95 protein-coding genes, 7 tRNA genes, 1 other RNA gene and 1 riboswitch (1 of these 104 cut by a window edge) are annotated in these 115,343 nt (G+C 61.8%); of the genes, 81 read left to right on the plus strand and 22 right to left on the minus strand.

Annotation, left to right across the window (positions count from 1 at the left end):
- Nucleotides 1-114: 114 nt before the first annotated feature.
- Nucleotides 115-2,616, plus strand: coding sequence for a hypothetical protein (locus tag ET524_RS06060; RefSeq protein ID WP_129424106.1), 2,502 nt, complete (start codon nt 115-117; stop codon nt 2,614-2,616).
- Between the two features lie 97 nt (nt 2,617-2,713).
- Here ET524_RS06060 and ET524_RS12040 read toward each other — a convergent pair whose 3' ends face one another.
- On the minus strand, nt 2,714-3,061 hold the full coding sequence (locus ET524_RS12040; RefSeq protein ID WP_129424108.1) for a winged helix-turn-helix domain-containing protein: 348 nt from the start codon (nt 3,059-3,061) through the stop codon (nt 2,714-2,716).
- Nucleotides 3,062-3,090: 29 nt separating this feature from the next.
- Nucleotides 3,091-4,644, minus strand: a complete 1,554-nt coding sequence (thrC, locus tag ET524_RS06070; protein WP_129424110.1) for a threonine synthase — start codon at nt 4,642-4,644, stop codon at nt 3,091-3,093.
- Between the two features lie 363 nt (nt 4,645-5,007).
- Between thrC and ET524_RS06075 the strand changes: the two genes are divergently transcribed.
- The 9 genes from ET524_RS06075 to ET524_RS12175 all read left to right on the plus strand — a co-directional run bounded on the left by ET524_RS06075 (nt 5,008) and on the right by ET524_RS12175 (nt 13,167).
- Entirely contained in the window at nt 5,008-5,304 is a 297-nt protein-coding gene (locus tag ET524_RS06075) for a FeoA family protein (RefSeq protein WP_201738697.1), read from the plus strand.
- Between the two features lie 118 nt (nt 5,305-5,422).
- Nucleotides 5,423-5,659, plus strand: a complete 237-nt coding sequence (locus ET524_RS06080) for a FeoA family protein (RefSeq protein ID WP_129424112.1) — start codon at nt 5,423-5,425, stop codon at nt 5,657-5,659.
- Nucleotides 5,660-5,849: 190 nt separating this feature from the next.
- The gene (gene feoB / locus ET524_RS06085) at nt 5,850-8,444 is read left to right on the plus strand and encodes a ferrous iron transporter B (RefSeq protein ID WP_129424115.1); all 2,595 of its coding nucleotides are present in this window, start codon (nt 5,850-5,852) and stop codon (nt 8,442-8,444) included.
- 171 nt (nt 8,445-8,615) lie between these two features.
- On the plus strand, nt 8,616-8,834 hold the full coding sequence (locus ET524_RS06090; protein ID WP_201738698.1) for a FeoB-associated Cys-rich membrane protein: 219 nt from the start codon (nt 8,616-8,618) through the stop codon (nt 8,832-8,834).
- A gap of 426 nt (nt 8,835-9,260) precedes the next feature.
- Nucleotides 9,261-9,641 (plus strand): metal-dependent transcriptional regulator, encoded by a 381-nt coding sequence (locus ET524_RS06095; RefSeq protein WP_129424117.1) that lies wholly within the window; start codon nt 9,261-9,263, stop codon nt 9,639-9,641.
- 185 nt (nt 9,642-9,826) lie between these two features.
- Nucleotides 9,827-10,846 (plus strand): FtsB family cell division protein, encoded by a 1,020-nt coding sequence (locus ET524_RS06100; protein ID WP_129424119.1) that lies wholly within the window; start codon nt 9,827-9,829, stop codon nt 10,844-10,846.
- Nucleotides 10,847-10,860: 14 nt separating this feature from the next.
- Nucleotides 10,861-11,838 (plus strand): Ppx/GppA phosphatase family protein, encoded by a 978-nt coding sequence (locus ET524_RS06105; protein WP_129424121.1) that lies wholly within the window; start codon nt 10,861-10,863, stop codon nt 11,836-11,838.
- A 97-nt stretch (nt 11,839-11,935) separates the two neighbouring features.
- Nucleotides 11,936-12,020 (plus strand) — tRNA-Leu (locus ET524_RS06110).
- Between the two features lie 535 nt (nt 12,021-12,555).
- Nucleotides 12,556-13,167 carry an IS110 family transposase gene (locus ET524_RS12175; RefSeq protein WP_161566614.1) on the plus strand — a complete coding sequence of 204 codons (612 nt, stop codon included), beginning with the start codon at nt 12,556-12,558 and terminating at the stop codon, nt 13,165-13,167.
- On the opposite strand, the gene istB is transcribed toward ET524_RS12175, so the two are convergent.
- Together istB and istA are read right to left on the minus strand one after the other, a co-directional pair.
- Nucleotides 13,091-13,879, minus strand: coding sequence for an IS21-like element helper ATPase IstB (istB, locus tag ET524_RS06120; protein ID WP_129423107.1), 789 nt, complete (start codon nt 13,877-13,879; stop codon nt 13,091-13,093). The genes ET524_RS12175 and istB overlap by 77 nt on opposite strands.
- Entirely contained in the window at nt 13,876-15,114 is a 1,239-nt protein-coding gene (istA, locus tag ET524_RS06125) for an IS21 family transposase (protein ID WP_118449093.1), read from the minus strand. Before istA ends, istB begins: the two co-directional genes overlap by 4 nt.
- A gap of 258 nt (nt 15,115-15,372) precedes the next feature.
- Here istA and ET524_RS06130 point away from each other — a divergent pair, with 258 nt between their 5' ends.
- The 26 genes from ET524_RS06130 (at nt 15,373) to ET524_RS06255 (ending at nt 44,036) form a co-directional block, all read left to right on the plus strand.
- Nucleotides 15,373-16,077 carry a transposase gene (locus ET524_RS06130; RefSeq protein WP_129424124.1) on the plus strand — a complete coding sequence of 235 codons (705 nt, stop codon included), beginning with the start codon at nt 15,373-15,375 and terminating at the stop codon, nt 16,075-16,077.
- Nucleotides 16,078-16,410: 333 nt separating this feature from the next.
- Nucleotides 16,411-17,466 carry a polyprenyl synthetase family protein gene (locus tag ET524_RS06135; RefSeq protein WP_129424126.1) on the plus strand — a complete coding sequence of 352 codons (1,056 nt, stop codon included), beginning with the start codon at nt 16,411-16,413 and terminating at the stop codon, nt 17,464-17,466.
- 9 nt (nt 17,467-17,475) lie between these two features.
- Entirely contained in the window at nt 17,476-18,381 is a 906-nt protein-coding gene (locus tag ET524_RS06140; RefSeq protein WP_129424128.1) for a peptidoglycan-binding domain-containing protein, read from the plus strand.
- 197 nt (nt 18,382-18,578) lie between these two features.
- Nucleotides 18,579-19,127, plus strand: a complete 549-nt coding sequence (locus ET524_RS06145; RefSeq protein ID WP_129424130.1) for a spore coat protein SP96 — start codon at nt 18,579-18,581, stop codon at nt 19,125-19,127.
- A 150-nt stretch (nt 19,128-19,277) separates the two neighbouring features.
- Nucleotides 19,278-20,546, plus strand: coding sequence for a 3-isopropylmalate dehydratase large subunit (gene leuC / locus ET524_RS06150; RefSeq protein ID WP_129424132.1), 1,269 nt, complete (start codon nt 19,278-19,280; stop codon nt 20,544-20,546).
- Between the two features lie 24 nt (nt 20,547-20,570).
- Nucleotides 20,571-21,068, plus strand: a complete 498-nt coding sequence (leuD, locus tag ET524_RS06155) for a 3-isopropylmalate dehydratase small subunit (protein WP_129424134.1) — start codon at nt 20,571-20,573, stop codon at nt 21,066-21,068.
- A gap of 216 nt (nt 21,069-21,284) precedes the next feature.
- Nucleotides 21,285-22,391: a 3-isopropylmalate dehydrogenase gene (gene leuB / locus ET524_RS06160; RefSeq protein ID WP_129424136.1), complete on the plus strand. Its 1,107-nt coding sequence runs from the start codon at nt 21,285-21,287 to the stop codon at nt 22,389-22,391.
- A gap of 246 nt (nt 22,392-22,637) precedes the next feature.
- Nucleotides 22,638-23,003 (plus strand): histidine triad nucleotide-binding protein, encoded by a 366-nt coding sequence (locus ET524_RS06165; RefSeq protein WP_129424138.1) that lies wholly within the window; start codon nt 22,638-22,640, stop codon nt 23,001-23,003.
- Between the two features lie 169 nt (nt 23,004-23,172).
- Nucleotides 23,173-25,842: a hypothetical protein gene (locus tag ET524_RS06170; protein WP_129424140.1), complete on the plus strand. Its 2,670-nt coding sequence runs from the start codon at nt 23,173-23,175 to the stop codon at nt 25,840-25,842.
- A 139-nt stretch (nt 25,843-25,981) separates the two neighbouring features.
- Complete coding sequence (gene hisS / locus ET524_RS06175) at nt 25,982-27,349, plus strand: histidine--tRNA ligase (protein ID WP_129424142.1); 1,368 nt, start codon at nt 25,982-25,984, stop codon at nt 27,347-27,349.
- Between the two features lie 199 nt (nt 27,350-27,548).
- Entirely contained in the window at nt 27,549-29,336 is a 1,788-nt protein-coding gene (aspS, locus tag ET524_RS06180) for an aspartate--tRNA ligase (RefSeq protein WP_129424144.1), read from the plus strand.
- A 271-nt stretch (nt 29,337-29,607) separates the two neighbouring features.
- Nucleotides 29,608-30,903 carry a class I SAM-dependent rRNA methyltransferase gene (locus ET524_RS06185; RefSeq protein ID WP_129424146.1) on the plus strand — a complete coding sequence of 432 codons (1,296 nt, stop codon included), beginning with the start codon at nt 29,608-29,610 and terminating at the stop codon, nt 30,901-30,903.
- A 385-nt stretch (nt 30,904-31,288) separates the two neighbouring features.
- Entirely contained in the window at nt 31,289-31,939 is a 651-nt protein-coding gene (locus ET524_RS06190) for a TetR/AcrR family transcriptional regulator (RefSeq protein WP_161566615.1), read from the plus strand.
- Between the two features lie 111 nt (nt 31,940-32,050).
- An RNA gene (gene ffs, locus ET524_RS06195) (signal recognition particle sRNA small type) lies at nt 32,051-32,146 on the plus strand.
- A gap of 79 nt (nt 32,147-32,225) precedes the next feature.
- Nucleotides 32,226-32,885: a VTT domain-containing protein gene (locus ET524_RS06200; RefSeq protein WP_129424150.1), complete on the plus strand. Its 660-nt coding sequence runs from the start codon at nt 32,226-32,228 to the stop codon at nt 32,883-32,885.
- A gap of 192 nt (nt 32,886-33,077) precedes the next feature.
- Complete coding sequence (gene dnaX, locus ET524_RS06205) at nt 33,078-35,279, plus strand: DNA polymerase III subunit gamma/tau (protein WP_129424152.1); 2,202 nt, start codon at nt 33,078-33,080, stop codon at nt 35,277-35,279.
- A gap of 76 nt (nt 35,280-35,355) precedes the next feature.
- Nucleotides 35,356-35,700, plus strand: coding sequence for a YbaB/EbfC family nucleoid-associated protein (locus tag ET524_RS06210; RefSeq protein ID WP_129424154.1), 345 nt, complete (start codon nt 35,356-35,358; stop codon nt 35,698-35,700).
- Between the two features lie 10 nt (nt 35,701-35,710).
- On the plus strand, nt 35,711-36,307 hold the full coding sequence (gene recR / locus ET524_RS06215; protein ID WP_129424156.1) for a recombination mediator RecR: 597 nt from the start codon (nt 35,711-35,713) through the stop codon (nt 36,305-36,307).
- 338 nt (nt 36,308-36,645) lie between these two features.
- Complete coding sequence (gene mobB / locus ET524_RS06220; protein WP_129424158.1) at nt 36,646-37,986, plus strand: molybdopterin-guanine dinucleotide biosynthesis protein B; 1,341 nt, start codon at nt 36,646-36,648, stop codon at nt 37,984-37,986.
- A gap of 72 nt (nt 37,987-38,058) precedes the next feature.
- The gene (locus tag ET524_RS06225; protein WP_129424160.1) at nt 38,059-39,234 is read left to right on the plus strand and encodes a 4Fe-4S binding protein; all 1,176 of its coding nucleotides are present in this window, start codon (nt 38,059-38,061) and stop codon (nt 39,232-39,234) included.
- Between the two features lie 86 nt (nt 39,235-39,320).
- Nucleotides 39,321-39,397, plus strand: a tRNA-Pro gene (locus tag ET524_RS06230).
- 196 nt (nt 39,398-39,593) lie between these two features.
- Complete coding sequence (gene tatA / locus ET524_RS11535) at nt 39,594-39,839, plus strand: twin-arginine translocase TatA/TatE family subunit (RefSeq protein ID WP_161566616.1); 246 nt, start codon at nt 39,594-39,596, stop codon at nt 39,837-39,839.
- A gap of 87 nt (nt 39,840-39,926) precedes the next feature.
- Complete coding sequence (greA, locus tag ET524_RS06240; RefSeq protein WP_129424164.1) at nt 39,927-40,394, plus strand: transcription elongation factor GreA; 468 nt, start codon at nt 39,927-39,929, stop codon at nt 40,392-40,394.
- A gap of 239 nt (nt 40,395-40,633) precedes the next feature.
- The gene (gene lysS / locus ET524_RS06245; RefSeq protein ID WP_129424166.1) at nt 40,634-42,565 is read left to right on the plus strand and encodes a lysine--tRNA ligase; all 1,932 of its coding nucleotides are present in this window, start codon (nt 40,634-40,636) and stop codon (nt 42,563-42,565) included.
- A gap of 149 nt (nt 42,566-42,714) precedes the next feature.
- A complete protein-coding gene (locus tag ET524_RS06250; protein ID WP_129424168.1) occupies nt 42,715-43,200 on the plus strand; it encodes a helix-turn-helix domain-containing protein in 486 nt (161 codons plus the stop codon).
- Entirely contained in the window at nt 43,200-44,036 is an 837-nt protein-coding gene (locus ET524_RS06255; protein ID WP_161566617.1) for an IS3 family transposase, read from the plus strand. The genes ET524_RS06250 and ET524_RS06255 overlap by 1 nt, the downstream gene beginning before the upstream one ends.
- A 156-nt stretch (nt 44,037-44,192) precedes the next feature.
- Here the strand turns inward: ET524_RS06255 and ET524_RS06260 are convergent, their stop codons facing one another.
- The gene (locus ET524_RS06260; protein ID WP_129424172.1) at nt 44,193-45,347 is read right to left on the minus strand and encodes an AI-2E family transporter; all 1,155 of its coding nucleotides are present in this window, start codon (nt 45,345-45,347) and stop codon (nt 44,193-44,195) included.
- A gap of 323 nt (nt 45,348-45,670) precedes the next feature.
- Here ET524_RS06260 and ET524_RS06265 point away from each other — a divergent pair, with 323 nt between their 5' ends.
- The 6 genes from ET524_RS06265 (at nt 45,671) to ET524_RS06290 (ending at nt 53,944) form a co-directional block, all read left to right on the plus strand.
- Nucleotides 45,671-48,244, plus strand: a complete 2,574-nt coding sequence (locus tag ET524_RS06265) for an ATP-dependent Clp protease ATP-binding subunit (RefSeq protein WP_129424174.1) — start codon at nt 45,671-45,673, stop codon at nt 48,242-48,244.
- 138 nt (nt 48,245-48,382) lie between these two features.
- A complete protein-coding gene (gene ispD, locus ET524_RS06270) occupies nt 48,383-49,228 on the plus strand; it encodes a 2-C-methyl-D-erythritol 4-phosphate cytidylyltransferase (protein ID WP_129424176.1) in 846 nt (281 codons plus the stop codon).
- The gene (gene ispF / locus ET524_RS06275) at nt 49,228-49,725 is read left to right on the plus strand and encodes a 2-C-methyl-D-erythritol 2,4-cyclodiphosphate synthase (protein ID WP_129424178.1); all 498 of its coding nucleotides are present in this window, start codon (nt 49,228-49,230) and stop codon (nt 49,723-49,725) included. The genes ispD and ispF overlap by 1 nt, the downstream gene beginning before the upstream one ends.
- An 81-nt stretch (nt 49,726-49,806) precedes the next feature.
- On the plus strand, nt 49,807-51,309 hold the full coding sequence (gene cysS, locus ET524_RS06280) for a cysteine--tRNA ligase (RefSeq protein WP_129424180.1): 1,503 nt from the start codon (nt 49,807-49,809) through the stop codon (nt 51,307-51,309).
- Nucleotides 51,310-51,473: 164 nt separating this feature from the next.
- On the plus strand, nt 51,474-52,736 hold the full coding sequence (locus ET524_RS06285) for a U32 family peptidase C-terminal domain-containing protein (protein WP_129424182.1): 1,263 nt from the start codon (nt 51,474-51,476) through the stop codon (nt 52,734-52,736).
- The gene (locus ET524_RS06290; RefSeq protein ID WP_129424184.1) at nt 52,733-53,944 is read left to right on the plus strand and encodes an MFS transporter; all 1,212 of its coding nucleotides are present in this window, start codon (nt 52,733-52,735) and stop codon (nt 53,942-53,944) included. The genes ET524_RS06285 and ET524_RS06290 overlap by 4 nt, the downstream gene beginning before the upstream one ends.
- A 6-nt stretch (nt 53,945-53,950) precedes the next feature.
- Here the strand turns inward: ET524_RS06290 and ET524_RS06295 are convergent, their stop codons facing one another.
- Entirely contained in the window at nt 53,951-55,327 is a 1,377-nt protein-coding gene (locus ET524_RS06295) for an MATE family efflux transporter (protein ID WP_161566618.1), read from the minus strand.
- A gap of 589 nt (nt 55,328-55,916) precedes the next feature.
- A riboswitch (TPP riboswitch) is annotated at nt 55,917-56,030 on the plus strand.
- A 55-nt stretch (nt 56,031-56,085) separates the two neighbouring features.
- On the opposite strand from ET524_RS06295, the gene thiM reads away from it, so the two are divergent.
- Genes thiM through ET524_RS06310 form a run of 3 tightly spaced genes read left to right on the plus strand, consistent with a single transcriptional unit; the run spans nt 56,086 to nt 57,994 of the window.
- The gene (thiM, locus tag ET524_RS06300; RefSeq protein ID WP_129424188.1) at nt 56,086-56,925 is read left to right on the plus strand and encodes a hydroxyethylthiazole kinase; all 840 of its coding nucleotides are present in this window, start codon (nt 56,086-56,088) and stop codon (nt 56,923-56,925) included.
- Between the two features lie 5 nt (nt 56,926-56,930).
- On the plus strand, nt 56,931-57,293 hold the full coding sequence (locus tag ET524_RS06305; RefSeq protein WP_129424190.1) for a thiamine-binding protein: 363 nt from the start codon (nt 56,931-56,933) through the stop codon (nt 57,291-57,293).
- Nucleotides 57,290-57,994 (plus strand): thiamine phosphate synthase, encoded by a 705-nt coding sequence (locus ET524_RS06310; RefSeq protein WP_129424192.1) that lies wholly within the window; start codon nt 57,290-57,292, stop codon nt 57,992-57,994. The genes ET524_RS06305 and ET524_RS06310 overlap by 4 nt, the downstream gene beginning before the upstream one ends.
- 182 nt (nt 57,995-58,176) lie before the next feature.
- On the opposite strand, the gene ET524_RS06315 is transcribed toward ET524_RS06310, so the two are convergent.
- Complete coding sequence (locus ET524_RS06315; protein WP_129424194.1) at nt 58,177-59,466, minus strand: aminotransferase class I/II-fold pyridoxal phosphate-dependent enzyme; 1,290 nt, start codon at nt 59,464-59,466, stop codon at nt 58,177-58,179.
- Nucleotides 59,467-59,674: 208 nt separating this feature from the next.
- On the opposite strand from ET524_RS06315, the gene ET524_RS06320 reads away from it, so the two are divergent.
- The 12 genes from ET524_RS06320 to map all read left to right on the plus strand — a co-directional run bounded on the left by ET524_RS06320 (nt 59,675) and on the right by map (nt 67,193).
- The gene (locus tag ET524_RS06320; protein WP_129424196.1) at nt 59,675-61,267 is read left to right on the plus strand and encodes a sodium/proline symporter; all 1,593 of its coding nucleotides are present in this window, start codon (nt 59,675-59,677) and stop codon (nt 61,265-61,267) included.
- 443 nt (nt 61,268-61,710) lie between these two features.
- Nucleotides 61,711-61,795, plus strand: a tRNA-Tyr gene (locus ET524_RS06325).
- 6 nt (nt 61,796-61,801) lie between these two features.
- Nucleotides 61,802-61,877, plus strand: a tRNA-Thr gene (locus tag ET524_RS06330).
- Nucleotides 61,878-61,885: 8 nt separating this feature from the next.
- A tRNA-Met gene (locus ET524_RS06335) sits at nt 61,886-61,962 on the plus strand.
- An 82-nt stretch (nt 61,963-62,044) separates the two neighbouring features.
- Nucleotides 62,045-63,247, plus strand: coding sequence for an elongation factor Tu (gene tuf / locus ET524_RS06340; protein ID WP_129424198.1), 1,203 nt, complete (start codon nt 62,045-62,047; stop codon nt 63,245-63,247).
- 115 nt (nt 63,248-63,362) lie between these two features.
- Nucleotides 63,363-63,503 carry a 50S ribosomal protein L33 gene (gene rpmG / locus ET524_RS06345; protein ID WP_456242898.1) on the plus strand — a complete coding sequence of 47 codons (141 nt, stop codon included), beginning with the start codon at nt 63,363-63,365 and terminating at the stop codon, nt 63,501-63,503.
- A gap of 23 nt (nt 63,504-63,526) precedes the next feature.
- Nucleotides 63,527-63,603, plus strand: a tRNA-Trp gene (locus ET524_RS06350).
- A gap of 103 nt (nt 63,604-63,706) precedes the next feature.
- Nucleotides 63,707-64,129: a preprotein translocase subunit SecE gene (gene secE, locus ET524_RS06355; RefSeq protein WP_129424200.1), complete on the plus strand. Its 423-nt coding sequence runs from the start codon at nt 63,707-63,709 to the stop codon at nt 64,127-64,129.
- Between the two features lie 3 nt (nt 64,130-64,132).
- On the plus strand, nt 64,133-64,663 hold the full coding sequence (gene nusG / locus ET524_RS06360) for a transcription termination/antitermination protein NusG (protein WP_129424202.1): 531 nt from the start codon (nt 64,133-64,135) through the stop codon (nt 64,661-64,663).
- Nucleotides 64,664-64,765: 102 nt separating this feature from the next.
- A complete protein-coding gene (gene rplK / locus ET524_RS06365) occupies nt 64,766-65,257 on the plus strand; it encodes a 50S ribosomal protein L11 (RefSeq protein ID WP_129424204.1) in 492 nt (163 codons plus the stop codon).
- Between the two features lie 101 nt (nt 65,258-65,358).
- Complete coding sequence (gene rplA / locus ET524_RS06370; protein WP_129424206.1) at nt 65,359-66,069, plus strand: 50S ribosomal protein L1; 711 nt, start codon at nt 65,359-65,361, stop codon at nt 66,067-66,069.
- Nucleotides 66,070-66,419: 350 nt separating this feature from the next.
- Nucleotides 66,420-67,193, plus strand: a complete 774-nt coding sequence (gene map / locus ET524_RS06380; protein WP_129424208.1) for a type I methionyl aminopeptidase — start codon at nt 66,420-66,422, stop codon at nt 67,191-67,193.
- 331 nt (nt 67,194-67,524) lie between these two features.
- Here map and ET524_RS06385 read toward each other — a convergent pair whose 3' ends face one another.
- Entirely contained in the window at nt 67,525-68,511 is a 987-nt protein-coding gene (locus tag ET524_RS06385) for a class I SAM-dependent methyltransferase (RefSeq protein ID WP_129424210.1), read from the minus strand.
- 116 nt (nt 68,512-68,627) lie between these two features.
- Between ET524_RS06385 and thyX the strand changes: the two genes are divergently transcribed.
- Both thyX and ET524_RS06395 read left to right on the plus strand, forming a co-directional pair.
- Nucleotides 68,628-69,308, plus strand: a complete 681-nt coding sequence (gene thyX / locus ET524_RS06390; RefSeq protein ID WP_129424212.1) for an FAD-dependent thymidylate synthase — start codon at nt 68,628-68,630, stop codon at nt 69,306-69,308.
- Entirely contained in the window at nt 69,301-70,620 is a 1,320-nt protein-coding gene (locus ET524_RS06395; RefSeq protein WP_201738699.1) for a DUF1385 domain-containing protein, read from the plus strand. The genes thyX and ET524_RS06395 overlap by 8 nt, the downstream gene beginning before the upstream one ends.
- A gap of 222 nt (nt 70,621-70,842) precedes the next feature.
- On the opposite strand, the gene ET524_RS06400 is transcribed toward ET524_RS06395, so the two are convergent.
- A complete protein-coding gene (locus ET524_RS06400; RefSeq protein ID WP_129424216.1) occupies nt 70,843-71,322 on the minus strand; it encodes a hypothetical protein in 480 nt (159 codons plus the stop codon).
- Nucleotides 71,323-71,946: 624 nt separating this feature from the next.
- Here ET524_RS06400 and ET524_RS06405 point away from each other — a divergent pair.
- Nucleotides 71,947-74,550 carry a DNA topoisomerase I gene (locus ET524_RS06405; protein ID WP_129424218.1) on the plus strand — a complete coding sequence of 868 codons (2,604 nt, stop codon included), beginning with the start codon at nt 71,947-71,949 and terminating at the stop codon, nt 74,548-74,550.
- A gap of 74 nt (nt 74,551-74,624) precedes the next feature.
- Here the strand turns inward: ET524_RS06405 and ET524_RS06410 are convergent, their stop codons facing one another.
- Nucleotides 74,625-75,296 (minus strand): TetR/AcrR family transcriptional regulator, encoded by a 672-nt coding sequence (locus ET524_RS06410; protein WP_161566619.1) that lies wholly within the window; start codon nt 75,294-75,296, stop codon nt 74,625-74,627.
- Between the two features lie 229 nt (nt 75,297-75,525).
- On the opposite strand from ET524_RS06410, the gene ET524_RS06415 reads away from it, so the two are divergent.
- Both ET524_RS06415 and ET524_RS06420 read left to right on the plus strand, forming a co-directional pair.
- Nucleotides 75,526-77,277: an FAD-dependent oxidoreductase gene (locus tag ET524_RS06415; RefSeq protein WP_129424222.1), complete on the plus strand. Its 1,752-nt coding sequence runs from the start codon at nt 75,526-75,528 to the stop codon at nt 77,275-77,277.
- Nucleotides 77,278-77,280: 3 nt separating this feature from the next.
- Nucleotides 77,281-77,823: a cytochrome c3 family protein gene (locus ET524_RS06420; RefSeq protein WP_129424224.1), complete on the plus strand. Its 543-nt coding sequence runs from the start codon at nt 77,281-77,283 to the stop codon at nt 77,821-77,823.
- A 95-nt stretch (nt 77,824-77,918) separates the two neighbouring features.
- Here ET524_RS06420 and ET524_RS06425 read toward each other — a convergent pair whose 3' ends face one another.
- Both ET524_RS06425 and ET524_RS06430 read right to left on the minus strand, forming a co-directional pair.
- Nucleotides 77,919-78,485, minus strand: a complete 567-nt coding sequence (locus ET524_RS06425) for a FumA C-terminus/TtdB family hydratase beta subunit (protein WP_129424226.1) — start codon at nt 78,483-78,485, stop codon at nt 77,919-77,921.
- Between the two features lie 100 nt (nt 78,486-78,585).
- Complete coding sequence (locus ET524_RS06430; protein WP_201738700.1) at nt 78,586-79,536, minus strand: fumarate hydratase; 951 nt, start codon at nt 79,534-79,536, stop codon at nt 78,586-78,588.
- Between the two features lie 383 nt (nt 79,537-79,919).
- Here ET524_RS06430 and ET524_RS06435 point away from each other — a divergent pair, with 383 nt between their 5' ends.
- The 11 genes from ET524_RS06435 (at nt 79,920) to ET524_RS06485 (ending at nt 93,023) form a co-directional block, all read left to right on the plus strand.
- Nucleotides 79,920-81,074, plus strand: a complete 1,155-nt coding sequence (locus tag ET524_RS06435) for an NAD(P)-dependent malic enzyme (protein WP_129424228.1) — start codon at nt 79,920-79,922, stop codon at nt 81,072-81,074.
- A gap of 4 nt (nt 81,075-81,078) precedes the next feature.
- Nucleotides 81,079-81,972 carry a dTMP kinase gene (gene tmk, locus ET524_RS06440; protein WP_201738701.1) on the plus strand — a complete coding sequence of 298 codons (894 nt, stop codon included), beginning with the start codon at nt 81,079-81,081 and terminating at the stop codon, nt 81,970-81,972.
- A gap of 6 nt (nt 81,973-81,978) precedes the next feature.
- The gene (locus ET524_RS06445) at nt 81,979-83,154 is read left to right on the plus strand and encodes a DNA polymerase III subunit (protein ID WP_129424230.1); all 1,176 of its coding nucleotides are present in this window, start codon (nt 81,979-81,981) and stop codon (nt 83,152-83,154) included.
- 14 nt (nt 83,155-83,168) lie between these two features.
- Nucleotides 83,169-84,776 (plus strand): regulatory iron-sulfur-containing complex subunit RicT, encoded by a 1,608-nt coding sequence (gene ricT / locus ET524_RS06450; protein WP_129424232.1) that lies wholly within the window; start codon nt 83,169-83,171, stop codon nt 84,774-84,776.
- Between the two features lie 54 nt (nt 84,777-84,830).
- Nucleotides 84,831-86,288 (plus strand): nicotinate phosphoribosyltransferase, encoded by a 1,458-nt coding sequence (locus ET524_RS06455; RefSeq protein WP_129424234.1) that lies wholly within the window; start codon nt 84,831-84,833, stop codon nt 86,286-86,288.
- 52 nt (nt 86,289-86,340) lie between these two features.
- On the plus strand, nt 86,341-87,243 hold the full coding sequence (locus ET524_RS06460) for a DegV family protein (protein WP_129424236.1): 903 nt from the start codon (nt 86,341-86,343) through the stop codon (nt 87,241-87,243).
- A 58-nt stretch (nt 87,244-87,301) separates the two neighbouring features.
- On the plus strand, nt 87,302-88,237 hold the full coding sequence (locus ET524_RS06465) for a DegV family protein (RefSeq protein ID WP_129424238.1): 936 nt from the start codon (nt 87,302-87,304) through the stop codon (nt 88,235-88,237).
- Nucleotides 88,238-88,241: 4 nt separating this feature from the next.
- Nucleotides 88,242-89,219, plus strand: coding sequence for an NAD(P)-binding domain-containing protein (locus ET524_RS06470; RefSeq protein WP_129424240.1), 978 nt, complete (start codon nt 88,242-88,244; stop codon nt 89,217-89,219).
- Between the two features lie 129 nt (nt 89,220-89,348).
- Complete coding sequence (locus ET524_RS06475) at nt 89,349-90,305, plus strand: radical SAM protein (protein ID WP_236648272.1); 957 nt, start codon at nt 89,349-89,351, stop codon at nt 90,303-90,305.
- A gap of 166 nt (nt 90,306-90,471) precedes the next feature.
- Entirely contained in the window at nt 90,472-92,016 is a 1,545-nt protein-coding gene (locus ET524_RS06480; RefSeq protein WP_129424244.1) for a putative DNA modification/repair radical SAM protein, read from the plus strand.
- Between the two features lie 20 nt (nt 92,017-92,036).
- Nucleotides 92,037-93,023 carry a TIGR03915 family putative DNA repair protein gene (locus ET524_RS06485; protein WP_129426137.1) on the plus strand — a complete coding sequence of 329 codons (987 nt, stop codon included), beginning with the start codon at nt 92,037-92,039 and terminating at the stop codon, nt 93,021-93,023.
- A 157-nt stretch (nt 93,024-93,180) separates the two neighbouring features.
- Here ET524_RS06485 and ET524_RS06490 read toward each other — a convergent pair whose 3' ends face one another.
- From ET524_RS06490 to ET524_RS06510, 5 genes are all read right to left on the minus strand, one after another.
- The gene (locus ET524_RS06490) at nt 93,181-94,470 is read right to left on the minus strand and encodes a putative ABC transporter permease (protein ID WP_129424246.1); all 1,290 of its coding nucleotides are present in this window, start codon (nt 94,468-94,470) and stop codon (nt 93,181-93,183) included.
- A gap of 131 nt (nt 94,471-94,601) precedes the next feature.
- Nucleotides 94,602-95,936: an MFS transporter gene (locus tag ET524_RS06495; protein WP_129424248.1), complete on the minus strand. Its 1,335-nt coding sequence runs from the start codon at nt 95,934-95,936 to the stop codon at nt 94,602-94,604.
- Between the two features lie 172 nt (nt 95,937-96,108).
- Nucleotides 96,109-96,930, minus strand: a complete 822-nt coding sequence (locus tag ET524_RS06500) for a creatininase (RefSeq protein WP_129424250.1) — start codon at nt 96,928-96,930, stop codon at nt 96,109-96,111.
- 101 nt (nt 96,931-97,031) lie between these two features.
- Nucleotides 97,032-98,186 carry a DMT family transporter gene (locus tag ET524_RS06505; RefSeq protein ID WP_129424253.1) on the minus strand — a complete coding sequence of 385 codons (1,155 nt, stop codon included), beginning with the start codon at nt 98,184-98,186 and terminating at the stop codon, nt 97,032-97,034.
- 317 nt (nt 98,187-98,503) lie between these two features.
- Nucleotides 98,504-99,652, minus strand: a complete 1,149-nt coding sequence (locus tag ET524_RS06510) for a serine/threonine protein kinase (RefSeq protein ID WP_129423727.1) — start codon at nt 99,650-99,652, stop codon at nt 98,504-98,506.
- Nucleotides 99,653-100,093: 441 nt separating this feature from the next.
- On the opposite strand from ET524_RS06510, the gene ET524_RS06515 reads away from it, so the two are divergent.
- From ET524_RS06515 to ET524_RS06525, 3 genes are all read left to right on the plus strand, one after another.
- Entirely contained in the window at nt 100,094-100,675 is a 582-nt protein-coding gene (locus tag ET524_RS06515; protein WP_129424255.1) for a TetR/AcrR family transcriptional regulator, read from the plus strand.
- Nucleotides 100,676-100,734: 59 nt separating this feature from the next.
- Nucleotides 100,735-100,809, plus strand: a tRNA-Thr gene (locus ET524_RS06520).
- A 207-nt stretch (nt 100,810-101,016) separates the two neighbouring features.
- Nucleotides 101,017-101,343 carry a hypothetical protein gene (locus tag ET524_RS06525; RefSeq protein ID WP_129424257.1) on the plus strand — a complete coding sequence of 109 codons (327 nt, stop codon included), beginning with the start codon at nt 101,017-101,019 and terminating at the stop codon, nt 101,341-101,343.
- Between the two features lie 303 nt (nt 101,344-101,646).
- Here the strand turns inward: ET524_RS06525 and ET524_RS06530 are convergent, their stop codons facing one another.
- The 3 genes from ET524_RS06530 to ET524_RS06540 are packed head-to-tail and all read right to left on the minus strand — an operon-like array spanning nt 101,647 to nt 106,834.
- Nucleotides 101,647-102,528: a dimethyl sulfoxide reductase anchor subunit family protein gene (locus tag ET524_RS06530; protein ID WP_129424259.1), complete on the minus strand. Its 882-nt coding sequence runs from the start codon at nt 102,526-102,528 to the stop codon at nt 101,647-101,649.
- Between the two features lie 3 nt (nt 102,529-102,531).
- The gene (locus ET524_RS06535; RefSeq protein WP_129424261.1) at nt 102,532-103,194 is read right to left on the minus strand and encodes a 4Fe-4S dicluster domain-containing protein; all 663 of its coding nucleotides are present in this window, start codon (nt 103,192-103,194) and stop codon (nt 102,532-102,534) included.
- 1 nt (nt 103,195) lies between these two features.
- Nucleotides 103,196-106,834: a molybdopterin-dependent oxidoreductase gene (locus ET524_RS06540; RefSeq protein ID WP_129424263.1), complete on the minus strand. Its 3,639-nt coding sequence runs from the start codon at nt 106,832-106,834 to the stop codon at nt 103,196-103,198.
- A 409-nt stretch (nt 106,835-107,243) separates the two neighbouring features.
- Here ET524_RS06540 and ET524_RS06545 point away from each other — a divergent pair, with 409 nt between their 5' ends.
- On the plus strand, nt 107,244-109,166 hold the full coding sequence (locus ET524_RS06545; RefSeq protein ID WP_161566620.1) for a LuxR C-terminal-related transcriptional regulator: 1,923 nt from the start codon (nt 107,244-107,246) through the stop codon (nt 109,164-109,166).
- Between the two features lie 142 nt (nt 109,167-109,308).
- Here ET524_RS06545 and ET524_RS06550 read toward each other — a convergent pair whose 3' ends face one another.
- Together ET524_RS06550 and ET524_RS06555 are read right to left on the minus strand one after the other, a co-directional pair.
- Nucleotides 109,309-110,595 carry a trigger factor gene (locus ET524_RS06550; protein ID WP_129424267.1) on the minus strand — a complete coding sequence of 429 codons (1,287 nt, stop codon included), beginning with the start codon at nt 110,593-110,595 and terminating at the stop codon, nt 109,309-109,311.
- A gap of 27 nt (nt 110,596-110,622) precedes the next feature.
- Complete coding sequence (locus ET524_RS06555) at nt 110,623-111,825, minus strand: 4Fe-4S binding protein (RefSeq protein WP_161566621.1); 1,203 nt, start codon at nt 111,823-111,825, stop codon at nt 110,623-110,625.
- Nucleotides 111,826-112,000: 175 nt separating this feature from the next.
- On the opposite strand from ET524_RS06555, the gene ET524_RS06560 reads away from it, so the two are divergent.
- The 4 genes in view from ET524_RS06560 to ET524_RS06575 are tightly spaced (at most 27 nt apart) and all read left to right on the plus strand, a layout consistent with a single transcriptional unit that may run on beyond the window.
- The gene (locus ET524_RS06560; protein WP_129424271.1) at nt 112,001-112,852 is read left to right on the plus strand and encodes a hypothetical protein; all 852 of its coding nucleotides are present in this window, start codon (nt 112,001-112,003) and stop codon (nt 112,850-112,852) included.
- A 9-nt stretch (nt 112,853-112,861) separates the two neighbouring features.
- On the plus strand, nt 112,862-113,779 hold the full coding sequence (locus ET524_RS06565) for a hypothetical protein (protein WP_129424273.1): 918 nt from the start codon (nt 112,862-112,864) through the stop codon (nt 113,777-113,779).
- Between the two features lie 27 nt (nt 113,780-113,806).
- On the plus strand, nt 113,807-114,721 hold the full coding sequence (locus ET524_RS06570) for a hypothetical protein (protein ID WP_129424275.1): 915 nt from the start codon (nt 113,807-113,809) through the stop codon (nt 114,719-114,721).
- A gap of 11 nt (nt 114,722-114,732) precedes the next feature.
- Nucleotides 114,733-115,343, plus strand: the 5' portion of a protein-coding gene (locus ET524_RS06575) for a TorD/DmsD family molecular chaperone (RefSeq protein ID WP_129424277.1). Its footprint extends 103 nt past the window's final position; the window shows 611 of its 714 coding nt (coding positions 1-611); the start codon lies at nt 114,733-114,735; its stop codon lies beyond the right edge, outside the window.

The raw sequence follows: 115,343 nt of genomic DNA on the forward strand, positions 1-115,343 counted from the left end.
GAGGCGCTCGTGAGGCGTTCGCGTCGTTCGAGGTCAGGGAAACTGCCAGTTTTCAAGCGTAGCCGGTCAAGCGGCCTTGGCGCTAAAGGCACGCAAGCCGCTCAAAGCAAATGCATGACGCGGCGGGCGTTCATCGTGGGAACGGCGGCGATGGCGGGTTTGATGCTTTGGCGGCCTCAAGTTGCATTTGCCGATGAACCCTGGTGGGATGGATCTTTTATTTTCCGAGGTTATGGAAAGTGGTATGAGAATCAATTCTGGAGCGCTATCGGTGTCGTGAAATCGGGCAATGGAGGCGCGCAATCGGGAGCGTTGTACACCGATCGCTGGGTAAGTGCGAAAACGCCTTGGGTTGAATGGGACATATCCTCGAACCAATACCTTCGCACCGCATCGAAAATCACGATGCGGTGCGACTTCACCACGGAGTTGTATTATCACCTTACAGGGGTGCTCGAGATTGCATGCGGCAGTTATAACGGGCGAAATGCTTCGTATAACATGTGGCATGCCGATTCCGGTGACGATACGCGTTTTAGCCTCTATCACGCCGTTGACGATGCTCCGGCAGGTGGGAGGCTGGAAGAGTCGAAAGTTGTGGCTATCGACAACGAAGCTGGAAGCGGCCTCCATAAAGATGGGGCGCAAATATGGACCGACTATCGGCGATATCCGCAAAACTCCTATTCGGTATGGATTCGTCGCTCGTCTCGGGCGGTAAAGCATTCGTTTCAGTTACGTTCATGGTTTTGGAATTACTATTATTTCGGAACCGATTGGTATTTTGACCGGGCAAGCGACCCGCCTATAGGTTATTCAACGAAGTGGATTGACCAGCAGTCGGAGCGAATTTCGATTGCAAGTAACGCCACCTGGGGCAATCGAATCGTGACTGTGGAGTCTGTTGCTTCTAAGGGAAAGTACCTGGAAAGCGCCGACGTCGCTTCTAAAGGCGCAAGATGCCTGGTCTCCTCAACTGTGCCGGCCACGAAACAGCATTGGATACTGTTGGAAAACGAAAATGTCGATGTTGCGGGAACGTATCGATTCGTGCCAGTGGTGTCGACGGATGGAGCTTTCCAGCTTGATCAAAGCGGAGGGGGTCCTACGATGACCGCTTCGGCGGCTCAGCTCTGGAGCGCGGCTGGCAATAAGCTGAATCGGGCCCAGTCGTTTTGGATTCACGGCTCTTCTTCAACGCAATGGGTTTTTGCCGATTGCTCGGGCATGGCTTTGGATTCTGGCGGATCAACGGGGAAAGCCCGCTTCCACTCGAATGGGTATCCGGATAAAGAGTGGAGCAATGCTGCTCACAAATGGCGTATGAGCGACGCGCGTTTTTCCACAGCCGATCAGCGACCGTTCTCGTTACACGGAACGGTGAAAGACGGCTACATGCCTGTCGGTCAATCCGTCACGGTTCCCAATCCGGACAGCACGTTTCGTCCCGGAGGGTCCACGGCCCGCTCGCGAGGAATTCGGCGAACATTCACCTGGGTTGTTTTAGACGACGAGTTTGCCGATGAGGCCTTTCCGGAGATTGTTGGGTCGGCGTATATATCGAAAGCTGGATGGCTTGAAGAACAACCTGGCGTAAACCTTGTGGGCACAACGCAGGGAAGCGGCGCGTTAGCTGGGGTTTCGCTTCGAATCGAAGGAGGTTCGCTTCAGGGAACGGTTTCCGCGCGACTCTCTTCAAACGGCGCGTGGAGGGACGGGGCAACGGCCGGTTCGGCTGCCAACGCTGTATCCCTGTCGCTTCACGGAGCGATATCGCAGCAGTACAGAGTGTTTTACCGGGCGTGCTCGTCGCGGTCGGGATGGGGCTCGTGGACAAGCGAGGGGAAATCGGCTTCCGGCCCTGCTCGCACCATATCGGGAATCCAGGTTCGTTTAGAGCCAAAGGGGATTGCGCAGCAAGGCGAAGCAAGCTCGATTACTCTCGATAAGGCCTGGAGTGGGAAATTCCTCACCTGCATTGTCCGCGCCGAGACTCAGCATCGCGGTATTCCCTATAGGGGTGCTGCGCTGTCTTATGCGGTTCAGGTTGGAAAGCCCGTGGTCCTTGTCTCTTATGTTGTCGATGATGATTCGTCGCCTTGCTATGAGGAAAGAGTTGAGGTCGGCACGTCGTACAGCACGCCGGCGGCGGCGTTAGAAGCGGGAAGGAAGCAAGGTTGCTCTGACTTCGACGGTTGGTATGTAGACAAATCCTGCGAAATGCTGTTTGAGGATGGGTCCTGCTTGCAGGGAAAAAGGTTGACGCTGTACGGTCGCAACATCGCAACAGTCGAATACGCGCTTACCGATGATACGAAGCGACTGCTAGAAGAGCGCGAATGCTTTGTGGACGAATCGATGACGCAGGAGGCGACTGCTATTTGGTTGGTGCCTGCAAGTGAAACGGTGCGATACGGAACCCGATTGAGATTCAGGCGCCTACCAAGCATGTGGTACGAAGATCGAGGTCGTACGCGAGAGACAACGAACGTACCAGGGGTGTTTCTGGATGCGGGCGAAAGTTCGGCGCCGGCGGAAACGTTGAAAGTGACAGGTGATGCAACCCTGTATCTGGCATGGCGGCCGCCTCATTATGAAGGCATTGCCGTATCGTAGCCCTCTGCATTGCAGAAGCCGGCACTGTGGTCTGCTTCTGCGCAGAAAAAGAGCCTTCACGACATGCGTAAAGGCTCTCAACAAACAAGTATGTGCTCTAACGCTTAAGCGCCTCTTGGAACCGCCTTTCGGCTTCCGCTTGCAAATCGGATTCGATTGCCTGGTATGCCTCAAGGATGCGCTCGCAGTCTTCGGTAAGCTGGCTGCCGTGTGCTCCGTTGCGGTACAGCAGCTGTACGTCAAGCGCGGCTTCGGTATCTTTGATGATGCGCCATGCTTTGCTATAGGCCATGCCCATGCCTTTTGCCGCGGCGTTCAAAGATCCCGTTTCGCGAACACCAAGGCACAGACTTGCGATGCCTCGTCCGAAAACCGAGTTGCTGTCTGTTTCGGGGTTGCCGACCGACAACCTGATTATCGGTTTGAGTCGCGTGAGTTTGCTCATGCGTTTACCTCCCTTTCTGGCAGGTGAATCTATTGCTGCAAAGCTGCCAAGAATTGCTCCGTGGCATGCTCGATATCAGCCGTGGTTCCGTCGATGACCTCGGTGAAGCGGATGGGCAGCTCGTCGAGCTCGGCCAAGCCGCGCGGCACGTCGTGATGGCCAGATTCCTGCGCTACCAGTTCATTGAGTTGGCAGCCGGAAAGCGCCTCGACGTCTGCGGGCAGCGGTTCACCAGGCTCCATGTCGTGCAGCGCGCGGTAGACGTTGTTGCCGAACTTCGCCCAATGGGCCGTGCTTGCGATAAGCACGGGGTTTTCGCCGCGCAGGTTCTGCGCTGCGCGGTACGCAACGGCGGTGTGAGGATCAAGCAGGTAGTCGTGCTTGTCGAGCACCTCTTTGATGGTGCGCAGGCATTCGCTGTTGTCGACGCTGTCGGCGGCGAAGTGCTCGCGCACGCGCTTGAACGTTTCCTCATCAACGCGGAAGCGACGCTTCGTCTTCAGGTCGGACATCCATTCGGCAATGGCTTGCGCGTTGCGGTCCGTCAGTTCGAACAGCTGTCGCTCCAGGTTGGAGCTGACCAGGATGTCCATGGAGGGAGAGGGCGTCAGCACGAACGGGCGGTCGGACACGTCGTAGGTACCGGTATTGATGAAGTCGGTGAGCACGCGGTTTTCGTTGCTGGCGCACAGCAGCATGTCGATGGGGGTGCCCATGCGCTTGGCGTAATACGCGGCCAGGATGTTGCCGAAGTTGCCGGTGGGCACGCACACGTCAAGCGGGTCGCCGGCCGAAAGCTTGCCGTCGGCAACAAGCTGCGCGTAAGCGGAAACGTAGTACACGACCTGTGGCAACAGGCGGCCCCAGTTAATGGAGTTCGCGCTTGAAAGCGACATGCCGTGTTCGGCAAGCAGCTTTGCGGCGAACTTCTCGTCGCCGAAGACGTTCTTCGCGCCCGTTTGGCAGTCGTCGAAGTTGCCGCGCACGCCCCACACATTGACGTTGCCGCCGCGCTGCGTTGCCATCTGGCGGTACTGGATATCGCTGACGCCGCCATCGGGGTACATAACCGAGATGCTGACATGGTCAAGGTCGCGGAATCCTTCGAGCGCCGCCTTGCCGGTGTCGCCCGACGTGGCAACCAGGATAAGGAAGTCGTGGTCAAGGCGGCCTTGCTCGCGCAGCTGCGAGGCGGAGGCGCTGAAGAAGCGCGGCAGGCACTGCAGCGCCATGTCCTTAAACGCGCTGGTAGGGCCATGCCACAGTTCAAGCACGTGGGTGTTGGCGTCAAGCGACGTGATGGGACAGATGCGCTCATCGTCGAAGTTGCTGCCGTATGCCTGGCCCATAAGCTCGTCGATGGTCTGCGCCGGCAGGTTCACACCGAAAGCGCGATAGATGCTGGCCGCGCGCTGAGCGTAAGGAAGCTTGGCAAGCGCACAGATATCGTCGATGGTCAGTTGGGGAATGTTCATGGGGACGTACAAGCCGCCGCCATCGGCAAGGCCGTTGATAACAGCTTCCGTGAACTCGACGGGTTCGGTAACGCATCCGCGCGTGTCGATGTAGCGATTGTCTTCCATGGGCTTTAGGCTTTCTCCGTTTTAGGGGCGAACAAGATTATTCATCTATAGCATACTATTTCCAAGTAAGTACAGATGGAAGAACGTTTTGGGACTCTTCACGCAAACGGCAGTGGATGCGGGATAGAGGGCGCAGGACGGGTGCGCTTTTGGGACGCGCGCTGCGTTTGGAGGGGCGGTGCGTCGCGGATAAGCGGCTAGCTTGGCCGGCTGGGACCCAGGCGTAAAAACGTGAAGTTATTGTGGTGAAACACTGAAAAATTACCCTAGGCGCACAAAAAAGTTGCTCAACGGTTCCATTTTAAGTCAAACAGGTATAACATCATTACGTTCTACAAGGTTAACTCATGACGGGAGTGCAACATGGAGAGTGTGATGGCAGCTGCTGCGCAAGGTGCGGCAAACGCTGATTCCGTGTCCGGCGTGTCCGTTCAGCAGATGCCGCTGTCTTTCTTGAAAGAAGGCGAAGCGGCACGCGTGGTGAAGGTGCGCGGCAGGGGAGATTTGCAGCATCACCTGGAGAATCTCGGCTTCGTGGAAGGTGCCGAGGTCAAGGTTGTTTCCGGTGTTGCCGGCGATTTGATCGTGTCGGTGAAAGGCGCGCAGGTGGCTATCGGCCGTCAGGCTGCAGCCCATATCATCACCACCGCTGGCGTATAAAGGCGCCGCAATCATTTTGGCGAACCTGGCCGCAGGTACACCTGCGGCCATTCGCGTGGCCGCATGCGGTCACGTACGAAGTTAGATGCAACTAAGAGAGAAGAGAGGAGAAAGCTTCATGGCTGAGGTTCAGGGCAAAACGCTGCGCGACGTGAAGATCGGCGAATCCGCAACGGTGCGACGCCTTACCGGCGAGGGCGCGCTGAAGCGCCACATCATGGACATGGGCATCACGAAAGGCGTCGAGGTGTTCGTGCGCAAGGTTGCGCCGCTTGGCGATCCCATCGAAGTGACCGTCCGCGGTTACGAGCTGTCGCTGCGCAAAAGCGAAGCGGAAAGCATCCTCGTCAACTAGTGCGCAAGCTGGCGTGTACAGCCGGCGCATGAGTTGACGATGATTCGGGCGCACGTGTGCCATTTTTTAAGGAATTGAGTTACCATTTGCTAACTCAAAATGGCCTCTGACCTGGGGTGATATTTGTTACCGAAGGGTAATGGATAGCCCCGGAAAACAAGCGAGGCCGCACATACACGAAAGGTTGAACATGGGAATCTGCATTGCGCTTGCCGGCAACCCGAACTGCGGCAAGACGACGATGTTCAACGACCTGACCGGCGCCAACCAATACGTTGGCAACTGGCCGGGCGTTACCGTCGAGAAGAAAGAGGGCAAGTACACGCGCGACAAGGACGTGACCATCACGGACTTGCCGGGCATCTACTCGCTGTCTCCGTATTCGCCCGAGGAAATCGTGGCGCGCGACTACCTGCTTGAGGGCGGCCCCGATGCCGTCATCAACTTGATCGACGCAACGAACCTTGAGCGCAACCTGTACCTGACCAGCCAGATCCTGAACCTGGGCGTGCCGGTTGTCATCGCGCTGAACATGATGGACCTGGTGGAGAAAAACGGCGACAAGATCGACGTTGCCGGCCTGTCCAAAGAGCTCGGCTGCCCCATCGTCCCCACGTCGGCCTTGAAGGGTCGCGGCATGGAAGACGTCGTGAAGGCCGCCATCGACGCTGCGAAGGGCAACAAGGTTCCCGCCACGCAGATGAAGTTCGACGCCGCCGTCGAGGAAGCGCTCACGAAGATCGAAGGCGTTCTGGGCAACAAGGTGCCCGCGGCCGCTGCACGCTGGTACGCCATTAAGCTGTTCGAGGCCGAAGACAAAACCATCACCGATCTCAAGCTTCCCAAGGCTGACCTTGACGCCATCGCGGCCATCCGCGAATCCATCGAGGACAAGTTCGACGACGATGCCGAGTCCATCGTCACGGCCGAGCGCTACAACGCCATCAGCCACGTCATCGACAAGACGGTCAAGCGCACGCGCACGGGTCTGACCACGTCGCAGAAGATCGACCGCGTTGTGACGAACCGTTGGCTTGGCCTGCCCATCTTCATCGTCATCATGTTCTTTGTCTACTGGCTGGCGGTTTCCGTCGGCGGCGGCGTGGTGACCGACTGGGCCAACGACGGCATTTCCGGCGACGGCTGGCTCTACACCGGCGGCGCCGCTTACGAGGAAGCAACCGCGGAGTACGAGGATGCGCACTCCCAGGTTGTCGCCTACGTCGAGAACATCCTGGGCGTTGACGAAGAGTCCGAGCTTCCCTCCGATGAATCGCAGGAAGTGCTTGACGCGCTGGCCGCTGAAGAGCCCGAAGCTCCCGAGGACGATGCCGACGCAGATGCCGTGGCCGATTACGAAGACGCCATGGCCGAGTACGAGGATGCTCAGGCGCTTGTAGCCGACTTCGACGAGCAGGCCGAGTCTACTCACGCTGTGGCAACCATGGAGGTTGAGGACGAGGACGGCAACGTCGAGGAGCAGCAGATTACCTTCGCCGACTACCAGAAGGCGCTTGAGGTAGAAGAGCCCGATCCTTCTGATGGCACGTGGGGCCTGTGGATCCCCGGTCTTGGCGCCATCATCGGGAACGCCATGGAGGCTGCCGACGTGGCCCCGTGGCTGCAGTCGCTCGTCAACGACGGCATCGTAGCCGGCGTCGGCGCGGTCATCGGCTTCATCCCCCAGATGGTCATCCTGTTCCTGCTGCTCGGCATCCTTGAGCTGTGCGGCTACATGTCCCGCGTCGCGTTCATCATGGACCGCATCTTCCGTAAGTTCGGTCTGTCCGGCAAGTCGTTCATCCCGATGCTCATCGCTTCCGGCTGCGGCGTGCCTGCCGTCATGTCCACGAAGACCATCGAGAACGAGATGGATCGTCGCATGACCATCATGACCACCACCATGATTCCCTGCGGCGCCAAGATGCCCATCATCGCGCTGGTGTTCGGCGCGCTGGCATCCGGCGACTCCTCTGCCACCTGGTATGTTGCACCGCTGTTCTACTTCCTGGGTGTCATCGCCATCATCATCTCCGGCATCATGCTGAAGAAGACGAAGCTGTTCGCGGGCGAAACCACGCCGTTCGTTATGGAGCTGCCCGAGTACCACATGCCTACCGTGAAGTCCATCCTGCTGTCCATGTGGGAGCGCGTGAAGGGCTACATCATCAAGGCTGGTACCATCATCTTCCTGTCCACCATCGTCATCTGGTTCCTCATGAACTTCGGCGATGCGGGCTCTGGCTTCGGCTTGCTTGACGCCGACGAGCCCGATTACATGGACTACAGCCTGATGGCGGGCCTCGGCAACCTGCTTGCTTGGATCTTCGCGCCGCTGGGCTTCGACAACTGGCAGGCAACCGCTACCGCCGTCACCGGCCTGGTTGCTAAGGAGAACGTCGTTGCTACCGTCGGCATCATCACGCAGCTTGCCGATTACGGCGAGGCTGACCCGCAGCTGTGGTTCGGCTTCCTGCAGATGCTCGGCGCTTCGAAGGCCGCGGTCGTTGCGTTCTGCGCCTTCAACCTGCTGTGCGCTCCGTGCTTCGCTGCTATGGGCACCATTCGCCAGCAGCAGAACAACGCGAAGTGGTTCTGGATCACCATCGGCTACATGTGCGGCTTCGCTTGGTGTGTCGGCACGATGCTGTACCAGTTCGTGGGCTTGGCAACGGGCGAGGTGAGCTTCAACGTGTTCACCGTTGTGGCCATCGTCATTGCCGCAGCCATGCTGTTCCAGCTGTTCCGTCCCATGCCCAAGCGCAAGGAAGAGCAGTCGAAGTAAGTGCCGATGTTGCAATGTCAACCATGTGCTACTGATGTTGTGACCTCATGAAACGTTTGTGCGGGACGCTGCCTTTCCGGTGGCGTCCCGCCTGTATTCGCGCTACCATGTGCGCAAAACGCAACGCGTGCGCAAAGCCGTGCGCGCAACCGAAAGAAAAGGAGGCAGGCAGTGATTTTCGGATTGGAATTCACGCCGTCTACCGTGGTTGTCCTTGCCATCGTCGTGGCGTGGGCCGTGTGGGCCGTGCGCCGCTTGTGGCGCAACGGCATGTGCGACAGCCACGCCGATAGCCCGCGCGGGTGCTCGGGCGGCTGCGGTGGGTGCGCCGGATGCGGTGCCGCGGCGCGCATGGCGGCCGACATGCAGAAAGTGGTTGGAACGAAATAGGGAAGGGCGCGCTGCGTTTGCGCGTCATCTACCGACCTGATCAGCAAGGGAGGGCTGGCATTGTGCCGGCCCTCCCTTGCCTTATGTTCTGGAAAGCGAAAAAGAAGCTAAGGAAAACTTTTTAGAAAAAGTTATTGACGGTTTACTCAAGTTACCCTATACTGACAAATGTCAGCGGTAAGCAATCCCCCCCCCAAGCGAACCGCTGGTCTCCTCTCTTCTTGCTGACCCGGTGGTGAAGCTCCTCTCGTCTGGCTATCACCACATCAGCTTGCCAGCGAGGGCCTTCTACCCCCCTCTCCGCCCTCGCTGGCTCCTCTCCTTTTCATCCTCTCATCGCGCTAAAACGGCCCGTCCGTTGCTTTTCGGTGACGTGTTGCATCGCTGTGGTACTATGAAAACCACGTATGAAGAAAGGAGGGGCCAATGGAAAAGATGTCCAAGTCGCACGAAGATTATCTTGAGGCCATCGTCATGCTCGGAGGCACGACGGAAGTGTCTGTTCGCTCGGTCGACATCGCCAACAAAATGGGCGTTTCCAAGGCTTCCGTGAATAAGGCAGTTACCGCGCTGAAAGAGAAAGCGCTTGCTGAGCAGCCGTATTATGGCGATGTGACGTTGACCGAGGCGGGCTATGCGTATGGCACCGCTGTGTACGATCGCCATCGCATGCTTTCGAAGTTCTTGAACAAGGAGCTGGGCATTCCCGAGGATGTTGCCGAGCAGGAGGCATGCCTTATGGAGCACGCCATCAGCGACGAGTCGTTCGAGAAATGGAGAGCTTATATTAAAAAGCTCGACCTGTAGCGCGCAGCTTCAAGTCGCATTTCGAAAAGCCACTGATAAACCCGCTCGTTTTCTCGTGAAGGCAAGCGGGTTTTCTGCTCTGGTGAGCGCAACGCGCACCGGCTTGGTGTGGTATCCTCTCAGTTGCTTCTAGCACGAATCACACTACGAAAACGAACCAGATCCGCTAAGGGGCGATATCTTACATGTCGAGGCAAGCTCATATCCTCTCGTTTGACGATGTCAGGCGGGAAAACACCCGCTACTCTTCCACGCCGGTCCGCGCGCATCGCGCCTCTGATGACCCGGCGCAAACCGAGCGTGCGCCTCGTCGTCAAAACTCTCCGCTGCTGTCGTATCTTTCCGATGATTCGTTTGCCTACGATCCGTACGAGGATAGTGCGTACGGTCGCGAGCGCAACGGATCGCGTCGCCGTTCCCGCCCGCAGCAGGCGCCTGAGCGCACCCGCCGCGCATCGGACGGACGTCGTGCGGCTGCGTCGTCGCGCGCCGAGCGTAACACCGCACGCGCGAAGCGCGCCGAAAGCACCCGTGTAGAAGCCGATCAGGCCAACGAAGAGTTCGAACAGCGCACCATAACGGCCGCCGATCGCCGCCGCGCGAAGGCCAAGGCGAAAGTGAAGGCCAAGGCCGAGCGCGCGTATGCCAAACAGTTCGGCTCCGATGCGCCGTCGGGCGAAGATGGCCCGCGCGCTGCGGTGTACAAAGGCCAGATGGGCGCAAGCCAGCGCCGAGCTCAGCGCATGCAAGAAGGGGAGGGCACGCCGTCGGCAAATCGCCGCAAGGCTGGGTTCTCGCTTGCATCGCTGTCGGGCATCGCGCAGACGCGCGGCTTCATGGTCGGTGCCGTTGTGGCGGCGTGCCTTGTGCTGTCGTTTATGTTCCTGTACGGGCCGGCGCAGCAATACTATTGCAGCGTTCGCGACCACGATAAGCTTGCAATCGAATATGCCGCGCTTTCCGATCGCAATAACGCGCTGCAAACCGATGTCGATTCGCTGCAAACCGACGCCGGCATCGAGCAGCGCGCTCACGATCAGCTCGGTTGGGTGAAACAGGGCGAGGAATCGGCAAAGGTGCGCGGCCTTGACCTGGACAATCAGGATCAAGGTACGGGAGTTATCGCCAACATCTCCTCCGACAGCATCCAGGCGCCTACCACGTGGTATTCGCCGGTGCTCGACGTCGTGTTCGGCTATAAATAGGTAAGCGGGGACTTATGGGCTGCGAATCGGGAATGCAGGCATCGTATCGACCGGCGCGCTATGCGGCTATCGATATCGGAACGGTCACGTGTCGCATGCTGGTGGCCGATGTCGACGCGCAGGGCCACCTGTCCGAGCTTGATCGCGAATACGCCATTGCAAACCTTGGCGAAGGCGTCGACGCCACGGGTGTGCTCAAACCCCAGGCAATCCAGCGTGTCGTTGACATCGTGGACGGCTATTGCCGCGTGCGCGACGGGTTTTCGGGCTCTGAGCATGGTGCCATCGAAACCGTGGCGGTGGCCACGTCGGCGTCGCGCGATGCGAAAAACGCCGACGAGTTCGCAGGTGCGCTGCAGGGCGTCGGTGTGAAGCTTTCCGTCATTCCTGGTGAAAAGGAAGCGGCGCTGTCGTTTTCCGGCGCATCGTGCGATTTCGCTGGCGAAAACCTTATGGTCGTGGACATCGGCGGTGGCTCGACGGAAGTGGTCGTCGGCCGTGCGGGGCAGGCGCCTGTGTGGGCGCGTTCGTTCAACATCGGGTGTCGCCGCGTCACCGAAAAATTTATCCACCACGATGTCCCGACGCAGCAAGAGCTTGATCAGGCGCGCGCGTGGATTCGCGAAGGCATGACCGCAAAATTCAGCGAGCTGCGCAAAACGGGCTTCGAGCTTTCGCGACTTGTTGCCGTTGCCGGCACCGCAACAACGGTGGTTGCCGTGCGCGACAAGATGGGCGTGTACGATTCCGCGAAGGTGCATAAGGCGTACGTTTCGCGCGCCGAGCTTGACGCGCAGTTCAAGCAGTTGGCGAACATGCCGCTTGAGCAGCGCCAAAGCGTTGTGGGGCTTGACCCGGGCCGTGCGCCTATCATTGTGGCGGGGCTGCTGATCATGCAGACCGTGCTTGATTTGGCGGGCATGGGCGGTTTCACGGTCAGCGAAACGGATATTTTGCATGGCATCATCTTGGATGCGGCGCGCATCTCGTAGCGCTTTTGGATTCGCGGGAAGGAAAACGGGCACCGGCCCGTTTTCTGGTATTATGGCAACGCTATCGTTTCTGCGCCGCATCGGCGCACATTCAAACGGGGGCGTGGCGGAATTGGCATACGCAGCGGACTTAAAATCCGCCGCCGCAAGGCTTGTGGGTTCGAGTCCCACCGCCCCTACCAGGTCATTTAACATTTCGAGTACAGCGTACCTATGAGGTAGGCGGTGGGACTCGAACCGCGAGGTGGAAAACCGCAAAGAGACGACATGCCAGTGACATGTCGTCACGCCAGTGGCGCATTTTTAGGTTTCGCCCGACTGAGCTTGCGAAGGAGGGGTAGGCGTTCGCTTGCGAACGCATGAGTCCCACCGCCCCTACCAGGTTTTTTGCAAACCAGGCACCGTGTACGGTGTGTTTCGTAGCGTCAAGCGAAAGCGCTGATACTGAATAAGGGTCTTCCCCCGCCGACGGGCGGGGCGGAGAATCCAGGTATGGCGCGGGGCGGTGACCCAAGCGAAAGCTGCCGCCCGCAGGGGCTGGCCTCGTCGAGAACCGTCCCGCCCCGCGCCGCGGATCCGGCGGCCGCGCATGACCTGATAGGAGCATGGGCGCGGACGCAGGGGCCCGGACGCCCCTATTGTACGCCTCCCGACAGCGCATTGTCTGCAAGGCCGCCGGCCCGGACGGTGAACACGCAATCGGAAAGGCGGCGCGCGATGGTTGAATCTGGGAATGCGGCGGCGGGGGTCGACACGCACAAGCGGGCCCACGCCCTGGCGGTGGTCGACGCGGCGGGCGGGACGGTCTTCGAGGGGGTGTTCCCCGCCGACGCGGCCGGCTACGACGAGCTGGCCCGGGCGATAGGCCCGGCCGGGGGCTGCGGGCCGGTCGGCGTCGAGGGCACCTCGTCGTACGGCGCCGGCCTCGCGCGGCGCCTGGCCGAGCTGGGCTACGAGGTGGTCGAGGTCCTGCGGCCCGGCAGGCCGCGCAGGCGCCCCGGCCAGGACAAGAACGACCTGGCCGACGCGGCGAGGGCGGCCAGGCGGGCCCTCTCGCGCGAGGGCTGCTCGGTCCCGAAGGCCGGGGCCTGCTGGGCCGAGCGCCTGCGCTGCCTGGAGGTGGCCCGCGAGCAGCTCACGAGGGCGGTGTTAGCGTCAATATATTTTTCACCATTTTCACCAACGTATTTTCGCCAATCGCGCCAACGCGGATGCGCCGGATTCGCCAACGCTGATGCGCCGCTTCCGGCGTCTAGGCGCCCTCCTCCTTCCCGTCCTCACCGCCGATGGATACGTCCTTCAGGCGATATGACCGTCCCGTTATCTTGATCATCGCGCAATGGTGGCAAAGCCTGTCGGCCACCGCCGAGGCCGTGACGTTGCTGCCGAACACGTCGCCCCACCTGCCCACCGGCACGTTGGTCGTGACGATGGTCGACCGCTTGAGCGCGTAGCGCCTGTTGACCAGCTGGAACAGCAGGTCGGCGCCCTCCTTGCCGATGTCGAGGTAGCCGAGCTCGTCTATTATCAGCAGGCTGCAGTGCTCGTAGAACCGCATCCTGCGCGCCAGCGCCTCCTTCGCCGAGGCGTGCTTGAGGTCCTCGACCAGCCTCGAGCAGTCGGCGAAGTACACCTGCTTGCGGGCCATCACCGCCTCGTGGCCTATGGCTATCGACAGGTGGGTCTTGCCGACGCCCGGGCTGCCGACGAGCACGACGTTGTCGCCGCGGTCGATGAACTCGAGCGTGGCCAGCTGCTCGACCAGCCCGCGCGGCACGCTCGGCTGGAAGCCCCAGTCGAAGTCGGCCAGCGTCTTTATGTAGGGGAAGTTGGCCATCCTCGTGCGGCGCTCGTCGTCGGCGCGCCGCTTGAGGGCTATCTGGGCGTCGGTGAGCTCGAGCATGGCGTCGACCAGGCTCTTCCTCCCGTCGGCGACGAGCCTGACGTACTCGGGCACCGACGACGCCATGCCCTCGAGCCCCAGCTCCTCGAGGTTGGCCGCCAGGCGGTTGAGGGGGCTGGCCTGCACGGCGGCGCTCACAGCGAGCCCCCTATCGAGTCGAGCAGGCCGAGGTTGGCCGCGGCGGCCGCCTCGATGTCGCCGGCGGCGTCGCCGAACCACCGCTTGCCGGCCATGGCCTCGGCGTAGTGCGCCGGGTCGTAGGCCGGCCCGCCCGCCACGTGCGTCGCCACCAGCTCGCCGCCGACGTAGCAGTCCATCGCGCCGCCGGGCATGCAGACGATGCGGGCGGGCCTGCCGATGCAGCGCCTGGGCACCGACATGGGCTCGCCGTGCGCGCTCACCAGCATCGTGGCCGGCACCCTGGCCACGCGCACCACGTCGCCCATCGCCTCCTCGAGGGCGCGCAGGTTGCCGACGGGCAGCAGCGCGTCCTTCTCCTCCATGAACAGCGCGGAGGGCGGCAGCCCCGTGGTCTCGTTGGGCTCGGAGTTGCTGGCGTCCTCGATCCGCGCGACGATCTCGTCGATATCGTCCCAGCCGTCGAAGTCGCCCTGGTAGGCCATGAGCCGCGACAGGAAGCGGTTCGACGACTCGACCTTGCCCTTCGTCTGGGGGCTGCGCGGGCGGCACAGCTTCAGCTCGAAGCCGGCGGCCTTGGCGAACTCGTATGCGCGCTGGACCTTGAGGCGCCTGCCGCCCTTGATCGTCACCAGGGCGGACATGTTGTCCGTGACCCACTCGCGCGGCACGCCGCCGAGCCTCGCGATCGTGGCGTACATGCACCTGACCAGGTCGTCGGTCGTCCTGGTCCTCGACCGGATGAATATGTGCCTGCGGGAATGGCCCAGCGTCGCCGCGAACACGTTGAACTCGAACAGCTCGCCGTCGCGGTTTGCCATCTTGACGGACTCCTTCCAGTCGAACTGCAGCTGCAGTCCGGGCGGCGTCTCGAAGCGCGGGTGCGGCTCCGGGCCCCCGGAGGCCCCGACGGCGATGCCGTTCTTGCGCATGAACTGGGTGAAGGCGTTGTAGCCGGCCAGGTCCTCGCCGGGATACCTGTGCAGCAGCCACTCGTGGATGCCCTTCTTGGTGACTCCCGGCAGTTGCGCCTTGGCTGCCACCTCCTCGATGTGCGCGTCGAACGAGCCCGCCCTGTCGCCGCGCCCGTCGTGGGGCCGCCCGCCCTCGGCCCTCCAGTACGACGCCACGGTGTGCCTGTCCTTGCCGTAGCGCTTCGCTATGTCGCTGAAGTTGGGCTTTATGCCCGCTTCCCTGTACATGTCCAACTCTCCGATCAGGTTCTTCTCCGCCACGGCCCGCTCCTCCCGAAAGCATCGTTCGCTCGTCGATCGAAGCGTAAGTCCCGGCGTTGGTGGAAATGGTGAAAATGCGTTGGCGCAAATGGCGGGATTGCGTTGGCATGATTGGTTATTGAGCGTTGGTCAAAATGGTTGTTTTTACAGTAGCGCTAACAGGCGGCGACGGCCCAGGTCAACTGCGCGAAGGCGCTCGCCCTGACCGCCCCGGAGCCGATTCGGGCGGCCCTGTCGGGCCTGCGCGGGGCCCGCTTCATGGCCGCCGCGGCCGCCGTCGAGGCCCACGGCCCCGACGAGGAGGCCGCCGCCGAGGCGCTCGCCGCGCTCGCGGCGAGCTACGCCGAGGCCCGCTCGCGGGCGAGGGCGCTCGAGGCGTCCATGGCCGCGCTGCTGCGCGAGAACGCCCCGGCGCTGCTCGAGATGAGGGGCTGCGGCACGGTGGCGGCCGCCAAGCTGGCCGTCGCGGCCGGCGGCAACCCCGAGAGGCTCGGCGGCGAGGCCGCCTTCGCCGCGCTGTGCGGCGCGAGCCCGGTGGACTGCTCGAGCGGCGAGAGGACCCGCCGCCGGCTCAACCGCGGAGGGGACCGCCAGGCCAACCGCGCCCTGACCGTGATCGTGAACAGCAGGGCCCGCACCGACCCCCGCACGAGGGCCTACATCGAGAGGCGCCGGCGCGAGGGGAAGACGACGCGGGAGGCCAAGCGGTGCCTCAAGCGCTACGTCGCCCGCGAGGCCTACCGCGCCATCATGAGCCCCATGGGCTCGGGCCCGGCGCCGGACGGCGCAGGTCTGAGGGCTGCCCGCGAGTCGCTCGGGATGACGCAGGCCGAGGTGGCCGCCATGCTGGGGGCGTCCCAGTCGAAGGTGAGCGCCGTGGAGCGCTCGGCGGACTGCACGCCGGAGCTCGCCAGGTCCTACGCGGGGCTTCTCGACGGGCTGAAAAAGGAAAATCGCGCTTGACAGGTTATAGGAGCTTCTCGACCCTTTTACAAGAGCGCCCGAAGGGCGCGTCACCATCTTTAAAAACGCTTCGCGAAAAACAGTGTGCGCCTTCGGCGCTTATGTTGGTGTCGAGCTTTCGCTCGACGCTACGAATTGCGGCTGCAAATTCGTCAAAGATGAATGTCGATGTTGCGCAACGGTCGCACAATTTAGCTCAAAAACGCCAGTGGCTGGTTTTCGATTTGGAGTTCCTCGGCTGATTCGGGCGCTTCGCCGGGACGTGCGAACGTTACGTTTTCCATGTGGTACCATTTGCCAAAGCATGCAGGCGATTCAGATCAAGAAAGCGCTATGAAGAATATTAACGAGATCATCGCAGAGGTAAAAAACCCACCGAAAACGTTTGAAGAGTATCTGGCGGTGTTCGCGGACCAAGTCGGTGACCTGGTCAACGCGTACCTGCCGTCGGGCTCACATCCCGACATGGACCGTTATCTGTACGATCCTCTGAAGAAATACAGCGAGAACGCGGGCAAGCGTCATCGCCCGCTCATCTGCTTTGCGGCTTGTCTGGCCGTTGGCGGCGACATGAAGCTTGCCACCAGCGCGGCTGCCGCCATCGAGCACTTCCACACGGCGGCGCTTATCCACGACGACATCGCCGATGAGGCCGAGCTGCGCCGCGGCGAGCCGTGCATGCACCGCACCGAGGGCATCGGCCTTGCCATCAACGCGGGCGACTTGGCTTTGTCCCTGGTCAACGGCACGGTTGTTGAAGACCCCGACCTGGACGACCACACGAAGGTGCGTGTTATCACCGAGCTTATCGACATGACGCGCCGCACCATCGAGGGCCAGGCGCTTGACATCGGATGGGCGCGCGACGGCCGCTACGACATCACGCCCGAGGACTACCTCATCATGGCCACGCACAAAACGGCGCACTATTCCGGCGCCGTGCCGCTGGCCGTCGGCGCCATCATCGGCGGCGGCACCGAAATGGAAATCGAGGCCCTGCGCAACTACGGTCTGGACACGGGCCTTGCGTTCCAGATTCAGGACGACCTGCTGAACCTTGTCGGCAGCGAAGAGTCCACGAAGAAGGACTTCCGCAGCGACATCACCGAGGGCAAGCGCACGCTCATGGTCGTGCACGCGCTGGCCAACGCTAACCAGGACGACCGCAGCCGCCTCATCGAGATTCTCTCCGCGAAGGAGAAAGATCCGGCGGTGCTCTCCGAGGCCGTAGAGATCATGGAGCGCGCCGGCAGCATCGACTACGCGCGCAGCTATGCGGAAAACCTTACGAGCATTGCGAAGAATCGCCTTGTCGACATGGTGAAACCCTCTGCGGCGCGTGATATGCTCGTTTCCATGGCTGATTGGTTCGTAAATCGACTGAAGTAGGCTTATCACATGGAAACTATCAAGCAACAAGACTCGGGCGCGGCCGTTGAGGACGTGCAGCATCGCCTGTCGCTTATCGGGCTTTTAGACGAAGCGCGCGTAGACGGTTCATTCGGTCCGGAAACCGCCGCGGCGGTCAAGGCGTTTCGCGCGCAGGCCGAGCTTCCCGAAGGCGAAGAGGTTGACGAGAAGACGTGGGCGGCGCTTGTGGATGCGTCGTATAGCTTAGGCGATCGCACGCTGTACCTGCGTATGCCGTATTTCCACGGGCACGACGTGCTGCAGCTGCAGCAGGCGCTTTCCGCCTTGGGTTTCGCTTGCGGGCCTGTCGACGGCATGTTCGGGGCATTCACGGAGCTGGCGTTGCGCAAGTTCCAAACAAACCTGGGCTTGCCCACCGATGGCATTGCCGGTGCGTACACGTATTCCGCCATTCGCAACCTGCATCACTCTTGGGAAGGCAAGGAAGCGGTGCGCGGCTCGTCTCACCTGGGCTTTGCGCGCGCGGCTGGCGTGCTTGAGCGCCACGCGCTGTGCCTGTTCGGAACGCAGGAATTCACGCGCAGCGTTGCCTCGCGCATGAGCAACCTGGCCCTGGCCACGAACCCTGCGTCGAAGATTATGAGCGCCGACAGTTTGCTGGTCGCCCCCGATGAGCAGATGCTGCTTGTGCACATCGTGCTTCCCGAAGAGCAAACGGGCACCACGCCGCGCGTGGTGTTCGAGCCCGAGGATGTCCTGCCCACGCGACTGGAGTCGGCTTTGCGCGCGGCGCGCTTGTCGAACCCTTCGCGCGTTGCCGTCGAACTTCCCGGCAGCACTTGGGAAGACGCCGGCGTGGGCCGCTCGGCCCAGCACTTCGCCATCACGTTGCTTGATGCGTTGTGCACGGCGCTGGCAAAGCAGGAACAATAACAAAGCGAAAGCGGCCCCACAGGGCCGCTTTTTTACGGAAGCGTTACCGGTGACCAGGCGAAATACATCGCCTGATTTACTTTTGCATCAACTCAGTGACGAAAGCGCGCCCACGCTCGGCCATCCCGTATACTGACCTTGTTGAAGAAAAGGAGCCGAATGGGGTGGCTTCTTTGCAAGAGAAAGCAGGTCCTGTCATGGCCGAAGAACAAGATGTGAACAACACGGTGCATCCCGTTGAAAACGATGCGGTGGCAGCCTCCGCTGCGCCTGCGCCCGAGGCGCAGCCCGGCAATCCCGAGGAGCCGGCGAAGGCTCCGTCTCAGCCCGGGCCGGCGCCGCAGCAGCAGCCGCAAAGCGCCCAGGTTCCGCCTGCTGCATCGCAGGTGCCTCCCGCGGGCGCTCAGCCGTATGCCCAGCCGCAACCGCAGCAGCCTTACGCGCAGCCGGTGTATGCGCAGCCCGTCTATCAGCCCGCGCCGCTCACGAAACTGACCGGCGGCATGAAGTTCGCGTGGTTCGTCATCGGCGCCTTGGTGGGCATCCCGGGCATCATCTTGGCTTGGGTGTGCAACGTAGACAAATATCCGCAGGTGAAGTCCGATGCCGTGAAGTTTTCCGCCATCGGTTTCGCCGTGTGGATTGTGCTGGGCATCCTGCTCTGCATGATGGTCGGCGGCATGCTTGCCGCTGCGGTGGCCGGCTACGGCAGCGGCTACTACGACTATTACGGCACCATGTGGTAAACCCAAGCGCTCCAAACATGAATAATGCATCATAAAGAAGGGCCCCGTCGGGGCTCTTCTTCGTTTCCGGCGAAGTCGGGTGGTACAATCATGGAGTTTATCTAGTGCCCGGATTCGGGCAGACGAGACTGCAGAATTGAAGGAGTGAACATGGCACGTCCCATGACCATGGCGGAGAAGATTTTGGCCGCCCATGCAGGGCTCGACGAAGTGGAGCCGGGGCAGCTGATCGAGTGCGACCTCGACCTGGTGCTGTCCAACGACATTACGTCACCCATCGCCATCAAGAATTTCAAGGAAATCGGCGTTGAGAAGGTTTTCGACCCCACGAAAATCGCCCTGGTGCCCGACCATTACGTCCCGAACAAGGACATCAAAAGCGCCGAGCAGGCCAAGCAGGTGCGCGACTTCGCCCGCGAGCAGGGCATCACGCACTATTACGAGGTAGGCTGCATGGGCGTTGAGCACGCGCTGCTGCCTGAGCAGGGCGTTGTGGGCGCTGGCGACCTTATCATCGGTGCGGACAGCCATACTTGCACGTACGGCGCGCTTGGCGCATTCTCCACGGGCGTGGGCTCCACCGACGCCGCCGTGGGTTACGCCACGGGCAAGGCGTGGTTCAAGGTGCCCGAAAGCCTGCTGTTCAAGATCGAGGGCGAACTTGCCCCCGGCGTTACCGGCAAGGACGTCATCCTGTACATCATCGGCATGATCGGCGTGGACGGCGCGCTGTACAAGGCCATGGAATTCACGGGCAGCGCCATCCACTCCATGTCCATGGACCAGCGCCTTTCCATCTCCAACATGGCCATCGAGGCCGGCGGCAAGGCGGGCCTCATCGAGGTTGACGACATCACGCGCGCCTACATGGACGGCCGCACCGAGCGCCCCTATACCGAGTATCATTCCGACCCCGACGCCGTGTACGCGCACGTGTACGAGATTGACGCGGCCGACATTCCGGCAACGGTGGCGTGGCCGCATCTGCCGTCGAACACGCGCCCGGCGGCCGAGTCCCGCGACGTGAAGATCGACCAGGCCGTCATCGGCAGCTGCACGAACGGCCGCTTGGAGGACATGCGCCAGGCCGCAGACGTGCTGCGCGGTCGCAAGGTGCACCCCGATGTGCGCTGCATTGTCATTCCCGCCACGCAGGCCGTGTACAAGCAGTGCATCGCCGAGGGCCTCATGGACGTGTTCCTTGACGCGAACTGCGCCGTGTCCACGCCCACGTGCGGCCCGTGCCTGGGCGGCTACATGGGCATCCTCGCCGCAGGCGAGCGCTGTGTGTCCACGTCGAACCGCAACTTCGTCGGCCGCATGGGCGACCCCACCAGCGAAGTGTACCTGGCAAGCCCGGCCGTGGCTGCCGCATCCGCCGTGCTTGGCCACATCGGCCTGCCGGAAGACATCGCGTAGGAAACGGAAAGGGAAGGAATCACCATGCACTTCAAGGGTACCGCGCATCGTTACGGTCGCGACATCGACACCGACGTCATCATCCCGGCCCGTTACCTGAACTCCTCCGACCCTGAGTGGCTTGCCGCTCACTGCCTGGAGGACCTGGACAAGGACTTCGTGAACAAGGTGCAAAAGGGCGACATCATCGTGGCCGAGGAGAACTTCGGCTGCGGCAGCTCGCGCGAGCATGCGCCTATCGCCATCAAGGCGGCGGGCGTCGACGTGGTTATCGCCAAGTCGTTCGCACGCATCTTCTACCGCAACTCCATCAACACCGGCCTGGCCATCATGGAATGCCCCGAGGCCGTTGACGCCATCAAGCAGGGCGACGTGGTGGATGTTGACGCTGACGCCGGCATCATCACGAACACCACCACGGGCGAGACGTTCAAGGCTCAGCCGTTCCCGCCGTTCATCCGCGAGATCATCGAGGAAGGCGGACTCATCAACCGCACCCGCAAGGTTTTGGGGCTGGCATAAGGTTTTAGGTAAGGCCGCTGGGTCGAAGCGCCCGGCGGCCTCTTGTTTCGTTTTGCTCGCTGCAAAACGAATGGCTTAACGCTTGCGGGGCTGCGGTGTTTCGCTGCGCCCTTTGCGCAGCATGCGGCGCGCGCCAAAATTCGCTTGACGCTGCGCGGGGCAATTCGACGTGCCGCAGGTTCGCTTGCCGACTCTGTCTGTAAAGGAAGGTTTTCTATGACGCAGTACAACATCTGTACGCTGCCGGGCGACGGCATCGGCCCGGAGATCATCGCCGAAGGCGTGAAGGTTCTTGAAGCGGTGGGCAAGAAGTACGACGTGCGGTTCACCTGCACCGATGCGCTAATCGGCGGCGCTGCCATCGACGCCTGCGGCAATCCGCTGCCTGACGAGACGCTTGAGGCCGCCAAAGCTGCCGACGCCGTGCTGCTGGCTGCCGTGGGCGGCCCGAAGTGGGATACCACCGACCCGAACGCGCCGCGTCCCGAAGCGGGCCTGCTGGGCATCCGCAAGGGCTTGGGCCTGTACACGAACCTGCGCCCCGTGCAGATTTTCGACGCGCTGGCCGGCGCTTCCACGCTGAAGCCTGAGGTCATCGACGGCGTTGACCTTATGATCGTGCGCGAGCTGACCGGCGGCTTGTACTTCGGCAAGCGCGAGCGCTTCTACGACGAAGAGGGTGCCGGCACCAACGGCGCGAAGGGCCAGCGCGCCTACGATACGCTTGAGTATCGCGAGTACGAGATTGAGCGCATCGCTCGCCAGGCGTTCGAGGCTGCGCGCAAGCGTCGCAACAAGGTGACCAGCGTGGATAAGGCCAACGTGCTTGAAACCAGCCGCATGTGGCGCGAGATCGTGCACCGCATCGGCGAGCAGGAATACCCCGATGTGGAAATCGAGGACCTGCTGGTGGACAACACGGCCATGCAGCTGATCAACCGCCCGGCCGACTTCGACGTGGTGGTTACCGAGAACATGTTTGGCGACATCCTGTCCGACGAGGCCGCCCAGATCACGGGTTCGCTGGGCATGCTGGCATCCGCAAGCCTGGGCGACTCCACGGCGCTGTACGAGCCCAGCCACGGCAGCGCGCCCGACATTGCCGGCCAGGGCATCGCCAACCCGCTGGCGCAGATCCTGTCCGTCGAGATGATGCTGCGCTACAGCTTCAACATGAACGAGGCCGCCGACGACATCCGCCGCGCCGTCACCGAGGTGCTTGACGAAGGTTGGCGCACGGGCGATTTGAAGGACGCCTCCACGCCGGCCGACAAGGTCGTTGGCACGGTTGGCATGGGCGACCTGGTGGTTTCCCACCTGTAAGACCATGCAGGCGAAGGGGCGCTTGGACGCCTCTTCGCCCTATCGGGGTGGGCTTCCCGTTCCGCAGGATCGGGTTTGCCCGCATTCGCGGGGTCATTCTCTCTGTCAGAAGTGATTCCCCGCGTTCCGTAGGCTCGATTCCCTTTTGATTCCCGTAGGGTCGAGCGAAAGCTCGGCCCATCGCGGCAGGCAACACATTGCTGCCCATCCGCGTTCCCCGTCCGTTTTGTCTTGAAAGGAACCCTCATGGCTGACGATTGCCTGTTCTGCAAGCTTATTTCCGGCGAAATCCCCACGAACAAGGTGTACGAAGACGACATCTGCTTCGCGTTCGACGACATCGAGCCTGAAGCGCCGGTGCACACGCTGCTGGTGCCGAAGAAGCACTACGACGATTTGTGCGACGGCATCCCGGCCGAGGTACTCGGCCACATGCTGTCGGTGGTGCCGAAGGTCGCCGAGATCAAGGGCGTTCGCGAGTCCGGTTTCCGCACGGTCATGAACACCGGCCCCGATTCGGCAGCCACGGTGAAGCATTTCCACATCCACATCCTGGGCGGTGTGAAGATGGGTCGCTTCACGTTCGAGAACTCCCAGCGCACGCAGGAGTAATGCTGCGCAAAACCGCGCATGCGGGCAATGGATTGCAACACGAAGGGCTGCCGATGGAAACGTCGGCAGTCCTTCGTGGTCTTGGGATGGGGGAAGCGGTTGTCCGTTCATCGCGTGCAGCGCTGCTCTCTGGTAAGCTGTTCGTTGATTTTTCGAAAGGACGGGCAGCGTGCAAGAGGTTGCAGGAAACGAAGGCGTGTGGCGTCTTGAGCCGCACGAGAAGATGCTAGGCGTGCGGTTGTACGCGTATGACGGGTGCGTGCCGCCGCTTCCCGATGGCACTCGCCCCCAGGGGCGTTTCGGCGTTGTCGGCGGCAGGGCGCTGCGCCCGAAGCCGGCAAGCGGGGGCATGTACGTGGTGGAAACGGTTGGCGAAACGCCAACTGATCAGGCCATGCGCATCATCGGTTACATCGATGTGTACGGGCGCGCGTTCGCGTGCGCCGAGCCTCAGGTTGCCCCTCCGGCGCGTCTTCCCGATGTGGAGATCGCCCGTTTCAGCGAACCGATGCCGAAGGGGGAGTCGGCTGGCTACGTGTACGTGCGCGACGGGGAAACAGGCGATGCGCGCGTTGTGGCGTCGTATCGCGAGAAGCGCGACCGTTATCACATGTTCGACACGTGGTACGACTTCGGCGCACATGCGCAGGACATGACGTACAAAGAGCTGATGACCAGGGCGTACCTGGCGCTTTACCATCGTCCGAAGCTCGGCGCGCCGGCGGTGCCAAGCCGCGACGTCACCAAGCTGCTTGACAACGTTGGCCCCGAAAAGCCGTTCGCCAACCTGCGCGCGTTCGTTTCCGATGTGCGCACGGTTCTGGCCGATTCGCAGCTGAAGGCTCCGGGCGTGATCGAGCTTTTGGTGCGCAATTTGGAGGCTTCGGGGCTCGAACGGCTGCGCGATCAGGGCGTCCCCGATGATTCGGTGCGCCTTGTGCGCTCGACGCGGTATGCGCATACAGCGTATTTCGTGGCGAACAACGACGCCGGCGCTCCGTCCACCAGCACGCTTTGGGCAATCGAGTCGGCGCTGAACCGTTATCTGCTTGCGTGCGAAAAGCTAGGCGAGCGCGCATCGGAGGCAGCGCTTTCCGAATGCGAGCGGGTTGACGAAGCGCTGTTCGCAACCGTTGGCGCGCAGGAGCTTGCCGGCGGTGGGCTGCCGGGCGTGCCGGAGGGGCAGGACGGCGGCGAGTGGGGCCTGCGCTGTCGCTTGTCGCAAAGCGTCGAGCAGCTGCGTTTGCCGGCGCGCGTGGACGTGGAGTTGCGCGTGGACGCCGCATCGGGCGCCGTGACGTTCGGCTTGACGGTGCCCCCCGCGAAGCTTATGCCGAAAAGCTTGGACGAACAAGCGTCTGAACAGGTGTTTTCGTATGGCGCGCACGTGGGGCTGCTGCTGGCGGCGCATGCGTTTTCCGCTGAGCAGGCCGTGCAGACGGTGAAGCTTGTGGCGTGGCCGCTTGAGGGCGGTGCGGCCGACGGGAATCAGGACGCCGAGCGTGCGGCCCTGTTCGAGGTCGACTTGACGCGCCGCGCGTTCAAGGAGACGAACGGTTTTTCCGATGCGCTTGCAAACGATGCGCGTCTGTTGTTCGAGCGCGAAGGCGCCCGCTGGGATGTTGCGGGCGCGGAGCTGCCCGACCCGCGTCTTATGCACCCGGCGTTCGAGGCGTGGAACGAACGTTCGGCGGGAGATGCCCCGCTGCCGGCATTCGCCCGCGAACCGCTTGGCGCGCAGCGCGAGCGCGATATGGACATCGAGTACGACACGGCATATCGGCGCGTGGCCGAAAACCTGGCCGACCAACTGGTGCGCACGTCGAACACGTCCGAGGCCATCGCCGCCGTGCGCGCGGTGCAGGCTCGCGCGCTCGACGCGAAAGACGAGCGCGCCGCATCGGCGTGCACGCGCCTGATGAGCGCGCTGGCGGAAGGATCGCTTGATGCGGCGGACCAAAACGCGGTGGTCACCTGCTTTTTGGGCGACGACCGCTGCCTTGCCGCACTCAATCGCGCCCATACGCTGGCGGAAACCGACCAGGCGGCCGCGGTGAGCGTGCTGACGGATGTCATTTCCGAGGCGCAGCTGCTTGACGGCTTCGTCGATGGCTCCTCGGAAGTGTACCGCGCGTTCGACGGCTACGGTTCGCGCGTGCTGTACAACCTGGCACGTGCGGGCACGGCGGCGTTCGTGCCCGGCGTGCAGGCCGATGCCGACAAGCGCGTTCGCGTGGTGCCCGATTCGTTCTACCTGTGCCATCTTGAGGTGGTGCACCTGCTTGAGCGCTCGTTCGAGCGGGCCGACGACGCCATCCGTTACGGCGCCGCGGCGGTTGCCATGGCCCCGACGTGCGCGATGGGCTATCGCGTGCTGGGGCGGGCGTACATGTTGCAGGGCGATATGGAGCACGCGTTCGAAACGCTGACGCGCGGCTTGCTCGTGGCCATGCAACCTGCGGATATCTCGCTTATGTACTACCAGCTTGGCTATGTTGCGTGGAAGCTTGGGCGCGCGCAGGCTGGTGTGGCGTGCTACCTGAAGGCCGTCGAGGCATCGCCGGCTATTGCACTGCAGGCAACGGCGGAGCTCAAGGAGCTTGTCGACGAGACGGGGGTTTCCATCCCCTCGCACGACCAGGCTGAGCAGGACCTGCAAAACGCAGGCATCCTGTGTGCTCCGTCGCCCGAAGTGCTCGACGCGCTTGACGCGGCGCTGGCAGCCGCGTGCGATGCGGGCTTGGCGCACGTGACGCGCAGTCTTTTGGCCACGCGTTTGCGCTACCGCCCCGATGACGTGCTCATGGGCGTGCTGCGCAGCTTCGGCGAGCCGGCTTAAGGCGCGCCGCGCTGCGGGCTGCAGGTCTGCTCGCGCTGATTGCGTGGGCAACCGCCCGGTGCGCTGAACGCAGCTAGCGCCAAGCGTTACAATGCGTAAGTTCAAGGTATACGAAGAACCACGATTCAAAGGATGCACCATGGCAATCAATTCCCCGGAAGGAACGCGCGACCTTCTGCCCGATGAGGCGAAGTTCTGGGCGCATTTCCGCGACACTGCGTTCGACATTTTCGCGCGCTACGGTTATCAGCCCATCGAGACGCCGCTGTTCGAGCAGACCGACCTGTTCGTGCGCGGCATCGGCCAGGCTACCGACGTGGTGTCCAAGGAAATGTTCACCGCCATTTCCGGCGAGAACTTCAAGCGCGTCATCGAGGGCGACACCATCAAGGCGAAAAGCCGCTTGTCGCTGCGTCCCGAGGGCACGGCTGGCGTCGTGCGCGCCGTGGCCCAACACGACCTGGTGCCGCAGGGTGCTGCCCCTGCCAAGCTCATGTACGCCGGCCCGATGTTCCGCGCCGAGCGCCCGCAAAAAGGCCGCCAGCGCATGTTTAACCAGGTAGGTATCGAGTGCCTCGGCGCGGAAGACCCCAGCGTCGACGCCGAGGGCATCATCATGCTCATGCGCTTCTACGCCGCCATCGGCGTCCCCATGGACGCCACGCGCCTGCTGGTGAACTCCATGGGCTGCGAGAAGTGCCGCCCGGCCTATCGCGAAGCCGTGCGCGCCTACATGAACGAGCACGCCGACGCCATGTGCGACGAGTGCATGCGCCGCGCAGAAATCAACCCGCTGCGCGCGTTCGACTGCAAAAACCCCGGATGCGCCGAGGTTATGGACGGCGCCCCGAAGATTTCCGACTACCTGTGCGACGATTGCCGCGAGCACTACGAGGCCGTTAAGGCGTACCTGAAGGGCGCGGGCGTGGTATTCGTGGAGGACCCGAAGCTGGTGCGCGGTTTGGACTACTACACACGCACGGTGTTCGAGGTGCAGGTTGACCAGGGCATGGGCAGCCAGAACGCCATCGGCGGCGGCGGACGCTACGACAAGCTGTGCGAGGAAGTGGGCGGCAGGCCCACGCCGGGCTTCGGCTTCGCGCTTGGCTACGAGCGCTGCGCGCTTGCCATCCAGGCGGCGGGCTACACGTTCCCCAGCGCCCAGCACTGCGACGTGTTCGTGGCGTGCGTGGACGATTCGATGCGCGCCGAGGCGTTCCGCCTGGTGCAGGCATGCCGCGATGCGGGCGTGTCCGCCGAGATGGACCATCAGCACCGCAGCCTGAAAAGCCAGTTCAAGCTTGCCGACAAGGTGGGAGCGCGCCTGGTGGCCGTGCTTGGCCCCGACGAGCTGGCCGCCGGCCAGGTGAAGGTGCGCAACATGCAGACGCACAAGGAGCGCCTGGCCGAGCTGGACAAGGTCAAAGAGCTGCTGTCCCGTTTTGGCGGCGAGCCGTTCGGCGGTGCGCATGTTGCGGTCGACGAAGTGTTCGGCACCGAGGAATAGCGCGCGGGCGCGCGGCGGCCGAAATGCGCGGGGCAGGGAAGTGCCCTGCACCGGCCGCTGCGCGTGTCGTTTTCGAAGGGGCTGGAAGCCTGTGCGGCGTCCGGCCCCTTTCGTGTTGTACAATGGCTAAGTTTGAGCAACAACCTGGCTGCGCAAAGGCGGCCGGGCGCCCATAAAGCATTGCAAGGAGCAAGAAAGAATGACGGATTACAAGAACGAGTTTTGCATGCACGACGCCACGTGCGGCGAGCTGCGCAAATCTGACGTGGGCCGCGAGGTCACGCTGTGCGGTTGGGCATGGCACAACCGCGATCACGGCGGGCTGATCTTCTGCGACCTGCGCGACCGCACCGGTTACACGCAGGTGGTCGTCGACCCGGATTGCGTGTCCGAGGAAGACTTCCACAAGGCCGAGCATCTTGGCCGCGAATTCGTGCTGCAAATCACCGGCAAGGTGCGCGACCGCGGCGCCGATGCCGTGAACCCGAACATGGCCACCGGCGAGATCGAGGTGCTTGCCAACAAGGTCAACGTGCTCAACGAGTCCGTCACGCCACCGTTTAGCATCGAAGACGGCATCGAAACCGACGAGACCACGCGCATGAAGTGGCGTTACATGGATCTGCGCCGTCCCGAGATGTACAACGCGCTGCACCTGCGCCACACGGTTGCCCAGGCCATGCGCGCTGCTCTCAACGAGCGCGGCTTTATCGAGGTGGAAACGCCTATCCTGGCCAACTCCACGCCCGAGGGCGCGCGCGACTACCTGGTGCCTTCCCGCCCGAACCCGGGCAAGTTCTACGCGCTGCCGCAGTCCCCGCAGCAGTTCAAGCAGATGCTCATGGTCGGCGGCATCGAGCGCTACTACCAGATTGCCCGCTGCTTCCGCGACGAGGACCTGCGCGCCGATCGTCAGCCGGAATTCACGCAGGTGGACATCGAGATGTCCTTCGTGCAGGAAACCGACGTCATGGACCTGATGGAAGGCGTGTTCCAGGAAGTGCTGTCCGCTGCCGGCGTTGAGCATGAGTTTCCGCTGCAGCGCATGCCGTGGAAAGAAGCCATGGACCGCTTTGGCTGCGACCGTCCCGACGTGCGTTTCGGCATGGAGCTTGTGGAGCTCACCGACATCGTGCGCGGCTGCGGCTTCGGCGTGTTCTCCAAGGCCGTCGAGGCGGGCAACGTCGTGAAGTGCATCAACGCCAAGGGCGCCGGCAACTGGTCGCGCGGCGACATCGAGAAGCTGGCCGACGTGGCAGCCGCCAACGGCGCGAAAGGCATGGCCTGGATCGCCTACACTGACGCCGACACCGAGCTTGCGGGCAAGAGCCCCATCATCAAGTTCCTCGGCGACGAGGTCCACGGCGCCATCAAGCAGGCCGCTGGCGTCGAGCCGGGCGATTTGCTGCTGTTCGCCGCCGACACGTACGCCACCGCTTCCGCCGTGCTTTCCGCCCTGCGCCTGCACATGGCCGAGGCGTTGGAAATCGAGCGCCCGGGCCACGCGCTGCTGTGGGTCGTGGACTTCCCGATGTTCAAGTACGACGAGGAAGAGAAGAAGTACGCGGCCGAGCATCATCCGTTCACGATGATTCCCGAGGCCGATTGGGACAAGATCGAAACCGATCCGCTGGCATGCTCCAGCTACTCCTATGACATCGTTATGGACGGCTTCGAGATGGGCGGCGGCTCCATCCGTATCCACAACGCCGAGCTGCAGAAGCGCGTTCTGCGCCGCCTGGGCGTTGAGGACGACCAGATGGAGGAGAAGTTCGGCCACCTTATCCACGCGCTTGAGCTGGGTGCCCCGCCGCACGGCGGCATCGCGTTGGGCCTCGACCGCCTGGTCATGCTGCTGGCTGGCAAGCAGTCCATCCGCGACGTCATCGCCTTCCCGAAGACGTCGAGCGCTTCCGACCCGATGACCGGCGCCCCGAACGCCGTCACCGGCCGCCAGCTCAAGGAAGTCTCTCTGCGCCTTCTTTAGTTTCGTTTGCCTAACGGCAAACGAACTGACTCGACGCTGTGGGCCGGCCGGGCACCCCGCCTCCGCGCGTTCCCGAAGTCTTGCGTACCGAAGTACGCGGCACCTTCGCGAACCCACGGATTCGGGGCACCGGGCCGGCCCTCGCTGACTTTGGTGGACCTGTGGCGTTGCAATTTTGGGCCAAAGGGACAGTCCCTTTGTCCTACTCCGCGAACCAATTACGGCTCTCATCAGTCATTTTCGTCGGCGTTCTTTTTCTGAAAGGATTCTCATGAAAGCTCAACGTCCTTATCCTCGCGCCACCATCACGCCGAAAGGCGAGCATGCGCTGGTTAAGGGGCATCCTTGGGTGTACGAGGCCGAGGTGCTGTTCATGGAGCCTGCGCCCGGGCTTGACGAGGTGCCGAACGGCTGCCTTGTCGACGTGGTGAACCGCAAGGGCTCTTACCTGGGTACGGGGCTTTTGTCCCTGCGCAGCAAAATTCGCATCCGCCTTATTACGCGCAATGCAAATGATACGTTTGACCAGGCGTTTTGGAAGCGTAAAGTTGCGTGGGCGTGGGAGTACCGCAAAACGGTCATGGGCGAAGATGCCAGCTGCTGCCGTGTGCTGTTCTCGGAAGCCGACGGGTTCCCGGGCATGGTGGTCGACCGCTTCAACGACGTGCTGGTTGCCGAAACGCTTTCCGTGGGCATGGAGCAGCTGAAGCCGGTCATCTTCGGGGCGCTGCTTGAGGTGCTGGCGGAAGACGGCATTGCCATTCGCGGCCTGTATGAGCGCAACGATGCCGCAACGCGCAAGCTTGAGGGCCTCGAGCAGACGGCGGGCTGGTTCGCGGGCGTGGCAGGTGACGAAGCGCCCGCAAGCCTTGACCCGTTGGCGCCTGGCGCGTCGGGCACGGAAAGCTTCGGCCCTACGGCCACGCAGATCGTGGAGAACGGCGTGCGCTATGAGGTGGATTTCGAAAACGGCCAGAAGACGGGCTTCTTCTTGGACCAGAAGTACAACCGCCGTGCCGTGGCGAAGCTTGCCGCCGGAAAGCACGTGCTCGACTGCTTCACCCACACGGGCAGTTTTGCGCTGAACGCGGCGCATGGCGGCGCCGCCTACGTGAACGCCGTGGACATCTCCGAGCTTGCCGTGGCACAGGCGCGAAAGAACGCCCAGCTCAACGGCTTGGAAGAGCATATGGATTTCACGGCCGTCAACGTGTTCGACCTGCTGCCGCAGCTTGAGGCGGCCCGCGACCGCACGTACGACTTCATCGTGCTTGACCCGCCGGCGTTCACGAAAAGCCGCAAGACCATCGACAGCGCCGCGCGCGGCTACAAGGAGATCAACTATCGCGCCATGAAGCTGCTGCCGCGCGGCGGGTATCTGGCAACCTGCAGCTGCAGCCACTTCATGGACACCGAGCGCTTCAAGCATGTGGTTGCCAGTGCCGCACATGACGCGGGCGTGCAACTGCGCCAGATCGAGGAGCGCCAGCAGGCGCCCGATCATCCCATCGTATGGGGCATCCCCGAAACCGACTACCTGAAGTTCTTCATCTTCCAAGTGGTATAACGTTTCGCCGGCCTGCCGGCCGGCGAACTGACTCGACACTGTGGGCCGCTGTGGCACCCGGCCTTCGCGCGAACCCGAGGACTTGCGTACCGAAGTACGCGGCGCCCAGCTCAGCTGGGCGCGCCCGCTCGGGCGCATAATTGGTTTGCGAACAAGCCACTGGCTTGTTCGCTCCCACGAATTCCGGGCACCACAGCGGCCCTCGCTGACTTTGGTGCGACCTGCGGGTTTGCGTCACCATTCTTTCCCTCAGGCGTCGGTTTTGCTACAGGTGGGGAAAAGGAAACGGTTTTTGCGGAATCTGTGCAATAATATGAAGCGCTCGGCGGCGGCCGGGCGCTTTTTCGTTGCGTTTGCGGCGCGCGCCGCGCAGAAGGGAATGGCCATGGACGAAAGCGTGAAAACCGGCGGTGCTGACAAGGATCTGCGCCGGTCCACCGACAGGCGCGTCGTGCGCACGCGCAAGGCCATTCGCGAGGCGTTCTTCAAGCTTATGGAAGAGCAGGACTACCACAAGATCACCATCGCATCCATCGCGCGCGAGGCCGATATCGACCGCAAAACGTTCTACCTGCACTACGGCTCGGTTAGCGACCTTGCCGACGAGATCATCTACGACGAGGCGCAAACCATCATGGAAAGCTGCCGCGACGCGCTGCGCAGCGGCGGGCAGAGCATCAACGTGGCCGAGCTGTTCCACAGCATCAGCATGGCGCTTGCCCCCGATATGTCGCGCAGCCGGCTGGTGGTGCAGCACGCGTCGCTGCCCGATATGCTCGACAGGCTTGAGGCAAGCCTGGTTGAGGTGGTGCTGGCCGACAACGCGCTTGGCCTGAAGCGCGACGACCCCTATCTGCAGTTCACGGTGTCGTTTTTCTGCGCCGGCATCGTGGCGGTGTACCGCCGCTGGCTTATGTCCGAATCAAGTATCCCGCTTGACGACATCGCGCAGGCGGCCAGCACGTGCGTGTTCGAGGGCCTCAACGGCGTGCTGGCGAACATGCAGGGCGCCGCGAAGGAAAAAGCGCTTTCGTAGGGCTTCGTAAAGCACCCGTAAGGGCGCTGTGTGCATTTGGTAGTTGGCAAAAGCGTGTAACGTGCAGGTCAAATTTTTGACGTATACTCTAACCCGTCACAACGAGCATCTTATATGGGTCGGGGCGGCGCCAAGTTCCGAACCTGGTCAGGTCCGGGAGGAAGCAGCCATAAGGGGCCTCTGACGAGCGCCCTGTCCCATATAGGATGCTTTTCTTGTACCCAAATGCAAGCAGATACACCGCGTTTTCGTTCGTTTCGCGGCATATCTTGACCGAAAGGCATGCATGGATATCGTCAATTTCTTCGTGAACCTGCTCAGCGACCCGCGCGGCGCCATTGCCGGCTGGATTCTCACGCTGGGCGCGGTGTGGGTGTACACGCCGCTGTTCCTTATCGTGTTCATCGAAACGGGCCTGGTGTTCTTCCCGTTTCTGCCGGGCGACTCGCTGCTGTTCGCGGCGGGCGTGTTCTCGGCCGATGGCGGCGGGCTGCACCTGTGGGCCACGCTGCTGGTGTTCTACGTGGCGGCCATCCTGGGCAACACGTCGAACTACTGGATTGCCCGCTTCTTCGGTGCGCGCATCATCGACTCGGGCAAGGTCAAAGCGCTCACGCCCGAGCGCATGGCCAAGCTTGACGGCTTTTTCGCGAAATACGGCGGGCTGACCATCGTCATCACGCGCTTCATGCCGTTTTTCCGCACGTTCGCCCCGTTCATCGCCGGTACCGGTCACATGAACTTTGCGAAGTTCACGCTGTTCAACGCCATCGGTGGCATCTCGTGGGTCAGCTTGTTCGTGCTGGTGGGTTACTTCTTCGGCGGCGTGCCGTTCGTGCAAGACCACTTCGAGATCATCGTGCTGGGCATCGTGGCGGTGTCGGTGGCCCCTGCCGTCATCGGCGCGGTGAAAGCGGCGCTGTCAAGCCGTAAGGCCAAAGCGTAGGCGCAACCCGCCGCGCGCACGCGCTCGCACAACGCGCTCGCAACGCCCGGACTTCGGTTCGGGCGTTTTTCGTATTCGGAAAGCCGCTCGGTCGGCAAGTGCCGCGCGTGCCCCTATAATGAAGCAAACCCTTGATGCCCGCGTCCGCGGGCTTTTCGCACACAACACGCACCACGATGAGGAGCACCGCATATGGCAGAAGCGCTGTACCGCAAATACCGTCCGCAGATCTTCGAGGACGTGGTGGGGCAGGAGCAGATCGAGCGCACCATCAAAAACGCCATCGAGCAGGACAAAGTCAGCCATGCGTACCTGTTTTGCGGGCCGCGCGGCACGGGCAAGACCACCACGGCGCGCCTGCTTGCCAAGGCGCTTTTGTGCCAGAAGGGCCCCACGCCCGATCCGGACGGCACGTGCGAAGATTGCCAGATGATCGCCGAAGGCGTACACCCAGACGTGTACGAGCTTGACGCCGCAAGCCGCACGGGCGTAGAGAACGTGCGCGAAGAGATCATCAACCGCGTGCAGTTCGCGCCCACGCGCGGCCGCTACAAGGTCTACATCATCGACGAGGTTCACATGCTGTCCATCGCGGCGTTCAACGCGCTGCTGAAAACGCTTGAGGAGCCGCCCGACCACGTCGTGTTCATCCTGGCAACCACCGACCCGCAAAAGGTGCCCGAAACCATCCATTCGCGCTGCCAGCGCTTCGACTTCCGCCGCATCTCCAACGAGTCCATCGTGTCGCGTTTAGGCGCGGTATGCGTGGCCGAGGGCGTGGAATTCGAAGGCGATGCGCTTGACCTGATCGCGCACCACGCCGGTGGCGGCATGCGCAACGCGCTGACGTCGCTTGAGCAGATGATCGCGTTCGGCGAAGGTAAGGTCACGCTTGCCGTGGCGGAGCGCATGCTTGGCGGCGTGGACTCCAACGACATGGCCAATATCGTGCGGGCCATCGGCGCGCGCGATGCCGCCGCGTGCTTCCGCTGGATTGCGGAATTCGTGGAATCGGGTTCTGACCTGGCGCAATTCGCGCGCGAACTTGCGCAGCACGTGCGCAACCTGTACGTGATGAGCTTGACGGACACCGATGTGGCCCTTGACGTAAGCGCTTCCGAGCGTCGTCAGCTTGCCGATGAGCTGCCCTTGTTCGGCCCTGACCGCTTGGCGCGCATGCTGCAGGTGCTTGGCGATGTGATGGCCGAGCTGAAAACGTCCACGAACCCGCGCCTGTCGTTCGAGATCGGCTGCACGCGCATGGTGCGCCCCGACGGCGACCTGACGCTTGAGGCGCTTGCCGAGCGCATCGAGGCGCTTGAGGCGGGCAAGAGCGCCGTGGCCATGGGGTCTGCGGCGGCGCCGGCTGCGCCAGTAGCTGCCGCGCCTGTTGCCACCGTGCCGCAGCCCGAAGCTCGCCGCGCGCCTGCTGCCGCTGCGCCCCAGCCGGTACCGCAGCAAGCAGTCCCGGCGCCGGCCGCTCCATGGCAAACCGCCCAGCCCACAGCACCCGCGTCCCCGCAGCCCGCAGCAGATCCTGCGCCCCAGCCCGCTCAGCCCGCAGCTTCCGTGCCAGCCGCGCAGCCTGCTCCCGCTGCGACTCCCGCGGCCGCCGCCCAGCCCGCAGCTGGTGGCAACCCGCAACTGGCGGCAACCATGGAAAACCCCGCGGCACTGCAGCGCATGTGGCAGGTAACACTGGCCAGCCTCAAACGCAGCAAGGCGGCATACGGCGTGCTGTTCTTGGGAACGAAGGCCGTGTGGAACGCCCAGTCGAATATGCTGTCCATCGAATTCCCGAAGGAGAATGCATTCGCGTTCAAGGCCGTGCAGAAGCCTGACGTGCAGGAAGCCGTGGCCGCGGCTCTGTCGCAGGCGTGCGGCGGCCAGAACGTCCCGTTCGCCTACCAGCAGGCAGGTTCGGCGCCGGCTCCTGCCGCCGCTGCGCCTGTCGCGCGTGCAGTGGAACCTCGCCCGCAAGCGTCTGCTCCTGCGGCTTCGCGCCCGCAGGCCGCGCCTGTGTCCCAGCAGCGCCCGATGGCCCCGCGCTCGCAGGCGCCGGCGGTCACCACGCCGCCGTGGAAGGACGACCAGGTACCCTACGGCGACTTCGACGCGCCCATGCCCGAAGACGAGCTTCTGAACGCGCCGGCCGGCCCCGTGCCGCGCGCGGCCGCTCCGCGCCCGGCATCGCGCCCGCAAGCAGGGGCAACAACGCAGCGCCCGGCGGCTCCTCAAGCCCCCGCTCCGGCGCCTCGCTCGCAGGCGGCTTCCGCGGCTCAGCCGGCACCGCAGCCGGTGTCGCCCGGCGCCGCGCAAACGCCCGACGAGCTGCAAGCCATCTTGCAAGCGGGCTTCGGTGGCGATGTGACGTTCGAAGAAGTCAAGGATTAACGGCCACGTGGGCGCCGGCGCCCGGTACAATGCTATGGTTTGCAATAACGTAATCGCATACGAGATAGGATAGAACATGGGACGTAAAGGCGGATTCCCCGGCGGCGGCATGGGCAACATGAACGCCATGATGAAGCAGGCGCAGAAGATGCAGATGGAGCTTGCGCGCGCTCAAGAGGAGATCCAGGACATGACGTTCGAGGCTTCTGCTGGCGGCGGCATGGTCAAAGCGGTTGCCAAGGGCGACAACACCCTGGTCAGCCTTACCATCGACCCCGAGGCCGTTGACCCCGAGGACGTCGAGATGCTGCAGGACATGATCGCCGCAGCTGTCAACGAGGCGCTGCGCGGCGTGGCCGACCTGTCCAGCCAGCGCATCAACGCCGCAACGGGCGGCATGAACATCCCTGGCTTGATGTAGGAAGCGCACCGTGCAATCGGCACCTGCCATCCAAAAACTGCTCGACGAGCTGGAGCGTCTTCCCGGCGTGGGCCCGAAATCGGCGCAGCGCATGGCGTATTGGATCTTGAACACCGATCGAGCCACGGCGCTGCGCTTGGCCGAGGCCATCGTGGAAGTGAAGGACACGGTGCATTTCTGCAGCCGTTGCTTCAACTACGCCGAAGAGGACGAGTGCGAGATTTGCCGTTCCACCAGCCGTAATCGACAGCTTCTGTGCGTGGTCAGCGAACCGCGCGACATCCCACCCATCGAGCGCACGGCCGTATACCAGGGCCTGTACCACGTGCTTGGCGGCGCGCTGTCGCCTATGGACGGCATCGGCCCGGACAACCTGCACATCGCCGAACTGATGGCGCGCCTTGCCACCGAGGATATCGAAGAGGTGGTGTTGGCTACGAACCCGAACGTGGAGGGCGAAACCACCGCCGCGTACTTGGCGCGCCTTATCAAGCCGCTTGGCATCAAGGTGACGCGCCTGGCAAGCGGCCTGCCTGTCGGCGGCGATTTGGAGTTCGCCGACGAGGTAACCCTTGGTCGCGCGCTTGAAGCGCGCCGCCAGCTGTAGGGAAGCAAAACGCGCAAAACGAAAGCGCCCGCAAACGTTTGGTTTGCGGGCGCTTTGCATGCAGAAAGGCAAAAAGAAAGGGATTCCGCCCCCTCCAAAAAACGGAATCCCTTCTTTTTACGAAGCCGTAGCTTCCGAAAAAAGCGACTTTTATTCTAGCATTTGCTTCACGAAATATCAACATTTTCTTTCGGTCAAAGGCGATGAGTTGGGAAAAGCGTTCGTGAGGGCCGAAGCGCCGTACGAAAATGGGCACGTGAACAAGACAATCTGCCGCCGGCCTTTTCTTGCCGGTGGGCGGTGCGTGCTATACTTTCGCACACGAAAGGACGGAACGAATGATTGATTTTCCCAGCCCCGCCGTGTCCATCGTCGGGCGTCATAATTCAGGAAAAACAACCCTTATCGAAAAACTCATCGCCGAGCTGGTGGGGCGCGGGTTCGATGTGGGCAGAGTGAAGCACCACAGCCACGTCGGCTTCGACATCGACATCCCGGGTAAAGACTCGTGGCGTCACCGCCGCGCCGGCGCTAGCGAAACCGTCATCGCGGCCCCGGGGCAGATGGCGCGCATCAAAACCACCGAGGGCGAGCTTGAATGCGCCGATATCGTGGCCAGCATGCCCGGGCACGACGTGGTCATCGTCGAGGGGTACCGCAAAAGCGGCCTGCCCACCATCGAGATCATGCGCGCGGGCAACGCCGCCGACGCGCGCACGGCCGAGGTGTTCGCCGAAGGCGCGCGCAAGGGCTGGGCGCTGGGCACCGATTTCACGCAGTTCGGCCGCAACGCCATTCCTCACGTGGACGACGCGGACGCGCCTGAGCCTGCTGAGGCGCCGAAGCTCACGGCGTCCGAGGAGGCCGAGTTCGCCTGCCAATACCCGAACCGCACCGACATCTCCAACAAGATGCCCACGGCCTCTACGGTTGCCGTGGTCACGGATATCCCGCAGGCCGCCCAGGCGGCGGACGTGTACGGCATCCCCGCCTTCGACATTGACGACGTGTCGGCGCTGGCCGATTTCGTGGAGCAGGCGTTCGCGCGCCCGCGCGTGTCGCTGGTCATCCAAGCGGGCGGCGAAAGCCGGCGCATGGGGCGCAGCAAGGCTACGGTGCCGTTTTGCGGCCGCCCGTTAATCTGCCGCATGGTCGAGCGCCTCTCGCCGGTGGCCGACGAGCTTATCATCACCACGAACGAGCCGGAAAACCTGGCGTTTTTACACACGCAGTACCCGAACCTGCACATTCAGCTGGTGTGCGACGCCGTGGAGGAACGCGGCGCGCTGCCGGGGCTGTACACGGCGCTGCGCGCGGCGCGCAACCCCTATGTGGCCGTGGTGGCCTGCGACATGGTGTTCGCCAGCCCGGCTTTGGTGGTGGCCGAGGCGCTTGAGATGACGAAGTCGCGCGCGGACGTGGTGGTGCCCGTGAACAAGCACGGGTTCGAGCCGTTCCACGCGGTGTACCGCCGCATGGGGTGCCTGCCGGCAGTGCGCGCGGCGCTCGACCGGGGCGACAAGCGCGCGCAGATCTTCTTCGACCAGGTCAACGTGTGCGAGTTCCCGCAGGAAAAGGTGCTGGCCGCCGAGCCTATGGGCGGCTGCTTCATCAACGCGAACACGCCGGCCGAGCTTGCGGCGCTTGAGCGCATCGTGCAGGATCGGACCGAAGGCTAAAAGGCGGCCCGGCGCCGCATCGGGGCGCTAGGCCGCGCAGGCATCAGGAAACGAAAGCTTCGGGGGGAGCATATGCCGAACATCGCCGATATCATCGAAGTGGCCGAAGAGCTTGAAGACAAGCCCGTGCTAGCGATGCCGCGTCGTTGCGTGGTGGTGCGCAACCGCAATGCGTCGTGCCGCAAGTGCATGGACGCCTGCCTGGCAGACGCCATATCCATCCACAACAACGTCATGGCCGTGGACTACAAGCGCTGCGTGGGCTGCGGCGCGTGCACCACGGTGTGTCCCACCGAGGCGCTCGTGTCCATCAGCCCCATGGACGAGCAGCTTGCCCAGGCCGCCGCAAGCTCGCTTGAGCAGCTTGGCGGCACGCGCGCCGTCATCGCGTGCGCGCGCATCGCGTCGAAGGGGCTGGCCGACCCGCACAAATACGCCGAGGTATCGTGCATGGCGCGCGTGGACGAGTCGGTGCTGGTAGAACTTGCCGCGGCGGGCGCTGACGACGTGGTGCTGGTGGACGGCGTGTGCAAAACGTGCAAGTACCGCGCAACCAGCGCCGGCGTGGACGAAACGGTGGCCTCGGCGAACAGCCTGCTTGAGATGCAGGGTGCGCCGGCCGTGGTGCGCCGCGTGTCGGAGTTCCCCGAAGGCATGGCCCTTGCCAACCCCAACAGCCTGCTGGGCGAATCGCGCCGCGGGTTCTTCACGTCGGGGGCGTCGTGGACGGCCAACGCCGCCGGTAAAACGGCTGACATGGTCATTCGCAAGAACCTTGGCATGGGCAAGAAGCAGCAAACGTTGCGCGAGCAGCTTGGCGCGGGGGATTCCGGCACGCTGCCGCAGTTCGAGGAACGCCGCCGCACGCAGGTGCTCGACGCGCTCGATCGCCTGGGGCAGCCCGTGCAACCCGACATTAAGACGCGCCTGTTCGGCAACGTCAGCATCGACATCTCGAAGTGCAACACGTGCGGCATGTGCGCGGTGTTCTGCCCCACCGGGGCGCTGAAGAAAAGCGACATCAAGCCCAGTCCGAACGCCGACGGCACGCCCGACGGTGGCAGCTTCCTTGAGTTTTCGTGCGCCGAATGCGTGCAGTGCGGCCTGTGCGTCGACGCGTGCATGAAGAAGTGCATCACGGTAAGCCCCGTGGTATCCACGGCCGAACTGTTCGATTTCGAGCCGCGTTTCATATATTTGCCGAAACCACAAGCGCGACCAGGCATTTTGTCGGGAATTCGCCGCTAGGGAAGCGTGGGAGAAAAATTTCTCAAAAATGTTCTCCCGTTTTCGAATCCATTGTGGTAACATATCCGTCGCTGCGAAAGCGGCATCGGGATGTGGCTCAGCTTGGTAGAGCGCTGCGTTCGGGACGCAGAGGCCGCAGGTTCAAATCCTGTCATCCCGACCATTTACATGGTCAGGCTCGGTGTTCGCACCGAGCCTTTTTCATGTCAGGCGGTCGATGGGCCTGGGAAAAGGGCGGCGTTCGGCTTCAAATGTGCTTTTCATCGAAGGCGCATCATTTAACACGCCCGTGTGTTAAAGTGTCCGGCGTTGATTTATCTGGCCTGTTCATGGGGCCTGGGCGAGTACTTGGAGGACACATGAAATTTCTGGGTATGGGTGTACCGGAGCTTCTGATCATCCTCGTGGTGATCCTGCTTATCTTCGGCCCGAAGAACCTGCCAAAGCTCGGCAGCGCTCTGGGCAAGACCGTCAAGAACCTGCGTGAGGGCATGGCCGACAACAAGAAGGACGACGAAGAAGTCGAAGAGCTTGAGGAAGACGACGAGGAAGCCGAGAAGCCGGCTCCGAAGAAGACCACTGCTGCTCGCAAGAAGAGCGAATAGCTCGCAGCTTTGCAGGTTGTAATGCGGTATGCGCATAAGGGCTGCGGCTCGGCGCATACCGCTTTTTCGTATAGATAGGTGGAAAACATGGCTGACAACTACATTCTGACGCCCGAAGGCAAGCAGCAGCTTGAAGAAGAGCTGCATTACCTGGAAACCGAGAAGCGCGCCGAGGTGGGCGAGCGCATCAAGGTTGCCCGCGAATTCGGCGACATTTCCGAGAACTCCGAGTACGACGACGCGAAAAACGAGCAGGGCATGATGGAGGCTCGCATCGCCGAGATCACCCGCATCCTGGGCGAGGCCACCGTCGTGGCAACCCCGAAGCGCTCGAACTCCGTGCACATCGGCTCTACCGTCACGGTTGACATGGGCGGTCGCGAGCGCGTGTTCACCATCGTGGGCGCTGCCGAGGCTGACAGCCATGCCGGCAAGATCTCCAACGAGTCCCCGGTCGGCGCGGCCCTGCTTGCGCACAAGAAGGGCGACGAGATCGAGACCACCGGCCCGACCGGTCGCGTCATCAAGATGAAGATCCTCTCTATCGAGCATTAAGGTTTCGCCGGCCTGCCGGCCGGCGAATTTACTCGACGCTGCGGCCGGCTGTGGCACCCCATCTTGCCCTTCAATTTCACAGGCATGGCCCGAAGGCCAATGCCCGTTCATTTCAGGGCAATCTGGGGTACCACAGCCGCCCTCGCTGACTCTTCCATATCCCCGGGTAGATTTTTCCCTGAATCTCCTGTTGAGGAAGGGTCTTACATGTCCCTGGTTTGTTTAGAAGGGCTTTCTGTATGAGCAATTCTCCTGAAGTTATTGAAGACGACCCCATTGAGGTGCGCAAGGCCAAGCGTCAGGCGCTGCTTGATGCGGGCGAGAACCCGTACGGCCATGCGTTTGACTACAGCCATCACCTGGCTGAACTTGAGCAGCTGTACGCCCATCTTGAAGATGGCGCCTCCACCGAGGACGCCGTCAAGGTTGCCGGCCGCATCATGTCCAAGCGCGTGCAGGGCAAGATCGCGTTTTTGGGCCTGCGCGACGCCACGGGCGACATGCAGCTGTTCTGCCGCATCAACGAGCTGGGCGAAGACGTGTTCGCGCGCTTGAAAGACCTTGATGTGGGCGACTGGATCGGCGTAGAGGGCACCATGATGCGCACGAAGCGCGGTCAGCTGTCCGTTGCCGTTACCGCTTTCGAGCTTTTGAGCAAGTCCATCCGTCCTTTGCCCGAGAAGTTCCACGGCCTGGCCGACAAGGAAACGCGCTATCGTCAGCGCTATGTCGACCTGGTTATGAACCCCGAAGTCAAGCAGGTGTTCGAGAAGCGTTTCAAGATTGTGGCCGCCATCCGCCGCTACATGGAGGACCAGGGCTTCTACGAGGTGGAAACGCCGTTTCTGCACCCCATCTTGGGCGGCGCGAACGCCAAGCCGTTCGTCACGCACTTCAATGCGCTTGACCGCGACTACTTCCTGCGCATCGCTACCGAGCTGCCGCTGAAGCGTCTGCTGGTCGGCGGGTTCGAGAAGGTGTTCGAGATCGGCCGTCAGTTCCGCAACGAGGGCATGGACCCGTACCACAACCCCGAGTTCACCACCATGGAGGCCTACCAGGCGTTTTCCGACCTCAACGGCATGATGGACCTTACGCAAGGCTTCATCCAGGCTGCCGCGCAGTCCGCGTGCGGCACGCTGCAGGTCAGCTACCAGGGCGTTGACATCGACCTGTCCGGCGATTGGCCGCGCGAGACCATGTGCGGTCTGGCCAGCCGCTATGCCGGCGAAGAGGTGTCGTTCGACCGCACGCGCGAAGAGCTGGTTGCCATTCTGGAGAAAAACGGCGGCCACGCCGAGGACGCTTGGGGTAAGGGCAAGCTCATCTCCGAGATCTTCGAGGCCGTGGCCGAGGAGAAGCTGGTGCAGCCCACGTTCGTGACCGAGCATCCGCTTGAGATCAGCCCGCTGGCCAAGAAGATGCCGAACAACCCCGAGCTCACCGAGCGCTTCGAGCTGTTCATCTGCGGCCATGAGTACGCCAACGCGTTCAACGAGCTGAACGACCCGGTTGATCAGGCCGAGCGCTTCCGCGCGCAGGTGGAGGCCAAGGACATGGGCGACGACGAGGCCATGGGCTACGATGCCGACTACATCCGCGCGCTGGAGTACGGCATGCCGCCGGCAGGTGGCGTGGGCATCGGCATCGACCGTTTGACCATGCTGCTTACCGACAGCCCCACCATCCGCGACGTGCTGCTGTTCCCGCACATGCGCGACGAGGCGCCGGCGGGCGGCTCGAAGCCCGCGGCGAAGCCGGCGCCCGAACCGGCCGAGGAAGCGCCCGAGGCCATCGATTTCTCGAAGGTGGTCATCGAGCCGCTGTTTGAGGACGAGGTGGACTTCGACACGTTCAGCAAGTCGGACTTCCGCGCCGTGAAGGTGAAGGACTGCATCGCGGTGCCGAAGAGCAAGAAGCTGCTGCAGTTCACGCTTGACGACGGCACCGGCGAAGATCGCACCATCCTGTCGGGCATCCACGCGTACTACGAGCCCGAGGAGCTGATCGGTCGCACGCTCATCGCCATCACGAACTTGCCGCCGCGCAAGATGATGGGCGTGGCGTCCTGCGGCATGCTGCTGTCGGCCGTGCACGAGGAAGAGGGCGAGGAGCGCCTGAACCTACTCATGGTCTCCAACCGCATCCCCGCCGGCGCGAAGCTGTACTAAGCCTTCTTTTGCATCCTCGTTATATCGGCGGGTTCTTCAGAAGCTCGCCTGAGCTATTGAACTGCGTCCCGTATCTGCAGTGAACCCCTATAGTTGGACAGACAATGTTCTGCTTCTCCTATAGGGGTCTTCTGCGTTAGGGGGTTGATTTGCTGAGCAAGGATTACTCCGCCGAGTTCAAGCAGCGCTTTGCGGACAGATACGCCGACGGCGCGACCATCACCATGCTGCAGCACGAGTTCGGCCTTACGAAGTCAACCGTGAAGCTTTGGAGGGAGAGGATCGACCAAGGTGGCGTCGGGGCCATAGACAGGCCGAAGAAGAACAACCGCTACCCCCAGGAGTTCAAGCTTCGCGTCGTCGAAGCCTATCTCCGTGGCGAGGGCGACTACAGGGCCCTAGCTCTCGAGCATGGCGTGCGCAACAGCGCGCAGATACGAGATTGGGTGAGGCGGTACCGAGAGGGAGGCGAAGACGCCCTCGTCGTCCATCCGTCGGGGCGAAGGAGGAAGGAGCCCGCGGGCGAGGAGACGCTCGAGCAGCGGTGCGCCCGCCTCGAGATGGAGGTGGAGATCTTAAAACGAATGTCCGCCTCGGCGACGGCCCTCTCGGCAGCAGGCGGAAGCACGAGATAGTGAAGTCGCTGAGGCGGGAATATCCGCTCTCCACGCTCCTGGAGCTCATCGGGATGCCGCGTTCCACCTATTACTACCACGAGGCGAACCCTCCCTCAGACAGGCAAGCGGCCGAGCGGCCGGCCATAGTGGAGATATGCGAGAAATCCCATTTCAGATACGGATACCGACGCGTTGCCGACACGTTGCGCAAAGCGACCGGCGTGCGCATCGCCGACAAGACGGTGCTCAAGGTCATGCGCGAGGAGGGGCTGCTGTGCCGGACCCGCAGACGCAGGAAGTACCGCTCCTACATGGGCCAGGTCGGCAAGTCCTCCCCGAACCTGCTGGCCCGCGACTTCGAGGCGGAGGACCCGATGACCAAGCTGGTGACCGACGTCACCGAATTCAAGGTGGGCGGCACGAAGCTCTACCTTTCGCCCGTGGTCGACCTCTACAACGACGAGGTCGTCGCCTACTCGATATCCAGGTCCCCGAACATGAAGATGGTCCTCGAGATGCTGGCGGGCCTCGAGGGCAGGCTCGATGGCGAAGACGCCCCGTTGCTGCATTCGGACATGGGCTGGCAGTACCAGATGCCCGCGTACAGGCTCGCGCTCGAGCGGATGGGGATCGCCCAGTCCATGTCCCGCAAGGGAAACTGCCTCGACAACGCGAAGGCCGAGAACTTCTTCTCGATGGTCAAGACCGAGCTTTACTACGATTGGGAGGGAGACGACCCCGACATCTTCGAGAGGGATTTGGAGAAGTACATCGACTGGTACAACAACGTGCGCATCAAGAGACGCCTGGGCGGAAGCAGCCCGGTCGAGTACAGGCTCGGCCGGGCCGCTTGATTCACTTCTTTTGCCGTTCAGGAAACGGGGTCCTTTGCATATCTTGGACGGTCTAGATAACGGCTAGACGACAAGGGGCTGGTTCCGGAACTTATCCGGAACCAGCCCCTTCGGTTTGATCTGACGCATACGGGAATCGTTCCGTTGCGGATGGCGTTATGCCGTTATTGCGGGTTGGATTGCCGTGTCGCTTTCCTCCCCGCTATCTTGTTCGGCATCTTCTTGCGCGAAATGCTCCATGGCAAGCGTTCGAAGCGTGGAGATGACGGGCACGCCCAGAAGCACGCCTAGAAGGCCGAACAACGACCCGCCGGCGATCACGGCCACGAACACCCAGATGCTCGGCAGGCCCACCGACTGTCCCACCACGTTCGGGTAGATGAGATGTCCCTCGATTTGCTGGAGGATCACCAAGAACACGATGAACTGCAGGGCTTGAACGGGGTCTTGCGACAGGATCATCGCCGCACCCATGATGCCGCCGATCCATGCGCCGGCGAACGGGATGAGCGAGGACACGCCCACGATAAGGCCGATGGAAGCCGCATAGGGGAACTGCAGGATGGTGCCGCCGATGGCGCACAGGGCGCCCAAGATGACCGCCTCGATGCATTGCCCGCGGATGAAGCGCGAGAAGCAGTCGTTGGTGATGCTGCATGCGTGCAGCACGCGGCGGCGCAGGGTCTCGCCGGGAATGAAGCTGGCCGCGCGCATGGCGCCGGCGTGCACGCGGTCCTTATCAAGCAGCAGATACAGCGCGAACACCATGCCCAGCAGGATCGAAAGCGTCAGATGGGCCACCTCGCCGCTGGTCTGCGCCACGATGCGCAGCGCCTGGTCGGTGCCGCCCATGGCGTCCAGGGCCTTTTGCCCGATGGAGTTCCAGGTGGCGTTGTCCAAGATCGGGATGGTCTGCGCACCGGGAAGGTTCGCGATGGCCTGCGACGCCATGGCCGCAGCTTCCGAAACGCCGGTGATGATGGCGGCGCCCACGGATTTGAACTCGCCGCCCACGAACGCGGTCAGCGCCGCAAGCGCCAAGGTGACCGCGGTGATGGCCAGGATGACGCAGATGGGGCGGCGCGTTTTCGCCACCAGCGCGCTGTTCGAGCGCGGAAACCACCGAGACTCGAGCGCCGCCGCTATGAAGTTCAGCAGATATGCCAGCACCGCGCCGATGGCCAGGGGCTCAAGGGCGGACCAGACGGTTGAGAAGATGGAGCATAGGCCGTCGAATCGGGCGACGGCTAGCGCCGCCACGGCAAGGGCGGCAATAAGGATAAGGGCGTAGCGTATGGTGTGCCTGTTCATGCGATCCTGTCGGTTGAGGGGGATGGGCGCGCTGTTGCGCGTTTCGCAACCAGTATAAGCGTGTGCGTCGGTCAAGGCGCCGCGCTTGCGCGCTTGTCGACCATTCGTGAAGAACTGTTTACGAAATCCGGGTGAAAAGGGGCAAAAGGGGTCTAAAAGCACTTCCGGTGTGTGCGGATTGCACGTAGCAAGGGCAACGGGCGTTGTGTGGCTCCGGGCTACCTTATTATGTATACGATACGTAAACGGCTTAGCAGTCCCTTGACGGGAGTGCTAACATAACCAACTGAGACCATAACATTTGCCGCGAGAATCGAGGCTTCATGTCATTCGAGAAGTTCACGGACAAGGCGCGAAAGGTGCTCGTCTTAGCCCAAGACGAAGCCCGCGCCCTCCATCAGCCCTATGTGGGCACCGAGCATATCCTGCTCGGCCTTATCCAGGAAAAGGACGGCCTGGCCGCCCAGGCGCTTGAGCGCCTGAACGTCAGCTACGACGCGGTGGTGCAGGGCATCCGCCAGGTGGTGTCCATCGACGAGGACACCGACGTCACGGGCCACTTGTCGTTCACGCCCCGCGTGAAGCGCGTGCTGGAAAACAGCCTGCGCGAAGCCATGCAGATGGGCCAAAGCTACATCTCCACCGAGCATTTGCTGCTCGGCATCGTGCGTGAGGGCGAGGGCACGGCGCTTGACGTGCTGTCGCGCCTGGGCGTCAAGGGCGACGACATCCGCACTGCGCTCAACGACCTGGTGGGTCAAAGCCCGGTGTACGCGGGCCGCAACCCCTTCGAGGCTGCGGGCAACGTGCCCGACAGCGCGCTGAAGGAATTCGGCACCGATCTTACGCAGAAAGCGCGCGACGGCAAGCTCGACCCGGTCATCGGCCGCGCGGGCGAAATCGAGCGCGTCATGCAAATCCTCTCGCGCCGCCAGAAGAACAACCCGCTGCTCATCGGTGAGCCGGGCGTGGGCAAAACGGCCGTGGCCGAAGGCCTCGCACAGCTCATCGTGTCGAACCAGGTGCCCGACATCCTGCGCGGCAAGCGCCTGTTCACGCTTGACGTGTCGGCGCTGGTAGCCGGCAGCAAGTATCGCGGTGAGTTCGAGGATCGCCTGAAGAAGTGCATCAAAGAAGTGAAGGACGCCGGCGACATCATCCTGTTCATCGACGAGATGCACACGCTCATCGGCGCAGGTTCCGCCGAGGGCTCCATCGACGCCGCCGCCATCTTGAAGCCGCCGCTGTCGCGCGGGGAAATCCAGGTCATCGGCGCCACCACCATCGACGAATACCGCAAACACCTGGAAAAGGACAGCGCCCTTGAGCGCCGTTTCCAGCCCGTCACGGTGGGCGAGCCCAGCGAAGAGCAGGCCATGCGCATCATGGAAGGCCTGCGCGACCGCTATGAGGCGCATCACCAGGTGCACTTCACCGACGAGGCGCTGCAAGCGGCCGTCACGCTGTCCGACCGCTACATCCAGGACCGCTTCCTGCCCGACAAGGCCATCGACGTCATGGACGAGGCCGGCGCACGCATGCGCATCCGCAACATGACGCTGCCCAAGGAGCTGTGCGAAATGGACGACAAGCTGCGTCAGCTGCGTGCAGACAAGGACAGCGCTATCGCCTCGCAGGATTTCGAGCGCGCCGCAAAGCTGCGCGACGAGGAATCCGCCATGAAAGAGCAGCGCGAGCAGGCCGAGAAGAAATGGGAAGAGGACTCCCAGAAGTCGGTGCATCAGGTAACCGTGCAGGATATCGCCGACGTGGTGTCCATGACCACGGGCGTGCCGGTGTCCAACCTCACGGAAGCCGAAACGGACAAGCTTCTGCGCATGGAAGGCGTGCTGCACGAACGCGTCATCGGCCAGGAAGAGGCCGTCACCGCGCTGTCGAAAGCCATTCGCCGCAGCCGCGCCGGCCTGAAAGACCCGAAGCGCCCCGCCGGCAGCTTCATCTTCCTGGGCCCGTCGGGCGTGGGCAAAACCGAGCTGTCCAAGGCGCTTGCCGAATTCCTGTTCAGCAGCGAAGACGCGCTTATCAGCTTCGACATGTCCGAATACATGGAGAAGCACTCCGTCAGCCGTCTGGTGGGTTCGCCTCCGGGCTACGTGGGCTTCGACGAGGGCGGCCAGCTTACGAAGGCCGTGCGCCAGCGCCCGTATTCGGTGGTGCTGTTCGATGAGATCGAGAAGGCGCATCCCGATGTGTTCAACATCCTGCTGCAAATCCTCGAGGAAGGTCGCCTGACCGACTCGCAGGGCCGCACGGTCGACTTCCGCAACACCGTCATCATCATGACGTCGAACGTCGGCGCGCGCGAAATCGCTGCGCCCACCACGCTCGGCTTCAGCTCCGACGGCAAGGCCGGCCTTTCGGACAAGGAAATCAAGTCGCGCGTTATGGGCGAGGTAAAGAAGCTGTTCAGGCCTGAATTCCTCAACCGTATCGACGAGATCATCGTGTTCAAGTCCTTGACGCAGGATCAGATCGTCGAAATCGCGAAGCTCATGGTGGCCGACCTGCGCGAGCGTTTGATCGCCATGAACATGACCATCAACCTTACCGATGCCGCATACAAGCTCATCGCCAAGGAAGGCACCGACGCCACGTACGGTGCCCGTCCGCTGCGCCGTGCTATCCAGCGCTTCCTGGAAGACCCGCTGTCCGAAGAGCTGCTTGAAGGCAAGTGGACGTCGGGCTCGGTCATCGAAGCCGACGTTGCCGATGACGGCGAGAACCTTGCATTCACGGCCGGCACGGGGTCTATCCCCGCGCCGCGCAAACACGACACCATCGCGCGCGATGCCGAGCTTTTGCTCACGAATTTCGATCTGGGGCATGCCGGCGTTTCAACGGGCGGCGGTACCGCTTCGGGTGGCGCTGCAGACTAGCGGCCGCGCCGGCAAGCAGGTTGTGTCGGCTTCGCCCTGCCTGCGATTTGGCGGCGCTGCGCTGTCATAATGCTTTAGAATGAAAGGCGGTCCCTTCGCGGGGCCGCCTCGTTTGTTTTTCGACGGAAAGAGGGAAGCATGCCGAAGACCGTTGACCCGGTGTTCTCGTCGTCGGTGCTTGCCGCGGCCGATTTGGCCACGGCGCTTGACATCGACGCGCTCACGCAATCCATGGCCGGCCTTGAGGGTAAGGTCGACAAGAACCCGAAAACCGCGGCCGTCATCTTGGCGGGCGGTACGGGCGAGCGCTTCGGCAAGGAGGGCGGCAAGCAGCTCGTGGAAATTGCGGGCAAGCCCATTCTCACCTGGTCAGCCGAGGCGTTCGACGCGGTGGGCGACATCGGGCTCATCGTTATCGTCTGTCCGGCTGATCGCAAAGACGAGTATCTCAAGAAGGCTATCGACCCCTTCCCGTTCGTCACGCCCGTGGTGGTGGCGCCCGCTGGCTCCACGCGCCAGGAATCGGCGTTTTCCGGGCTTGAACTGGTGCCGGACGATTACGAGTACGTTGTCATGCACGATGGCGCCCGCCCGCTTATCTCGCCCGAGCTCATTGCGCACACCATCGCCACGCTGCAGGGCAACATCGATGCCGACGGCGCCGTGGTGGCGCATCCGGCCATCGACACGCTGAAGGTCGTGGAAAACGGCGTCATTGTCGGCACGCCTGACCGCAGCGTGTTCTGGAATGCTCAAACGCCGCAGGTGTTCCGCGCCGGCATTTACCGTCGCGCCCACGCCTCGGCGCTGTCCGACGGATTTGTCGGCACCGACGACAGCTCGCTTATCGAGCGTCTTGGCGGTCGCGTGCTGGTGGTAGAAGGCAAACGCGACAACATCAAGCTCACCGTGCCGGAAGACTACCTCATGCTCGTGGCCGCGGTGCGCGAGCGCTACCTTAAGCAGAAAGGCGAGCAGGAATAATGACGCCCGATTTTCGTACCCTGCGCATCGGCCAGGGCTATGACGTGCACAAGCTGGTCGAAGGCCGCAAGCTCATCATCGGTGGCGTGGACATCCCGCATACGCTGGGCTTGCTTGGCCACTCCGATGCCGATGTGCTGGCCCACGCGGTTGCCGACGCCTTGCTCGGCGCCATCCGCGGCGGCGATATCGGTAAGCTGTTCCCCGACACCGACCCCGAATGGGAAGGCGCCGACTCCATGAAGCTTTTGGCCGCCGTTGCCGCGAAAGTGCGCAGCGAAGGCTTCGAGATCATTGACGTCGACAGCGTCATTGCAGCTCAGGCGCCCAAGATGGCGCCGCATCGCCAGCAGATGCGCGCGAACTTGGCGGCGGCCATGGGCATCGCGGTCGAAAACGTCGGCGTGAAGGCCACCACCACGGAGCGCTTGGGCTTCGAGGGCCGCGAAGAGGGTATCTCGGCTACGGCCGTTGCCCTGCTTGCGCGATGTAGCTAGCGCACGCGTCTGCCCGCGCGTTCAACCATAACGTCACGTACCCACCGCCATCAGGCGGTTTGCACTAGAACAGGAAACATCATGCTCAAGATCTACGACACCAAACTGCGCGAGAAGGTTCCCTTCGAAACGCTCAAGCACGGCGAAATCAGCATGTACGTGTGCGGCCCCACCGTGTACAACTACATCCACATCGGCAACGCTCGCACGTTCGTCAGCTTCGACATCATCCGCCGCTACCTTTCGTGGCGCGGCTTCAAGGTGAAGTTCGTGTCGAACATCACCGACGTAGACGACAAAATCATCAAGAAAGCCAACGAGGAAGGTCGCACCGCCGCTGAGGTGGCTGCCGAGTATTCGCAGGCGTTCCTTGATGACATGCACGCGCTCAACGTCGAAGACCCCGACGTGCGTCCGCGTGCCACCGAGGAAATCCCCGACATGATCCAGCTCATCCAAGAGCTCATTGACGGCGGGCACGCCTACGAGGTCGAAGGCGACGTGTACTTCAGCGTGCGCAGCTACCCCGACTACGGCGCGCTGTCCGGCCGCAACATCGACGAGATGGAAGGCGGCCATCGCGAGCTGCGCGCCGACGGCCAAGGCCTTGAGGACCGCAAGCGCGACCCGCTTGACTTCGCCTTGTGGAAGGCTGCCAAGCCGGGCGAGCCTTCGTGGGAAAGCCCGTGGGGCCAGGGCCGTCCGGGCTGGCACATCGAGTGCTCAGCCATGTCGCGCAAGTACCTGGGCCTGCCGTTCGACATTCACGGAGGTGGCGCCGACCTGGTGTTCCCGCATCATGAAAACGAGCGCGCCCAGTCCGAGGCCGCGTGCGGCTGCACGTTCGCCAACCACTGGATGCACGGCGGCATGCTGCAGATCAACCACGAGAAAATGAGCAAGTCGCTCGGCAACTTCCTGCTGCTGCGCGACATCCTGAAAACCACGTCGCCGAACGTGCTGCGCTTCCTTATGCTGCAAACGCACTACCGCAGCCCGCTTGACTTCTCGAAGGAGCGCCTCGACGAGGCCGAGTCCGCGCTGTCGCGTATCGAGAATTGCGTGCGCAACATGGATTGGCAGATGCAAAACGCCCAGGACATCCCCAGTCCGCTTGATACCCAGGCCGTCATGAAGAACTCGAAGTGCGCTCGCGTGGATTTCGTGCTGGCAATGGACGACGACTTCAATGCCCCGCGTGCGCTTGGCGTTGTGTTCGACCTGGTCAGCTATGTGAATTCCGAAATCGCCGACAAAACGCTCAGCCTGTCTGACGTGCCGGCCGTGCGCGATGTTCGCGAAACCATCACCACGCTTATGCGCGTATTCGGCGTAGAGGTTGCCCCGCAGGATTACGAAGAGGTCGAAACGTACCCGGCCGAGGTCGTTGACCTGGCAAAACAGGTTGCCGGCTACGAAGGTGCCGATGCGCACGAGGCCGTTGACGCGCTGCTTGAGGCGCGCGCAACCGCCCGCAAGGAAAAGAACTGGGCCGTGGCCGACGCCGTGCGCGACGGTTTGACGGGCCTTGGCTTCACCATCGAGGACACGCCGCAGGGCGCGCGCGTCTCCTTTGAGGCGTAAAAGCCTGTTGTACTGAACTGCTTGATGAACGTGGAGCGTCGTCGCTCCTTGCGCTTGCGGAGCATCGTGCGCGTGCCGCTTCGGCCCGCACGCCCATCCCGCTTGCCAAGGCGCGCGGCGCTCCGCGTTTGCCATATCCATCGCTTCGTTTCGAAAGTTTTGCCATGACTGATTTCTCCGCAACCGAATTGCTTGCTCCGGCAGGTGGGCGCAGCCAGCTTGAGGCGGCGGTGCGTTTCGGCGCCGATGCGGTGTACCTTGCCGCCGACAAGTTCGGCATGCGCCAGCGCGCCGAGAACTTCACGCTCGACGACATCCCCAGCGCGGTGGCGTTCGCCCACGGCGCGGGTGCGAAGGTGTACGTTACCGTGAACACGCTCATGAGCCAAGCCGACATCGCAGCGCTGCCGCCGTATCTGGAAGCGCTTGATGCTTCGGGCGCCGACGCGCTCATCGTCAGCGACTTGGGGGCATTTTCCCTGGCTCGCCGCTACGCGCCGCATATGGAGCTGCACGTCAGCACGCAGGCATCGGTCATGAACGCCGAAGCGGCCCGCACCTGGTATGACTTGGGCGCCTCGCGCGTGGTGGTTGCACGCGAAATGAGCGTGGAAGACATCGCCGAGCTGCGCGCTCAGGCTCCGCGCGAACTTGAGATCGAGGCGTTCGTGCACGGCGCCATGTGCATGGCCTATTCGGGCCGTTGCATGCTGTCGGCGGCCATGACGGGCCGCTCGGGCAACAAGGGCTTCTGCGCACAGCCGTGTCGTTGGAGCTATGCGCTGGTGGAGGAAAAGCGTCCCGGCGCGTACTATCCCATCGAGGAGGACGTGCGCGGCACGTACGTCATGAACGCGCACGACCTGTGCATGATCGAGCACCTCGACGACCTGGCGCGCGCCGGCGTGAACTCGTTCAAGATCGAAGGCCGTAACAAGCGCGCGTTTTACGTTGCCACGGTGGTGCACGCCTATCGCGCCGTCATGGACGGCACCGGCCCCGCGTCGGTCATGTCCGATTTGCATGCCATTTCGCACCGCCCTTACGGAACGGGCTTCTTCTACGGCCAGCCAAGCCAGCGCCAGGAACGCGACGGCTACGACAAAGACTACCTGCATGCAGCCACGGTTACGGCGTGTCAGCAGGTGGAGGAGGGCACCTGGCGCATTCAAGCAACCTGCCACAACCGGTTCTGCGAAGGCGACGAACTTGAAATCTTGACGCCGCGCAAGCCCATTGCGGCTGCGCGCGTGCAGGGGCTCACGTGGCTGGCAAAAAGCCAGGAAGGCGATGTGTACCCGCAGCCGGTGCCCATGGCGAACCGCACTATGGAAACCTATGCGTTTGAAAGCCGCATTGCCATGCAGCCGGGCGATTTGCTGCGCATCCGTATTCAGCAGACGGCAGAGGAAGCGGTGCAGGCGTGAGCGCGGCCGCTACGGCGCCCGCGGGCGCGCAGCTGCCAAGCCGTGCCCGCGGCAACGCCATGATTTTGGTGCTCGCGCTCAGCTGCTTCGTGTTCGGCTGCGCCTACCAGTACATCCTCGGCGTTCCCGATCAGGTGGCTGAAATCGTTGGCATCGACTTGTCGCAGGTCAGCCTTATGATGGGCGTGTACGGCGTGTGCAATGCCATCGGCACGCCGCTTTTGGTGATGGCGCTCACGCCGCGCGGGCCGAAAACGCTGCTGCTTGTCAGCCTTGCGCTTATGGCGGCGGGCATGGCCGTGTGCGCCGCCACGCCCTTCTATCCGATTATCCTTGCAGGTCGAGCCATCATGGGCGTGGGCAACGGATCGTTCGCGGCCACGGCCTATATCGCTGCCAGCCGCATCGCCGGCCCCGCGCGCAGCGCTTCGGCCATGTCGAACGTGGCGCTCGGGTTCAGCGCGTCGTTCGTGTTCGCGTTGCCGGCCGCACGCGTGCTGCGCGACGTCATCACGTGGCAGCAAGCGTATTGGGTGCTGGTAGCGGCGGCGGCCTTTGCGTTCATCGTTATCGCGCTGGCCGTGAAGATCCCCGATGTGCCCACGTCGTCGTCATTTTCGTCGCAGCGCGCAACCGATGTGCTGCGCGTGTTCAAGAACCCCTGCGTGGTGCTGCCGCTTGCCTGCACGGCGCTCATGTTCGTGGGCTACGCGTCCATGAACACCTACATCACGCCGTTCATGGAAGGCGTGCTGCCCGATCCCGCGTGGGTAAGCGGCGCGCTGTTCGCATTCGGCCTTATGAGCATGGTGGGATCGAAGGCCAGCGGCTGGGCGGCCGACCGCTTCGGCTCGGCGCCGGCCGTCATTGGCTGCGTTGCGCTGCAGGCTGCAACGCTGGTGGCGCTTGGCATCTCCGCGGGCTCTTGGGCGGCCGCGTTGGTGGCGGCGTGTCTGTGGACGGGCATCTCCTGGGGCTTTCTGCCGGCGCAAAACTCGTTCATTATGTTGAACGCCGGCGACGACGCGGCGTTCGCCGTCAGCCTGTCGAATTCGTCGCTGCAGTTAGGAAGCGCGCTCGGCGCGTTCGTGGCCGGCGGATTCATCGCGTGCCTGCCGCTTTCGGCTATGCCGTTTCTGTCTGCGGCGTTCACGCTTGTGGCCGTTGTCGCCGAGGTGGCTGCGCTGCGTCTGGCGCGCCGTCGTTAGCGCCTCCTACGCCAACTTCACGCCTTTGCGCGCGGCAACCTGCGCGTAGGCACGCCTGCGTGCGAATACGTACAACCCCAGCATGGTCGCACCGGTAATTCCCCAGGTCACGGGGTAAATGTTCATAAGCGCATCAAAGGTGCCGAATGCGCCGAACAGCGCGAACACGTAGATGATGCGCAGCACGCACGAACCCACAACCACCACCACGGTTGGCAGCACGGACCACCCCATGCCGCGCAGCGCGCCGGCCGTCACTTCGTAACTTGCGGGCATGCACTCAAGAAGCTCCACGTGCCACAGGCGCACGAATCCGAACGCCACGGCGGTCGCATCAGTGGTAAAGGCGCCCAGCGCCAGGTTACCGGCGGCAACGAAAAGCACGCTCAGCACCACGGCGCACACCACGGCCGCGCCCATGCAGAAGCGGAACACCGTGTCGCAGCGCTTCAGCTTGCCGGCGGCGAAGTTCTGCCCGATAAACGTCACCGCGGCCTGTGAAAACGCGCTCACGAAGAAATAGGTGTAGTACTCGTAGTTCATCGCCGCCGCAGAACCTGCCGTAGCGGCCGTGCCGAATCCGTTGATGGCCGCCTGGATGGCAACGTTGGACAGCGAGAACACCACGCTTTGCAACCCGGACGGCACGCCGATGTACAGAATCGTCCGCAGCGTGTCGGCGTCTACGAACAGATGCTGCACGTCAAGCCGGAACGCCTCTTCCTCGTGCAACAGCATCCACACGATGATGCCAGCCGCAGCGGCGTTGGAAACGTCGGTTGCCACGGCAATGCCCACGACGCCACCGTCAAACACCGTCACGGCAACCACGTTCAGCACGATGTTGAGCGCTACGGCCACGGCAAGCGCGTACAGCGGGCGGCGCGTATCGCCTTTCGCGCGCAGCACGGCCGATCCGAAGTTGTACACCAAGAAGAATACGATGCCCGCAAAATAGGCTTGCAGGTACCCGGTTGCCTCCGCGCGCGCATCGGCGGGGATGTCGATGGCGTCAAGGATGGGCTCGGTCGCAAACACGCCCACCGCGGTCAGCGCCACCGAACTGACCAGCGTCACGATGGCCGTCGTCTGCACCGCGCCGTGCACGCGGTCAAGCTCTTTGTGCCCGATGTGGATGGCAATGGCCACGTTCGCCCCGATGGAAAGCCCTACGAACAGGCCGATCAGCAGCGTGATGACCGGCGACACGCCGCCGATGGCGGCAAGCGCGGTCGAGCCGATAAACCGACCGGCCACAATGGCATCGGCCGAATTGAAAAGCTGCTGCAAGATGCTGCTTAAGGCCAGCGGAATGGCGAACAGGATGATTTTGCCGGGCAAAGGCCCATGCAGCATGTCGATGCTGTTTTTCTTTGTGCTCATGAATAGGTTCTTTCGTCGATGCGTGCGGCGCAGGGGGGTTCTTTGGCTGCGCGCAAAATGATTGCTCAACGGGTATACAACTTGGAGCCGCTCCAGCGCAACCGCTTCGGGGCCTATCTGCACATGCATTCCGTTTCGCCCGTATGCCCGCAGCCCATTCGCTTCGCCATCTTTCCCGTCCCATATGACAAGGGGCCCAGGTCATTTGTCGGGTAGGCTTGCTCGCCATGGCCATTATTCGGTAGGGCGCATCCTGCCGATTTGCCTGCCTTCGCCTGGTCTTACGCTGCTCGTTTGCCCCGTCGATATTCCCATCCGTCCGAATTGCTGTCGCCTGCATGACAAGGGGACAGGTCATTTGTCATATGGCTTCTCGCACTTGTCGTGGCCATTGTTCGGCGTGAGCTCTCCTCGTTTCGGCGGCTCCTGTCACGCTCCCACAAGCTGCTCGATTGTCCGTTCTTCCCGCCAATGCAAGCTCCTGCTGCGTCATACGGCGCTTTTGGATCGGTTGCAGCCGAAGGCATAGGCCGTTCGGGGAATTGTCTTCCCGCACAGCTCGGCCTTGGGTGTATCATGCCAACCAACAGATTCGATGCAGGGGTGCCCGGCGGCGTGTTCGCCGGCGCTGAGAGGGCTCATGCGCCTAACCCTTTGAACCTGTCCAGGTAACGCTGGCGTAGGGAGCATCTCTCGTGAGAAACGGGGGCGCTGCCGTACTGCGGCAGCGCCCCCGTTGTCGTTGCGAAGGAGAGCACATGATCGAGCAGTCTCAGCTCAAGGAAGACATCGTCCAAGCGGCGCAAAACGTCCGCGCGAACAACCCCATGGCCGGGTCCATCACGAACACCGTCACCATCGACTTCGTGGCGAACGCCCAGCTTGCCGCTGGCGGCTCGGCGGCCATGGTCTATCTGCCCGACGAAGGCGAAACGCTTGTCGCCGCAGGTGGCGCCGTGTATCTGAACATGGGCACGCTGTTCCCCGTGTACGAGGAAACCATCCCGCGCACGGCCGCCGCGGCCCAAGCGGCAGGAAAGCCCTGGGTGCTCGATCCGGTGGGCATCGGCATCGGCAGCCTGCGCACGAAGCTGCTTAGCCAGCTGAAAGAGTACAAGCCGGCCATCGTGCGCGGCAACGCTTCCGAGATCATCGCGCTGGCGGGCCTGTGGGATCTTTCCGGCAGTGCCGAGGACCTCTCGCGCGCTCGCGGCGTCGACACCACCGACACGGTGGAAGCCGCGCGCGATGCCGCGGTGGCGCTTGCGCGCTTTACGGGCGGCGCCGTTGTTGTTTCGGGCAAGTCAGACCTGGTCACCGATGGAAAATCGGTGGTCATCAGCCACGGTGGCAGCTCGCTTATGGGCAAGGTGACGGGCTTTGGCTGCTCGCAGGGCGGCGTGCTGGCCGTGTACGCTACGCAAACCGACCCGTTCACGGCTGCGGTTGCCGCGGTGAACCACTACAACTTCTCCGGCCGCGCGGCAGCAGCGAAGGCAGCGGCGCCGGCAAGCTTCAAAGCGGCGTTTCTCGACAGCCTCTACCTTGCCACGCCCGAGGACATCGCGAACAACTCCATGGAAATCCAGGAGGCGTAAAGCTCATGAATACGCTGGTAGCGGTGGCAATCGCCCCGTTCGGCGTTGGCGATGAGCTTGCGGACAACGTCGCCGAGGTGGTGCGCGTCATCCGCGAGTCGGGCCTGCCGAACAAAACATACTCCATGTTCACGGAAATCGAAGGCGAATGGGACGAGGTCATGCGCGTCGTGCGCGATGCCACGTTCGTCCTTGCGGAAAAGGGTATCCGAACGGAAGTCGTCCTCAAAGCCGACATCCGCCCTGGCTTCAGCAACATGATGGAGAAAAAGGTCGAAAGCGTCGATGCGATTATCGGGAAACCGGCCGCCGCGCCCGCGCAACCCGCGCAAGCGCGAAGCGACGCCCAGTGGAAGGAGCGCTCATGAGCATGCGTGATGTTCTCGATATCTCGGCTTACCTGGTGCTTGGCCCTGAAAACACGCTTGGCAGGCCCGTTGCCGATGTTGCCGGCCAGGCCATCAGCGTGGGGTTCACGTGCGTGCAGGTGCGCTCGAAAGAATGTTCGGCGCGTGAGCTTATTGCATGCACGGCGGCCGTTGCGGATGAGATCGCACGGCTGGGCGCCACCGATCGCGTGGCGCTTCTGGTGGACGACCGCCTCGACGTGGTGTACGCCGCTCGCCAGCAAGGCATGAAGGTCGATGGCGTGCACGTTGGCCAAACCGACATTCCCGTGGAAGCGTGCCGCAGCCTGCTTGGTCCCGATGCCATCGTGGGCCTGTCGGCTCGTGCAGACGAGATGCTCGAATACGTGAAAACGGCTGACATGTCGCTGGTAGATTACCTGGGCGTGGGCCCGCTGCACGAAACGCCCACGAAGCGCGATTGCGGCCTTGCCTCCGATGGTACCATCATTACGAAAAGCCTCGATGACCTGCGCGATCTGCACATTGCCAGCCCGGTTCCCATCGTGGTGGGCGGGGGAGTGAAGGTGGCGGACATCCCGCTGGTGGCGCAAACCGGCGTCGACGGCTTCTTCGTCGTTTCGGCAGTCTGCGGCGCAGAAAACCCCCAAGCCGCCGCAGCCGAACTCGTAAAAGCCTGGCAATCAGCCAAGAACAACTAGCGAATCACTTCAAATCCGCAAGGATATTACCTTCGCAACCAAAAAACGTAGCATCGAGCGAAAGCTCGACCCCAAACAAAAAGCGCGAAGCGCGCCACCAACATAAAAGCGGGCCCACACCAAAGGTGCAGGCCCGCTCGCTTCGCATTAACTACCCAACCGCCGCTAAAACGCGTCCGCCGTTATTCCCTCAGCAGCTTCTCGATATACGCAAGCTTCACGCAGCACGTGAACACATCAAGCGTCGCCTCAAGCTCTTCAACGGGCGGCAGGCTCGGCGCAATGCGAATGTTGCTGTCGGCGGGGTCGTTCTTGTACGGCCACGTGGCTCCGGCGCCTGTCATGGTAACGCCTGCGTCCTTCGCCAGCGCAACGATGCGCTTCGCGCAGCCTGCCGGAGCATCGAACGACACGAAATACCCGCCACGCGGCTTGCTCCACGAGCAGCCGCCAACCTCGGTCAGCGCCTCGGTCAGCTTCGCGTCCACCAGTTCGAACTTCGGACGCAAAATGGCCGCATGCTTACTCATGTGCGCGGCCAGTCCCTTCGCATCGCGCAAAAAGCGCACGTGGCGCAGCTGGTTGAGCTTGTCGTGGCCGATGACCTGCGGGTTCATACGCGCCTTCACGTCGGCGATGTTCGCCGCGCTTGCCGCCATGGCCGAGATGCCCGCGCCCGGGAACGTCACCTTGCTCGTGGAGGCGAACTTGAAGCAGCGATCGGGGTTGCCAGCTTCATCGCACGCGGCGCGAATGTCAAGCAGCTGGTCTTGCTGCTCGGGTGCATCGTAGAGATGATGAATGCCGTAGGCGTTATCCCAGAAAATGCGGAAATCCTCGGCCGCGCAAGGCATGGCCGCCAGGCGGCGCACCACCTCATCGGAATACGTCACGCCGCCGGGGTTGGAGTACTTCGGCACGCACCAGATGCCCTTCACCGACGCATCGTTGGCAACAAGGCGCTCCACCTCGTCCATGTCGGGCCCGTCGGGGGTCATGGTAACGGGGATCATGGTGAAGCCGAACGCCTCGGTCACGCCGAAATGCCTATCGTAGCCGGGGCAGGGGCACAGCCACTTCACCTCATCAAGTTTGCTCCAGGGCGTGTGGCCCAGCGTGCCGAACGACCAGCAGCGCGCCATGGTGTCGTACATGATGTTCAAGCTTGAGCTGCCGAACACAATGACATGGTCGGCGTCGTCGTCAAGCATGCTTGCCATCAAACGCTTCGCCTCGGGAATACCGTCAAGCACGCCATAGTTGCGGCAATCGGTGCCGTCTTCGGCAAGGCAGTCCTCGTACGTGGTCACGCTTGCCAGCATCGGCATGCTCAGGTCAAGCTGCGCGCTTGAGGGCTTGCCGCGCGCCATGTTCAACGCCAGCCCCTTCGCCTTGATGGCTTCGTATTCGCGCATAAGCTCGTCGCGTTTCGCCGCAAGCTCCTCTGTGGTCATATCCGCATATGCTGGCATTTGCATCCTTTCGCCGGTCGCAGTGCAAGAACAATCGAAATAGCCTATCTGATGAAAGCGAAGTCAAGTATAATCCCACAGTCAACGTAGAAATTTCGACCAGTTGCGAAATGCGTCCGTTTCCCGTATTTCGGCTGCGAAAGGCGGTTATTCGCCTTGCAACCGTTGAAGCGGCGAATCTCGCAGCTTGAGGGGTAGATGGGGAATTATGGGTTCGACCGATTTGATGGTCATTTTGGCAATGGTCATTTACTTCGTCGTCGTTTTGGCGGTGGGGTTCTCGTATGCGAAGCGCTCCAATTCGTCCACGGACGAATATTTCATCGGCGGCCGCAAGGTCGGCCCGTGGTTCACGGCGCTTTCGGCCGAGGCGTCGGACATGTCCGGCTACCTATTAATGGGTATTCCCGGCCTTGCCTATTTCTATGGCGCGTCCGAGGCCATGTGGACGTGCATCGGCCTGGCCATCGGCACATATCTTAACTGGCTGTTCGTGGCAAAACGCCTTCGCCAGTATTCCGAGCGCGTGCACGCCATCACCATCCCGTCGTTTTTCAGCAACCGCTTCCATGACAAGAAGAACATTCTGTCGACGGTTGCGGCGCTCATCATCCTGCTGTTCTTCTGCGTGTACACCGGCAGCTGCTTCGTAACGTGCGGCAAGCTGTTCCACACGCTGTTCGGCATCGATTACGCGGCCATGATGGTGTTCGGCGCCGTGGTGGTGTTTGCCTACACGCTGGTGGGCGGCTATCTGTCCGTTGTGGCAACTGACTTCATCCAAGGCTGCCTTATGTTCTTCGCGCTTGCCGTGGTGCTTATCGGGTCTATCACCTCAATTGGCGGCGTTGACGTCACCGTGGCGTTTTTGCAGAACATTCCCGGCTTCCTCAACGGCGGCCAGCTCACCACGCCCATTATGGATGCGGAAACCGGCCTGCAAATGATTCAAGGCGACGAGCCGCTGTTTGGTGAACCCACCGAGTATGGCGTGCTGGCTATCATCTCCACGCTTGCCTGGGGCCTTGGCTACTTCGGCATGCCGCAGGTGCTTGTGCGCTTCCTGGGCATCCGCTCGGCCGAAGAGGTACGCCAATCGCGCATTATCGCCGTGGTGTGGGTGGTCATCTCCATGGTCTGCGCGTTGTGCATCGGTTTCATCGGCCGCGCTATGCTGCCCACCTATTTCGGCACGAATGCCGCCGCCGAGAATATCTTCATCGTCATTGCGCAGATGATTTTGCCGGCGTTTATGTGCGGCGTGGTGGTGTCGGGCATTCTGGCGGCGTCCATGTCGTCGGCCTCGTCGTACCTGCTTATCACCGGTTCGTCAGTTGCCGAGAATATCTTCCGCGGCGTCATCAAACGCGATGCCACTGACCGTCAGGTCATGATTGTCTCGCGCATCACGCTTGCCGTCGTCATGGTCATAGGCATCCTCATCGCCATCGACGAGAACTCCGTTATCTTCCGCGTCGTGTCGTACGCGTGGGCAGGCTTAGGCGCCTCGTTCGGCCCGCTAATGCTGTGCAGCCTCTATTGGCGCCGCACGAACAAGCAGGGCGCGCTTGCGGGCATGCTCGGCGGTGCAATCACTGTCGTGGTGTGGCACAACTTCATCAAACCGCTTGGCGGCGTATTCGGCATCTACGAGCTGCTGCCGGCGTTCATCGTGTCGCTGCTATGCATCTTCATCGTGTCGAAGCTCACGGCAGAGCCCTCGGCTGAAATCTACGAAGAGTTCGACCATTACAAGGAAGCGCGTATGGACGAGAACGTGAACCCCACGTCTGCCGCGTAATGTAAGCTGGGAAACCAATAGCAGGCTCTAGAAGCGGCCGGCATCTATAGGTGCCGGCCGCTTTTGCATGCACAAGGGGGGATCCAATCGTGAAGGAAAAGCACGTAAAGCGAATCAACGTTATGTGCGAATCTACACGATTAAAAAAAGTTCAAAAAGGGTGTTGCCAGACCGCCATTCATACCGTAATATACTACCTCGCTTGCGGAGCTCACGAAGCGAGCTCCTAAGTGGATCAGTTGCTAAGACCGCAGGTCAAAGCAATTCCGGGTAGCAAGATTCTCAAGTAATTGCGAAGGAATCGTGTGGATACACCCGGTAGCGTGTAAACGGTTGACACGGTCAAACGGATGACGTAAGATTCCACTGCTCGCGCGTTCGGGTTCTCACCGATCCGCAAGCAGGCAGCTTGATAAATGCACATGAATTAAGCAGCGAAACATGGGCGTGTGCCCGAGTGGTTAAAGGGGACGGGCTGTAAACCCGTTGACTCTGTCTACCTAGGTTCGAATCCTAGCGCGCCCACCATTTTTCGCCTGTGTAGCTCAGATGGTAGAGCACTTCCTTGGTAAGGAAGAGGTCGTCGGTTCAAGTCCGATCGCAGGCTCCAGCTTTCTTGGCGGTGTAGCTCAGTTGGTTAGAGCACACGGTTCATACCCGTGGCGTCACTGGTTCGAATCCAGTCACCGCTACCAATTAAACTCACTGCGCCCGATTTATCGGGCGCTTTATTTTAGTATCGTTTCGCGAAAGCGATCCTTATAAGGAGGATGACACATGGCTAAGGAGAAGTTCGAGCGTACCAAGCCGCATGTTAACATCGGTACGATCGGCCACGTTGACCACGGCAAGACGACGCTGACCGCTGCCATCTCCAAGACGCTGTCCAGCAACGACGGCTCTCATGGCACCGCTCACGCCGACTTCACCGCCTTCGAGGACATCGACAAGGCTCCCGAGGAGCGCGAGCGCGGCATCACGATCTCCATTGCTCACATTGAGTACGAGACCGACACGCGTCACTACGCTCACGTTGACTGCCCCGGTCACGCTGACTACGTTAAGAACATGATCACCGGTGCTGCCCAGATGGACGGCGCTATCCTGGTTATCGCTGCTACCGACGGTCCTATGGCTCAGACCCGCGAGCACATTCTGCTCGCTCGTCAGGTCGGCGTTCCCTACATCGTTGTGTTCCTGAATAAGTGCGACATGGTCGACGACGAGGAGCTCATCGAGCTCGTCGAGATGGAGACCCGCGAGCTGCTCTCCGAGTACGAGTTCCCCGGAGACGACATTCCGGTTATCCGCGGTTCTGCTCTGAAGGCGCTCGAGGGCGAGAAAGAATGGCAGGACAAGATTTGGGAGCTCATGGATGCTGTTGACTCCTATATCCCCACGCCGGAGCGCGATGTCGACAAGCCGTTCCTGATGGCTGTTGAGGACACCATGACCATCACCGGCCGTGGTACCGTTGCTACCGGTCGTGTTGAGCGCGGCGTTCTGCATGTCAACGACCCGCTGGAGATTGTCGGTATCAAGGAGACCCAGAACACGGTCTGCACCGGCATCGAGATGTTCCGTAAGCTGCTCGACGAGGCTCAGGCTGGCGACAACATCGGCTGCTTGCTCCGCGGCATCAAGCGTGAGGACATCGAGCGTGGCCAGGTTCTCTGCAAGCCTGGTAGCGTGACCCCGCACCAGAAGTTCGAGGGCCAGGTCTACATCCTGACGAAGGAAGAAGGCGGCCGTCACACGCCGTTCTTCGATGGCTATCGTCCGCAGTTCTACTTCCGCACCACCGACATCACGGGTGTTGCTCACCTGCCCGAGGGCACCGAAATGGTTATGCCTGGCGACAACGTGACCATCACTGCTGAGCTGATTCACCCGGTGGCAATGGAGGAAGGCCTCCGCTTCGCTATCCGCGAGGGTGGCCGCACCGTTGGTTCTGGTCGCGTGACCAAGATCATCGCTTAATTAGCTTTTGCTGATTAATAGGAGCCCGCTTTCGGGCGGGCTCCTTACTTCGCTGTTCATGTGTATGTGTTCAAGCTTGTTTGAAGACGGCTTATAAGGAGAGTTCATGCGCACGATGGTTACCTTGGCGTGTACGGAGTGCAAGCGCCGTAACTACACGACCAAGAAAAACAAGCAGAACAACCCTGATCGTATTGAGTTGAAGAAGTACTGTAAGTGGTGCCAGAAGCACACGCTGCATAAGGAAACTCGATAGTTTTCAGAGGTTAGCACGGGCATAGGCCAGTAGCTCCAATTGGTAGAGCGGCGGTCTCCAAAACCGCATGTTGGGGGTTCGAGTCCCTCCTGGCCTGCCAGCTCGAATAGCGAGCAGCTTGTAGTCAGGTTGCTATTTATCAGCAGCTTGATGCCAGGCTGCTTGTTTGGCGTTTAGAGGAAAACGATCCCTGAAGGAATCAGATGGCTAAGAAATCAAAGACTCAGCGTGCGAAGGCTTCTGCTGCTCGTTCGGCACGTAAAGAAGCTAAGAAGGCCGAGGCCGCAGCTGCTGAATTGAAAGCAGCTCAGGGCGAGGTTGCTGAGGAAGAAGCTCCTAAGAAGAAGCTGTTTGGTAAAGCGTCCAAGCCTGAAGGGTCTGCTCAGAACAACAAGCAAGTGAAGGCCGCAGAAAAGAAGCCTGAAAAACCTAAGAAGAAGCGCTTCCAGTTCTTCAAGGATGTTAAGGCCGAGATGAAGCGTGTGACGTGGCCGACACGTCAGGATGTGCTTCGTTGGAGCGTTGTGGTTGTTGCAGCACTTTTGTTCTTTGGCGTATACGTTGCCGTTTTGGACAACGGTATCATCACGCCGATTCTCTTTTTGATTTCCGGATTGGGGGCTTAAGGCATGTCTAAGAAGTGGTACGTGCTTCACACCTATTCTGGATATGAAAACAAGGTGAAGACGAATCTTGAGACTCGAATTGAGACCATGGGTCTTGAGAACAATGTCTTCGCTATTGAGATTCCTACGGAAACCGTTACCGAGATCAAAGAAGGCGGACGCCGTAAGGAAAGCGAAAAGAAGGTATTCCCGGGTTACGTGCTTGTTCGCATGGAGCTTGATGATCGTAGCTGGGCTGCAGTCCGTAACACTCCCGGTGTGACTGGTTTTGTTGGCGCAGATAGCAAGCCTGCTCCTCTTACTCGCGATGAGTACAACAAGATCATGAAGCGCACCAGCCACGAGGGTCCGAAGAAGACTTCTACGAACCTTGAGGCCGGTCAGTCTGTGAAGGTTGTTTCTGGTCCTCTTGCTGACTTTGACGGTGTGGTGTCTGAGGTTATGCCTGATGCCGGCAAGGTCAAGGTTATGGTTTCCATCTTCGGTCGTGAAACCCCCGTGGAGCTTTCCTTCGATCAGGTTTCCTGCATTTAGAATTGGTATCCGCAGCAATTGGGCGTGCCCGCGTGGACCGGGGCTTCTCATTCCCGTGTGCTGTGAATATATAATGTGTAAAGCATTTTGAAAGGTTTAAGAATGGCTGAGAAGAAAGTTACCGGCTTCGTTAAGCTGCAGATTCCTGCTGGCGCTGCGAACCCGGCCCCGCCCGTTGGCCCTGCTCTGGGTGCTCAGGGTGTTAACATCATGCAGTTCTGCCAGGCGTTTAACGCTCAGACGCAGGAGCAGAAGGGCACCATCATCCCTGTTGAGATCACCGTCTACGAAGACAAGTCTTTCACCTTCGTGTGCAAGACTCCGCCGGCGGCCGTGCTCATCAAGGAGAAGCTGGGCCTGAAGTCTGCTTCCGGCATCCCGCAGCTGAAGTTCGTGGGCACCCTGTCCCAGGATCAGCTCCGCGAGATCGCTGAGATCAAGATGCCCGACCTGAACGCTAACGACATCGAGGCTGCTATGCGCATCGTTGCTGGTACTGCTCGTTCCATGGGTGTGCGCGTTGAGGGCGTTGAGATGAAGAAGGCCTATGTGCCTTCTAAGAAGCTTGCCGCAATCCTCAAGGGTGAGGCCTAAGCTCTCCGCATTCTCTCGAATGCATTCTGTTTTGTTAAGTGGAAGGGCTGTGCGTTAGAAGCCGCACATGCTCGTTACGCACCACGAAAGGAATTTTTAACATGGCTAAGCATTCCAAGGCTTATCGCGCTGCCGTCGAGAAGATCGGTGACGCAACCTACGCTCCGCTTGAGGCTTTCAAGCTGATCAACGAGATTGCAACCACGAAGTTCGACCAGACTGTTGAGGCTCACTTCCGTCTGGGCATCGATACGCGTCAGGCTGATCAGCAGCTGCGCGGCACGGTTTCCCTGCCGAACGGCTCTGGTAAGACTGTCCGCGTTGCTGTGTTCGCTGAGGGCGCTGCTGCTGATGCTGCTCGCGAGGCTGGTGCTGACATCGTTGGCACTGAGGAGCTGACTGCTCAGATTCAGGCTGGCGAGTTCAACTTCGACGCTGCTGTTGCTACTCCGGACCAGATGGGCAAGGTTGGCCGTCTTGGTAAGATCCTCGGCCCCCGTGGCCTGATGCCGAACCCGAAGCTCGGTACGGTTACCCCGAACGTTGCTCAGGCTATCAAGGAGCTCAAGGGCGGCCGCGTTGAGTATCGTGCTGACCGTTACGGCATTGCTCACGTTGTTATCGGCAAGGCCAGCTTTACCGCTGAGCAGCTTGCTGAGAACTACGGCACGGTGTACGACGAGATCCTGCGCATGAAGCCTGCTGCTGCTAAGGGCAAGTACGTCAAGTCCATTAGCGTTTCCGGCACCATGACGCCGGGTGTTTCCGTTGATTCTTCCGTCACGAAGAATTACACGGCTTCCGCTGAATAATCTCAGCCATTCAGGGTATAGAAGGGCGATCCGTAAGGGGTCGCCCTTTTTTGTTGGATTTAGGTGCGGGCGCGGTATCATGTGCTCGGTGCTCGGTGCTCGGTGCTCGGTGCTCGGTGCTCGGTGCTCGGTGCTCGGTGCTCGGTGCTCGGTGCTCGGTGCTCGGTGCTCGGTGCTCGGTGCTCGGTGCTCGGTGCTCGGTGCTCGGTGCTCGGTGCTCGGTGCTCGGTGCTCGGTGCTCGGTGCTCGGTGCTCGGTGCTCGGACGATAGGTTCTAAAGGATGGATTGCCATTTCCGGTGATTGGGCAGTTGGGCGCTGATGGTAAATCTTTGATAGGAGTTGGTGGAAGTGGCAGTGATTTTAAAGTCTCCTGGTGAGATTGATGCTATGAAAGCAGCTGGCCAGCTTTCTGCTGAGGTGCTTCGAAAAGTCGGTGAATTGGTAAAGCCTGGCGTTACCACGCTTGAGCTTGATGAGTTCGCGGAAACGTATATTCGCGAACATGGTGGTATCCCTGCGTTCAAGGGCTATGGTGGGTTTCCGGGCTCTATTTGCGCATCGGTTAACGAACAGATTGTGCATGGCATTCCGTCTAAAAAGGTGGTTTTGCAAACTGGAGACATTCTGAGTGTGGATACTGGCGCAACCGTTGATGGTTGGGTTGGCGACAATGCTTGGACGTTTGCAGTCGGTAAGATTTCAGACGATAAAAAGCGCTTGCTGAAGGTTACCGAGCAGTGCATGTGGGCTGGTCTTGAAAGCGCTGTTGCAGGTAACCATCTTGGCGATATTGGGCATGCGGTTCAGTCTATTGCTGAAAAAGCGGGCTATGGCGTGGTGCGCGAATACGTTGGCCATGGGGTCGGCCATAACATGCATGAAGAACCGAACGTTCCGAACTATGGGCATCGGCATCTGGGTATGAAGCTGCAGGTAGGCATGGTGCTTGCCATTGAGCCAATGATCAATATGGGTACGAGAAAGGTCGTCGATGGAGACGATGGTTGGTTAGTCTGCACGCGCGACGGAAAGCCGAGTGCGCATTTTGAGAAGATGGTTGCTATCACCGAAGACGGACCTGTGGTTCTTACCACCGAGCCGGATCATCGTCGTCCGCTGTAGCGTCTCTCGCTACTTTTTCGACAGGAGCTCAGCTACGAAATGGTAGTGCTTGAGAGGCTCTCCTTGGTTTGCGAAAACCAGGATGCTAATCGCTTTTATGGTGGATAAGCAACGCAACTGGAGCACTGGCAATTATCTGCAGATTAGTAAGTCGCACGAGCAATGCCTTTGTTCTTAGCAATTTTACCGTGGCTGCGGCTCATCCGTAGCCTCTGTTGCTGGGGGCTTGCTAGAGGAGTTTGTTCTATAAACCATAATGGCCGCGGTTAACTCCGCGGCCATTATGGTTTAAGACTATTGAAGACCTTGTTGTGATTTCAATCGAGAGGATTTATTTATCCCAGCTGATGAAGGCCCAGGTGATAATGCGCGGATTGCGCAGGCGCAGAGCTTTTTGCGGCAGGCCGTGCTTATCAAGCGAGCCTACCTGGTCGTTCGCAACAAGGTTGTCGTTGAGCCATGCGTGCAGGCGCGCATAGGCAGATTGGCGTTGGGCCTCGGTGGTGACGGCGCCGGCGGCGTTGTCGATCATGCGTTGCAGGCTTTCCGCGGCCTCCTCGTGCGAGGCGAATGTTTCGTAGCGCTGCGACTGGATGTAGTCGACGCGTGGAAGCAGCCTTTCGTTCGCAAGGATGCAGATGGCGTAAAGGTGCTGGCGGAACACCGCGTCGGACAGGCCAAGCTCGGAAAGGATGCGCTCATCGGTGCGGGGGCTCGATCCGGTAGGCAGCGTGATGCAAACGCGCCGACGCGCGATGTCGGTCAGGCGCAGCAGACTGTCGCGCAAATCGTGCGTGGCGATGGAGCGCGATGCAACGCAGATATCGACCATGCCAGTGCGCACGCCTTTGGCCGCCCAGTCTTCGTCCCAACTCATAAGCTTGGGGAACACCGTGCGGATGCCTTGAGATTCCATGACGGTTTGCATGCGGTCGAGCATACCCTGCGAGAAATCGGCGGCTACCACCTTGTGCCCAAGTTCGCCAAGCGGCAGCGCGATGGAGCCGGTGCCGCAGCCCATATCGAACACCGTTTCGCCAGGCCGTATGCCCATAAGCTCTATGAATCGACGGGCGTAAGGGCCGGCTTGCGCATCGGCGGGGAAGTTAAGCGCCCGCGCGTCCCATTCGGCCGAGTTGTCGGGACGGTTACGCGCGTTTTGCATCTGCTGCCATTCAGCGTTCCAATCGGCGGTGGAAAGCGCCGGCGCGAAAGCGAGGTTCTCCTCGGTTGGCGAAGCGCAGGCGGCGGAGACGTGCAGCGGTTGAGCACTGCGGAAATCGTTGGTGAAACCGTTTGCCGTGTTGTTTTCGGTCATACTGGAAAGCCCTTCGGGTAGTATCGGCGCAAGCCGATATATTGGATGACAAGGTTGATACGCGAAAGCGCCCCCTCGGCGCTTCGCTGCACTATTTTAAGACGAGGAGCATTGCTATGCACGTTGAACTTCTCTATCACACACCTGATCCGGAATGCGCCATCGCAACGGCGGCGCGTTTGTGCTATGCGCCGGTGGGTGCGGCCGAGCTTATGGAGACCATGCCGCCCGAGCGCGTGAAAAGCGTGCTGACCACTATCATGTCGTCGGGGCACTTCAGCACGCTTGAGCACGCAAGCTACACGTTCGCCATCGATGGGGTGTCCCGCGCGCTGACGCATCAGCTGGTACGTCACCGCATCGCCAGTTTCAATCAGCAAAGCCAGCGCTACGTGAAGTTCAAGGGCGAAGTGTCCGTGGTGAAGCCGGAAAGCGTGGCGGCGAATGCGGAGGCGTCTGCGAAGTTCGACGAGGCCATTCAGGCTGCCGTCGATGCGTATCACGCGCTGCTTGAGGCGGGCGTGCCGGCCGAGGACGCGCGCTACCTGCTGCCGAACGCGGCGGAAAGCAAAATCGTGGTCACCATGAACGTGCGCGAGCTGCTGCACTTCTTCAGCCTGCGTTGCTGCAATCGCGCTCAGTGGGAGATTCGCGATATGGCGCACCGCATGTTGGAGTTGGCGCGGCCCACTGCGCCGTTCATTTTCGCTGACGCCGGCGCGCCGTGCGTGCGCGGTGCGTGCCCCGAAGGCAAGATGACCTGCGGGAATCCATATCCGAAAGTGACGCGTGAGTAGCTTGGCGAAGCAAAAGAGCGACCTTTCGCGTGCGTTTTCCGAAGACGGCGCGAACAAGACGCACGTAGGCGGGCAGGCGCTTATCGAGGGCGTCATGATGCGCGGCAAGTACAACTGGGCCGTGGGCGTGCGCGAACCGGACGGCGCAATCTACGAGGAGCAGCACGACCTGTCAAGTGGCCAGGCGAAAAACGGCTGGATGTACTGGCCGCTTGTGCGCGGCTGCCGCGCTATGGTGGAGTCGCTGGTGCTGGGGTATAAGGCGCTTGAGATTGCGGCTATCCATGCGTTCAACGAGGACGAAGAGGATGCCAAGGACGCTGCCGCCAAAGATCTCGACGCTGGTGGCAGGGCTGAGGTGGATTGCGTGGAGCAGTCTGAACCTGCGAAGCGCGATGGCGTAGTGGAAGCAGCGTCGCGCGCGGACGGCCAGGGCGGCTGCATGGCTGATGGCCAGATGCCGGCGTCGAATGAGCCGGCGTTCTCGTGGAAGGACGATTTCGGCAGACCCGATACGATGATCGACGCGCTTGGGGCTCAGCGGAGCCTTGAGGTGGTGTCGGAACCGTCGCAGCCAAGCGAGGCGAAGGCGGCGTCGGCGCCCGCTGCGGAAGACGATGCGGTGTTTGGCAAGAAGGAAATGGCCGTGTCCATGGTGTTGGGCCTGGTCATGGGTGTGGTGCTGTTTATAGTTGCGCCGGCGTTCATCACGAACCTGCTGGTGGGCGAGTACGACTCGAACACGCTTGCGTGGAACGTGGTGGACGGCATTTTGCGCGTGGCGGTGTTCGTGTTCTACATCTGGCTGATCGGGCGCATGAGCGATATCAAGCGCATGTTCGGATACCACGGGGCCGAGCACAAGACCATCCATTGCTTCGAGCACGGGTTGCCGCTGACGTCGGAAAACGCGCGGCAGTTTCCGCGGTTGCACGTGCGTTGCGGCACGGCGTTTCTGATCATGGTGATGATCATCGCCATTTTCGTGTACACCATCACGCCGCTTAACGGGCTGATTTCGGCGTGGGGCGTGCCCGATGGCGCCCCGAAGCTGGTGCTGGTCATTGTGGCGCGCATCGTGCTGATGCCGGTGATTGCGGGTATTAGCTACGAGATTACCGTGCGCTGGGCGGGCAGCCATCCCGACAACCCGCTAGTGAAGGTGGTGCTGTGGCCGGGTATGCAGATGCAGTACCTCACCACGAACGAGCCCGACGACGGCATGCTTGAATGCGCCATCGCGGCCATGAAGCAGGTGCTTGAGCGCGAGGAGCAGGAAGCCGCGAAAGCGGCAGGCGCTGTTGAGGGCTAGCAAAAAGCGCCGGTGCGTGTAAGGGTTGCTAATGGAAGCGGCGCGGTGCGAAAAGATGGTTCGTACCACGCCGTTTTTTTTTACGTTTTGGGACTGTGGGCGAAATGACTCGCGAACTGCGCTGCGGCCACTGCGGCTCGTTGACATGTCGGCCGTTAAGCAACGAAAAAGCCCCGCACGTGCGGAGCTTTTATTCTCGCTAACTTGCTGACTGCGCGGGCGCTAAGCGGCTGCGCATGCGAGCATTGGCAGGTACTGCTGTGCGCTAGCGGGAACGGCCAGGTCGATGTTTTGACCGTAAGCGCTGATGGTCACGTAGTTCGGATCGGAATACGTTGTAAGCGACGCGGGCACGCCTGCCGCCGATCCGCTGATGGTGGTTGTTGCTGCCGCGTCGGCGGGCAGCGTTACGGCTTGCCAATCGTCGATGTCAAGGCTTTCGATGACGTTTTGGACCTGCGTGGTGGAGATGCCGGTGGCGCTGGATATATCGCGCGCGTGCGCAATGAGGGAATCCTCAACAGCGGTTTTCACGCCTGAGGCGTCAATCGCCCGGTTTACCACAGCGGTTTTCGCACTAGATGCCGCGGTCTCAAGCGGGCTTGCGTTGGTGGATTGCGGCGTGATAGCGAAAACGCATGCCGCCCCCGCGACAACGATGATGATTGCTCCTGTGCAAATCCCTAATGCTTTTCGTATCATGCAATGCTCCCTAAACTCGCCCGGAAACCGGGTGATCCTCACTATATATGCATGACGGGTGGGTGCCGCCGCTGGTGCGTTCGTGGCCGAATGTGCAAGCGATGTGCAGCGATTCGACGGCTTCCCGTAGAGACAAAAGTACCGTAGCTGCGCGCGATTCAAGAAACGTTCTTCAAACCGCCGCGAATCCTTCGCGTGACGGCAACGAAATCAACACGCTATCTGCTCATTTTTACGCGCCTGTCCGCAAGCGGGATGCACGGTTGTGGGCGGTTTGGTCGGTTGGCCAGCGCATTTGCGGCGCGATTAGATAGCGTTTTCCCAGATGGGGAATGGGTGCTTGGGGCGACGCCGCTTGAAAACCGCCCACAACGGAAGGGGCAGCGGCATGCGTGGACCCGCATTTCGCCGAAACCGCCCACGACGCAGCGGGTGCGGCAGTTTATGGAGGCAATTCGTACACGGTTGTGGGAAAAGTTGTGCTCGCGCGGTTCCAATCGTGTATGCTACGCACTACGCGTGACGCAAAAGCGCGCGAAAATCCCCGCACACGTAAATAAACGAATGGGGCAATCGTGTGAGCGATGTGGCCGGCACGGCCCGAAAGACGAGGAGGGAAGCCACGTGAAGCTGGTGGTAACCGAGAAGAACGACGCCGCAACGAAGATCGCTTCGCTGCTGGGCGCGAAGAAACCGAAGGCGGACAAGGTGTATTCCACGCCCGTGTACCGCTTTGAAGTCGACGGCGAGGAATGGGTGACCATCGGCCTGCGCGGCCATATCTTGGAGCCCGATTTTACGCCGTCTCTCATATATAAGAAGCGCGGCGGTTGGCGCGGCGTCACGGCCGACGGCGAAGCGGTTCCGGCCGAGCTGCCTGCAAGCCTGGCGCGCCCGCCGTTTAAAAAGAAAAAGCCGTTCACCGAAGACGGCGTGGAACTGAAGGCATGGAAGATGGATGCGCTGCCGTATCTGGTGTACGCGCCTATCGAGAAGCTGCCGAAGGAAAAGGAAATCATCCGTAGCCTGAAGAACCTGGCGAAAAAAGCGGACTCCATCGTGATTGCAACCGACTTCGACCGCGAGGGCGAGCTGATCGGCTCCGATGCGCTGTCGTGCATCCAGGAAGTGAACCCCACGGCGCCGGTGTCGCGTGCCCGCTACAGCGCGTTCACGAAGGAAGAGATCACGCATGCGTTCTCGAATCTGGTGGAGCTGGACACGAACCTGGCAAGCGCCGGCGCATCGCGCCAGGACATCGACCTGATTTGGGGTGCGGTGCTGACGCGCTATCTGACGCTGGTGAAGTTCGCCGGCTATGGCAACGTGCGCAGCTCGGGACGTGTGCAAACGCCCACGCTGGCGCTGATCGTGGCGCGCGAGCGCGAGCGCTTGGCGTTCATTCCCGAGGATTACTGGGTTATCAAGGGCGCGTTCGATGCCGGTGCGGCGGCGGGCCCAACGCCCGGCGACGGCGAGCTGGCGTTCGTGGCCCCGCATTCCACGGCGCGCTTCAAGGACGAGGCGGCGGCAAAAGCCGCCATGGCCGCGGTGGCAGGCGCCACCAATGCCACGGTTGCCGCGGTTGACAAGCGCACGCGCAAGCAGCAGCCGCCCGTGCCGTTCAACACCACCAGCTTGATGGCGGCGGCCTCGGCCGAGGGCCTTTCGCCAGCGCGCACCATGCGCATCGCCGAAAGCCTGTACATGGACGGTTACATCTCGTATCCGCGTGTTGACAACACGGTGTATCCTAGCTCGCTTGACCTGGCTGAAGTGGTGAAAACCATCTCGGGCAACCCCGCGTACGGCCCGTATTGCAACCAGCTGCTTTCCGCGGGCGAACTGCACGCCACGCGCGGCAAGAAGGAGACCACCGACCACCCGCCCATCTACCCCACGGCCAAGGCCACGCCCGACGATTTGGCGCCGGCCGACTACAAGCTGTACAACCTGATTGCGCGCCGCTTCCTGGCCACGCTGTCCGATGCGGCCGTGGTGGAGGGCACGAAGGTCACGCTTGACGTGGCGGGCGAGAAGTTCGCCGCGAAGGGCGACGTGCTGGTAAGTCCGGGCTTCCGCGCCATTTACCCGTACGGTATGAAGAAGGACGAGCAGCTGCCGGCCATGACGCAAGGCCAGCAGGTTGCGTTCAACGGCGCCGAGTGCACGAAGAAGCAGACCGAGCCGCCGGCGCGCTACAGCCAGGGCAAGCTTATCCAGGAAATGGAGAAGCTGGGCCTGGGCACGAAGTCCACGCGCCACAGCATCATCGAGCGTCTGTACACGGTGAAGTACATCCAGAACGACCCCATCGAACCCAGTCAGCTGGGCATGGCGGTGTGCGACGCGCTTGACAAGTTCGCACCGCACATCACTCACCCGCAGATGACGGCCGAGCTTGAAGAGGAGATGGACAACATCGCCGAGGGCCGCAACACGAAGGTCGCGGTGGTGACGAACAGCCGCAACTTGCTGGCTGAGCAGCTTGCGAACTTGATTCCGCACTCCGAAGAGGTCAAAGACGCCCTGGCCGACGCCGTGGCGGCCGACGCCTACGTGGGCAAGTGCCCGAAGTGCGGCAAGGACCTGCAGATTCGCGTGTCGCAGAAAACGCGCGGCATGTTCATCGGTTGCGCCGGCTGGCCCGATTGCGACGTGACCTACCCGCTGCCGAAGGGCAAGGTGGAGGCGCTGCCCGACCCGTGCCCCACGTGCGGCATGCCCCAGGTGAAGGTGACGGCATTCCGCTCCAAGCCGCGCACTATCTGCATCGACCCGAATTGCGAGACGAACAAAGAGCCCGACGTGGTGGTGGGCGAGTGCCCCACGTGCGCCGCGGCTGGCAAGAAGGCCAAGCTTATCGCGCAGAAGAACCCGCGCACGCTTAAGCGCTTCATCCGCTGCGAGAACTACGACGAGTGCGGCGTGGGCTACCCCTTGCCGCAGTACGGTGTCATCACGGCCACCGACGAGGTGTGCGAGCATTGCGGCGCGCCCATGGTGATCGTCACCACGAACCGCGGCCCCTGGAAGCTGTGCCCGAACTTCAGCTGCCCGGGTAAAGAGATCGAGGCCGAGAAGAAGGCTGCTGCCAAAGAGGCGAAGGCGACAGAAAAAGCTGCCAAGAAAGCGCCGGCCAAGAAGGCCGCCGCGAAAAAGCCTGCGGCGAAGAAGACGACCGCCAAGAAGACGGCGGCGAAGAAAACGGCCGATAAAGCCGAGTAAGGTACTTGCGCAGTAAGCCAAGGTGAAAGCAAAGGCGGCGTCCCGTTTGGGACGCCGCCTTTTTGTTGCAATAGTTATTCCTTGCCCCAGGCCCACGTAGCGGGGTCTTCGGGCGTGCGCCAGTTGCAGGGGTCGGGCGCGGCCATGGCGCGCGTGCCGGCGATGATGAAGTCGATGCCCTGGTGGAACATCTCGATGTCGGTGTCCGCGTCGGAGATGGTTGTCCAGCGCCCGCCGGCGTACTGGTCTTCGGCCTTCGTGGTGAGCTTGAGCTTGCGCTTCACGGCCATGTCGATGAACCCGGTCAAATACGAGCGCACCACGCTGTACATGGTTTCGTAGATGTGGTCGGACATGCCCTGATCGGTATGCAGGTAGTAGATGTTGCGTCGATGTTGCTGCGGCGTTTCGATCTGCGTTTGCATCTGCACGATCCTGATATTCGGATGCGCTAGGTTCGTGCGCAGGATAGATCCGCACGTGCGGTGCAGCGTGTCTTCCCAGAATTCTCCGGCAATCGGTGCGTTGTCGATTTCGGACTGCATCTTCTGCAGCACGTAGAACAGCAGCTGCTTTTTCGAGGGCACATAGGTGTACACGCTCATGGTGCCGATGCCAAGTTCTTCGGCAAGGGCGCGGATACTGAACTTCGCATATCCTTGCGCATCGATCATGCGGAACGCGGCGTCGACCACTTCCTCTTGCGTGGTTGCGGTGCTTGTTGGTTTTTGAGGGGACTGTGCCACGAGTGAATCGCCTGCTAACTGGTGTTTAAAACTTGAAACGGACTCGAAGGTTAAAGCAAATATCGCCAGAACCCCCAACGGTGGGAAATTGTCCACAGAGAAAGCTTGAAAACGTACGCCGTACAGTGTACGATACATGACCGTTGTACTCCGTACGGTGTACGAACGAAGAGGAATCGGGCGCGAATGGTTTGGTTTGCGCCCCAAAAGCAGTTATTAGGGAGGGAACATGGCAGAGCAAGCAGCAAGCGGGATGTCCCGCCGCGGCTTCATGCGCGCCGCGGGCGTCAGCCTGCTCGGCGCGGCTGCGGCCACCGGTGCCTTCGGTTTGACCGGCTGCGCTGGCGAGGCAAAGGCCGCCGGCGTGACGGTTGAAAACAAGGGCGGTTGCGGCGACTTTAGCGAGAGCATCTACACCGACGTCTTCCCGGTGAAGACGCGCAACGTGCCGGTGCTCGACGTGGAAAGCGGCATCGTGCGTCAGGGCCCCGTGGCTTTCGAGATGCGCGACATCCCCGCAAGCGAGATCACGCGCACCGAGGAAACCGACGTGCTGGTGTGCGGCTGCGGCCTGACGGGCAGCGTGGCTGCGCTGGCGGCGTCCGATGACGGCAAAACGAAGGTCCTGTGCATCGAGAAGATGACGAAGGGCCGCGGCATGTTCGAGGGTATGGGCGTTGTTGGCGGCAAGAAGATGGAAGAGGGCGACAACATCGTCGACAAGGCCGAGATGATGGACCGTATGCGCCACGCGGCGTACTACCGCGTGCCCATTGATCCCATCAAGCTGTGGGCCGACCGTTCCGGCGAGGCCGCTGACTGGCTGCAGGACAAGTTCGACGAGGGCGAAGGCCAGATCGACACCTACTTCAAGAAGGGCAACCCCAGCGCGCACAACTTCGAGGTGCCGCAAACGGAGATTGCTTTCAAGAGCCCGCAGTGGAGCGAGCAGACCGTGAAGAACGCCGGCGGCGCGGGCATCTACATCGTGGCCGACCTGGCGAACACGTTCAGCAAGCGCTCGAACGCCGATCTGCGCTACAGCACGTCTGCCGTGCAGCTTATCCGCGAGGACGACGGCCGCGTGACCGGCGCCATCTGCAAGGATGCCGACGGCTACTTCCGCGTGAACGCTTCGAAGGGCGTCATTTTGGCCACGGGCGGCTTCGATTCGAACCCGGCCATGCTGAAGGCCTGGTGCCGCGCCGAGGACATTGCCGCGTGCGCCAGCTGGTGCCCCAACGAAGGCACCACGGGCGACGGCCAGCTGATGGGCTTGGCCGTGGGCGGCCAGATGGACCCGCTGCCGGCGGCCATCATGAACTTCGACTTCGGCAGCCCCGACTCGTTCTACTCTTCGAACCTGGGCATCACCGCGCTGGTTTCCGCGGGCATCATGATCAACGAGCAGGGTCGCCGCTTCGCTAGCGAAGGCCTGCCGTTCCAGGCGCGCTCGAACGCCATCACGGCGCAGCGCCACTACGGCACCGACACCTGGCGCGTGGCCTCCACCACGCAGCTGGGCGCCAACGCCGCTACCATTCTGGAGAAGCTTGAGCCGTTCAAGGAGAAGGGCTGGGCGTTCGAGGCTTCCAGCTTGGACGAGCTGGCCGGTTACATGAACGTGCCTGCCGACACGCTGAAGGCCGAGGTTGCGCGCTTCAACACGTTCGTGGACAACAAGAAGGACGAGGACTTCAACCGTCCCATGGAGAAGGCCACGAAGATCGAGGGCGAGAAGTACTACGCCATCAAGCACCAGTCTTCCATCCTGGCCACCGTGTCCGGCCTGGTTGTGGACTACAACTGCAACGTGCTTGACTACGACAACGAGCCGATCGAGGGCCTGTTCGCCGCAGGCGGTGCGTCGGGCGGCTTCTTCTCCGGCAACTATCCGCGTCATATTTTCGGCCCGTCGGTCGGCCGCTGCGTCACGTTCGGCTACGTGGCCGGTCAGACCGCCGCGCAGGGGGTGAAATAACCAATGGCAGAAGAGAAAAAGAACGCTGGCAAGAAGCGCTGGCCTATCGTCGTGGGCGTTGTTGCCGCGGTGCTGATCGTGGCATGCTGCGGCGGTTGGGCGTGGCACAACACGCCGAGCTTCTGCGGCACGGTGTGCCATGATTCCATGGGCAACCACCTGGCCAACTACGAGGGCACCGACGAGTCGAACGGTGCCGGCCTTGCCGCTTGGCATGGCCAGCACGAGGGCACCACGTGCCTGGATTGCCACACGGCCGAGCTTGACGTGCAGGTGGCCGAGCTGCAATCGCAGCTGGCTGGCGACACGGACAACCTGGGTCTGGGCGATCGCTACTACATCGACAACGACAAGTGCCTGTCCTGCCATGGCGGTTCCTACGATGAGCTGGCCAAGCAGACCGAGTCGCTGGGCGCGTACAACCCGCACAACAGCCCGCACGGCCAGATCAACTGCAACGAGTGCCACAAGGGCCACGAGGCTCAGGTTGACACCTGCGGTCAGTGTCATCCCAACGGCGGCCAGACCATGCGCGGCAACAACTAAGCGTGCGCTAACGGTTTAGCTTTCCGCGCAATGTGCGCAAACAAGAGGCGGCGTCCCATGCGGGGCGCCGCCTCTTTGCGTTTCGGGGGGGGATGCTAAATCGCTTCGCCGGCTTCGATGCTGCGGTAGAGGTCGCGGCCGTGGGCGTCTACGGCAACGAATACGGGGAAGTCGTCGAACGTGACGCGGCGCAGCGCTTCGGTGCCCAGGTCGTCCCATGCCACCGTCTCGCTAGCGGTCACGTGCTTGGCAAGCAGCGCCGCGATGCCGCCGACGGCCGCGAAGTAGACGGCGCCATTGCGCACGCAGGCGTCGATGACGGCCTGGTTGCGCTTGCCCTTGCCGATGCACGCCACGATGCCCGCGTCCATAAGCTGCGGTGTGGCGAAGTCCATGCGGCTTGAGGTGGTGGGACCGACGCTGCCCAGCGGGCGGCCTGCCGCGGCGGGCGTGGGGCCGGCGTAGAACAGCGTTTGGCCGGCAAGGCCGAACGGCAGCTGGCCGTCGGCTTTAAGCGCGGCCAGCGCGCGAGCGTGGCCGGCGTCGCGCATGGTGAAGGCATCGCCGGAAAGGCGCACCTCCTGACCTGCGGAAAGGTTTGCAAGATCAGCCTTGTCAAGCGGCAGCGTCAGGCACACGGGGGCGTTTGCGGTTTCGCTCATCGCGCGGCTCCTTCCTTTGCGGGGGCGTATGAAATGCGGGTGGCAAGGGGCTTCGCGCTTCGCGCCAAGTGGGGGCGCTCGGCGATGATTCCTTGCTTGCTCATCGGTTTCCCCCTTCCTCAACGGGGGTGTACGCAAGGTTTGCGGTGGGGTTGGCAACGGGCAGGCCGGTTTCCCACGACACCAGGTCGATGGAGGCTGAGCGCATGGCCGAGCAGCCCATGTTCACGGCAACGGGCAGCGCGGCGATGTGGCACGGGGCGGTTTCCAGGTGCACGGCAAGTGCGGTGGCGTTGCCGCCAAGGGCAGCCGGACCGATGCCCGTGGCGTTGACGGCGGCAAGCAGCTCGGCCTCGCGCGCGGCGGCTTGCGGGCTTGCGGCGGGGCTGCCCACTTCGCGCAGCAGCGCGTGTTTGGCCAGGCCAGCCACCTTGTCGAACGTGGCGCCCACGCCCACGCCCACGATAAGCGGCGGGCAGGCGTTGGCGGCTTTCTCGTGCACGCAGTCGAGCACGACCTGGCGCACGCCTTCCCAACCGGCGCCGGGGGCAAGCATGACCACGCGGCTGGCGTTGTCCGAGCCGCCGCCTTTCAGCAGCACGTGCAGCGTGGCGCCGCGGCCGGGGCGGAAAGCCACTTCGGCAAAGGCGGGCGTGTTGTCGCCGGTGTTCGTGCGGTCAAGCAGCGCGTCGGCCAGCACGCTCATGCGCAGCCGGCTGTCGGTGTAGGCGCGGGCCACGGCGTCGTTGACGCGCGACAGGATGTTGCCGGGCACGCTTAACTCCTCGCCGATTTCCAGGCGTACCCAGCACGTGCCCGTGTCCTGGCAGATGGGCACGCCGTCGGCCTGCCCGATGTGGGCGTTTTCCAGCAGGCAGTCCAGCACGGACAGCGCGCGGGCTTGGGTTTCGTCGGCGCGCGCGGTTTGCATGGCGGCCAGCACGTCGGGGCGCAGGTGCGTGGCACAATGGCGCACGGCGGCATATACGGCGCCGGCAACCGCATCGGCCGAAAGTGCGCCCGCAACCCCGTTCAGTTTCTCGTCTTCCACGATGTTCCTTTCCTTGAATGCTGCTCATATTGTGCGCCAAGTTGCTGCCTAGCGGGGCTTGCGGCATGAATCATGCCGAGAAATCCGAAGAGCGGGCTTGTCTTCGAACCTCTTCGCTGTTCGTGCCTGCTGCGCTCCTCGATGTTGACCCGCTTCGGGAGAAGACGAAGCGGGCTGTTGCCTCCCTCCTCAGCTGGACTGTCCTTCGCCATCAGGCGAAAAACACCCGATGGGTGTATTTCGGGGAGAGCGGGCGCAGCGGTGGGGGCGCCTGGGGCGAAGGGGTATAATCCAACAGGGAAATATTCGCTGCCGAAAACGGCCGCGAAACACGACACGTCAAGCGGCGCCGCGCCGCGAACACGGAAGGATGCGCACGAAGCATGGACATCGCACAGGAATCGCTGCGTCTGCACGAGCAATGGCAGGGCAAGCTGGATACCGTCCCGAAGATGAAGATCGAAACGCGCGAGGACCTGGCGCTGGCCTACACGCCCGGCGTCGCCGAGCCGTGCCGCAAGATCGCCGCGAACCCTGAGGACGCCTACAAGTACACCATGAAGGCCAACACCGTGGCCGTCGTGTCCGACGGCTCGGCCGTGCTGGGCCTGGGCAACATCGGCCCGGCCGCGGCCATGCCCGTCATGGAGGGCAAGTGCGCGCTGTTCAAGGCGTTCGGCGGCGTGAACGCCGTGCCGCTGTGCCTGGACACGCAGGACGTCGACGAGATCGTGGAAACGGTCAAGCGCATCGCCCCCAGCTTCGGCGGCATCAACCTGGAAGACATCTCGGCCCCGCGCTGCTTCGAGATCGAGCGCCAGCTTATCGACGAGCTGGACATCCCGGTGTTCCACGACGACCAGCACGGCACGGCCATCGTGGTGCTGTCCGGCGTCATCAACGCGCTGCGCCTGACGGGCAAGAAGAAGGAAGACTGCCGCGTGGTGGTCAACGGCGCCGGCTCGGCTGGCATCGCCATTGCGAAGCTGTTGCTGAACTATGGCTTCCGCAACCTTATCCTGTGCGACAAGTGCGGCATCATCAACTCGCGTTCCGAGGGCATCAACGAAGCTCAGCGCGCCATGCTTGCCACCACGAACCTCAACGACGAGCAGGGCAGCCTGGCCGACGCCATGCGCGGCGCCGACATCTTCGTGGGCGTGTCGGCCCCCGGCATCGTGTCTACCGACATGGTGAAGTCCATGAACGATGACGCCATCCTGTTCGCCATGGCCAATCCCACGCCCGAGATCTTCCCCGACGTGGCTCGCGAGGCCGGCGCGCGCGTGGTGGGCACGGGCCGCTCGGACTTCCCGAACCAGATCAACAACGTGGTGGCGTTCCCCGGCATTTTCAAGGGCGCCCTTGAAGCGCGCGCCACGCGCATCACGAAGCAGATGAAGCTTGCCGCTGCCGAGGCGCTGGCCGCGCTGGTGTCCGACGACGAGCTCAGCGAAGACTTCATCATGCCCGAGCCGTTCGACCCGCGCGCCGTGGAAGTGGTGGCGGCGGCCGTGGCCGGCGCCGTGCAGGAATAGCGCCGTGACCCAGATTCACAACACCGGCATCGTCAGCGAAGTGCCCACGATGCGCGACCCCAGGCAGGTCGCGCCCGCGGGCGCTTCGCCTGTTGCGCCTGCTCAGGCTGGCGTCCCGGCAGGTGCGCCCGAAGCGCCCGAGCGCGGCGTGTTCGTCACGTTCGAAGGCGGCGACGGGGCGGGCAAGACCACGCACATCCGCTTTCTGGCCAACGCGCTTTCCGCCATGGGCCGCGAGGTCGTGTGCCTGCGCGAGCCGGGCGGCACCGACGTGGGCGAACAGCTGCGCGGCGTGGTGCTCAGCCCGAAAAACGTGAACATGTGCGACGCGTCCGAGCTGCTCATCTACGAGGCGGCTCGCGCGCAGCTGGTCAGCGAAGTGATCGTGCCGGCGCTTTCGCGCGGCGCCGTGGTGCTGTGCGACCGCTTTACCGACTCCACCGTGGCTTATCAGGGTTACGGCCGCGGGCTTGACCGCGCGTTCGTGGACGCGGCGAACGCGTTCGCCTGCCAGGGCCTGGTGCCCGATCGCACTATCTTGCTGGTTTCCGGCGGCAGCACGGCCGACGGCCTTGCGCGCGCCACGCGCCGCGCGGGTGCCGACCGCATGGAGCGCGCCGGCGAGGACTTCCACGCTCGCGTGAACGCGGCGTTTCTGGATATTGCGCGCCGCGACCCGAAGCGCGTGCGCCTGGTGCAGTCGTCCGGCCGCAAATCGCATACGGCCGTGCAGGTGTTTGCCCAGCTGGCAGACTTGTTCCCGTGGATGGGCGAATTCGTGCGCCAAAACGAGGCCTACTTCGAGCGTCTGGACGTGCAGCGCGCCCACGAGGGACGCGTGGACTATCGCGACGATACGCGCCCCACACCGGCGCCCGCCGCGCCGAAAGAGCAGTAGGCGCCCATGGCCGATGCGTTCGAGAACATACTGGGGCAGCCCTACGTGCGCGATTTCCTGCGCGCCACCGTGTCGTCGGGGCGCGTAAGCCACGCGTACTTGTTCTGCGGCCCGGCGGGGTCGAACAAAACGGTGGCGGCGTACGCGTTCGCGCAGGGCATCATGTGCCCGAAGGGGCCGAAAGGCCCGCGCGGCGGCATGTGCGGGGCGTGCGACGCGTGCAGCCGCATTTTGCGCCGCAAGCACCCTGACGTGCGCTTTTTCGCCCCCGAAGGCGCGGCGGGCTATCTGGTGGAGCAGGTGCGCTCCATCGTGGCCGACACGTCGCTTGCCCCCATTCAGGCGCAGCGCAAGGTCTACATCCTTGATCGCGTGGACCTATTGGGCACGCAGGCAGCAAACGCGTTCCTGAAAACGCTTGAGGAACCGCCGGCCGACGTGGTGCTCATCCTGCTTGCGCGCACGCGCGAAAGCGTGCTGCCCACCATCATATCGCGCTGCCAGGTGGTGCCGTTTCGCACCATTCCGGTGTCGGAGGCGGCGGGCATCGTGGTGCAGAACTCCGGCGCGTCGGCGCAGCAGGCCCGCGTGGCGCTGCAGGCGTGCGACGGGTCGCTTACGCGCGCCGTGGAGTTCCTGAAGTCGAACGAGCGCTTGCAATTTCGCGCCCGCGTGCTGGAAATTTTGTCGCTGCTTGCCCGCGCCGATGATTGGGACATCATCGGATTCGCCGCTGACCTGGTGATTCGCGTGAAACTGCCGCTGGATGACGTGCGTGCCGAGCAGGAAGCGGAGCTGGCGGAAAACGCGGACTTTTTGGCGAAGTCGGCCATTCGCCAGATCGAGGCACGCAACAAGCGGCAGATCACGGCGAAAACGCTCGAGTCGCTGCGTCAGCTGGCCGGCATCGCGCGCTCGTGGCTGCGCGACGTCATGGTAGTTGCCTCCGGCGCGCCCGACACGGTGGTCAACGACGATGCGCGCGAGGCCATCGAGGCGGCCGCCGCGGCAACCACGCCGTCCCGCGCGGCCGCGGCAATCGCCGCTGTGCGCCGCTGCGACGCCGCCATCTCGTATAATGTATCTCCTGAGACGTGCATCGACGCGATGCTGTTCGAGATTCGCGACATACTGTACGGTCGCGGCATGCCGGATGCGGCGCCGCGGGCGTATCGACGATAGAAAGAAGGAGCGCCATGGTTCGCATAGCGCCTGTCAATTTGCCCTACAACCCCAAAACGTTGTGGTTCGACGCGGGCGAGCTTGAGATTTCCGCCGGCGACGACGTGGTTGTCGAAACGGCGCGCGGCACGGAGTTCGGGCACGTGTCCGACAACGCTTTCGAGGCTACGCCCGAGCAGGTGAAGAAGCTGAAAAGCCCGCTGAAGCCCGTTGTTCGCGTAGCCGACGACGAAGATCGCGCCCGCGCCGCCGAGCTTGAGGAGAAAGCCGCCGAAGCGCTGCCGGTGTTCAAGGAACTGGCAGCGAAGGCGTCCGAGGAAATGCGCCCGGTATCGGTGGAATACCTGTTCGATGGCGACAAGGCCGTGTTCTACTTCGAGTCGGAAAACCGCGTGGACTTCCGCGAGCTGGTGCGCACGCTTTCCAGCCGCCTGCACGTGCGCGTGGACATGCGCCAGATCGGCGTGCGCGACGAGGCGCGCATGGTGGGCGGCCTGGGCCATTGCGGACAGGAGCTGTGCTGCAAGCGCTTAGGCGGCGAATTCTGCCCCGTGTCCATCCGCATGGCGAAAGAGCAGGACCTGTCGCTGAACCCGCAGAAGATTTCCGGCGTGTGCGGGCGCCTTATGTGCTGCCTGCGCTACGAATACGACGCGTACAAGGATTTCAAAAGCCGCGCGCCCAAGAAGAACGCGCAGGTTGAAACGCCCGATGGCCCGGCGAAAGTGGTCGACTTGGACGTGCCGCGCGAAGTGGTTTCGCTGCGCGTGGAGGGTGAAAAACCCGTGCGCGTGCCGCTTGCCGATTTCGAGCCGGCCGAGGAAGGCGCCCGCCCGAAGTGCGTGGGTTGCGACGCGTGGGAGCGCGCGAACAGCGCGCAGACCGCAGACGTGTTCGGCGCGGCGGCGTCGCTTGCCACCCCGCAGCTTTCCGGCAAAGACCAGCTGGCCGACCGTACCAGCGTGCGCCACGTACCCGGCGGCAAGAAGCGCGACCAGAAGCAAGAAACGGAGCGCGCGGGCAAGGGTTCGAGCCGTCGCAACCGCGGTCGCGGTAAAGAACGCGAGCGTGCATCCGAGCAGGAAACGGCACAGGCGGCGCCTACGCGCAAGCCGCGTCGTCGCCGCTCCACGAAGGTGACGGGCGGCGCTGCCGAAGCGGCCGAGCGCCAGGTAGCGCGCGACCAGCAGTCAGCTGCGCCCGAGCGCGCAGCTGAGGGCAAGCAGGCGCAAGGCGCACCGAAGAGCAAAGACGGCCAGGCCAAGCGTCGTGGCATGCAGCCTTCGAAGCGCCGCGGGCAATCCGGTGGCAAGCCCGAGCAGCCGCAGAAGGGTCAGCGTGGCTCTGAGCAGCGCGAACGCGGCGGTAAGGGCGGCGAAAAGCAGCAGGCCAAGCAGCAGCGCAAGCCCGCCGAGCAGGGCAAGCCGCGCGTGCGTCCGGGGCAGAAGTCCTCGGCGCTTTCGCAAAACCGCCCTGAAGGGCAGGCCGGTCCTCGGCATGCGCGCTCCGACCAGCCGCAGCAATCCGGCGCTGCGTCCGGGCAGCATCGCCGCGCGCGTCGTCGCAGCCACAAGGCCGCCGGCACCGGCGAGGGCGCCCAGACACCGCAAAACGGTAACTAGCAATTCCGCGCCCCGCATCGTCGGGGCGCTTCGCGCAAGGAGGCGTGCAACAACGTGAGAAACGAATACGAGCTGCTGACCGACTTGTATCAGCTGACCATGGCGCAGGGTTATTGGGAAACGGGGCAGGGTGCCACGCAGGCGTGCTTCCACGCGTACTTCCGTGATTATCCGTTTCGCGGCGGGTATGCCGTGGCCTGCGGTTTCGACCAGCTGGCCGAGCTTATCGACGATTTCGCATTCACGCAAGACGACGCGGACTACCTGGCAAGCCTTGACGCGCCCGGCGGTGGCAAGCTGTTCCGGCCGGAGTTTTTGGAGTACCTGCGCACGTTTCGGCTGCGCGTGGACATCGATGCTCCTGCCGAGGGCACCATCGTGTTCCCGCACGAGCCGCTTGTGCGCGTCATGGGCCCTATCATGGATTGCCAGCTTATCGAAACGGCGCTGCTGAACTGCGTGAATTTCGAAACGCTTATCGCCACGAAAGCCGCGCGCGTGTGCTTGGCGGCCCATGGGGCGCCCGTGGCCGAGTTCGGCCTACGCCGCGCTCAGGGCGCCGGTGGCGGCATGTGGGCAAGCCGCGCCGCCGTGGTGGGCGGCTGTGCGTCCACGTCCAACGTGCTGGCGGGCAAGCGCTACGGGCTGCCGGTGTCGGGCACGCACGCGCATTCGTGGGTGATGTCGTTTCCCGACGAGCTGTCGGCGTTCCGCGCCTACGCGCAGGAATTCCCGCACAACTGCGTGCTGCTGGTGGACACGTACAACGTGGAGCAGGGCATCGAAAACGCCATCACCGTGGGCCTTGAAATGCGCCAGCGCGGGCAGCGTTTGGCCGGCATCCGCATCGACTCGGGCGACTTGGCGTGGCTGGCGAAGATGGCGCGGCGCATGCTCGATGCGGCGGGACTTACCGATTGCGGCATCGTGCTGTCCAACGACCTGGACGAATACACCATCCAGTCCATTTTGGACGAAGGCGCGCCTGTGACCAGCTGGGGCGTGGGCACAAAGCTTGCGTGCGCGTTCGACCAGCCTACGCTTGGCGGCGTGTACAAGCTGTCGGCCACACGCGCTCCGGGGCAAACCGAGTGGACCGACCGGCTGAAAATCAGCGAATCGGCGGCGAAGCTGACCGTGCCGGGCGTGCTTGACGTGCGGCGCTACTACCACGATGACGGTCACATTGCCGGCGACATGGTGTTCGACATGAACGCGGGCGTGGGAGAGCGCGAGGTCATCGTCGACCCGCTTGACAGCCTGCGGCAGAAAAACCTGTCAGGCAAGCGGTTCGAAACGCTGCTGTCCCCGCTGGTGCGCAATGGCGAAGTGGTGCTTGACCAGGCGCATCGTAGCGCCATGGAAGCGCAGCGGCGCTGCCGAGAAGGTTTGGCCAGCCTGGACGAAAGCCAGAAGCGCATGCTGAACCCGCACACGTATCCGGTGGGATTGGAATATGGTCTTTGTGAGCGCCGCCGTGCGCTTGTTGGCAAGCTGCGCGGCATCGCGTAGTGTTGAGGTCAAGGTTGGTAGGGGCGCAACGCGCTCATCGATAGGGGAGCACATGATTAGAATCATCACCGATTCCGTTTCGTCGATCACGCAGGAGATGGCCCGCGAGCTTGATATCCAGGTTGTCACGCTGTACGTGAACCGGGACGGGGTCGAATACGAGGACGCCGCCATGGACTTAGACGCGTTCTACGCCGACATCTACGACATGCTCGACAACATTCCCACGTCCAGCCAGCCTTCCCAAAAGCTGCTTGAAGACGTGTTCGAGGACGCGGCGCGCGCTGGCGACGAGGTGTGCGGCATCTTCATTTCCACGGGCCTTTCGGGTGCCTACGACGGCGCGCTGCGAGCCATCCGCGCCGTTGCCGCGCGCAACATCGACTTCAAGTGGGAGCTTGTCGATTCCACGTCGTGCGGCTTCGACGAAGCGCTGCCCGTGCTTGAGGCCGTGGCGGCGCGCGATGCGGGCGAGGATCTGCGCGGCGTTGCGCAGGCGGCCGTTGACGCCATCGGGCGCACGCGCTTTCTCTTCACGCCCGAAACGCTCACGTTTTTGCAGAAGGGCGGGCGCATCGGCGGCGCGGCGGCGCTTCTGGGCAACCTTATCCAGCTTGCCCCGGTGCTTACCGTGTGCGACGGCACGCCCGTGACGTTCGCGAAGGTGCGCACGCGCAAAAAGGCGCTCGACAAGATCGTAGCGGCGCTGAAGGCCGACATCGAAGAGCACGGCCTGCGTGACATCGTGGTGCACTACATCGGCGACAAAACGCCGGCGGTGAAATGGGCGCACGAGGTTATCGAGCCCATGCTCGGCCGCAGCGTGAAGGTGCTGCCCGTAAGCCCGGTGGTGGGCCTGCACGTTGGCCCGGCAATCGGCATCGCCTACGAGTGCGCCCGCGCTATTTCGGGAAAGTTGACGAAACCCGCTGCAGGCTTGGTCTGCGCTTCGTAAAATCCTAGGTGAAAAAGCAAAGCCCGCACCGCGCGGGCTTTTCGGCGAAAGGAGATGCATGGACGCGCGTCCGAAATGCAATCTGATTATCGATTCGTGCTGCGACCTGCCGTATGAAGTGGTCGACCGCGAAGGCGTTTGGCTGTTGGAGTTCCCCTACATCGACGAGAAGGGCGACCACTGCGACGACTTCTACCGTTCCATCACGCCGCACGAGTTCTACGAAGGCATGCGCGCGGGTTCGCAGCCCTCCACGGCGCAGGTGCCCATCACGAAGTTCCAAGAGGTGTTCGGCCAAGCTATCGAATCCGGCGTGCCCACGGTGTACCTCAGCTTCACCAGCGGCCTTTCGGGCAGCTACAACACGGCGCTTATCGTGCGCGACCAGCTTCTGGCCGAACATCCCGACGCCGAGCTGCACGTGGTGGACACCTGCCTGGCTTCCGTTGCAGAGGCGCTGCTGGTGTACGAGGCGCTCAAGCAGCGCGATAATGGCATGACGGCGCGCGAGCTGGCCGCATGGGCCGAAGAGGCGCGTTATTTCGTGGACGCCGAGTTCATGGTGGACGACCTGGAGTCGCTGCACCGCGGCGGGCGCATCCCGAATTCCGTGGCGTACGCGGGTGCGAAGCTTGACGTGAAGCCGCTGCTCAACATCAGCATCGACGGCAAGCTGGCGCTGACGGGCGTGGCGCGCGGCCGCAAGAAGGGCATCAAGCAGCTTGCGGAGTACTGCGAGAAGCGCATGGCCGACCATGCGCCGGGCCGCTGCGTGGTCATCGGCAACGCCGACTGCCCGAAAGACGCGGCGCGCTTAAAGGAGCTGTTGGCGAAAACCGACGACAACCTGCTGTTTTTGGAAAGCAGCATCGGGCCGGTTATCGGAAGCCACGTCGGTCCGGGCATGCTGGCCGTCGTGTTTTGGGGAGGGGACAAGCGCGAGGACCTTTCGGTAGCCGACCGCATTGCCCGCAAAATCAAGAAAGAGGGTTAAAGCCATGACGAAGGCTTTTGTTTACGCAGGTCATCACACGGTAGGCAACATGGTGTCCGACCGTTTGTGCGCTGCTGGCTGGCATCGCGTGACCGATGCGGGCGCCGCCGACGCCGTTATCACGTACTTCACGGTGCAAACGGCGCTTGAGGACGCGTATTTCGGCGACAACGGCATCGTGCAGGGCGCGCGCAAAGGCACGCTTATCGTGGACCTGTCGTGCACCACACCCACGTTCGCGCGCGAGCTGAACGCCATGGCGTGCGTTGACGACCTGGTGGCCGTGGAAGCGCCGCTGGTGGTGCAGGACGTGTCCGTGCCCGACGCGTTCGCCGCGCGTGAGAACCTGGCGTGCTTCGTGGGCGGCGAAGAGGACTGCATCGAGCGTGCGCGCGAGGTGCTTGACCTGCTGGTGGGGTCGGTCACCGACGCGGGCGGCCCGGGCTCGGCCCAGCTGGCGCGCGCGGCGTACAGCCTGCAGGCGGTTTCGCACCTTATCGCGGCCATCGAGGCCGATGCGCTGTACCACGCGGTGCGCACGTCTTCGGACATGGGCGAGATTGCGGGCGCGCGCGCCGGCGCGCTGACGCCTGCCGGTGACGAGCTTCTGGCGGCGGTGAACGACGGCCGCTTCGACGGCACGTACACGGTCGAGATGTTCATGGCCGAGATCACGGCAGCGTTGACCACGGCAGACGATGCCGATCTGATCCTGCCGCAGGCCGAAGCGGCCCAGCGCCTGCTGGAGCTTTTGGCCATCATCGGCGGCTCGGACAAAGCGCCGGCAGCGCTTTCGCTGGTGTATCGCGAAGAGGAGGCGTGCGCGAACGAGGGGCTTGACTGGTCCCGCGCCGAGCAGGCCTATGGCGACCACCATCACGACCACGATGACGATGACGACGCCGATTACGGCGACGATTTCGGCGATGCCGGCTTCATCGACGACGACGGCATGACGGGGGCATACCCGGGTTTTAACTAAGCGTCGCGCGCCGACAAGGCGCGGTTCGGCGGTGCTGCGGGGACTCGCAGCGTATTGCAGGGGCAGGTTGGCCTTGCGTGCGCTTCGGGTCCTTCGCTATTTATGAGGATTGCGAAGGGGCTGGAGCTGGTGGATTTCAATCGCGAATTGGCTGCTTGTGCGTTGTGCCCGCGTGCGTGCGGGGCTAACCGAGCGGCGGGGCAGCGCGGCGTGTGCGGTGCCGACGGGGGCTTGATGGTTGCGCGCGCGGCGCTGCATATGTGGGAGGAGCCGCCCATTAGCGGGCAGCGCGGCAGCGGCACCATTTTCTTCTCGCATTGCCCGCTGCGTTGCGTCTATTGCCAGAACCAGGTTATCGCTGCAGGTCAGGCGGGTGTCGAGGTGTCGGTTGAGCGGGTGGCCGACATGTGTTTGAACCTGCAGGGGCAAGGCGCGCTCAACATCAACTTCGTGACGCCTACGCATTACGCACCGCAGGCACGTGCGGCGGTTGCGTTGGCGCGGCAGCGGGGACTTGCACTGCCCGTTGTGTGGAACACGTCGGGATATGAGACGGCGCAGGCGGTGCGAGACAACGTGGGCACGGTTGATGTGTACCTGACCGATTTGAAGTACATGTCGTCTGACCTGGCAAAACGGTATTCTTCGGCTCCGGATTATCCCGAGGTTGCCTTGGCGGCGCTTGATGAAATGGTGCGGTGTGCGGGTTTGCCCGAAGGCGACGAGGTTGACGGTGCGCCGCGATTGACGCGTGGCGTGGTGGTGCGGCATCTGATGCTGCCGGGTGCGCTTGAGGATTCGAAACGCGTGGTGCGCACGATGTGGGAACGCTACGGCACAAGCGTGCTGCTGTCGTTGATGAACCAGTACACGCCGGTGCTTGCCGATGCGGCGGCTACGGGTGATGTGTGGGCGCAAGGGCAGCTGAAACGATGCCCTGAACTGGCGAAACGGGTTCCCGATAGTGAATATGAGGAGTTGCTCGACTACGCAGATTCGCTGGGCATCGAAGACTATTTCTGGCAGCAGGGCGGTGCGGCGAAAGAAAGCTTCATCCCGGCGTTCGATTTGACGGGCGTGCAGTAAGGGATGCCGAAGGTGCGGGGTCGCGCGGTTGCGCGGCCCCGTTTGCGTTTAAGATGGCTGGTTTGCGAGCCTCCAAAACTGAAACAAATGTTCTTGACAACGAACGGTTGTACGTATAAAGTGAAGCCTACATAATTTCGTACAGATATTTGTTGAGGGGGGCGTCGTGGACGTATTGGAGAAGCTCACCATACTTGCCGATGCGGCAAAATACGACGTTGCCTGCACCTCATCGGGCGTATCGCGCGGTTCGAAGAAAGGCGAGCTGGGCAACGCCATGGGCGCTGGTTGCTGCCATAGTTTTACGCCCGACGGCCGTTGCATCACGTTGCTGAAAGTGCTCATGACCAACGTGTGCGTATACGATTGCGCGTACTGCGTGAACCGCTGCAGCAACGAGGTTCCACGTGCGGCGTTTACGCCTGAAGAATTGGCCGATCTGACCATCGGGTTTTACCGGCGCAATTATATTGAAGGGCTGTTCTTAAGCTCCGGAGTTATCCGCAACCCTGATTACACAACGGAATTGATGATTCGCACGCTGCGTCTGCTGCGTGAGGAGCACAAGTTCAGGGGCTATATCCATGCGAAAGCCGTTCCCGGAACCTCGCCCGAACTTGTGGACGAACTGGGCCATTTGGCCGACCGCATGAGCGTGAATTTGGAGCTTCCCAGCCAAAAGAGCTTGCAGCTGCTGTGCCCGCAGAAGAACAAGCAGCGCATCATCCAGCCCATGCGTCAAATTCGCGACAACATGGCGCAAGACCGTGAAACGCGCGGGTTGACGCGGCGCAAAACAACGTATCTGCCGTCTACCAGGCCGAAGGAACGGCGGCGCGCTTTCGTGCCTGCCGGGCAGTCGACGCAGATGATTATCGGTGCTACGCCGGAAACGGATTACCAAATCCTGAACCTGTCGCAGGCGCTCTATAAAACGCTGGAACTGAAGCGCGTGTTTTTCAGCGCGTATTTGCCGGTCAGCGCCGATGCGCGCTTGCCGCAGAATGCGGGTGTGCAGCTGAATCGCGAACACCGGTTGTACCAGGCCGATTGGCTGCTGCGGTTTTACAAGTTCGATGTCTCGGAAATCATCAGCGCCGATGCACCGAACTTGGAAGAAGACGTTGATCCGAAAGCGGCTTGGGCGCTGAATCATTTGGATTCGTTTCCCGTGGAAGTCAACACGGCGTCGCTTGAGGTGTTGCTGCGCGTGCCGGGAATCGGCCCTCGCGGTGCGCGTTTGATCGTGAAAGCGCGTCGGACAACGTGCTTGCGAGAGCAGGAGCTGCGCAAACTAGGCATTGCGTTCAAGCGCGCCCGGTATTTCATCACGTGCAATGGGAAGTACCAGGGGCGCGGGGTTGAATTTAGCCCGGAAGCGCTGCGTGCGCAACTTGCAAGTCCTATCGATGGCGGGAAACATGGTGCGCGGTCGGGCAAAGTGCTTCCTGGGCAGCTCAGCTTGTTCGATGAGGGCGTTGGTAGGGCATCCATCGGCCGAGGCGACAACGGCGGCGTTGCGGCGCTGCCGAAGCAAAAGGCGCCTATGCAGGAAAATGGGGCGTGGTGGAATGGCGTATCGCGGAGTTCGCAGAGCCCAAGTGGCTTGGGCGGGAAACGCCTGGATGCTGACCAGTCGGTAGCCGCAGTGGCCGATGGCATCTTTGGCTGGCAGAACGCTTTGCAGGGCCGCGAAAAGGTGCCAGCATGACGTATCAAGCCGACCGTGCAATGTTGGAAGCATCGCACGAGCCAAACGTAGTGGTTGAGCCGCTTGAAAACGTTGCCTATGTGTATGACGGAAGCACGGAAGGCCTGCTTACGGCGGTATTCCAAACGTACGCGTTTCATGAGCAGCCGCAGGATATATTCCGCGAAGGCGCGCTGCAGCCGCGGTTGGGGCAGAGCGTGCGCGTTGTCGCCACTGATGACGCCTTGGCGCACCGCGTGCAGGTTGGAGTGTGCAAGCGCGCGGGGCGCCAGGCGTGGGAAGCGGTGCTCCATGCGTCGCTGTCGGACGATTCGTCGGCGGGCATGGCGGTTTGGCGCTTCATCAGATACGTGATGGCGCGCCCTGCAGCGCAGAACCGAAAGCTTGTGCAAGACTTGGCGCATCCTATTGCCGGCCCTATTGCGAAACTTAGTCGCTCGGTTATGAACGAACGGCACCTCATGCAGCAATTCATTCGGTTCGAGCACTTCGAGAACGACGTATGGTTCGCGCGCTGCAATCCAAAAGCGAATGTGGTGCCGCTTCTGATGGATTGGTTTGCCGGCAGGTTCAACACGCAGTGCTTCGTGCTTTACGACGAGGTGCATAACGTGGCAGGTATTTACGATGGCGAGGGGTGGTATCTTGCGCAAATAGGAGACGTGCATCTTCCGCTGCATGCCCAGGATGAAGCAACCATGCAGGCTGCTTGGAAAGGCTTTTATGATGCCGTAGCTATTCCGGCTCGGTATCACCCGGAGTTGCGCAGGCATTTCATGCCCAAGCGCTTTTGGAGAAACATCTTGGAAGTGCGGGATGAGCTGCCTGAAACCGAACAAGGCGAATTGCCGAAAGGGCAGGAATGCTCATCTATGGGTTGTTGCAACCAGTTATTTGGTGAGGGTGAATCGCTCGATAGCAAAGCATTGCTTGATTCCGCGGCATTACTTGGACGCTGCGAATCGCTTACCGATATCGTCGCAGATGCGAAAACGCTGCAGCGGTGATTCCATAGTTGCCTGTCGTCGAGGCAGTCGCATCAACGACAGGCAACGGCCAACGGTCTAAGAATCGCATGACAAGATAAGCGAAATTAGAATCTGGTGCTAGCGGGCTTCGCTGTGAGGTGCCTACAAGGCGCGCAGGACGCGATGAGGGGAAGCTCTACAAAGTACGCGTAGCGTTGCCCGGGTCGATGGACATGCTTTGGAACCGTTCGGCCATGTACTGGTTGTCGAAATGGTCGTCGATGAACTGGGAGATGGCGTTGTCGGGCGCAATGCCGGCTTCGCGCTGGTACCAGCGGTCAAGGGACATCAGCGTCATGCAGCAGTCAACAATCATGATGACGGCGCAAATAGAGGTGAGCGTGTAGCGCCAATTCCAAGGAATTTGATTGACCAGCTTCAGCATCCAGGGAAGGCATAGTTTGATCCAGAAGACGCCCAGCACGCCCCACATGGCCATGAACATGCCGTTCGTGCGTCCGTCAATAGAAAGGAAGGTGCCCGTGTAGTCCCAAGCTACAATGCCGAATGCGAACTGCATGAACCAACTGACGGCAAACTCGAATGCGCCGCCGATAACGGCGCTGACCAGAAACACCACCAAAAGCGGTGCCTTATGGAAGCGATTCAACGCCATGGTCATCAGCATGGCACCAACGCCGTAGATGGGCGAGAACGGACCGAACAGCAAGCCTGCGCGATCTTGGTACACGCCTGGCTCAACCACCAGCATGTGATAGACGGTTTCGATGACTAGGCCCAAAATGCTGCAGACGACGAAGATCCAGAACAGGTTGAAGAAGTTCAGCGTGATGTAGCCTTTGCCCGTTGGATCAAGACCCAGCGTACCCTCTTCTGCTTGCTCGCGCGTTTCCATATCGCGCAGTTTGCGCTGCAGGTCACGCTCGCCAGCAAGTGCCGGGTCAAGATAGGACTGCATGACAATGAGGAACACAGCAATGACGGCGTCGGGAATGACGTTTGCTCCCAGGCCGTTGAGCATAATGCTGCAGATGATGTCGCCGGCTAGCAGGAAGATCATCGCTTCGGTACCTTGCGCGGCATGTTTACGCTTGTTGCGCAGCAGCCTGATGCCGAACACCGCGAACAGCACGGCAAGGATAAGGTAAAGAATAAGGTTGATGATGAAGATAGTGAGCGTTGCCGTGGAGGCTCCAAGGTCATAGCTTCCTGTGGCCACGCTAATCGCCATAAGGACGATGGTTATCGTCATAAGGACTGCGGACGCAACACCTGCAACAAGGCACAAGATGCCAAATACCTTGAAAGGTAGGGGAAGCCGCTTACGGTCAATGGCCTGCCGATCGGTACGGTAGCGTTTCTTTACCTTCTGCTGGCCGTTCGCTTCGTTCGACGATGCGGTTGCAGCAGACCTGGCTGTTTGAGCGGGGCGCGGTGCCTTGCTGTCATGTTCGGGGGCGCTCATGAAGTACTCCTCTGTGATGCAAAAAAGCGGTTGCCGCCGAATATCGGCGGCAACCTTAACGGTTCGTACCAGTATAACGTGCTCGCATCAACATCGTTGTGGCGGTTAGGTTACGAGGTATTGAACGTATGCTACTTGATATCGTGCAGCTCGATACCATTGTAGTCGTGAGCAGTGAACCATAGGATAATGCCGGCAACCAAGCAAATTGCCATCATGTAATAGGCAGGAGCCATGCCATTGCCCGTGAAGTCGATGAGCGCCGTTGCCACCATCGAAGCAGTTCCGCCGAACAGCACGTAGGCAATGTTCGAACCCAGTGCTGCACCCGTGTAGCGAACTTCCGTGGGGAACATCTCCGCTTGATAGCAGGCGATATTCGAGTCGTTGATAGACAGCGTGATGCACAGCATCAGCTGGGCTACGATGATAATGGGCAGAGATGCGGTGTTGAGCATCATGAAGCCGGGAATGCTTAGCAGGATGAATGCAATGCACGCGCCGAGCATCATGCGCCGGCGTCCAACATGGTCGGAAATCTTGCCTGCTGCAAGCACGATAAGAATGTATGCAAGCAACGCTACGTCCGTGGCAAGCTGAGCGTCGGCTGCGTTTACGCCGGCATACTGCGTCAGATACGTGGGGAGGTAGGTAAGTACCAGGTAGAAACCAACGGAATTGACCATGGTAGCGGCAATGCTCGAGAGGAGGCGCTTGCGGTACTTCGTGAAAACGAGCCTGGTGGGATGAGAGGCTTCGGCCTTTTCTTCTTCCTCGATTTCCTCTTCCATCTCCTCGTACACCGGCGAGTCGTCAACGCACTTCTTGATGTAGAAGTGGAACGCGATGCCCAGGGGGCCTGCCAGTAAGAACGGGATGCGCCAACCCCATGCAATGACGTCTACTTCGGGCATGGCCATTTTGATGATCAGCGCGGCAGTGGAGCCGGCGAACAAGCCCATGGCGGTAGAGGCGGCAACCAGCGAGCAGTACTTGCCGCGATGATTTGCGGGAGCATATTCGGCCAGGAACACGGCGGCTCCGGAATATTCGCCCGCAGCGCTGAAGCCCTGGATGCTGCGAAGCGCCAGCAGCAGGATGGGCGATAAGATGCCGATGGTTTCATACGTCGGCAAGCAACCAATCAAAAACGCTGCCCCGGTCATGCACAGAATCGAAACGGAAAGTGACCATTTGCGGCCTTTCTTGTCGCCCATGGTTCCCCAAAACGATGCGCCCAAGGGGCGGAAAATGAACGAAAGGGCGAACACGCAAAACGCCATGAGCGTGGAGTCGACCGCCGAGTCCGGGAAGAACACCATGCCAATGGTGATGGCGAAATAGGTGTACGTGGCGTAATCGAACCACTCGATGAAGTTGCCGAGGAACGAAGAAAGCGCAACCTTGAGCGGGACTTTCTTTTCTTCTACGCCCGAGCAAGGAATGTCGGTACTGATGGCACTCATGATGAGCTCCTATCTAGGTTCGTGAAAATCTCCTAAGGAGTTGACCGATTGTTTGGCAATGCAGAACGATTCAAAAAGTCGAAACACGGAAACCTCCTTTAAGATTCAGGCGGCAAAAAGCCGTACGATATGAAACAGGCGGCGCCAGCAAAAGCTCGGCGCCGCCTATGCCTTAACGGATATACGACCAGGCGAATTCACGCTTGATTGCTTCGACCATGTTCGCAACGGCGGTGTCGCGCAGGATGACGCCCTTTTCGCGGGAGCTTTCGCCCGGGTGCGACAGGCAGCCTGAAGGCGGCGTGTACGAAGGGATGATCGGCAGCACATCGTAGTTGGGCAGCGTTGCGGGAAGCCCCGTATACAGCTCGGGGTCCATGCGGTCCATATCAACCAGCTCAGGGAAGAACAGCAGCATCAAAGACGTTTCCATAACGCCTGCGTGCTCAAGGTCCCAGCCAGTGAATCCGTCAGGATACAGTTGCTCGATGGTGGCGTCATCGACGAAGTCCCAGTAGGAAAGCAGCTGGATCTTCGCGTCGTTGATGCCTTCGGCGCGAGCGTCTTCGAGAGCCAGCTGCATCCCCTCAAATGCGAACTGGTAGTTCTCGTAATGGCCGTTCATCAGCACAATCTTGCGTGCGCCTTGTCTCATAAGGCTCAGTGCAATGTCGTGGGCAAGCGCAATGAGCGTTGTCCCACGCAGGCTGGTGGTTCCCGTCAGGTGGAAACCACCGCCGCTGCGCTGCTGCGAGCGGAAGCCGTAGTTGATAGGGGCGGTCACAATGCCGTTCACCTTTCCCCCGGTTGCGGCCTCAAGCGCTTTAGCGGTTTCGCCGGCCATGGTTTTGGTGAGCGCCGCGTCAACGCACATGGCCATGTGCGAACCGTGCTGCTCAAGTGCGCCGACGGGGATGAAGAATACGGAATCGCCTGCGAGTTTGTCGCGATACGTGAAGGCGTCCATCTCTTCCATGTAGACAGTAGGTTTCATGGGGAGTCCCTCCCTTCAGTTGGCCAGCGGTGCAGCCGGCCGGTATAGGGGCATGCCGCCGAAACGGCATGCCTTTCATGTGAATACAGGAGCTAGAGCGCTTATTCCTTGGGATGCTTGCTGTCGTAATCGTCAGCGGCTTCCTGTGCAGCTTCGGCCATAGCCTCAAGCTTTGGATCCATACCGTCCGGGGTCGGATCGATGAAGCCTGCTCCGCCTGCTCCGACTTGCGCGGGGACCGCGGCGCCCGCTTCAACATTGTCAGCGTTTTCGTTAGCGGCCTTCGTGGAGAAGAAGATCTGGGCAACACCGCCGATGATGATCAGCGCACCGCCGATAAGCTGGAAGGTCGTCATAACTTCGCCGAACATGATCAGGCCCAACAGGGAAGCCATGATGGTTTCCTGGTAGGAGATAGCGGCAAGTTCGCCAGCCTTCAGGCGCTTCGTCGCGAACGTCAGCAGGTAGAATGCGCCGAATCCGGTGATGAGCGCCGCAGCGATGAGCACTGCCCAGGACGAGCCGTTCATGGTGAACATGTTCCACGCATGGGTGATGATCTGGCCGTCTGCGTCGAACTGGGTCACGCCATTGATCTTCTCCGTGTAAGCAAGCGGCTGCAGGAAGAAGTGGTGCCAAATGAGCAGCACGACGATGGAAAGCGAACCGAACAGGAAGTTCCACCAGCTGCGCACGTTCGAGTCGCAATCCTCGCGGTAGCGCGAGAAGAACAGGTACAGGCCGTATGCGACGCCGGATGCAAATGCGATAGCGTTGCCGAACGAATACTTCGGATCGAGGTCAAGCGTCAGGCCCTCAGGCGTGATGATACCCACGATGAACAGCATGCCGATAACTACGGCGATGATGCAGCAAATGCCTTTGAAGTTGATTTTCTCTTTGAGGAAAATCGCGGCAAGAATGGTCGAATAAATAGGACCGGTGTAAATCAAGAACGAGGCATTTGCGAGTGTGGTGTACTGCGTCGAGAGGCAGTACAGGCCGGAAAGCAGTCCAAGGAAGATACCAGATAGCAACATGGTGCCGGAAAATCTCGTCATCTTCAGCTTCTTGAATCCCCCAATGAACAAGAAGATGATCGACAGGGCAATCAGGCCCGCGAAATTTCGCCAGAACGAGATAAAGTCACCAGGTGCGTCGATAAAACGAGCGAAAGCTCCGATGCCGCCCATCAACGAGGATGAGCAGAACATCATGATGAAGCCAATGAGCTTGTACTTAGCTTGTTGGTTCATTGCTGTCCCCTTAAATTGTCGGCCTCACTTGCCGAACAAGCGCACAGCAACGCACAAACCCCTTATAGCATCTATGTGCTTGCTGGCAAATATATAAGGCAGATTGTATAAAAAGAAAGAGAAATACTGGAAGATAGCATATGTCTGCGATATTTATCCAAGTATGAGGTGGTCAGAACTCTGTGTGGCCCGAAGCCCGGAAGAGGAATAAGGAGTTGTCCCTATGCGCGGGGGGACCACCTCTCCCGGGCGCTCGGATGTGAAGCTTGTTTGGGAAAGCGGTTGCCGCCTTGGCTGCGGCAACCGCTACGCGGCAATTAGTCCTCCCACATCTCCGGGTGGATGAGGGTGCAGTCCTTGACGCGGTTCGGGAAGTAGTCGAGGCACTCGCCCTCGCGGTAGACGTCTGCGGTGGAGCAGTGCAGGCCGCCGCCGAAGGGATACGCGTCGCGCAGGTCGACCGGGATGACGTTCATGCCCAGCTGGTCCATCTGCTCCTGCTGGTTGACCTCGGAAGCCTCGACGATGACCGTGGAGGGGTCGAGCACCAGGCAGTTCATGGACAGCCACACGGAGCTGTAGCACAGCGCGGGCGGCTCGTCATGGGCGGGCTGGGCGGCGTCGACGATCTGCCAGTCGTTGGCCTCGAAGATGTCGCGCTGGCCCTCGGCCGGATGGCGGTGCGGGTTGTTGATGATCAGGCCCGGGCGCAGCGGCACGAACGTGGCGTCGATGTGGATCGGGTAGGGGTCGCCCGGGAAGTTCATCGCATGGATGCGGTACTCGGGATAGTAGCGCTGGAACCACTCCATGGCCGTGCGGTTGGTGGTCAGGCCGTGCTGGATGAAGATGTCCTTGCCCATGCGCATGAGGTCGGCGGCGTCCCACATCGGCTCGACCTCGGTGGTCACGAAGTCCTTGTTGGCGGTGCGGACGAGGCGCTCCTCGAGGGTGATCTTCTCGTCGTAGTAGTTGTGCTTGTAGGAAGCGTCGGTCAGGCGGGGACGGGGGGCCTGGGTCCACAGGAACTCGGGGTCCTCGTCGAAGTACTGCTTCATGAGCGGCCAGTAGGCCAGGTACTCGAAGTAGCGGCAGCGGAAGGAGTTGGCGGAGGCCATGATCTCGTTGCCGACGGTCAGCAGGATGTCGCGCGGAGGCATGCAGGTCATCATGGAGTCGTTGCGGAAGTCCGGCGTGCCGATGGCCTGGTTCCACTGCAGGGGCGTCGGGCGGTCGACGACCACGCCGCGCTCCTCGACGGCCTTGACCAGGTTCTCGAGGCACTCGTTGCCGCGCTCGACGGTGCGCAGCGGGCGCAGGCCCCACATGCCGCGCATCTCGGAGTCGACCGGCACCTTCTCAGAGGTCGCGGGCTCCTCGGGCGGGATCATCGAGTTGTCGCAGCGGCCAACGATGACGCGCTTCAACGGATCCCAGTCGTTCCAAGAGTTGACAATCTTCGCCATGACTGTCTCCTTTCTTTGAAGGTGCTTCCTACACCTTCGGTAGCGGTCAGCAGCATTCGCCATGCTGCCGATAGATTGGTGGCGCTTCCTTCGCCACTTCTCCATAACCGCATTTTGAGTTGTTAACATTGTGGAAACAAAGGTTTCGTAGGCGCTTATGTGCCAAGAAGAAAGACATTTCGATTCGCCCGTTGCATCAATCGATGCAACTCGCCGAAATCTGTAATGAAACACATGGCAATATCAGTAAAATGTAACGTGCGCAACACGGGCTGCGTGAGTACGGTTGTCTCATAGCAGCTGTGCGCGACTCCTTTTCGTCCTTCTTCCGATCTGGCGAACTCGGGGGGGGGCTCATTGAGCGCAGATCGTTTGATTAACGGTATTCTGCGTTGCTATTTCTTGGGGTTTTAGAGCACAGGGTGAAGGGGATGATGCCGTATGATTTCAAATCTGACGTTAAGCCAGGATGTGTTCAATACACCCGATATTCGCACGAAGATGAAAATCATGCATGCGGTGGATAAATCGCTTGATCGCGTGACTATTTCAGAGATTTGCGAAAAGGCGGGCATATCGCGTCAAACGTTTTACCGACACTTCAAAAGCAAGTACGATATCCCCTGGTGGTTCTCGATATTCTGTCGTCAGTTCTATCTGAATGAAATCGGTAGAACCATTGATTGGCGTACGGGGTATTACCACCACATACGCCTTATCGCCACGGAACGCGATTTTTTCCGCAAATCAATCCAGTACAGCATCAACACGCCATTTGGCCAGACCATCATGCCGCAAAATCGCAAAGTTGTGCTGCTGGAAACGTTGCAATCGTACCGACACGTTCCCGTTGATCATAATATGCAATTCCTTGTTGAAACTTTCTCGAAGCTTGAATGCGAGGTGCTGAACGATTGGTTCCGGTCTGATGCTCCCATGGATTTGAACATGTGGACCGATGACTTGGTTAGCTTGGTGCCTGATCGTTTGTACCGAGCTTTGGAGATTCCTGGGGCGAAGTGAAAGTCGTGCTTTGAGAAGTCCGGAATTTCACGTACAATAATCAAACGCGAAAATAGCGTGCCGGCATGACGCAACGGTAGCGTAGCAGTTTTGTAAACTGCCTGTTGCAGGTTCGAATCCTGTTGCCGGCTCCATGAAACACCAGGCCAGGGCCTTGCGGGTCCTGGCCTTTTTCGTTTGTGCACCAGTTTGTGTCCCGAATGTGCACCAAGGTCGATGCGTTGCCTTTGGCGTTGTTCCACTTTCTGGCGTAATCGCTTTTGGTGGCGAGTACATTTATCCGGTACATGTCGTTCTGCTGGTTGTATCTGTGTTGTAACGCTGCGACAGATACACTAGACGTGATGGACGCGGCGCAGTTCGTGCTAGGCGATGCGTATGCGCAGGTCAGCAAGCAAACGGAACGCCTTGCCGCCGATGCGCGCGTGCTGTTGATCGCGCGCCTGTCGGTGCCGTTCACGCCCATTCGCGCGGCACCGCTGGTGGTAGTGGTGGGCGGCACGCTGGGTGCCTGCATCCTTATGCCGAAGCTGTTCTGCATCAGCGCGTTCACGCCGGGCATGTGGTGGTTCTACGGCATCACCGCAATCATTGCCGCCGTGGTGTTCCACGTGTTCTACCTGAAGCTGGACGCCTGGCACCTCAAGCGCATGGAAAAGCTTGCATAAATCGGCTTCGTTCCTTCCCATAGGGTGGAAACGCCTATGCCTGTGTGGCTTGGTGTGCTTGCGAACTGAAAGTCATGCGGGAAGCCTTGGGCGATGGGCCAGGGCAGAATCGTCAGTGTTGGAGCAGCAACTGCGCTTCGCGGCATCCCGGTCGCGCCGTCGCTTCTGGGCAGGCGCAAAGCTTGCGTAAACGAGAAAAGGGGACGTCGACTTTGGTCGACGCCCCCTTCGTATCTCGAACCCGGAAAGGAGGGAGGGGGAAATCCGGGTCGATGACGAGATTGCGGGCTTAACGGCTGCGCGTTACAGCGAGTACAGCGCGTACACCGAAGTGCCCATCTGGTAGAACACCACGCGCAGGCAGATGGCGCAGGCCAGGCCCGCCACCAGGGCGATGGCGCCCCACATCTTCCAGTTGCCCTTCTTCTTGCCCATGTAGGCGCAAGCAACCGGGACAAGCGCGCACACGATGGTGACGATGGTCAGGCCCACCGAGCCCGAACCGAACGGCGTGATGTTCGCCAGGTCCACCATGCCGTGCGTGGGATGCACGGGATCGAAGTAGTAGTCGATCTGCGTGAATGCGCTGTTGCTCATGGCCATCACGATGAGGTAACCGATGGAGGTCACCGCCGCCACGATGGAGCCGATGAAATTCGCCGAAGCGTTGATGGCGCTTACGCCGCCGTCCTTCATCTCCTCGATGATGGAGACGGTTGCCGGGCCCAGGATGCAGCTGGCGCCGATGATGCTCAAGATCTCGACGATGCTGTTCCAAGCCGGGCGGGCGTCCATCATGTAGGAGTGTGCCATGACGCAGTCCAGCACAACGGCGATCGCGATGCCGCAGATAGCGCACCACGAAGGCACGCTGCCGCCGTCATCGGAGCGGCGCAGGCACGCCAGGTAGATGATGGCGATGACCGCCAACACCACGATGGCGATGAGCTCCTGCGTGATACCGGACGTGATGTGACCGAAGCCGTTGAAGATGCGCTCCCAATGCTGCAGGTGCAAAAACACCGCGATACCGGAAACAACCAACAGCACTGCAGCCACGATCCAGCACGTCATCTGGCTTTTCTTGCCTTCACCCTTCAGCGCCAGAAGGCTTTGGGTGCCGAACACGCCCACTGACCAGGCGGCCAGGGTGGTGAACAGGATAAGGGGCCATTGCAGTTCCATGTCTTACTCCTTTCCCTGCCACTCGCGATTGCGAAGGATGTAGGCCAGATGCGGGCCGTTGCCCACGTCGGTGAGGTGGTAGATGTCCGCATCGGTATAGGGCTCCAGCCATTCTTTCGCCGTGGTGCGCGTGTGCATCATTTCCTCGTACGGCGTGGCCTTGTCGTGCGTGGGGCACGGGGCCTCGAACGTGTCGATGCCCTTCTCCAGGTCGCCGAAGAAACGGGCGCGGCTGCCGCACTGGGTGACGCACTGGGGCAACTCGCCTTGCACGGTGCGCTGCTCGCACAACGTGCACTTCTCCACAACGCGCGACTCCTCGTTGAGGTAACGCACGCCGTAGGGGCAGGCCATGGCGCAGAACTGGCAGCCGATGCACTTCGACTTGTCGATTTGCACCGTGCCGTCGTCGGCCACGTGCGATGCCTGCGTGGGGCACACCTCGACGCACTTGGGGTGCTCGCAGTGCTGGCACTGGATGGGGATGAAGTACATCGCCACGTCAGGCCATTCGCCTGACCCGCCCGTGATGGGGAAGGGGCCGATGCGCAGCGTCTTGATCCAGAAGTCGCCAGGCTGCACGCCGTTGATGGCCTTGCAGGCCGTTGAGCAGGCCAAACAGCCGGTGCAACGGTTCAAGTCGGTTACGATTGCATATTTCGTCATATTAGATCACGCTCCCGGTGCCGGTGTAGGTCCAAGACTCAACCTCGGGCTCGCCTTCGACGCGGTTGCGCATGCCGACCTTCATCCACTTGCGCAGGCGCTCGTCGGACGCGTCGTGGATGCACTCCTCGCCCGTGTAGGGGTTGCAGGGCACGGGGTTGCCGAACGGGCTGTTCTCCGCCGTTGCCTTGTAGATGACAACCGGATAGCCGCGCATCGTGTGGCAGCCGCCGACGGCATCTTGGCCGTAGGGGTTGTTCAGGCAGTTCACGCCGACCAGTTCGAAGCCGTGCGCCGCGTACTCGAACTCGGGGAACCACCACTGGTGGTTGGCGTTGGACACGGGCAGGTTGTTGGCGAATGAGCCGCCGGTGGTGCGGGCCTTCACGGCGTAGTACAGGTCCACAACCTCGCGGATGCGGCCCCACGGGCTTTCGATCCATACCCAGTCGCCCTGCTCGACGCCGATGCGCTTGGCCTCTTCCGGGTTGATTTCAACGCGCGGAACGGGCCACAGCTCGCGGCACCACGGCAGCTGGCGATGCTCGGAGTGGAAGTACACGGGCTGACGCGAACCGGTGGTCTGCAGGAACACGTTGTCGGGGTACTTCTTGATGGCATCTTTGTACCACTGGTTCTGGAAGTAGTCGTCCGGAACCTCGTCGATCTTGTCGGCCTGGTACAGCTCGGGCATGAGCACTGGCGAGTCGGTTGCCTCGCGATAGATCGGGAAGCGGTCGTCGTCGCCCTGGAACGCCTTGATGTCGGTGTGCGCCCAGCGGTCGTCGCCCTTAAAGCCGTTCTCCTTGAATTCCTTGCCGTCGTACATGGTGCCCTCGTCGCCTGCGTTGCAGATGTAGGCTTCGCAGGTCAGCGACCAGATTTCGATGAGCGAGGACGCCGTGGTGAAGCCGGGCTTGAGGTCCACGAGCGGGAACAGGTTGAAGCCGCCCTGCTGACGACGCCAGCCCATCTCGTGACGGCGGTACGTGCCCCAGCGCTCGGGATGCCACTCGCGGCAATCCATCCAGCCGTGCTCGGTGAACCATTCCTTGGCCTCGGCCCAGGTCGGCCCGTTCGGGAACTTCTCGGTCTTCCACGCGTCCACGTTGTCCTTGAGGATGCGGTCGTGGTCGGGCCACAGGTAGCTCGGGTTGCCGGCCAGGGCCTTCGTGTACTCCTCGCCGATGGAAGCGGTCCACTTGTCGATGTTCGTCTGGCTGGAGACCTTCGGCTTGAGGATGTACTCTTCCTTGCTCGGAGCGGCGTCGGGGTCTTTCGTGTTCCACGGCACGCCCATGGCGCGGTACATGCCGCAGTTCCAGTCGGGGTCGTAGATGGTGTCGCCCGGGGCCTCGATGGCCTTGCAGCAGCAGCCGAACATGCCGCCTGCGCCCTGGGACACGCGGGTGGAGTCGATCTCCATCCAGTGCTGGCAAGGGAAGATGACGTCGGCGTTGCCGTTGGTGGGCATGAACCACAGGTTGATCTCGGTGAAGAAGTCCATCTGGGCCATGGCGTTCCAGGCGCGAACCGTGTTGGCCATGTTCATGACGTCGCCGGACTGGCACACGCCGCCGTGGATGGCGTACAGCGTGGGCTTGACGTGCATGTCGAACGGCTCGTTGTGCAGCACGTCGTTCATGACCTGGGCCTTCGTCCAATCCGGATCCTGCAGGCAGGCGTCCCACACCGCGTTGGCGTCGCACCAGCGAGCCCAGAAGCGGTTGAGCGGGAAGCGGTCGGCGTCGACCATGCCAGCCTGGCGGGTGAAGATGGACTTCGGGTTCGGGTAGTACTTCGAGTTGTTCATCGCGCCGCCCATGCGCTTGGCGATGATGATGGCCTCGTCGTCGGTGGGCACGTGGTTGCCGTAGCGCTCGGCAAGCGGCGAGTTCTCGTCGACGAGGTACTGCACGAAGTCCTGCATGTACTTCGCCACGTCATCGAGAGAGTAGTCGCGGCCGTCCCATGTGATGCGCTGGGCCTCGGGAATCTCCGAGGACTTCTGCATATTGGAGCGGCCCGGGTTGCCGTCGAACTGGCTCTTGCACGAACCGCGGTTGCCGGCCGGCTCGTCGGAGTTGCCGGTGATGCAGGACAGGATCTGCAGGGTGCGGCAGTTCTGGATGGAGTTGCCGTTCTGGTCGGTTGCCAGCTGGAAGTGCACGCCGCCGTTGCCGTGGCGCGGGTCGATGCGGGTGGTGTAGTGCTTGCAGGCCTCTTCGACCTTCGCCCACTCCACGCCGGTGACCTCCGTGACCTTTTCCGGGCTGTACTGGCTGGTCAGGTCATGGAATCCGTCCCACACGGTGCGGCACTTGTACTTCTTGCCGTCGATAAGCTCGACCTCGATCTCGCCAGGGAACAGCGCGGGCTTTTTCGGCAGGCCCATAGGGTTGGTGGTGGCGCCCTTCTCGTTGCCCTCGTCCCAGTACTTGTCGTAGGCGGAATCCGCCGGATCGGCCCACGTGGACTCGTCGGGCAGCCAGCAGTCGGCAACAAGGCCCGTCAGCGGGTGCTTGATGAACGAACCGGTGGTCGGGATTTTCGACGTTTCGCCTTCCCACTTGCATACTTGGGAATCCCACCAGGTCAGACGCTGGTTGTTCTCGTCCCACACCATAAAGCGGTGCACGGAGCCGCCCTCTTTGACGTCGGCTTCGGTGATGAGCTTCGTGCGCATGTCGATGCCGCCGTTGCCTTCCCAGCGACGGGCGGTGGTCAGCCACGGCTTATCGTCGCAGTACAGGAACGTGGCGTTCGACCAACGGCGCACCATGGTGTCGTCGTAGGCTTCGTTCTCGATGATCCAGTTGATCATGCCCAGTGCCAGCGCGCCGTCCGTTGAAGGACGCAGGTTCAGCCAGCAGTCGGCTTCCTTTGAAATAGGCGTCATGCGCGGATCGACCACGATATGGTAGTCGGCGTGCGCGCGCACGTCGGAGATGGTGCGGTTCGTCGTGTCGTAGTTGGAGTACTCCACCGCGGTGCCCCACTGCAGGTACACCTTCGGCTCGGCTTCCACTTCCATCCACGGCGAGCCCATCTCGTCGGTCATGATGCCGGCCCAGTGGCGCGGGCCCTTGCACACCTGATAGGCCAAGTGAGCGTTCGGGGTGCCGAACAGCTGCTTCATGCCCTGGTAGGGGCCAAGCGACCACACGCGGGACGTGCCGCACATGACCACGATGGATTGTCCGCCGTACTTGTCAACGCATTCGCCGAGGCCCTTAGCCACCAGCTCGAACGCTTCGTCAAGCGTGATGCGCACCCAGCCGGGGTCCTCGACGCCCTTGGGGTTCGTGCGCTTGACGGGGTAGCGCAGACGATCGGGGTGGTAGGCAGCCTGCATGGAAGACTGAGATTTCGCGCAGCAGTGGCCGCGGGACTGCGGGGCGCTCTCGTCGCCCTCGACCTTGATGGCCTTGCCGTCCATAACCGTCACCCAAACGCCGCATTCGACCTTGCCGCAAGCGCGGCAGCACGTGCGAACGTGCTTGACGTCGCCCGTGGTCGTCGTGGACGTTTCGGCAAGAGCCTTCATGGGCTCGGTGACCGAAGCGCTCACGGCGCATGCTGCGCCGGTTGCTGCGACAGCCGCGATGAAGCTGCGGCGTGACATAGTCAGCTGTGCCATGAATTCACCTTTCCTTTCCTTTTATCTCCTCAATAAAGGTTGGGTTTTGCGTACCGGCTTTTCCTTCGGCGCGGAGCCCTCGCTTCACGACCCTCCTCAAAATCGATCCGCGCTTAGTGCCGATTCCGCTTGCTGCCACACTACGCGCTTGGGGCAAGCGGCCTTAATAGGGTTGCTATTATTTCGCTGAGATTTGCGGGCGAAAATGCGACAAACCGCCCAAAACAGGCATCATATGCGCTCTATGATTTTTGTTGTAACCGCAGGTCAAAAGGCTGTTTATGAGGTCATAAACTTTGCCGTTGCCCTGTAATTCCGGCGGCGTTGTGGTAGTATTTTGAGTACGCTCATGGGGATAGGCGCCAGGGTGGCAAGGGGGCCGCCCGCAAAGGCTTCGGAGGGGGAATTCTTGAGGCTACCGCATGTAACTATCGAATATCGCGAAGAAGAATCGGTGGGCGTCGGGAAGATTTCCGTGCCGCTTATCATCGGATTGGGCCTGCATTGGGCATGGGTGTTTTCGGCCATGTTCAGCGCAGGCGAGCTGTTCTCGTTCCGCTTTGGCGGCATGGCGCAGGTGATGATTGTCACATCCATGGCGTTCATGGCGGCCACGCTTATGTGCTACACGCTGTTCATGAAGCAGATCAGGCCGTATTTCCGCACGCAGAAAGATCGGCGGCGCATCCGCTTCATCGCTGCGGTGTCGGTGTCGGCGGGCCTTCTGTGCGTGGCCCTGGGCGCGTTGCTGGGTAGTTACGCCGTGGGTATTGCGTGCTGCGTTGTGGGCGGCATCGCGTCGGGCGTGGGCTCAGCGGCGCTGCTTATGAGCTACGGCGTGTCGTTCAGCGTGTGCGACACGGCGGCGTCGGCTATGCAGTTTGCGCTGTCGTGTATTGTGACGTGCGTGGTATATTCCCTGGTCATGGTGGCGAACGCGTATGCGCATCCGCTGGGCGTGGCCCTGTGCGTCGTTATCCCGCTGTTCGAGCTTTTATGCCTGAACCTATCGTCGGCGCAGCTGGTGGACCGCACGGAATTCGCGTCTACCACCATGCCCGTGTATCTCAGCCGTTTCACGTTTCGCGTTGCCCCGAGCGCGCTGGCGTTCGGCTTCCTGTTCGGCTTTTTGGGCATGCACGCGTTTCGCGGCGTGTCCGAGCTCGCCATCGATGCCTCACAATTCGTGTGGAGCGTGGTGGCGGCCGGCGTTATCACGTGCGGTTTGATCGTATGCGTGATGCTTACCATGCGGCAGCGGGCCAACTATGCGTTCCGCACGTTGAATCCCGTGATTGCCCTGGTTATTGCCCTGATAACGTACCTCATTGCATCGGGCGTCACCACGGCGGTGCACTGCTTGTTCCTGGTTTCGTACATGCTGCTGGAGGCGTGTTTGTGGATCTCGTACACGGACATGTCGCAGAAGTTCCGCATCAGCCCGTTTCACGTGTATGGCATGGGGCGCGGCCTGGTGGCGCTTGGCGCCGTTGCCGCTACGGCCATGATGCTTCCGTCAAGTCCGTTTTTCGACAGCTTAACCAGCGTAAACGCCATTTTGCCTGTGGCGTTGGTGCTGTTGGTGTTCGGCACCAGCACCTATCCGCGTGACCCCGAGATCGTGGACGTGCTGAAACGCGGCACGTGCTGCCCGGCGTTTTTCGATCCGTTCGATGCGAACAACGGATCGCTGAACGCCATGGTGGAAGCCGAGGTGGAAACGGCGGTCGGGAATTTCGAAGCGGGCAATTACGACGCGCACACCATCCATCGCGCGGGGAACATCACGTACACGTCGGTGAAGCTGACGCCGGAAGAGGCGGCGGCGCTGGAGCGGCTGCAGGCGCCTGACGACAAAGAAGTGCCTGATGACGGGCGTGATGATGCCGCGTGGGATGAAGTTGCTGTGCCTGTTGAGCAAAGCGAAGCGATTGCTGAGGCCGTGACGGAACAGCAACCGGTTCCGCAGGAGCAAACGCCGGCAGCGTTGGATTCGGGCGAAGCTGCTCAAACCGTGCAGAATGAAAAGCCTGAAGCGCCTGCTCAACCGGCGAAAACCGCCGAAGAGCAAGAAGAGGAGCGCATCGGCCGCTACAAGCGACGTTGCTTGGCCTTGGCCAACATGTGCCTGCTTTCACGCCGGGAAACCGAGGTGCTGTTCTTGCTGGCGAAGGGTTACAACACGAAGATGATTCAAGAGCAGCTGTTCATCAGTGCGGGCACGGCGAATACACACATGCGCCACGTGTATCGCAAGCTTGACGTGCACTCGCAGCAAGACCTCATCCGCATGGTGGACTCCATGGAGGTTGAGGACGAGGACTGGTCGTAGCGGGCGGCGATGCGCAGGGCATCGCTAGCAGGCGAGGGCTTATCTGACAAACGACCTGTACCCTTGTCGGCTCGCAAAAGCGGCGGCCTGAGGATGCCTCGGGCCGCCGCTTCTTAGTTGCTGGGCATTTCCGCGCCGTGCGTTATGCAAACACTGCCGTGCGCATCAGCCAATCGTGTGCTTTCAGACGCACTGCCATGTTGCGCACGATGAACCAGGCGTCGTTTGCCTGGAAGTTCTTGCGCGCTTCGTCTTCGGCGCCGGGCGCCAGCTCGGTGAGCGCGCGATCGAAATCGGCTTCGTCAAGCTGCATGTCCAGGTGCTCGAACAGCGCGTCAAGCGCAAGGCCTTGGCGCAGCGATTCGCGTGCCTGCATCATCACCGTCATCTGAAACTGCTTCTCGTTTATGCCTTGCATCTCGATGAACTGGGATAACGTCAGCCCCTGCGCTGCCGAGTTCGCGCGAATGGATTCCAACATGTCTGCGGCCGTGCGCTCGATGAGCGCATCGGGGATGGCGCCGCGCAGGCGTCGGCCTAGCTCAGCGTCGGCCAGCTCCTCGCGTCGCGCGCTGTCGCCTTCGCTGATCCGGCCTTGCAGGTAGGCGCGCACGCGGTTGCGGAACTGCTCGACCGTTTTGTCCTCTTGCGACAGGCGCGCCGCCACGAACTTGTCGGTAAGCTCGGGCACTACGCGCCGCCGCTTGTCCAACACGTCGATGGCCACGCTATAGTGCACAAGGTTCTGGTTGCTTTCCTTGTTCGTGAACTGGAATTCCTTGTGGTCGCCCACGTTCATGCCCTCAACGGCGGCAACGAAACCCTCGGGCATAAGCTCGCGCGACAGCACGATGGCAAGCCCGTCGCCGGAAAGCGACATCTCGGGCACGCCGTTTGCCAGCGTGGACATGTTTACCTGCACACAATCGCCCTCGGTCACGGGGCCGTCGGACACCTCGTACGTGGCGAAGCGGTTCATTTCGCGCATGATTTGCGCGTTTACGGCTTCTTCGGTCACCTGAGCCGGTGGCTCGTGCAGGTACACGGGCTCGTAGGACGACAGCTCGAAGCACGGGTTCACGAACACGTCCACCTCGAACGTGTCGTCGGTTTTCTTTAGCGCATCGGGCATGGTGGGCTTGACCGGCTCGGGGTTGAACAGGATGGCAAGGTTTTGCCGGCGCGCTTCGGGCAGGCCGGTGCGCAGGGCGATGTAAGACGCCATGCGCTCCTCAACGGTGGAAAACCCCAGCTGTTTCACCAGTTCATCGTAGATTTTTCCATCGCTCACGCGCAGCCCGCGCTCCTGCGCCAAGCCGTGCAGCGCTTCGGTTGCCAAGCTTTGCTTGTGCGCGCCGGTGATGGAAAAACGCATGCGCACTTTCGCGCCATCTTGCACTTCGCGGGTGCTGATAAGGGTGATTGCCATGGGTTGCTCCTTTAGCGGTTATGCGCGCTAGCGCTCGTAGACTTGGTCGGTGAGGCACATGGTTTGCTGCAGCTTCCAAATGGTGTGCGCCTGCCCTCGCTTGACGGGCACCGGCTTCATGTAATAGGCGTCGGTGGCGCCGGCGAACAGCTCGCGCGCGAACACTTCCTCGGAGATGGTGATGGCGTCGGCGGGGCAGATCTTCTCGCAGCTGTGGCATTTCACGCAGTCGCCGGGGTAGTGTTCCACGCCGAATTCGCTGCCTTCGCCTTCGTCCTCGCCGAATTTGCGCAGCGCGCCGGTGGGGCAGAACGCGGCGCACATGCGGCACGACTGGCATTTCTCGGTGTCGATGATGACGTGGCCCCACAGGCGCGTGTCGATCATGACGTCGTCGGGGTCGCCGAACGTGGCAAGCGCGTCAAGCAGGCGCTCGCGTCGGTCGGGCAAGAAGTGCGGCAGCGTGCCGTCGGCCATAACCTTCACGTAGTTCTTCGTTTTCTGCGGGCTGAACTCGGCGCCCGTGATTTCGGATACGGCGAAATCGGCCAGCACGCCGCCAACGCGCGCCGCGTCCTTGCCGCTTTCCTCAAACGCCTGGCGTTTCGATTTGTCGAACGCCTCGTCGGTGGCGCGTCGCGTGGCGGCGGGCAGCTTTGCGGATACGCGCACGTTCAGCGGCTGGCGCCACGCTTCAAGCAGGGTTTTCTCGGTTTCAAGCACCGTTTGCAGCATGTTCCAGCCGCAGCGGTGCTCGCATTCGGCGCACTGCCCGTGCACCAGCACGATGTTGGCGCCTTCGCTTTGCATGAGCGTCAGCACCGATTCTTCCACGCGCCCCAGGCATTCCACGCGCACTACCTTGTCAGTGTCGTACAGGCCGGCGGCTTGCGAAAGCCGCGTGCCGCACGCGATGGTGATGGTGCCGCCGGTGGCGCGGGCGGCTGTGCGGCAGCGCTCGATCATCTCCGTGTCGTTGGGGTGGTGCGCTTCCAAACAACACGTCGGGCACACGGTGGCGCACGTTCCGCAGCCGATGCACAGCTCGGGCGTGATAACCAGCTGCTCGGCCTGCTCGTCGTAGTGGATGCACCCCGATGTGCACACGCCGGCGCAGCGCAGGCAGTCGGCGTGGCGGTTGCGCACCAGCGCGCAACGGTCTTGGTGGACGGTGATAAACGGGCTGCCTACCTTCTCTATCAGCCCGAGCATGTTTGCGATGCTTGGCATGGCCCCTCTCCCCCTTGCGTATTCGGTATCGCAGCAGCCATATGACGTCTGAACTGCGCTTTTCTTAATCATAGAGCGTTTTGAAAGCCCAAAATCATAGGGCTGATATTATTTGCCGCCCGCGCGCACTCATATACTCGAAGACGTTATGGGGACTAAAGACGAGGAGGCTTTCATGGCATTGATCAGACCGTCTTTGACGCTGGTGCTCGATCTTGACGAGCGCTTGGCGTATCAGGACACCGAGCTTGAGTTGAAGCGCTGCTACTCATATATAGGTGCGCCGCTGGTGCGCAAGCACGCCCCGGCGTCAGAGGATGCGCCGGTCAGCAACCGCGCCCGCGCCATCGTGAACTTCGGTCAGCGCAAATACCTGCATTCGGCCGACGAAGGCGCCGATGCGCTGTGGAACGAGGTTGTGGAGCACTGGATCGGCAACATCTTGCACAAGGTGGGGTCGAACATGAAGGCGTTCAATCGCCGTCAGCGCCTGATCGGCCTGCCGGAAGTGATTTTCGACAACTTCGACATCGAGCTTCAGGGTGGCGAATTCGTGGTAAGTCTGCACCCCGATCTGCTCGGTTTCGTGCCCGAAGAGCTTAACGCCGCCGTGGGGATGGCGCGTTCGCTGCTTAACGACGGCATGTTCGCCAACGCCGTTCGCGTGCGCATCCCGGCCGACGACGCTTACGAGAGCCAGCGCGCCGTGGCGTGGGAAACGTGGCAGGAAGAGCATCCGGAGCCCGAAGAAGACGAGGCCGCGCCCGAAGCGGCGCCGAAAGAGGAGCCGCCGGCCATCGACTACGACAGCTCCGAGTGGCTGGCGTACGACCGCGAGCGCAAAAGCTACGAGAACACGGCGGTGCCCGTCACCGATTCCGAAGAGCTGCCGAACTTCGAGCGCGAGGAAGTGGTGGAGCCGCCCGAGCCGTTCTCGTTCGAGGTTGACTACTCGCAGTGGGACGTGCAGTTCGCGGACGGAACGTGCCGGCGCTATGACTCGTCGGCGCTGGCGTTCGCGGAATAGCTGGGCGTCATGGAAGCCAGCGAGCGCGCGGGGCAGGTGGCACCGGCTGCGCCCGAGCGCATCTTCGTGAAATGGGCCACGCCGGCCGATGAGCTTGCCGGTGCGGCGCGGCTGTTGGAGGCGTTCCATTTTCGTCGCATCGACGATGCCAATGACCTGGTCATCGTGGTGCCGAACATGGCGTGGGCCGTGCAGGCGAAGCGCGCGTGCGACGCCACGGGCCTGAAGGCGTCCATCCGCGCCGGGCGTGTGCACGTAAGCGATGCGGCGAAAAGCCGCTTGGCGTTGCTCGAGATCATCGCGCATCCGCACGACGCCGAGTTGCAGCGTCGGTGGGAGGCCGGCGGGCACAGCCGCGCGGAGCTTGACGAGCTGCTTGCCCACTACAGCGGCGCGCAGGCTTCGGCGCTGGTGCGTCTGGCCGACTTGCATGCGTGTCCCGAGCTGCATCACGGGCTGTTGCATGTGTGCGGTGATGAAACGCCGCAGCAGCTGTACGACCTGCTAATCGGCCAGCTTGAGAACCCCACGGCGCCCGAAGGGCTGCAGGTGGCGGCCATCGTTCCCTACACGCACGTGACCGGTACGTATGCACAGGCGTTTTTCGTGGGCTGCGTGGACGGGCTGGTGCCGGGGCCGGATGCGTACGGACAGGACGCAGCGTGGGCAGCTCGTACCAAACAGGCTGCTGAGCAGGCGTTTTTGTCGGTTGCCGACCACGTGATGAAGCGTCTGTACTATTCGGGCTTCTCGAAGGTGGACGCTGATTTCGCGCAACGTGCCGGCATTCGCTTCGCACGCACGAAGACCGAAGGCGGAGCGTGCGTTGCCCTGACGCGTCCCACGCCGCTGTTCGCGCAGTTCGGCGCAAACCGGCCCTCAACGCTGGGGTCGCAGGCGCTTTTGCGCATGTACGGACTGAACTGATACCCGCTTTATGTTTTGGAGGAGATCATGGCGGATTTCGATTTGAAGAATTTCTCGTTCTCCCTGGAGGACGGCACGTTCAATTTCGGCGAGGAACCCACCACCATGGACGAGGTGGGCAACGACCCGGGCATTTTCCTGCCGAACACAGAAGGGCGCACGGAGTTTTTGCCGCCCGACCCCGACCGCGTTCCGCAGATGCCGGCTGTGGACCAGGCAACGCCGGAGTACGCCGCACGTCCGGCCGAGGAGCGCATCCGCGAGCTGTTCAACAACATGAACCCGCATCGTCGCGTGCTGTACGGCGTGCTGCGCGCGCTGCGCGAGCCTGTGGGAAACGACCAGGTGGGAAGCGTGATCGACGCGTTGCGCGCCCATAAGTTCTCGGTGTATTCCACTTCGAACATCTGCACCATGCTGGAAACCGCCGGCGCCGTGCGCCGCGTGCTTGAAGACGGCACGCCCTACGAGGATTTCAAGCCCGAGCCGAAGATCGTGGTGGAAGACGGCGTGGAATGCTGGCAGGCCGTGCCCGCGCCCATGCCGTATTGGCAGATCACTGAGGCGGGCCAGGCGCAGCTGGATTCGTACCATCCCATCGAGAAGCTTGAGGCCACGTTCGCCGAGGAAGCCGAATACCTGACGCTGTACAAGCGCGTGCTTACGCTGTGTACCGCGGATGAGGGCGTGTCCATGAAGCAGATGTCGGCCGCCGTCGATAGCGATCCGTTGGTGGCCACCGAGCCGCGCAACTACTTCGTGCAGCATTTCGTGGAGGCGCTTGAGCGCGGCGAGGCCGTGGCATGGAACGGCAAGGCGTGGAAGATCACCGAGGTGGGTCGCCAGGCGCTTGCCGAGAACCTGGCCGACGTGGTGGACAGCTACGTTGTGCCCACTGGCGCGCAGCCTGCGCAAACCGAGTCCGACGGCGTGAACTGGTAGGGGGTAAGAACATGACCGAGAACAATGCAGCCGCTGAGGCGGCCATCGAGGACCTGATCGCTATCAACGAGGGGCGCGCGAAGACGTATGGCTTGTTGGCGCGCCTGTATCGCGAGGAATGCACGCAAGAGCTTATCGACGAGCTGTACGGGCTGAAGTGGCGCGTGTCCACGGGCAACGCTGCGCTCGACCGCGGGCACAAGCTGGCTGCCACGTGGCTTTCCGGCTTGTGGGAGAACTCGAAGACCGAGCTTGCCGCCGACTACATGCGCACGTTTTTCGGCCACGGCTACAGCGGGCATGCGGCCGCATATCCGTTTGAAAGCGTGTACGCGTCCGAGAAACGCCTGCTCATGCAGGGCGCGCGCGACGAGATTCTGGCGCTGTACCGTGCAGCTGGGCTTGACAAGCAGGAAAGCTGGAAAGAGGGCGAAGACCACATTGCCCTTGAGCTTGAGTACATGCAGGTGCTGATCGACCGCACGGTCACCGCGCTGCGCGAAGACCGCGGCGAAGACGCGTACAACCTGGTGAAATGTCAGTACAACTTCATGGAAGACCACCTGGGCGCGTGGGCGCCGCTTCTGACCGAGCAGATGCGCGACTTCACGAAAACGGCGTT

Source organism: Senegalimassilia faecalis, assembly GCF_004135645.1.
GTDB classification, from domain to species: Bacteria; Actinomycetota; Coriobacteriia; order Coriobacteriales; family Eggerthellaceae; genus Senegalimassilia; species Senegalimassilia faecalis.

What these genes read in the sequence shown, in the direction of transcription:
- ET524_RS06060 (WP_129424106.1), top strand. Translation starts at nt 115, where the DNA reads ATGACGCGGCGGGCGTTCATCGTGGGAACGGCGGCGATGGCGGGTTTG.
- ET524_RS12040 (WP_129424108.1), bottom strand. Translation starts at nt 3,061, where the DNA reads ATGAGCAAACTCACGCGACTCAAACCGATAATCAGGTTGTCGGTCGGC.
- thrC (WP_129424110.1), bottom strand. Translation starts at nt 4,644, where the DNA reads ATGGAAGACAATCGCTACATCGACACGCGCGGATGCGTTACCGAACCC.
- ET524_RS06075 (WP_201738697.1), top strand. Translation starts at nt 5,008, where the DNA reads ATGGAGAGTGTGATGGCAGCTGCTGCGCAAGGTGCGGCAAACGCTGAT.
- ET524_RS06080 (WP_129424112.1), top strand. Translation starts at nt 5,423, where the DNA reads ATGGCTGAGGTTCAGGGCAAAACGCTGCGCGACGTGAAGATCGGCGAA.
- feoB (WP_129424115.1), top strand. Translation starts at nt 5,850, where the DNA reads ATGGGAATCTGCATTGCGCTTGCCGGCAACCCGAACTGCGGCAAGACG.
- ET524_RS06095 (WP_129424117.1), top strand. Translation starts at nt 9,261, where the DNA reads ATGGAAAAGATGTCCAAGTCGCACGAAGATTATCTTGAGGCCATCGTC.
- ET524_RS06100 (WP_129424119.1), top strand. Translation starts at nt 9,827, where the DNA reads ATGTCGAGGCAAGCTCATATCCTCTCGTTTGACGATGTCAGGCGGGAA.
- ET524_RS06105 (WP_129424121.1), top strand. Translation starts at nt 10,861, where the DNA reads ATGGGCTGCGAATCGGGAATGCAGGCATCGTATCGACCGGCGCGCTAT.
- ET524_RS12175 (WP_161566614.1), top strand. Translation starts at nt 12,556, where the DNA reads ATGGTTGAATCTGGGAATGCGGCGGCGGGGGTCGACACGCACAAGCGG.
- ET524_RS06130 (WP_129424124.1), top strand. Translation starts at nt 15,373, where the DNA reads ATGGCCGCCGCGGCCGCCGTCGAGGCCCACGGCCCCGACGAGGAGGCC.
- ET524_RS06135 (WP_129424126.1), top strand. Translation starts at nt 16,411, where the DNA reads ATGAAGAATATTAACGAGATCATCGCAGAGGTAAAAAACCCACCGAAA.
- ET524_RS06140 (WP_129424128.1), top strand. Translation starts at nt 17,476, where the DNA reads ATGGAAACTATCAAGCAACAAGACTCGGGCGCGGCCGTTGAGGACGTG.
- ET524_RS06145 (WP_129424130.1), top strand. Translation starts at nt 18,579, where the DNA reads ATGGCCGAAGAACAAGATGTGAACAACACGGTGCATCCCGTTGAAAAC.
- leuC (WP_129424132.1), top strand. Translation starts at nt 19,278, where the DNA reads ATGGCACGTCCCATGACCATGGCGGAGAAGATTTTGGCCGCCCATGCA.
- leuD (WP_129424134.1), top strand. Translation starts at nt 20,571, where the DNA reads ATGCACTTCAAGGGTACCGCGCATCGTTACGGTCGCGACATCGACACC.
- leuB (WP_129424136.1), top strand. Translation starts at nt 21,285, where the DNA reads ATGACGCAGTACAACATCTGTACGCTGCCGGGCGACGGCATCGGCCCG.
- ET524_RS06165 (WP_129424138.1), top strand. Translation starts at nt 22,638, where the DNA reads ATGGCTGACGATTGCCTGTTCTGCAAGCTTATTTCCGGCGAAATCCCC.
- hisS (WP_129424142.1), top strand. Translation starts at nt 25,982, where the DNA reads ATGGCAATCAATTCCCCGGAAGGAACGCGCGACCTTCTGCCCGATGAG.
- aspS (WP_129424144.1), top strand. Translation starts at nt 27,549, where the DNA reads ATGACGGATTACAAGAACGAGTTTTGCATGCACGACGCCACGTGCGGC.
- ET524_RS06185 (WP_129424146.1), top strand. Translation starts at nt 29,608, where the DNA reads ATGAAAGCTCAACGTCCTTATCCTCGCGCCACCATCACGCCGAAAGGC.
- ET524_RS06190 (WP_161566615.1), top strand. Translation starts at nt 31,289, where the DNA reads ATGGACGAAAGCGTGAAAACCGGCGGTGCTGACAAGGATCTGCGCCGG.
- ET524_RS06200 (WP_129424150.1), top strand. Translation starts at nt 32,226, where the DNA reads ATGGATATCGTCAATTTCTTCGTGAACCTGCTCAGCGACCCGCGCGGC.
- dnaX (WP_129424152.1), top strand. Translation starts at nt 33,078, where the DNA reads ATGGCAGAAGCGCTGTACCGCAAATACCGTCCGCAGATCTTCGAGGAC.
- ET524_RS06210 (WP_129424154.1), top strand. Translation starts at nt 35,356, where the DNA reads ATGGGACGTAAAGGCGGATTCCCCGGCGGCGGCATGGGCAACATGAAC.
- mobB (WP_129424158.1), top strand. Translation starts at nt 36,646, where the DNA reads ATGATTGATTTTCCCAGCCCCGCCGTGTCCATCGTCGGGCGTCATAAT.
- ET524_RS06225 (WP_129424160.1), top strand. Translation starts at nt 38,059, where the DNA reads ATGCCGAACATCGCCGATATCATCGAAGTGGCCGAAGAGCTTGAAGAC.
- tatA (WP_161566616.1), top strand. Translation starts at nt 39,594, where the DNA reads ATGAAATTTCTGGGTATGGGTGTACCGGAGCTTCTGATCATCCTCGTG.
- greA (WP_129424164.1), top strand. Translation starts at nt 39,927, where the DNA reads ATGGCTGACAACTACATTCTGACGCCCGAAGGCAAGCAGCAGCTTGAA.
- lysS (WP_129424166.1), top strand. Translation starts at nt 40,634, where the DNA reads ATGAGCAATTCTCCTGAAGTTATTGAAGACGACCCCATTGAGGTGCGC.
- ET524_RS06260 (WP_129424172.1), bottom strand. Translation starts at nt 45,347, where the DNA reads ATGAACAGGCACACCATACGCTACGCCCTTATCCTTATTGCCGCCCTT.
- ET524_RS06265 (WP_129424174.1), top strand. Translation starts at nt 45,671, where the DNA reads ATGTCATTCGAGAAGTTCACGGACAAGGCGCGAAAGGTGCTCGTCTTA.
- ispD (WP_129424176.1), top strand. Translation starts at nt 48,383, where the DNA reads ATGCCGAAGACCGTTGACCCGGTGTTCTCGTCGTCGGTGCTTGCCGCG.
- ispF (WP_129424178.1), top strand. Translation starts at nt 49,228, where the DNA reads ATGACGCCCGATTTTCGTACCCTGCGCATCGGCCAGGGCTATGACGTG.
- cysS (WP_129424180.1), top strand. Translation starts at nt 49,807, where the DNA reads ATGCTCAAGATCTACGACACCAAACTGCGCGAGAAGGTTCCCTTCGAA.
- ET524_RS06285 (WP_129424182.1), top strand. Translation starts at nt 51,474, where the DNA reads ATGACTGATTTCTCCGCAACCGAATTGCTTGCTCCGGCAGGTGGGCGC.
- ET524_RS06295 (WP_161566618.1), bottom strand. Translation starts at nt 55,327, where the DNA reads ATGAGCACAAAGAAAAACAGCATCGACATGCTGCATGGGCCTTTGCCC.
- thiM (WP_129424188.1), top strand. Translation starts at nt 56,086, where the DNA reads ATGATCGAGCAGTCTCAGCTCAAGGAAGACATCGTCCAAGCGGCGCAA.
- ET524_RS06305 (WP_129424190.1), top strand. Translation starts at nt 56,931, where the DNA reads ATGAATACGCTGGTAGCGGTGGCAATCGCCCCGTTCGGCGTTGGCGAT.
- ET524_RS06310 (WP_129424192.1), top strand. Translation starts at nt 57,290, where the DNA reads ATGAGCATGCGTGATGTTCTCGATATCTCGGCTTACCTGGTGCTTGGC.
- ET524_RS06315 (WP_129424194.1), bottom strand. Translation starts at nt 59,466, where the DNA reads ATGCCAGCATATGCGGATATGACCACAGAGGAGCTTGCGGCGAAACGC.
- ET524_RS06320 (WP_129424196.1), top strand. Translation starts at nt 59,675, where the DNA reads ATGGGTTCGACCGATTTGATGGTCATTTTGGCAATGGTCATTTACTTC.
- tuf (WP_129424198.1), top strand. Translation starts at nt 62,045, where the DNA reads ATGGCTAAGGAGAAGTTCGAGCGTACCAAGCCGCATGTTAACATCGGT.
- rpmG (WP_456242898.1), top strand. Translation starts at nt 63,363, where the DNA reads ATGGTTACCTTGGCGTGTACGGAGTGCAAGCGCCGTAACTACACGACC.
- secE (WP_129424200.1), top strand. Translation starts at nt 63,707, where the DNA reads ATGGCTAAGAAATCAAAGACTCAGCGTGCGAAGGCTTCTGCTGCTCGT.
- nusG (WP_129424202.1), top strand. Translation starts at nt 64,133, where the DNA reads ATGTCTAAGAAGTGGTACGTGCTTCACACCTATTCTGGATATGAAAAC.
- rplK (WP_129424204.1), top strand. Translation starts at nt 64,766, where the DNA reads ATGGCTGAGAAGAAAGTTACCGGCTTCGTTAAGCTGCAGATTCCTGCT.
- rplA (WP_129424206.1), top strand. Translation starts at nt 65,359, where the DNA reads ATGGCTAAGCATTCCAAGGCTTATCGCGCTGCCGTCGAGAAGATCGGT.
- ET524_RS06385 (WP_129424210.1), bottom strand. Translation starts at nt 68,511, where the DNA reads ATGACCGAAAACAACACGGCAAACGGTTTCACCAACGATTTCCGCAGT.
- thyX (WP_129424212.1), top strand. Translation starts at nt 68,628, where the DNA reads ATGCACGTTGAACTTCTCTATCACACACCTGATCCGGAATGCGCCATC.
- ET524_RS06400 (WP_129424216.1), bottom strand. Translation starts at nt 71,322, where the DNA reads ATGATACGAAAAGCATTAGGGATTTGCACAGGAGCAATCATCATCGTT.
- ET524_RS06415 (WP_129424222.1), top strand. Translation starts at nt 75,526, where the DNA reads ATGGCAGAGCAAGCAGCAAGCGGGATGTCCCGCCGCGGCTTCATGCGC.
- ET524_RS06420 (WP_129424224.1), top strand. Translation starts at nt 77,281, where the DNA reads ATGGCAGAAGAGAAAAAGAACGCTGGCAAGAAGCGCTGGCCTATCGTC.
- ET524_RS06425 (WP_129424226.1), bottom strand. Translation starts at nt 78,485, where the DNA reads ATGAGCGAAACCGCAAACGCCCCCGTGTGCCTGACGCTGCCGCTTGAC.
- ET524_RS06435 (WP_129424228.1), top strand. Translation starts at nt 79,920, where the DNA reads ATGGACATCGCACAGGAATCGCTGCGTCTGCACGAGCAATGGCAGGGC.
- ET524_RS06445 (WP_129424230.1), top strand. Translation starts at nt 81,979, where the DNA reads ATGGCCGATGCGTTCGAGAACATACTGGGGCAGCCCTACGTGCGCGAT.
- ricT (WP_129424232.1), top strand. Translation starts at nt 83,169, where the DNA reads ATGGTTCGCATAGCGCCTGTCAATTTGCCCTACAACCCCAAAACGTTG.
- ET524_RS06460 (WP_129424236.1), top strand. Translation starts at nt 86,341, where the DNA reads ATGATTAGAATCATCACCGATTCCGTTTCGTCGATCACGCAGGAGATG.
- ET524_RS06465 (WP_129424238.1), top strand. Translation starts at nt 87,302, where the DNA reads ATGGACGCGCGTCCGAAATGCAATCTGATTATCGATTCGTGCTGCGAC.
- ET524_RS06470 (WP_129424240.1), top strand. Translation starts at nt 88,242, where the DNA reads ATGACGAAGGCTTTTGTTTACGCAGGTCATCACACGGTAGGCAACATG.
- ET524_RS06485 (WP_129426137.1), top strand. Translation starts at nt 92,037, where the DNA reads ATGTTGGAAGCATCGCACGAGCCAAACGTAGTGGTTGAGCCGCTTGAA.
- ET524_RS06490 (WP_129424246.1), bottom strand. Translation starts at nt 94,470, where the DNA reads ATGAGCGCCCCCGAACATGACAGCAAGGCACCGCGCCCCGCTCAAACA.
- ET524_RS06495 (WP_129424248.1), bottom strand. Translation starts at nt 95,936, where the DNA reads ATGAGTGCCATCAGTACCGACATTCCTTGCTCGGGCGTAGAAGAAAAG.
- ET524_RS06500 (WP_129424250.1), bottom strand. Translation starts at nt 96,930, where the DNA reads ATGAAACCTACTGTCTACATGGAAGAGATGGACGCCTTCACGTATCGC.
- ET524_RS06505 (WP_129424253.1), bottom strand. Translation starts at nt 98,186, where the DNA reads ATGAACCAACAAGCTAAGTACAAGCTCATTGGCTTCATCATGATGTTC.
- ET524_RS06510 (WP_129423727.1), bottom strand. Translation starts at nt 99,652, where the DNA reads ATGGCGAAGATTGTCAACTCTTGGAACGACTGGGATCCGTTGAAGCGC.
- ET524_RS06515 (WP_129424255.1), top strand. Translation starts at nt 100,094, where the DNA reads ATGATTTCAAATCTGACGTTAAGCCAGGATGTGTTCAATACACCCGAT.
- ET524_RS06530 (WP_129424259.1), bottom strand. Translation starts at nt 102,528, where the DNA reads ATGGAACTGCAATGGCCCCTTATCCTGTTCACCACCCTGGCCGCCTGG.
- ET524_RS06535 (WP_129424261.1), bottom strand. Translation starts at nt 103,194, where the DNA reads ATGACGAAATATGCAATCGTAACCGACTTGAACCGTTGCACCGGCTGT.
- ET524_RS06540 (WP_129424263.1), bottom strand. Translation starts at nt 106,834, where the DNA reads ATGGCACAGCTGACTATGTCACGCCGCAGCTTCATCGCGGCTGTCGCA.
- ET524_RS06550 (WP_129424267.1), bottom strand. Translation starts at nt 110,595, where the DNA reads ATGGCAATCACCCTTATCAGCACCCGCGAAGTGCAAGATGGCGCGAAA.
- ET524_RS06555 (WP_161566621.1), bottom strand. Translation starts at nt 111,825, where the DNA reads ATGCCAAGCATCGCAAACATGCTCGGGCTGATAGAGAAGGTAGGCAGC.
- ET524_RS06560 (WP_129424271.1), top strand. Translation starts at nt 112,001, where the DNA reads ATGGCATTGATCAGACCGTCTTTGACGCTGGTGCTCGATCTTGACGAG.
- ET524_RS06565 (WP_129424273.1), top strand. Translation starts at nt 112,862, where the DNA reads ATGGAAGCCAGCGAGCGCGCGGGGCAGGTGGCACCGGCTGCGCCCGAG.
- ET524_RS06570 (WP_129424275.1), top strand. Translation starts at nt 113,807, where the DNA reads ATGGCGGATTTCGATTTGAAGAATTTCTCGTTCTCCCTGGAGGACGGC.